Annotated in this window: 68 protein-coding genes and 3 pseudogenes; 35 read left to right on the top strand and 36 right to left on the bottom strand. The window is 71.0% G+C overall.

Annotated features, from left to right (window positions below):
- Positions 1-73: 73 nt before the first annotated feature.
- Positions 74-529, bottom strand: a complete 456-nt coding sequence (locus MXD61_RS12590) for a hypothetical protein (protein WP_248813117.1) — start codon at positions 527-529, stop codon at positions 74-76.
- An 86-nt stretch (positions 530-615) separates the two neighbouring features.
- Here MXD61_RS12590 and MXD61_RS12595 point away from each other — a divergent pair, with 86 nt between their 5' ends.
- The 3 genes from MXD61_RS12595 (at position 616) to MXD61_RS12605 (ending at position 11,727) form a co-directional block, all read left to right on the top strand.
- Complete coding sequence (locus MXD61_RS12595; RefSeq protein ID WP_248813119.1) at positions 616-5,799, top strand: DUF6531 domain-containing protein; 5,184 nt, start codon at positions 616-618, stop codon at positions 5,797-5,799.
- Positions 5,790-6,254 (top strand): hypothetical protein, encoded by a 465-nt coding sequence (locus MXD61_RS12600; protein ID WP_248813122.1) that lies wholly within the window; start codon positions 5,790-5,792, stop codon positions 6,252-6,254. Before MXD61_RS12595 ends, MXD61_RS12600 begins: the two co-directional genes overlap by 10 nt.
- Positions 6,255-6,951: 697 nt before the next feature.
- Positions 6,952-11,727 carry an FtsK/SpoIIIE domain-containing protein gene (locus tag MXD61_RS12605; protein ID WP_248813123.1) on the top strand — a complete coding sequence of 1,592 codons (4,776 nt, stop codon included), beginning with the start codon at positions 6,952-6,954 and terminating at the stop codon, positions 11,725-11,727.
- Here the strand turns inward: MXD61_RS12605 and MXD61_RS28465 are convergent.
- Positions 11,724-13,394: a GMC family oxidoreductase N-terminal domain-containing protein gene (locus MXD61_RS28465; RefSeq protein ID WP_248813125.1), complete on the bottom strand. Its 1,671-nt coding sequence runs from the start codon at positions 13,392-13,394 to the stop codon at positions 11,724-11,726. The genes MXD61_RS12605 and MXD61_RS28465 overlap by 4 nt on opposite strands.
- Positions 13,395-13,950: 556 nt before the next feature.
- On the opposite strand from MXD61_RS28465, the gene MXD61_RS28470 reads away from it, so the two are divergent.
- From MXD61_RS28470 to MXD61_RS28855, 3 genes and pseudogenes are all read left to right on the top strand, one after another.
- Complete coding sequence (locus MXD61_RS28470; RefSeq protein ID WP_248813127.1) at positions 13,951-14,301, top strand: hypothetical protein; 351 nt, start codon at positions 13,951-13,953, stop codon at positions 14,299-14,301.
- Positions 14,223-14,666, top strand: a pseudogene (locus MXD61_RS28850) (fumarylacetoacetate hydrolase family protein); the annotation flags it as partial. The gene MXD61_RS28470 and the pseudogene MXD61_RS28850, both read left to right, overlap by 79 nt.
- A gap of 52 nt (positions 14,667-14,718) precedes the next feature.
- Positions 14,719-15,229 (top strand): annotated as a pseudogene (locus MXD61_RS28855) (hypothetical protein); the annotation flags it as partial.
- Between the two features lie 186 nt (positions 15,230-15,415).
- On the opposite strand, the gene MXD61_RS12630 reads toward MXD61_RS28855, so the two are convergent.
- The gene (locus MXD61_RS12630) at positions 15,416-16,240 is read right to left on the bottom strand and encodes a LysR family transcriptional regulator (protein WP_248813131.1); all 825 of its coding nucleotides are present in this window, start codon (positions 16,238-16,240) and stop codon (positions 15,416-15,418) included.
- A 216-nt stretch (positions 16,241-16,456) separates the two neighbouring features.
- Between MXD61_RS12630 and MXD61_RS12635 the strand changes: the two genes are divergently transcribed.
- The 6 genes from MXD61_RS12635 (at position 16,457) to MXD61_RS12660 (ending at position 22,544) form a co-directional block, all read left to right on the top strand.
- Complete coding sequence (locus MXD61_RS12635; RefSeq protein ID WP_248813133.1) at positions 16,457-17,737, top strand: FAD-binding protein; 1,281 nt, start codon at positions 16,457-16,459, stop codon at positions 17,735-17,737.
- Between the two features lie 81 nt (positions 17,738-17,818).
- Positions 17,819-18,217 carry a DoxX family protein gene (locus MXD61_RS12640; RefSeq protein ID WP_374628866.1) on the top strand — a complete coding sequence of 133 codons (399 nt, stop codon included), beginning with the start codon at positions 17,819-17,821 and terminating at the stop codon, positions 18,215-18,217.
- 296 nt (positions 18,218-18,513) lie between these two features.
- Positions 18,514-19,269: a UbiA family prenyltransferase gene (locus MXD61_RS12645; RefSeq protein ID WP_248813135.1), complete on the top strand. Its 756-nt coding sequence runs from the start codon at positions 18,514-18,516 to the stop codon at positions 19,267-19,269.
- A 133-nt stretch (positions 19,270-19,402) separates the two neighbouring features.
- Positions 19,403-20,161 (top strand): class I SAM-dependent methyltransferase, encoded by a 759-nt coding sequence (locus MXD61_RS12650; RefSeq protein WP_248813136.1) that lies wholly within the window; start codon positions 19,403-19,405, stop codon positions 20,159-20,161.
- Between the two features lie 44 nt (positions 20,162-20,205).
- Positions 20,206-21,462: an acyl-CoA dehydrogenase family protein gene (locus tag MXD61_RS12655; RefSeq protein ID WP_374628868.1), complete on the top strand. Its 1,257-nt coding sequence runs from the start codon at positions 20,206-20,208 to the stop codon at positions 21,460-21,462.
- Positions 21,463-21,497: 35 nt separating this feature from the next.
- Positions 21,498-22,544, top strand: coding sequence for a type III polyketide synthase (locus tag MXD61_RS12660; RefSeq protein ID WP_251079861.1), 1,047 nt, complete (start codon positions 21,498-21,500; stop codon positions 22,542-22,544).
- Between the two features lie 41 nt (positions 22,545-22,585).
- Here MXD61_RS12660 and MXD61_RS12665 read toward each other — a convergent pair whose 3' ends face one another.
- Together MXD61_RS12665 and MXD61_RS12670 are read right to left on the bottom strand one after the other, a co-directional pair.
- Complete coding sequence (locus MXD61_RS12665; protein WP_248813139.1) at positions 22,586-23,473, bottom strand: universal stress protein; 888 nt, start codon at positions 23,471-23,473, stop codon at positions 22,586-22,588.
- Positions 23,474-23,832: 359 nt separating this feature from the next.
- Positions 23,833-24,366, bottom strand: a complete 534-nt coding sequence (locus MXD61_RS12670) for a DUF2231 domain-containing protein (protein ID WP_248813141.1) — start codon at positions 24,364-24,366, stop codon at positions 23,833-23,835.
- Positions 24,367-24,532: 166 nt separating this feature from the next.
- On the opposite strand from MXD61_RS12670, the gene MXD61_RS12675 reads away from it, so the two are divergent.
- From MXD61_RS12675 to MXD61_RS12685, 3 genes are read left to right on the top strand one after another with little or no spacing between them, the layout of a single operon-like run.
- Complete coding sequence (locus tag MXD61_RS12675; protein WP_163549338.1) at positions 24,533-25,018, top strand: BlaI/MecI/CopY family transcriptional regulator; 486 nt, start codon at positions 24,533-24,535, stop codon at positions 25,016-25,018.
- Between the two features lie 19 nt (positions 25,019-25,037).
- Positions 25,038-25,940, top strand: coding sequence for a M48 family metalloprotease (locus tag MXD61_RS12680; RefSeq protein ID WP_248813210.1), 903 nt, complete (start codon positions 25,038-25,040; stop codon positions 25,938-25,940).
- A 42-nt stretch (positions 25,941-25,982) separates the two neighbouring features.
- Positions 25,983-26,636 (top strand): response regulator transcription factor, encoded by a 654-nt coding sequence (locus MXD61_RS12685; RefSeq protein ID WP_251079853.1) that lies wholly within the window; start codon positions 25,983-25,985, stop codon positions 26,634-26,636.
- A 52-nt stretch (positions 26,637-26,688) separates the two neighbouring features.
- On the opposite strand, the gene MXD61_RS12690 is transcribed toward MXD61_RS12685, so the two are convergent.
- Both MXD61_RS12690 and MXD61_RS12695 read right to left on the bottom strand, forming a co-directional pair.
- Positions 26,689-28,509 (bottom strand): GAF domain-containing protein, encoded by a 1,821-nt coding sequence (locus MXD61_RS12690; RefSeq protein ID WP_372511873.1) that lies wholly within the window; start codon positions 28,507-28,509, stop codon positions 26,689-26,691.
- Positions 28,510-28,687: 178 nt separating this feature from the next.
- Complete coding sequence (locus MXD61_RS12695) at positions 28,688-30,241, bottom strand: AAA family ATPase (protein ID WP_248813143.1); 1,554 nt, start codon at positions 30,239-30,241, stop codon at positions 28,688-28,690.
- A gap of 395 nt (positions 30,242-30,636) precedes the next feature.
- Here MXD61_RS12695 and MXD61_RS12700 point away from each other — a divergent pair, with 395 nt between their 5' ends.
- Entirely contained in the window at positions 30,637-31,020 is a 384-nt protein-coding gene (locus tag MXD61_RS12700) for a hypothetical protein (RefSeq protein WP_248813145.1), read from the top strand.
- Positions 30,999-31,637 carry a CBS domain-containing protein gene (locus MXD61_RS12705; RefSeq protein ID WP_248813147.1) on the top strand — a complete coding sequence of 213 codons (639 nt, stop codon included), beginning with the start codon at positions 30,999-31,001 and terminating at the stop codon, positions 31,635-31,637. The genes MXD61_RS12700 and MXD61_RS12705 overlap by 22 nt, the downstream gene beginning before the upstream one ends.
- 281 nt (positions 31,638-31,918) lie before the next feature.
- Here the strand turns inward: MXD61_RS12705 and MXD61_RS12710 are convergent, their stop codons facing one another.
- Positions 31,919-32,938: a nitroreductase family protein gene (locus MXD61_RS12710; protein WP_248813148.1), complete on the bottom strand. Its 1,020-nt coding sequence runs from the start codon at positions 32,936-32,938 to the stop codon at positions 31,919-31,921.
- Between the two features lie 433 nt (positions 32,939-33,371).
- Here MXD61_RS12710 and MXD61_RS12715 point away from each other — a divergent pair, with 433 nt between their 5' ends.
- The 3 genes from MXD61_RS12715 to MXD61_RS12725 all read left to right on the top strand — a co-directional run bounded on the left by MXD61_RS12715 (position 33,372) and on the right by MXD61_RS12725 (position 35,414).
- Positions 33,372-34,235: a universal stress protein gene (locus MXD61_RS12715; RefSeq protein WP_248813149.1), complete on the top strand. Its 864-nt coding sequence runs from the start codon at positions 33,372-33,374 to the stop codon at positions 34,233-34,235.
- Positions 34,236-34,312: 77 nt separating this feature from the next.
- On the top strand, positions 34,313-34,921 hold the full coding sequence (locus MXD61_RS28475; RefSeq protein WP_248813150.1) for an ATP-binding protein: 609 nt from the start codon (positions 34,313-34,315) through the stop codon (positions 34,919-34,921).
- Positions 34,922-35,000: 79 nt separating this feature from the next.
- Positions 35,001-35,414 (top strand): nuclear transport factor 2 family protein, encoded by a 414-nt coding sequence (locus MXD61_RS12725; RefSeq protein ID WP_248813151.1) that lies wholly within the window; start codon positions 35,001-35,003, stop codon positions 35,412-35,414.
- Between the two features lie 167 nt (positions 35,415-35,581).
- On the opposite strand, the gene MXD61_RS27645 is transcribed toward MXD61_RS12725, so the two are convergent.
- Positions 35,582-36,046, bottom strand: coding sequence for a MarR family winged helix-turn-helix transcriptional regulator (locus tag MXD61_RS27645; RefSeq protein WP_248813152.1), 465 nt, complete (start codon positions 36,044-36,046; stop codon positions 35,582-35,584).
- Positions 36,047-36,155: 109 nt separating this feature from the next.
- Here MXD61_RS27645 and MXD61_RS12735 point away from each other — a divergent pair, with 109 nt between their 5' ends.
- Both MXD61_RS12735 and MXD61_RS12740 read left to right on the top strand, forming a co-directional pair.
- The gene (locus MXD61_RS12735; RefSeq protein WP_248813153.1) at positions 36,156-36,692 is read left to right on the top strand and encodes a nuclear transport factor 2 family protein; all 537 of its coding nucleotides are present in this window, start codon (positions 36,156-36,158) and stop codon (positions 36,690-36,692) included.
- Positions 36,693-36,697: 5 nt separating this feature from the next.
- Positions 36,698-37,669, top strand: a complete 972-nt coding sequence (locus MXD61_RS12740) for a zinc-binding dehydrogenase (RefSeq protein WP_248813155.1) — start codon at positions 36,698-36,700, stop codon at positions 37,667-37,669.
- Positions 37,670-37,747: 78 nt separating this feature from the next.
- Here MXD61_RS12740 and MXD61_RS12745 read toward each other — a convergent pair whose 3' ends face one another.
- Positions 37,748-40,018 carry an ATP-dependent RecD-like DNA helicase gene (locus MXD61_RS12745; RefSeq protein WP_248813157.1) on the bottom strand — a complete coding sequence of 757 codons (2,271 nt, stop codon included), beginning with the start codon at positions 40,016-40,018 and terminating at the stop codon, positions 37,748-37,750.
- Positions 40,019-40,619: 601 nt separating this feature from the next.
- Between MXD61_RS12745 and MXD61_RS12750 the strand changes: the two genes are divergently transcribed.
- Positions 40,620-40,952 carry a MerR family transcriptional regulator gene (locus tag MXD61_RS12750; protein ID WP_248813158.1) on the top strand — a complete coding sequence of 111 codons (333 nt, stop codon included), beginning with the start codon at positions 40,620-40,622 and terminating at the stop codon, positions 40,950-40,952.
- A gap of 208 nt (positions 40,953-41,160) precedes the next feature.
- A complete protein-coding gene (locus tag MXD61_RS12755) occupies positions 41,161-42,144 on the top strand; it encodes a terpene synthase family protein (RefSeq protein ID WP_248813160.1) in 984 nt (327 codons plus the stop codon).
- A 76-nt stretch (positions 42,145-42,220) separates the two neighbouring features.
- Here the strand turns inward: MXD61_RS12755 and MXD61_RS12760 are convergent, their stop codons facing one another.
- A complete protein-coding gene (locus MXD61_RS12760) occupies positions 42,221-42,748 on the bottom strand; it encodes a universal stress protein (protein WP_248813162.1) in 528 nt (175 codons plus the stop codon).
- Positions 42,748-44,205, bottom strand: coding sequence for an MFS transporter (locus MXD61_RS12765; protein WP_248813164.1), 1,458 nt, complete (start codon positions 44,203-44,205; stop codon positions 42,748-42,750). Before MXD61_RS12765 ends, MXD61_RS12760 begins: the two co-directional genes overlap by 1 nt.
- Positions 44,206-44,910: 705 nt before the next feature.
- On the opposite strand from MXD61_RS12765, the gene MXD61_RS12770 reads away from it, so the two are divergent.
- Positions 44,911-45,666: a DNA alkylation repair protein gene (locus tag MXD61_RS12770; protein ID WP_248813166.1), complete on the top strand. Its 756-nt coding sequence runs from the start codon at positions 44,911-44,913 to the stop codon at positions 45,664-45,666.
- Positions 45,667-45,676: 10 nt separating this feature from the next.
- On the opposite strand, the gene rsgA is transcribed toward MXD61_RS12770, so the two are convergent.
- Positions 45,677-46,807: a ribosome small subunit-dependent GTPase A gene (gene rsgA, locus MXD61_RS12775; RefSeq protein WP_374628869.1), complete on the bottom strand. Its 1,131-nt coding sequence runs from the start codon at positions 46,805-46,807 to the stop codon at positions 45,677-45,679.
- A gap of 454 nt (positions 46,808-47,261) precedes the next feature.
- Between rsgA and MXD61_RS28860 the strand changes: the two are divergent.
- Positions 47,262-47,489, top strand: a pseudogene (locus tag MXD61_RS28860) (cyanamide hydratase); the annotation flags it as partial.
- Between the two features lie 178 nt (positions 47,490-47,667).
- On the opposite strand, the gene MXD61_RS12785 reads toward MXD61_RS28860, so the two are convergent.
- From MXD61_RS12785 to MXD61_RS12795, 3 genes are all read right to left on the bottom strand, one after another.
- Positions 47,668-48,003 carry a hypothetical protein gene (locus tag MXD61_RS12785; RefSeq protein ID WP_248813171.1) on the bottom strand — a complete coding sequence of 112 codons (336 nt, stop codon included), beginning with the start codon at positions 48,001-48,003 and terminating at the stop codon, positions 47,668-47,670.
- Positions 48,004-48,135: 132 nt separating this feature from the next.
- Positions 48,136-48,546 (bottom strand): VOC family protein, encoded by a 411-nt coding sequence (locus MXD61_RS12790; RefSeq protein ID WP_248813173.1) that lies wholly within the window; start codon positions 48,544-48,546, stop codon positions 48,136-48,138.
- A gap of 147 nt (positions 48,547-48,693) precedes the next feature.
- A complete protein-coding gene (locus tag MXD61_RS12795; protein WP_248813174.1) occupies positions 48,694-50,241 on the bottom strand; it encodes an MFS transporter in 1,548 nt (515 codons plus the stop codon).
- Positions 50,242-50,566: 325 nt separating this feature from the next.
- On the opposite strand from MXD61_RS12795, the gene MXD61_RS12800 reads away from it, so the two are divergent.
- Positions 50,567-51,307, top strand: a complete 741-nt coding sequence (locus tag MXD61_RS12800) for a hypothetical protein (protein ID WP_248813176.1) — start codon at positions 50,567-50,569, stop codon at positions 51,305-51,307.
- A 218-nt stretch (positions 51,308-51,525) separates the two neighbouring features.
- On the opposite strand, the gene MXD61_RS12805 is transcribed toward MXD61_RS12800, so the two are convergent.
- Positions 51,526-52,737, bottom strand: coding sequence for an alpha/beta hydrolase (locus MXD61_RS12805; RefSeq protein WP_248813178.1), 1,212 nt, complete (start codon positions 52,735-52,737; stop codon positions 51,526-51,528).
- Between the two features lie 698 nt (positions 52,738-53,435).
- Here MXD61_RS12805 and MXD61_RS12810 point away from each other — a divergent pair.
- On the top strand, positions 53,436-54,551 hold the full coding sequence (locus MXD61_RS12810; protein ID WP_248813180.1) for an ABC transporter substrate-binding protein: 1,116 nt from the start codon (positions 53,436-53,438) through the stop codon (positions 54,549-54,551).
- A 377-nt stretch (positions 54,552-54,928) separates the two neighbouring features.
- Positions 54,929-55,750: a CYTH domain-containing protein gene (locus tag MXD61_RS12815; protein ID WP_248813182.1), complete on the top strand. Its 822-nt coding sequence runs from the start codon at positions 54,929-54,931 to the stop codon at positions 55,748-55,750.
- 103 nt (positions 55,751-55,853) lie between these two features.
- On the opposite strand, the gene MXD61_RS12820 is transcribed toward MXD61_RS12815, so the two are convergent.
- The 3 genes from MXD61_RS12820 to MXD61_RS12825 form a co-directional block, all read right to left on the bottom strand.
- Complete coding sequence (locus MXD61_RS12820) at positions 55,854-58,484, bottom strand: ATP-binding cassette domain-containing protein (RefSeq protein WP_248813184.1); 2,631 nt, start codon at positions 58,482-58,484, stop codon at positions 55,854-55,856.
- 211 nt (positions 58,485-58,695) lie between these two features.
- Positions 58,696-58,911 carry an FHA domain-containing protein gene (locus MXD61_RS28865; RefSeq protein WP_374628870.1) on the bottom strand — a complete coding sequence of 72 codons (216 nt, stop codon included), beginning with the start codon at positions 58,909-58,911 and terminating at the stop codon, positions 58,696-58,698.
- On the bottom strand, positions 58,889-60,046 hold the full coding sequence (locus tag MXD61_RS12825) for a Clp protease N-terminal domain-containing protein (RefSeq protein ID WP_248813186.1): 1,158 nt from the start codon (positions 60,044-60,046) through the stop codon (positions 58,889-58,891). The genes MXD61_RS28865 and MXD61_RS12825 overlap by 23 nt, the downstream gene beginning before the upstream one ends.
- Positions 60,047-60,118: 72 nt before the next feature.
- On the opposite strand from MXD61_RS12825, the gene MXD61_RS12830 reads away from it, so the two are divergent.
- Positions 60,119-60,508, top strand: a complete 390-nt coding sequence (locus tag MXD61_RS12830) for an excisionase (RefSeq protein WP_248813188.1) — start codon at positions 60,119-60,121, stop codon at positions 60,506-60,508.
- An 80-nt stretch (positions 60,509-60,588) separates the two neighbouring features.
- Entirely contained in the window at positions 60,589-61,632 is a 1,044-nt protein-coding gene (locus MXD61_RS12835) for a DNA glycosylase AlkZ-like family protein (protein ID WP_248813189.1), read from the top strand.
- Positions 61,633-61,653: 21 nt separating this feature from the next.
- Here MXD61_RS12835 and MXD61_RS12840 read toward each other — a convergent pair whose 3' ends face one another.
- From MXD61_RS12840 to MXD61_RS12885, 10 genes are all read right to left on the bottom strand, one after another.
- Entirely contained in the window at positions 61,654-65,244 is a 3,591-nt protein-coding gene (locus MXD61_RS12840; RefSeq protein ID WP_248813191.1) for a DEAD/DEAH box helicase, read from the bottom strand.
- 63 nt (positions 65,245-65,307) lie between these two features.
- Positions 65,308-66,219: an FAD:protein FMN transferase gene (locus MXD61_RS12845; RefSeq protein WP_248813215.1), complete on the bottom strand. Its 912-nt coding sequence runs from the start codon at positions 66,217-66,219 to the stop codon at positions 65,308-65,310.
- Positions 66,220-66,364: 145 nt separating this feature from the next.
- Complete coding sequence (locus MXD61_RS12850; RefSeq protein WP_248813193.1) at positions 66,365-66,841, bottom strand: FMN-binding protein; 477 nt, start codon at positions 66,839-66,841, stop codon at positions 66,365-66,367.
- Positions 66,842-66,854: 13 nt separating this feature from the next.
- The gene (locus tag MXD61_RS12855) at positions 66,855-68,255 is read right to left on the bottom strand and encodes a ferric reductase-like transmembrane domain-containing protein (protein ID WP_308222740.1); all 1,401 of its coding nucleotides are present in this window, start codon (positions 68,253-68,255) and stop codon (positions 66,855-66,857) included.
- 116 nt (positions 68,256-68,371) lie between these two features.
- The gene (locus MXD61_RS12860; RefSeq protein WP_248813195.1) at positions 68,372-69,067 is read right to left on the bottom strand and encodes an ABC transporter ATP-binding protein; all 696 of its coding nucleotides are present in this window, start codon (positions 69,065-69,067) and stop codon (positions 68,372-68,374) included.
- A gap of 7 nt (positions 69,068-69,074) precedes the next feature.
- On the bottom strand, positions 69,075-71,975 hold the full coding sequence (locus MXD61_RS12865; protein WP_248813218.1) for a branched-chain amino acid ABC transporter permease/ATP-binding protein: 2,901 nt from the start codon (positions 71,973-71,975) through the stop codon (positions 69,075-69,077).
- A gap of 82 nt (positions 71,976-72,057) precedes the next feature.
- A complete protein-coding gene (locus MXD61_RS12870) occupies positions 72,058-73,218 on the bottom strand; it encodes an ABC transporter substrate-binding protein (RefSeq protein WP_248813197.1) in 1,161 nt (386 codons plus the stop codon).
- 366 nt (positions 73,219-73,584) lie between these two features.
- On the bottom strand, positions 73,585-74,484 hold the full coding sequence (locus tag MXD61_RS12875) for an SDR family NAD(P)-dependent oxidoreductase (RefSeq protein WP_248813219.1): 900 nt from the start codon (positions 74,482-74,484) through the stop codon (positions 73,585-73,587).
- A 108-nt stretch (positions 74,485-74,592) separates the two neighbouring features.
- The gene (locus MXD61_RS12880) at positions 74,593-75,507 is read right to left on the bottom strand and encodes an LLM class F420-dependent oxidoreductase (RefSeq protein ID WP_248813220.1); all 915 of its coding nucleotides are present in this window, start codon (positions 75,505-75,507) and stop codon (positions 74,593-74,595) included.
- A gap of 160 nt (positions 75,508-75,667) precedes the next feature.
- Positions 75,668-76,330: a TetR/AcrR family transcriptional regulator gene (locus MXD61_RS12885; RefSeq protein WP_248813200.1), complete on the bottom strand. Its 663-nt coding sequence runs from the start codon at positions 76,328-76,330 to the stop codon at positions 75,668-75,670.
- Positions 76,331-76,463: 133 nt separating this feature from the next.
- Here MXD61_RS12885 and MXD61_RS12890 point away from each other — a divergent pair, with 133 nt between their 5' ends.
- The 3 genes from MXD61_RS12890 to MXD61_RS12900 all read left to right on the top strand — a co-directional run bounded on the left by MXD61_RS12890 (position 76,464) and on the right by MXD61_RS12900 (position 81,663).
- Positions 76,464-77,708 (top strand): cytochrome P450, encoded by a 1,245-nt coding sequence (locus tag MXD61_RS12890; RefSeq protein ID WP_248813201.1) that lies wholly within the window; start codon positions 76,464-76,466, stop codon positions 77,706-77,708.
- A 315-nt stretch (positions 77,709-78,023) separates the two neighbouring features.
- Positions 78,024-79,730 carry a diguanylate cyclase gene (locus MXD61_RS12895; RefSeq protein WP_248813203.1) on the top strand — a complete coding sequence of 569 codons (1,707 nt, stop codon included), beginning with the start codon at positions 78,024-78,026 and terminating at the stop codon, positions 79,728-79,730.
- Positions 79,731-80,022: 292 nt separating this feature from the next.
- Positions 80,023-81,663: a DMT family transporter gene (locus MXD61_RS12900; RefSeq protein ID WP_248813204.1), complete on the top strand. Its 1,641-nt coding sequence runs from the start codon at positions 80,023-80,025 to the stop codon at positions 81,661-81,663.
- Between the two features lie 19 nt (positions 81,664-81,682).
- On the opposite strand, the gene MXD61_RS28070 is transcribed toward MXD61_RS12900, so the two are convergent.
- Together MXD61_RS28070 and rpsD are read right to left on the bottom strand one after the other, a co-directional pair.
- Positions 81,683-85,822: a LysM peptidoglycan-binding domain-containing protein gene (locus MXD61_RS28070; RefSeq protein WP_308222742.1), complete on the bottom strand. Its 4,140-nt coding sequence runs from the start codon at positions 85,820-85,822 to the stop codon at positions 81,683-81,685.
- Between the two features lie 530 nt (positions 85,823-86,352).
- Positions 86,353-86,964, bottom strand: coding sequence for a 30S ribosomal protein S4 (gene rpsD, locus MXD61_RS12910; RefSeq protein WP_248813205.1), 612 nt, complete (start codon positions 86,962-86,964; stop codon positions 86,353-86,355).
- A gap of 119 nt (positions 86,965-87,083) precedes the next feature.
- On the opposite strand from rpsD, the gene MXD61_RS12915 reads away from it, so the two are divergent.
- Positions 87,084-87,680 (top strand): hypothetical protein, encoded by a 597-nt coding sequence (locus MXD61_RS12915; protein ID WP_248813206.1) that lies wholly within the window; start codon positions 87,084-87,086, stop codon positions 87,678-87,680.
- 18 nt (positions 87,681-87,698) lie between these two features.
- Here MXD61_RS12915 and MXD61_RS12920 read toward each other — a convergent pair whose 3' ends face one another.
- From MXD61_RS12920 to MXD61_RS12935, 4 genes are all read right to left on the bottom strand, one after another.
- Positions 87,699-87,983 carry a hypothetical protein gene (locus tag MXD61_RS12920; protein ID WP_248813207.1) on the bottom strand — a complete coding sequence of 95 codons (285 nt, stop codon included), beginning with the start codon at positions 87,981-87,983 and terminating at the stop codon, positions 87,699-87,701.
- A 101-nt stretch (positions 87,984-88,084) separates the two neighbouring features.
- The gene (locus MXD61_RS12925) at positions 88,085-88,354 is read right to left on the bottom strand and encodes a pyrophosphorylase (RefSeq protein WP_163548176.1); all 270 of its coding nucleotides are present in this window, start codon (positions 88,352-88,354) and stop codon (positions 88,085-88,087) included.
- 11 nt (positions 88,355-88,365) lie between these two features.
- Complete coding sequence (locus tag MXD61_RS12930) at positions 88,366-93,033, bottom strand: FtsK/SpoIIIE domain-containing protein (protein ID WP_248813208.1); 4,668 nt, start codon at positions 93,031-93,033, stop codon at positions 88,366-88,368.
- A 959-nt stretch (positions 93,034-93,992) separates the two neighbouring features.
- A partial coding sequence (locus MXD61_RS12935; protein ID WP_285223250.1) for a glycosyl hydrolase occupies positions 93,993-94,646 on the bottom strand: 654 nt, incomplete at its 5' end.

Below are 94,646 nucleotides of genomic sequence, written 5' to 3' on the forward strand. Positions count from 1 at the left end.
AACGCCCTACCGGCCGCCGCTTGACATCACTCACCGTGACCAGGCGCCGGAAAGGAACTACTGAGGCGCTGCACTAGCCGTAGACCGGCAGGCAGCCTGTCGCCATGAAGGTGGGCGGCTGCGGCACGGCGAACGGCTCGGGCGCGGAGCCGTAGTCGTCGTCGTCGGCACCGAGGAGCGCATCCTCGACGCGATGGAAGAAGCTGCGGTGCCGCCTTTTCTCGGTGACGTGGTCGGCGTACCGGACTTTCGCCTCCTCGGTCATCGCCTGGCTCCACAGGCTGGCCAGGGTCCGCGCGTCGCCCCGCATCGCGGTACTGAGATTCGTGTCGCTTCCCTGCTCGGTGGTCACGCTGTTGCGGAAATCCGTGGCGTAACGGCCCTGCCAGTGGCGCAGTGCGGTGGTCGCGGCGGTGTCCCGCTTTCCGCGGAACGTGTCGACGTTGTCGGCCAGGCCCCACAGCCGTCGGGCCAGTTCAAGAGCACCGTCGAAGTCGAAGACCACATGCTGGCCGCCGTGCACATCCATGGTGGGCCCCCGATCATCAGTGGACTGTCCGAGGAATTGTAGGGCGCGCGGCAACGTGGCGCTCCCGGCCGGTTGAGAGGATCGTCGTGGCTACCAGTTCCGCGGATCCCGAGGACCTGGGCACCTATGTCACGGATGCCACCGCGGCTCGTACGACGCTGTCGACGGCGGCGGCCGGTGTGCGGGCCTACTACGACGAGGTGGTGGCCCGGTTCGGAGCGCGGTACAGCCTTGAACATCCGGATCTGTGGGCGAAGCTCAGCACGCATCTGGCCGATGCCGAACAGCGGGATCTTTTCGTCGGGACGGTGAAGGACGCGTTCGTCGCCGCGGACCGGGGTTCGGCGGGCACGGCCGCCGGCACGGTCACGGTCGAGGACAGCCGGATCGCCGCCGGGCTGGCGGCGGCCGGTGCCGGCTCGCTGCCGACGACCTCCCTGACCGTGGACGCCCCGCACCTGCTGGCCCACACCCCGGACAGTGGTTTCGCCGCCGATCCGGTGTGTACCGCGAACGGCAACCTCGTCGAACAGGAACTGGATCTTCCGCTGCCGGGTCGGGCGGCGCCGGCCAGCTGGCGGCGGACCTACAACTCCCGCGCCCATGATCGGCCCGGCGCGCATGGCCGTGGCTGGTCGAGCTGGGCCGATGCGGTGCTGGACGTCGGTGAGACACAGATCGAGTGGCACGACCCGGAGGGCGTCCGCGCCGTGGTGGCCCGTCCCGGTGCGGATCGGCCGGCGGAACTGCCGTTGCCGGGCTCGGTCCTGTACGCCGACGGCGCGGGTTTCCGTCTCACCCGTGGGCCGGGGGAGACCTGGTGGTACGACGCGGCCGGCCGTCCGGTGCGGGTGCGGGTCGACCGTTCGGAGCTGCTGCTCACCTGGTCCGACTCCCGGTTGAGGCGGCTGTCGTATCCCCGTTCGGGCCGGTTCCTCGAGCTCGACTGGGACGAGACCCGCGGCCTGATCACGATGGTGCGGGCCAGCGATGGCCGCCAGGTGCGCTACGGCTATGACGAGCACGCCAACCTGGTCGCCGTCGACGGCGGCCCGCAGGGCTCCCGCCGCTACCACTACGCCGACGAGACCAGCACGTCCACCAGCACCGGCTCTGGCCGGGGCCCCCTCGGCGAGATCGTGGACGCCGATGGCGTGGTGCTGGCCCGGACCACCTTCGACGAGGCCGGCCGGGTCCTGACCCAGCTCAGCCCCGAGGGCCGTCTCGTCGAGTTCGCCTACCGGGAGGGTCATCGCACGCTGGTCACCGATGCGGCGGGCGGGGCGATCAACGAGTACCGCCACGACTCCGCGGGCCGGCTGGTGACCGTCATCGACGACGCGGACCGCCCGTTCCGCCGGGTGTTCGACGACGCCGGGCGGCTGCGCGGAATCGAGGAACGTTCCGGCGCCCGCTGGACGATGGACTACGACGACGCGGGCAACCTGATTCACCGGGCCGGGCCGTGCGGCATCAGCGAACGCTGGTCGTGGGACGCCCTGGCCCGCCTGACCAGCCACACCGACCCGCGCGGCTATCGGACCCGCTGGATCTACGCCGGCACCGCCCACACCCCGGTGGAGATCGTCGACGCGGCCGGCGCCCTGACCAGGATCACCGTCAACGACGACGACCTGCCGACCTGCGTCGTCGATCCGGACGGTGTCACCACCCGGTTCCGCTGGGACGACGACGCCCAGCTCATCGACAGGCGGATCACCGGCGGCGGACGGACCAGCCTGCGCTACGACGCGGCCGGCCGGCTCGCCGCGATCACCGGGCCGGCGGGCCAGACCCGCGGCTGGGAATGCGACGACGCCGGACGGGTGGTACGCGAACATGGCCCGGACGGGGCGGGTAGCGCACACCACTACACGCCCGCGGGCCGTCCCGACGGCTACGTCGACCCCGCCGGTGGACGGTGGGCGTCGACGTACGGCCCGCACGGGCGGGTCGAGCAGGTCACCGACCCGTTGGGTTCCACCCTCGGCTTCGCCTACGACCTGTTCGGCAACACCACGCGGATCGTCGCCCCCGACGGCCAGACCTTCCACTTCGACCACGACGGTCTGGGAAGGCTGATCGCCTCACGCGATCCCGCCGGTGCGACGTTCCGCCGCGACTACGACGCCGACGGCCGTCCGACCGTCGAAACCGACGCCGACGGCAACGCCTGGCAGGTCGACCACGACGAGGCCGGACGGCCGACCCGGCGCACCAGCCCGGACGGACGGGCCTGGCAGCGCACCTACGACCCGGCCGGCGCCATCCTCACCGAAACCGACCCCGCCGGTGCCACCACCGGCTACGAGCACGACCCCCGCGGACGGGTCGTGGCCATCACCGACCCCCTCGGCAACCGACGCACCCTGGAATGGACGCCCGCCGGCCGCCTCGCCGCCACCACCACGCCACTGGGCCGCCGTGAGATCTACGGCTACGACCGGGCCGGCCGCTGGGTGCGGACCACCAGCCCGTCCGGGGCACGCACCCTCTACCGCCGCGACGACGCCGGCCGGTTGACCGCCCTGGTCACCCCCGCTGGCCGTGAGACGACCTGGGAGTACGACGCCCACGGCCGGGTCATCGCCATCACCCGGCCGGGCCAGCGGCGCACCACGATCGAACACAACCCGCTCGGTCTCCCGATCACCGTCACCGACGGCACCGGCGCCGCCCGCCGCTACACCTACGACGCCCGCGGCGCCCTGACCAGCGCCACCGACCCCCTCGGCGCCACCACCCGCTACGAACACAACACCCGCGGCCAGCTCGCAGCCTGGACCGACCCCCTCGGCGGCCGCCACCACCTGCACTACGACCAGGTCGGCCGCCAGACCGGGATGACCGACCCGCTCGGCCGCACCACCACGCTCACCCGAGACCACAATGGCCGCGGTCAGACGGTGCGCCATGCGGACGGCACCGGGACGCGCTGCTGGTGGGATTCCGCTGGCCGGCTGACCGGGCGTGGCCTGCCGGACGAGGCGACGCCGCGGCTTCGCTACCTCCACGACGCAGCCGGTCGGCTCACCAGCGTGCAGGCGACGGGGGAAGGAGGTCCCACCGGCTCGCGCGATGTCACGGGTTCGCAAAGCACCATCGGGTCGAAGGACGCAGCGGCCTCGCGGGTCGCTACGAGTCCGGACGTCCAGGTGTCGCTGGAGTACGACCATGCTGGACGGTTGACCTCCCGCACCACCGCCGCGGGCCGGCTCGAATGGGCCTACGACAGCGACGGATGGTGCGTGAGCGTCGGCCGGGCCGGCACCACACCGGTGCGCTACGAGCACGACGACAACGGACGCCTTCGGGCGGTGGCGCATCCGGCGTTGGGCCGCCGCGTCATCGAGCGGGACCTGGACGGGCGAACCGCCACGCGCCCCGGCCGGACCGTGGAACGCGACGGTGCCGGTCGGATCACCCGGGTGGTCGACCCCGGCGGGGAACTGCGGTTCGGCTACGACCTGGCCGGCCAGCTCGTCACGGCGCAGGGGCCGTGGGGCCACTGGGCCTTCACCTGGGATCCAGGGGGACGGCTGATCGCCGAGGACCGCGGCGATCCCGAGGGCGTGATCCGTTCCACCTACGATGCCACCGGTCGCCTGCTTGAACGTCGGGTCGGCGACGCTCCCTCGACGACGTATGGCTACGACGCCACCGGACGGCGGCGAACGGAGGATGGGCCGACCGGCACGGTCCACTACGACTGGGATGCGCTGGGCCGGCTCCGCGGGCGTCGACGGGAGCCAGTCGACCCGCGGGCTGCGGCCCGGTCCGACCGACTCGTGGTGGATGCCCTCGGGGATCCGCTCGAGGTGAACGGCCAGCGTGTGCTCTGGGATTCGGTGGCCTGGCCGGGCCAGGCACACGCCGTGGGCGACCGAACCTACGTCCGGGCCGGGTCCGCCATCGGTGTGGTCGGCATGACCGACGGCGGTGCGACCGGCAGCGGCTCGGGGGCGGCCCGGTCCGCTGGTGGGCACTGGCTCGATCTCGACTGGCAGGGCTCGCCGGCGAAGCACGACCCGTGGGGTCTGCCGATCACGGCAGGCCCCGGTGCCGGCCTGGCTTCCGGCATCGGCCCGGTTGTGGGCGACTCCCGCCATGGTCTCGCGGACGCGCCTGCGGATGCACCGGGCCTGGACGGAGTACTCGGCTACCACGGTGAGCTGGTCCTCGGCGATCTGGTCTGGCAACGCGCACGCGTTCTCGACCCGCAGACCCGTTCTTTTCTGTCGCCTGATCCGCTCGCGAACATTCCCGGCATGCCGGGCCAGGCGAACCCCTACCATCACGCCTGGAACGACCCGGTCGGAATGGTCGACCCGACGGGATTGCGTCCCCTGACCGACGCGGAGTACAACGGCTACCGCAACCAGGCCGGCAGGGGCATGTTCGAGAAAGCCTGGGACAATATCAGGGCGGATCCGTGGGGGAGTCTCGGCGCCGCCGCGGTCATCGGTGCCGGCGTCGGGCTGATGTTCGTGCCGGGCGGCCAGGCGGCCGGTGTCGGAATACTCATCGGCGCCGGCAGCTCAGCCGCACTGGGCCTTGTCACCGGTAATTTCGACCCTCGCACCATCGCCGCCACCGGAATCGCCGGCGGCATCGGTGGCGGTGCTGTCGGTGGTCTCGCAAAATCGGGATTCTCCGCTGTAACGAGCAACGCTGTCGGCGGCGCGGCCCAGGACATCGCCATCCAGGGGGCCAGCCACCCAGGGCACTTCAACTTCGGTGAACTCGCCTTCAGCACCGCCACCGGCGGCCTGGCCGGGCGGTTCGGTACCACTGGGCGGTTCGGTGCCGGGAGCTACGCAGCCCGCAGCGAAAGCCTTATAGCCTCCACCTCCACCTCGATGACCCCGCAGCTCCGTATCTACCGAGGATCCAACCTTATCCTCGACGAATTATCTGTCGACCAGACAGGCTACATCATGAGCGACGCTGCCAGAACATCCTGGGCTGAGACCGATGATATCGGCGCGGCTCTCGTGGCTTCCGAGAAGGCGCACTCTGAGGGTATTGCCACCTGGGGAGGAGAGGCATCCTATGTTGACGCGCACATCGAATTTGGTACTGAAATAAACGCTTTCGGAAAAAAATCAATGATTTCTTTCACGGCCGACCCGGACGTGGCGATGAGATTTGCCGATGGTGGAGCTGTGTATGCAACAACAGTAAATGTTGAAGATGTTATTATAGTGCCTAATTCACCAGACTCGGAGATCCTTGTCCGACACATGATCGGAGTTGAAAGATGGCGATAGTCGGTGCCGATGTCGTGGGGCACGAGGTCGATTACTGGCCGGCTGAAGTCCCCTTTGAAAGTGACGTTGAAGTGCGGAAATACGTGCCGAACGAGGATCTTTACTGGGCATCTCAGGGAAATATAAGAAGGGTTGTCGTAAAATATTTTCATCTTCCGCCGATCTATTATTTGATGCACTGGAACCGAGGCGTCGAACTCGCCGGACTAGACGCGAAAGTTGCAGCGGGCAGGGCGTGCAAGGAGGATTTTTCCGGTGCAATTTTGGCCGAGGTGGTGGGCTATATTTGTCGGTTCTGTGATGCGAGGCTGCGGGCTGCGCTCGCCGATGGTGGTAACCCGATTCTCAGTGATGACATGTCCGTACGTATGAGCACTCACGAGTTTGTCGAGAAATGCCCGGTCTGTCATCATCAGATTATGAGGAATGTCGTCGAATTTCTTCCACGGCTTTGATCGTGATGGCGTTGTATCGAGTCGCTTCAAGGTTGAAATCCAGTGGGGCGGCAGAGGTTGGACGCTGTCAGGTTAGGTGCTGCTCGGACTCCTGGTAGCCGGCCAGAGTGGAGTTCTGTGTGGTAACCCTGATGTAGATGGTAAAATGTCCGGCTGCCTTCTTCTGCTCGCCGATGAAGTGAACCGAAATCACAGATATTTCCTAGAGGGCGGAAGGAAGGTTCATTGCGGCGATAGTTCCAGGGTTTTCCGATTCTGCAGGGTCGGGTGGTGGCGGTGGTGGCAAGGTGTGTAACGCGGAAATTCTTAGGAAGCTGCGAGTGATTCGGGGGAGTGTCTCTTCAGATCGGGTCGGAATCGATGATTCTTACTCGGCCCTTGAGGCTCTGACTTGCTTGCTTGCAAATGTGGCCCGCTCGGACGACCATGCCCTCCATGGCATGGTCAATGATATCGCGATACTTAGATAATAATATCGCGATAATTGGATTTGGTCCTCCGCTCGAGGATCAGAAACTGGCTGTGCTCGAGGTCCTCATAAAAGCGGAAGCAATTGTTGAACGTTACCGCTGAGCTGGAAGCGAGCACCTGTCGCGCGTGATTGCGGCCTGGAGGATGCTCGGTTCGGGTGGCAGAAGGTTGAGGAGATGGTCGCAGCTGATGCGTGGGAGCGGCATGTGACGGGGGCGATCACACGATGATCATCAGGGTGCGGGCGGTCGCGATGGGCGGCGGGGCGTGGGACCTGTCGGTGGAGGTCCGGGCGGACGCGACCGTGCGGGAGCTGGGTACGGCGCTGTTCGGGCCGCTCGGCGAGTTCGGGCTGGTGGTGGAGGGCGAGTCGTTCGGGCCTGAGGTGCCGGTGGCGATCTGCGGGATCGTCGATGGCGTCGAGGTGGCGCCGGCCGAGCCCGTGGCCAGGTACGGCTCCGAGCACCGCAAGGCCCTGGCCGGGCCAGGTGCGGCCAGCCTGCCGGCCGGCGGTGGTTCCGGGTGGGTGCCGACGATCGGGCCGGCCGGCGGCGGTGGTTCCTGGCGGGTGCCGATGATCGAGCTGGAGGGCGGTGGCGTCGTGGCGGCCGGGTCGGCGATGGACCTGTGGGCCCCCGTGCCGCAGCCCCGCGCCGAACTGACCGCTCGCGCCGAGTCGGCCGCTCGCGCCGAACTGGCCGTTGCGCTGCCCAGGGTGGCGTCCACGTCGTACCTCGCGGAGTGGGAACTGGTGGTTGTCACCGGCCCGGGCGCCGGGTCGCGGCTGGCGGTGCCGCGGGGGCAGACGGCGTCGCTGGTCGTCGACCCGTTCGACGGGCCGCTGGTCGAAGTCGGCAGCCATCAGGAGGCGGCGGCCGGGCTCACCGTGGCGGGCGACGAGGTCACCTGCCGGTGGGCGGTCGACGAACTGACCGTGGACGGCGAGACCCCCGCGGACGACCAGGTCCTGCGCCCCGGCGCGGTGCTCGCGATCTGGGGCACCGTCGCGCGCCTGACCCGCGTGGGCGCTGCGGTGACCCGGTCGGGCCAGGCGCTGGGCGCACCGACCAGGCACCGCCCGACCGTGCCGTTCCACCGCACCGCCCGTCCGATGCCGCCGCGGGCGCCGGACGTCGTCGCGCTGCCGCCGACGCCCCGGGAGCCGGGCCGGGCGAGCCCGTTCAACTGGGCGTCCCTGGCCGCGCCGCTGGTCCTCGCCGGCCTGCTGTTCGCCATGACCAGGCAGATGATCTACGCGCTCATGTCCGCGCTGGGCGCGATCATCGTCGTGTTCTCGTTCGTGGAGAGCCGGCTGCGTCGCCGCCGGGAGGTGCGCCGCGGGGCCGCCGAGCAGGCGGCGGAACTCGTCGCGTTCGACACCAGGCTGGACGAGGCGCGACACCAGGAGCTGCGGCGCCGCTGGGATGTCACACCGACGGCCGCCGACTGGGTTCACCTGGCCGACCAGCTGGGTGCGGCCCTGTGGGAGCGCGGTCCCACCGACAGCGACTTTCTGGACGTCTTCGTCGCCGTCGGGCACCTGGACTGGCGTCCACCGGTCGAACGGGGAGACCAGGCCGGCGCTGAGATCAGGCAGCGGGTGGCCCGTTCGGGGGGTCTGGTGTCCGTCCCGCTGACGTTCAGCCTGGACCGCGGCGAGCTCGTGACGCTGCGCGGACCGCGGCCGGACGTGCTGGGCCTGGTTCGCGCGGCGATCTGCCAGGCGTGCTGCGCGCAGGGGCCCGCTCACCTGCGGATCGGCCTGCTGGTCGAGGACACCACCGACTGGGAGTGGCTCAAGTGGCTCCCGCATCTGCGCGACGACACGACCGGGGATCCGCGGGTGCGGTGCATCGACGCCGCCGCCGACCCGCAGCGCGCCTTCGACGAGGCCGCCGCCTGGCTGACCGGCGCCAGCGCCGGCGGCGGTGCGGGCGCCGGTGCGGGCTCCGCCGGCCCGCCGACGCTGCCCCGTCGGCCGGACGGCACGTCCTCCGAGCGGACGCACGCGGTCCGCACCCTGCTGATCGTCGACGGCCCGCGGCTGCGACCCGGATCCAGCCTCGCCTTCCGCCGGGCGCTCGCCGCCGACGCGTCGGCCATCATCGTGGACGCCCCACCCCCCAACCTGACCACCACCCTGATCGAGTTCGGCCCGGACGACACCCTCACCCAGGCCGACATCAGGACCGGTCGGGTCACCTCCGGCGCGCATCCGGCACCGCTCGACGCGGACGACGCCGACCACTGCGCGCGGATGCTGGCACGCCTGGACGATCCGCTGGTCGCCGAGCGCCAGGCGCCGCTGCCGACCCAGGTGCGGCTGGCCGACCTCGTCCCGTTCGATCTGGCGCAGCCGTCCGACCGGCTTGGCGAGGCCATCCGCATGCACTGGGCGATGGCCCGCCGTGACCCCGGCAGCCTCGCGATCGCGGTGGGCCTCGGTGAGGACGGGCCGTTCGAGCTCGACATCGTCCGCCACGGCCCGCATGGCCTGCTCGGTGGTGCGACCGGATCCGGCAAGAGCGAACTGCTGAAGATGATCGTCGTCGGTCTGGCGACCCGGTACTCACCCGACCAGGTGATCATCGGCCTGTTCGACTTCAAGGGCGGCACGTCGTTGCAGGAGCTCACCCGGCTACCGCACTGCGTCGGCCTGGTCAGCGACACCGACCTGCACGAGGCCGCACGGGCCCTGCGCTACCTGCGCACCGAGCTGCTGCGCCGCGAACGGCTGCTGTTCGCCCGCGGCGCGCAGAAGATCGAGCAGATCGCCGACGAACTGCCCCGACTCATCGTGATCATCGACGAGTTCCAGATCCTCGCCGACGAACTCCCCGACGAGCTGGCGACCATCATCGACCTGACCAAACGGGGCCGTTCGCTCGGCGTCCACCTGCTGTTCGCGACGCAGAGTCCCGCCTCGGTGCGCAACTACGACGAGATCAAACGCAACACCCAGCTGCGGATGACCCTCAAGCTCCTCGACGTCGAGGACTCGCTGCGTCTCATCGACCTGCCCGACGCCGCCCGGTTCACCACGTCCGGCCGCGGACTGGCCCGGATCGACAACCGGGTGCTCGCCTTCCAGGCCGGCTATCCCTCCGGCCCCGTCGAGGCCACCAAGGAGGACGCGGTCCGCCTCGCGCCCTTCACGCTGCTGCACGGCCTCGGCTCGGACGGCACCAACCTGGACAGCGCCAGCTCGAGCACCACAGGCCCGGGCAGCGTCAACCTGGGCGCTGCCAACCTGGGCGCTGCCGGCTCGGGCGGAGTGGGCCTGGGCGGCGCGGCCATCGCCGCCATCGGGGCCGGCAGCGGCGCCGGCGGGACGGGCGTCGCAGCAGGTGGGGCAGGTGGGGCAGGTGGAGCGGAGGGAGCGGGCGAGGTCGACGATCGGTCCGAGCTGGGCAGGTTGATCTCCGGCGTGTGGCAGGCCCACCGGTTGGCGTTGGGCTGGCGCCAGGTACGGCCGGTCGCGGACGTCTGGCCGCCGGCGCTGCCCGCCTCGTTGACGTTGGACGAGGTCTGGGCCCGGGCCCGGGCGGGTGAGGTGATCCCCGGAAACCCCGCCGGGCTCGCGGCGTACTTCGCCCGCGGCGACCGTCCCGACGAGTCCGAGCATGCCCGCCAGCCCACTGTCGCCTGGCATCTCGACGCCGGCAACCTGCTGGTCTTCGGTGCTCCGGGTGCCGGCGCCAGCACCGCGCTGACCTCGCTCGCGATCAGTCTCACCGCCGCGCTGCCGCCGACCGAACTGCACCTGTACGTGCTGGACTTCGCCGGCGGCGACCTGCGGGACCTCGCCGGGCTCCAGCACTGCGCCGGCAACGTCATCGTCGGCGACGAGCTGGAACGGCAGGCGAACCTGCTGGCCTTCCTGCGGGCCCGGATCGCCCGGCTGGGGGGTCTGGACGCGCCACGGCGGGCGGCCGAGGCCCAGTCGGTTCTGCTGATCGACAACCTGGGTGGCTTCCTGAACGCGCACGAGTCCGTCACGTCCAAGCAGGGGATCTCGGTACTGGAGGACTTCGCCGCGGTGATCGGCGCGGGGCCCGCGGCCAAGGTGGCGGTCGCCGCGTCCATCGTCGGTACCCGGGTGCGCAGTGAGATCGCCGCCCGCGCACCCCAACGGCTCGTGCTGCGCCTCGCCGACCGTAACGCCTATGGCGATCTCACCATCGGACGGCGGGCGATCCCCCGGGGCGAGCCCGGCCGTGGCCTGTGGACCACCGGCAACGACCTGCTGATGGAGGTCCAGGTGGCGATCCCGGGCATGGTCTCGCCGGCCTCGCCCCCGATCTGGGCGGACGGTGCCAGCGCCGGGGCCGGGCCGCGACGTGTCCGGGCCCTGCCCGCCGTCGTCGAACCGGACGACCTGACGGCGGACGGGGGTGCGCGCCGCGACGGTGACGTGCTGGTGCTTCCGGTCGGCCTCACCGTCGCGGGCGGCGAGGTCGTGCCGGCCTGCCTGGAACTGGCGGAAGCCAGCCCGGCGCTGGTGTACGGCCCGCCCCGCAGCGGCCGGAGCACACTGCTGTGTCGTCTGGCGCGGCTCGCCCGGGCCGGCCTGGGCGACACGGTGGCCATCTACGCGGCGGCCCCCGCGGATTCGCCGCTGACCGGCTGCTCGGCCGTTGACCGGGTCCGGGACCTCGACGCCGCGACCACGCTCGCCCAGCGGGCCGCCGGTGAGGACCGGCCCACGCTGCTGCTGGTCGACGACGTGACCCGACTCGGCGACAGCCTGAACGCCTTCCTCCAGGAACGCCACCCGCGGGTCCGGCTGGTCGTCACCGCGCGCATCGGCGAACTGCGCACCGCCGACTACACGTCGTCGGCGAGCCGGCTCAAGTCGGCGTCCACCCGTCTGGTGCTCGAACCGGAGCCGGGGGAATCCGATCCGATCAGCGGCCGGTACTTCACCTACCCACCGGGCGGACCCGGCCGAGGCCGGGGTTTCCTGCTCTCCGCCAGCGGCACCCGCTTCATCCAGACCTAGCCGGGACGGCCCTGCTCGGCTGGCTGGTCGATGAACGAGGCGATGCGTTCGCCGATCATGATGGCGGTGGCGGCGGGGCCGCGAGACGGGACGGTGGGCAGGATGGACGTGTCGGCCACCCGTAGCCCGCTGATGCCGTGCACGCGGCCCCGCTGGTCGACGACGGCCTCGGGGTCGTCCGCCGCGCCCATCCGGCAGCTGCCACTGGCGTGGATGGCGGTGGCCAGATGCGCCTTCATCCAGGTGTCGAGGGCGTCGTCGTCCTCGAGGGTGAGGCGGTCGAGTTCGCCGAGTTCGCCGAACAGGTCGGCGAACGGATGTGAGGTCAGCAGGTCGACGGTGACGCGCACGACCTCGCGCATCCGGGCGAGGTCGCGTCTGGTCGACAGGTAGTTGTAGTCGATGCGCGGCTGGGCCAGCGGGTCGGCCGAGACCGTGGTGATGGTGCCGCGGGCTTCCGCCTGCTGCAGGGCGATGGCGAGAAACAGTTCGTTGCGGTGCGCGGCCTGCTGGGCGAGCCGCCTGATCGACACCCCGCGCAGCGCGCGCAGCGTGGCCACCGGATGTCGGATCATCCGCGCCGTCGCGGTGTGGTCGCGGCCGACGGCGGCGCCGAGGCCGGCGATGTCGGCCAGCGACCGCAGCGACGGCATGATCTCCAGGTCCTCGCCGTAGGCGGCCGAACCGGAGGGGAAGTTGAGCACCGACTCGAACGCCGGCGACCCGGGCGTGACCGGGGGGATCGGACGCCGGGAGCGCCAGGTGAAGGACAGGTCCGGATGGTCGGTGAACCCCCTGCCCACGGCCGGCAGGTCGAGGATCACCGGGATGCCCGCGGCCTCGAGGTCCGCCCGGGAGCCGATACCGGACAGGGCCAGCAGATGCGGCGACATGATCGCCCCGGCGCTCAGCACCACCTCGCCGGCGGTGATGGTCCGCCGCTGGCCGCCGGTGTCGACCTCGACGCCCACCGCGACACGGTCGCGCAGCACCACGCGCAGGGCCCGGGTGTTCCCCAGCACCTCGAAGTTCGGCCGGTGGCGGGCCGGGTTCACGTAGGTGATCCCGGTGTTGAGCCGGATGCCGTCGACGGCGTTCACGGGCAGCGGGCCGTACCCGGCGGGCTGCTCGCCGTTCTTGTCCGCCTCGTACGGGTAGCCGCGGCTCGCGCAGGCCGCGGCGAACGCCTCGGTCACCGGATGCGGATGGGCGATCTCGCGGGTGACGGTGATCGGCCCGCTCCCACCGTGCAGGTCGGACTCGCCGTACTGGAGATCCCGCTCGAGGCGTCTGTAGAACGGCAGCACCTGCTCGTAGGACCACTCGTCGAGCCCAGCGGCGACCCAGCGGTCGAAGTCGGCCCGGCGCCCACGGATGAAATACGTGCCGTTGAGGGCGGTCGAACCGCCGAGGACCCGGCCCCGGGCCACGGTGTAGGGCAGGTCGGGTGTGAGGTTGGCCAGCAGACCCCAGTTGTTCGGATGCCCGGGCAGCATGGCCGCCATGAGCCCGGAGTCGAGCAGCTCCTTCGGGAAGTCCTCGGTGCTCGGATGGTCACTGCCGGCCTCGACCAGCAGCACCCGGCGGTCGGCGCGTTCACTCAGCCGGCTGGCCAGCACCGCCCCACTGGCCCCCGCACCAACCACGACCACGTCGAACTCCGCCACCCCGCCGCCTCCACCTCATCGCCACCCGGCCACCCGGCCACCCGGCCGCCTGCCCGGCCTGCCCGGCCTGCCCGGCCTGCCCGGCCTGCCCGGCCGGGCCGACCGGTCCGCCGGACCCCCACCGGCCCGCCCGGCCCGACTGTCGTTGCCCAGGCTAGGCCCGCCGCGGCGGTCCATGCCCGGACGTATGGGTTCAGAGCGTTATCCGACGGGCACAGTGTGCGTTGGTGAGGGCTTTCGACGTCGTCCACAGTGGCGCCTCTTCTGACGGAAAGCAGTGGAGAGCGTGGTGTTCTGGAAAGACTGACGGATTTCCCGCCGCACGGTCAGGCCCGCGGTAGAGCCACATTCGCGGCGGAGTCAAGTCCGATGGCCGACCATCATCGACAGCATGGATCACCGGTATTCAAAAAAGAGTTTCCGCTGAAAGAGGTCGTGGACAGATGCTGGAATGGCGACGTCGGGTGTCGCAGTCACAGGGGAGCCGACCTGATCGTGAATTCTGTCCGGACGATCGACCGCCGACCTGCTTGAACGCTGGGACGAGGCCCTCCCGGTGCTCGAGGGGCTGGTCGGCGCGGTCGAGGGCTGGCTGCCGGTGGCCGAGCACCGGGTGCTGAGCCCCGTGGAACCGCGGCAGATCTTCCAGGCGGGGGCCAACTACCGCACACACGTGATCGACGTCGCTGTCGCCCACCACGACCCGTCCGACGGTCGCACGACCGAGCAGGTGCGCGCGGACGCCGCCGCCGAGATGGACACCCGGCTCCAGCACCCGCCCTATGTCTTCCAGGGACTACCGAGGTCTTCCAGGGACTACCGAGCGCGATCTGCGGCCCGTGGGACGACGTCGTCCTGCCTTCGGATGGCCGGCAGCCCGACTGGGAGCTGGAACTGGCCGCGGTGATCGGCCGGCGGGCCCGGCGGGTGAGCCCCGAGAACGCGCTCGACGTGGTCGCCGGGTGGATCATCGTCAACGACCTCGCGTTGCGGGAACGGATTTTCCGCACGGACATACCGGCGCTCGGCGCCGACTGGCTGGCCGCCAAGAACTCGCCGACCTTCCTGCCCACGGGGCCGGTCCTCGTCCCCCGCGCCACCCTGGCGGACCTCGGTGACCTGTGGCTGACCCTGCGACTCAACGGCGAGGTCATGCAGGACGAGTCGACCAAGGACATGATCTTCGACGTGGCCCGTCTCGTCGCGTACTGCTCGACGGTCGCGACGGTACCGCCCGGCGATCTCGTGCTGACCGGCAGCCCGGCGGGCAACGGACTCCCGCGCGGGCGGCTGCTGCGCGCGGGGGACGTCCTGGACTCGACGATCACCGGAGCAGTACGTCGTGCGGCTGCGCAAGGACCGGGACAAGCGCCTCGACCTCGTCTCCTACGGCGCGTGGACGCCCGCGGACGTCGACACGCTGGCCGAACGCCTCGGCCGATCCGGTGTGCGGCGGGTCAACGAGCCCGCCGCCCTGCCGACTGTGGGCGGCGGCCACGGTTTCCGTTTCTTCGACCGAGCTGCGCGGCCTGGACGAGTATCTGCGTGGAACCGGCCGGCTGCTGCGCGCCGGCACCCGGATGATCTGGGGGCCTGGCCGCCACCGCGCCGGCGACAACACCTTCAGCTGTTTCCTCGACCCGTCCGGTAACACGGTCGAGTACACCACCGAGCTGGAACTGCTCAACGAGGACAGCTGGCACCCCGGCGTCTACGACGTCTCCGAGGAGCTCAACCAGGACCAGTGGGGGACGGCGAACCCGTTCGACGACCAGCTCGCCAAGGAGAGCTTCAACGACGTCGACCGCGGCCTCTTCGTCGCCCCACCCGTCTGACGCCACGCCCTGACGGCACGTCTGATGTCACGCCGCCGCGAACACGTCCGGACGCCGCACCGGGGGTCTCAGCCCGTCGCGGCCGTGGCACCCGCCGGGCACTCGGTGCGGGCCGCGGCGAACAGCTGCTGAGGCAGCCACACATGCCCGGGGTTCCGGGCCTGACGGGTGTGCCAGAACGCCGACTCACGCAGCGGCTGGAGGGGCCTCGGGCTCCAGCAGCCGGATCTCCGCCGCCCCGGCGACCCGTCTGGCCAGCCGCCGCGGCAGTACCGCCACGAGGTCGGTGCCCGCGAGGAGGAAGGCCATGGCCACCATGCTGGTGGACGTGGCCGCCACCCGGCGCGGGTAGCCGGCCGCGTCCAGGTCCTGCTCCACGAGGCTGGGCCGGCCATGCGGGACGTACGCGAGCCAGGGGGAGTGGCGCAGCAGGTCGGCGGTGAGACGGTCACCGGCATGGGGATGATCGCGCCACACCACACCGACGAACCGGTCCTCGATGATCGGCATCCGCGAGCAGTCCGGGATCAGGGCCTGGTCGACGATCCGGTCCGGAAGGATCGCGAGGTCGGCCTCGTCCCGGTTGAGCGCCTCCAGGTAGCGCACGCCGACCGGGGAGGCGTCCACCTGCAGGCCCGTGGCCAGTCCGATCAGGCGCGCGATGAGCGGGTGCAGCAGGGTGGTGCTGACGTAGTCGCTGCTGATGGCCGAGAAGTGGCGTGAGTCGGTGGTGGGGTCGAAGGTCGGCGGCTGGACGATGGTCTGCTTGATGGTCGCCAGCACCTCGCGCACGGGCTCGATGAGCGACTGCGCCCGGGGGGTGAGCTCGAGAGAGCGACCGTTACGAAGGAGCAGCTCGTCGCCGAAGACACGCCGAAGCCGGGCCAGCGCCGTGCTGGTCGCCGGCTGGGACAGGTGCAGGCTCTCCGCGGCACGCGTCACGTTCTTCTCCCGTAACAGCGCGTCGAGCACGACCAGCAGGTTGAGATCGATCTGTCCGAGCTTTACCAATCCGGTGGCCCCTTTCCGATAGTGACGGTCACGACCTTGGCGCCTGGTGGACAGTTGTATACCGCTGCTTCCGGGCGGATGGATGGTGACCCGGCGAGAATTGCCCACGGAGCGGGGCGCTGGTTCGCCCACGGCGCCCGGAGCCGTGTCGAAGGCCGCGCCGAAGGCGTGGAGGAGGGCATAACCAAGTTCGCCGGGGAAGGGGAAGGAGACAGCATGTCGGACGGTGCGGGCCTGGAGAAAACGAACTGGGCCGGGAACGTGGTCTTCGGAGCGAGTCGGCGCGTCGCGCCCACGTCCATCGAGGAGCTTCAGGCCGTCGTCGCCGGCTGCGGGCGGGCGCGGCCGGTCGGCACCCGGCATTCCTTCAACACGATCGCGGACACGACCGGCACGCTGATCTCGACGGCCCGGCTGCCCGGTCTGATCCGGGTCGACCCCGGCGCTGGTGAGGTGACCGTGAGCGCCGGAACCCGCTATGCCACCCTCGCCCGTGAACTGCACGCCCAGGGCTTCGCGCTGCCCAACCTCGCCTCGCTGCCGCACATCTCCGTGGCCGGGGCGTGCGCGACCGCGACGCACGGCTCCGGTGACCGCAACGGCAACCTGGCCACCTCCGTCGTCGCCCTCGAGCTGGTCACCGCGACCGGCGACCTGCGCACGCTCCGCCGGGGTGTGGACCCCGACTTCGCCGGTCAGGTCGTCGCGCTCGGCGCACTGGGGGTGGCCGTGGCGGTGACACTCGACCTCGTGCCGACCTTCCAGGTCCGCCAGGACGTCTACCAGGGTCTGACCCGCGCCGCCCTGCTCGACCACGTCGAGGAGATCTTCTCGGCCGCCTACAGCGTCAGCGTCTTCACGGACTGGAGCTCCACGCCGTCCCGGCTGTGGGTCAAGCGGCGCGTCGTCGAGGGGACCGGCGAGGCCGATCCGGCACCGGTGGAGATGTTCGGCGCCCGGGCGGTGCACCATCCGGTGCACCCGGTGCCCGGCCTCGACCCGGTGCACACGACCCCACAGCTCGGGATTCCCGGACCCTGGCACGAACGGCTGCCACATTTCCGACCGGGCTTCACGCCCAGCGCCGGTGACGAGCTGCAGTCGGAGTACTTCGTCGCCCGCGACCACGCCGCCGCCGCGATCGAGGCGATCCACCGGATCGGCGACCGGATCCGCCCCGCCCTGCGGATCAGTGAGCTGCGCACGATCGCCGCCGACGACCTGTGGCTCAGCCCCGCCTATCGCCGTGACGCGATGAGCCTGCACTTCACCTGGCTACCGGACGAGGCCGCCGTCGCCCGCGCGCTGGCCGCGATCGAGCGCCAGCTCGCACCCTTCGACCCCCGGCCGCACTGGGGAAAGGTCTTCACCCTGCCCGCGCGGACCATCCGCGCCAGCTGTCCCCGCGCCGCCGACTTCCTTCAGCTGGCCGAGCGTCACGATCCGACCGGCACCTTCCGCAACCCCTTCCTGGCGCACACTCTGGGCCTGGCCTGACCGATCGCCACGTGCCGGCTCGGCCGTTTCGGGCTCGGCCGGCAGGCGGATGACGCCGCCGGATGGTTCGATACGTCCATGATGAGCGGAGAGTGGCTGACCAGACCGAGTCCTCGGTTTGTGATGGGAGCGTTCCTGGTGAGCGGGGTCGTGCACCTGGTGCGACCCGCGGTGTTCGAGCCGTCCATCCCTCGGGCGTTGCCGAAGCCCCGGGAGATCGTGCAGATCAGTGGCGTCGTCGAGCTGGCCTGTGCCGCCGGGCTCGCGGCCGGCGCGGGCTGGGCCGGCCGGGCGAGCGCCGTGGTGCTGCTCGGGGTGTGGCCGGCGAACCTGCAGATGGCGCTGGACGCCACCACTCAGGCCCGCGACAGCGGCCAGCCGCGGGACATCGTCCGGGCGGCCTTGACATGGGCACGCATGCCCCTGCAGATTCCGATGATCCGCGCCGTCCTCACCCCGCCAGCCCGCATCCCGGCCTGAACAAGCCACGTGGCTCGTCCGAAATCTGATGATGGTCGCGTCGAACGGTGGCTGCTACGCCGGTCCCCGGGGTTCCCGCCGTGTCAGAGCCGGGTGGGACACCCGACGCGTGCGGGTTGGCCAGACGGCGGTGATCGGAAATCATGGCGGGCGTGATGCCAGAGAGATCGCCGGGTCCGGACATCGGGGCACGACTCGTACTCGAGGTTTCCGGGGTCGACGTGCCGGGATGGCCGGGGCTTCGCGGGCAGCTGGCTGCGTTGGTGCGGGCGTGTCATCCGGAGCCGACGGTCGCGGTGACGGTGTTCGCGTCGGCGCTCGCGGTCGCCAGCGGTCGCACGGCCGGCGGGGTCGCCGCGGTGGCCTCGGCGGTGCTGGCCGGTCAGCTCTCGGTCGGCTGGAGCAACGACCTGTTCGACCGGCACCGGGACGCCGCCGGGGAGCGAACGGGCAAGCCCCTGGTCGGCGACGGTCTGGCGCCGCGAACGGTGGCGGTGGCCACGGGGGTGGCGCTGGCCGCTTCCGCGGCCCTGTCGGTGGCCGCGGGCGGGCCGGCCGGGGCCACCCATCTCGTCGCGGTCGCCAGTGCCTGGGGATACAACCTCGGGCTGAAGGCGACCCCGCTGTCCGCCGGCCCCTACGCGGTCTCGTTCGCGCTGCTGCCCGTCTTCGTCGTGCGCGGACGGCCCGACCGGCCGGCGACCCCGCGGTGGCTGCCGCTGGCGGCGGGGCTGCTGGGTGCGGGCGCCCACTTCGCCAATGTCCTTCCCGACCTTGAGGTCGACGCCCGCACCGGGGTGCGCGGCCTGCCACAGCGGCTGGGCGCGACCGGTTCGCGCCGATCCGCCGCGGGGCTGCTCGCGGCCGGCTCCGTGGTGGCCGCGCTCGGCCCGCCGCGCCGTAGCGCCTGGCGGCTGGCCGCGTTGGCCCCGGCCGCGGCGCTGACCGGATTCGTCCTGCGTCGCGAGGACCGGTCGGCGTTTCGCGCCGCGATGGCCGTCGCCGCGATCGACGTCGCGCTCGTCGTCACCGCCGGGCTGCGACCCCGCTGAGGTCCGTGGGTTGTCGGTGATGGGAACTCTTCCCCAGATTCGTTACTCTGCGAGTTGATGCAGGCACATTTTGTGCCGGCGGGAGGCTGGCGCTGCCGTCGGCCGACAGCTGCGACGCCCCCTCGGGAGACCTGTGAACGTTGCCTCGCCGCCACGGCACGAACCACGTCGGCCCAGGAACGATCCCGCGCAGTACGACGACCTCGCCGACGAGTGGTGGCGTCCGCACGGGCGACTCGCCGCACTGCGCTGGCTCGCCCAGGCCAGAGGACGGCTCATCCCGGACCCGCCCCACCCCGGTGCCGCGCTGCTCGACCTCGCCTGTGGCGCCGGCCTGCTCTCGGTGGCGCTCACCGGACGGCTTGCCGGCTGGCGCCATGTCGGCGTCGACCTGTCGGCACCGGCGCTGCGTCAGGCCGCCGGGCACGGCGTGACGGCGATCCGGGCCGACGTGCACCGGCTGCCGTTTCCGGACGGACAGTTCTCCTGCGTCGTCGCCGGCGAGCTGTTCGAGCACCTGGTCGACCTGGACGGTGCCTGCGCGGCCATCGGTCGGGTGCTCGCGCCGGGCGGCACGCTCGTCATCGACACCCTCGCGAACACCCTGTTCTGCCGGCTGGCGCTGGTCCGCATCGCCGAACACCTGCCTGGCGGGCCACCGCCGCGGGTGCACGATCCGAAGCTGCTGGTCGCCCCCGACCGACTGGCCCGGGCACTGGAGCGGGCCGGTATCGAGATGACGCTGGTCGGCGGGCTGCGTCCGTCGCTGGTCGACTACGCCCGCTGGCTCGCCCGCCGCGCCGACTCGGTCCGGATGCTGCCGACCGGCTCCACCGCCGGGGTCTACCAGGCGGTGGGTGTGCGCGCCACGAGCGGCCGGAGCGGCCGGTGAGCACCCGGGCGCCGGCGCCGCGCACCGACGGTGGCAGCGGCGGCATCCTCGGCGTCGACGGCGCGCAGCTGGCCCGCGGGGCCGTCGACGCCATCGCCGCGCGGGCCGGTGCCGCCGACCGGGACGGCGAACTGCCCGCGGCCGACCTCGACGAGCTGCGCGACGCCGGCCTGCTGGGCCTGCTCGTGCCGACCCGGCTCGGCGGGTTCGGCGGTGGCTTCGCAGACTGGGCGGACGCCGCCCGCGTGCTCGCCTCGGCCAGCGGCGCGACCGCGCTGGTGCTGAACATGCACACGTCGGTGGTGGGCGCGCTGGCCCGGACACCGGACGAACTCGCCCGGGCGATGGGCGCTCCGGAGTCGTTCTTCCTGGCCCGCGACCAGCTGCTGGTGCGCGCCGCCGCCGGGGAGTTCATCGCCGTGGCGATGAGCGAGCGGGGTGCGGGCGCCCGACTGTCCGCGTTGGCGACCCGTTACCGGCGCGAGGGCGACGGTTATCGGATCCGCGGGGTCAAGGCGTTCTGCTCGGGTGCGTCGCACGCGGACGTCTTCTTCGTCGCCGCCCGCGCCGCGGAGTCCGACCCGACCGACCCGACCGACCCGACTGCTCCGCTCGACCCGTCCACCTCGGCGGGTCCGTCCGGGCCGGCGATGGTCAGTCACTTTCTCGTGCCCTCTGGTCCCGGGGTGAGCGTCGAACCCAGCTGGGACTCGCTCGGTATGCGGGGCACCGGCAGCCACGACGTGCGCCTCGACGTGTGGGTTCCGGCGCAGGCGCTGGTCGGCGGCGTCGCCGGACTGAGTCTGCTGGTCGCACAGGGAATGCCGCAGTGGCTGGTCGCCTCCTACGCGGCGGTCTACGCCGGCGTCGGCCGGGCCGTGTTCGACGCCGGCGTAGACCACGTCCGTGGCCGGCGTGGCACCGGGAGGCCACCCGGCCTCACCGGGCTGCCCGCCGTGCGGGCCCGGTTCGGGCAGGCCGACGCGGCCCTGGCCGCGCTGGACGCCGTGGTCGACGAGTGCGCGCGCCGGGTCGACGCCGATCCTGGCAGCGACCTGACGAACCGGTGGGTGTGGCGGGCCAAACTGCTCGCCGGGCGCACGGTGCAGGACGTCGCGGCCTCGATCGTCGAGGCCTGCGGGACCGCGGCCACCCGCCGCGGCCACCCGCTGGAACGGCTCTACCGCGACGCCCGCTGCGGCTCGCTGCAACCCGCGACGAGCGATGTCTGCGCGGACTGGCTGGGCCTCGCGGCACTCGGCGGCGACCCGGAGGCCGACGCGAGTGTGGCCCGGTGGTGACCGCGGGGCCCGCCATCACGGCGGTGATCACCGGCATGGGCGCGGCCTTCCCCGGCTCCCTCGACCAGCGGAGCCTGTGGGACGACGTCTTCGAGCACCGCTACCAGGGCGACGCACTGGCCCGCCGGCTGTTCCTCGGCGCCGGCGTGCGCACCCGCCACGGCGTGGTGGATCCGCGTCAGGAGGACATCAGCGCCTGGTCGACGGCGGCCCGGATGCGCCGCTACGTGGCCGAGGCCGGGCCGCTGGGCAGCCAGGCCGTACGGGCCGCCCTGGCGGACGCCGGGATCAGCGCCGCGGAGCTGGGCCTGTTCGTCGTCGTGTCCTGCACCGGATACGCGACACCGGGCCTGGACATCCAGCTCGCCCGCGACCTCGGGATGCCGTCGTCGGTGCGTCGGCTGCTGGTCGGCCACATGGGCTGCTACGCCGCGATCCCGGGCCTGGGGACGGCGGCCGACTTCGTCCGGGCCCGCGGGCTGCCCGCGCTCGTGCTCTGCGTGGAACTGCCCTCCCTGCACGTCCAGCCCGTGCAGGCGCACCGCGACCTGGAACAGGTCGTCGCGCACGCCCTGTTCGGCGACGCCGCCGCGGCGATCGTCGTCATGCCCGACGCCGCCCGCGGCCTGGAGGTGCTCGACACCACGGCCGCGACCACCCCCGCCACCGAGGACCTGATGACCTGGCAGGTCACCGACCACGGCTTCCGGATGGGCCTGTCCCCGCGGGTGCCCGACCTGCTCGCCGCGCACGTCGGGGCGGCGACGGCGGCGCTGCTGGCACCGATCGCCGCGTCGCTCACCGACGTCGAGGGCTGGGCCGTGCATCCCGGTGGTCCGCGCATCATCGACGTCGTCGAGCAGCGCCTCGGTCTGCTGCCGGCGCAGACCGCGGTGACCCGCGACACCCTCGCCGCCCGGGGCAACTGCTCGTCGGGCACCGTACTGCTTGTCCTCGACCAGCTTCGCCGGGACCTCACCCCCGACGCGATCGTCGTCGCGATGGCGTTCGGCCCCGGCCTGACCCTCTGCCTCGCCCTGCTCCGCCACCGCCAGTCCGGAGCCCACCCGGCCCTGCCCTGACGATCCGAGGGCTTTTGCCGGGCGGGGTGGGTCCGGGAGCCTCACGGCTGCTGGGCGTGCAGGACCGCGACAGGGCAGGGGGCGTGCAGGACGCACTGGTGGGCGGTGGAACCGAGGACGAGTTCGGCGAAGCCGCCGTGACCTCGGGTGCCGACGACGAGGAGCTGGGCGTCCTGGGCGGCGAGAAGCAGGGCACGGCTGGCGGAGTCGTCGACGGCGATCAGGTGGAGGTCGAGGTCGAGGTCGTCGTCGAGGGTCGCGGTGACGGTGTCGGCGAGAAGCCGTTCGGCGTCCTGGCGCAGCGAGACGAAGTACTCGGTGGGCGGGGCGAACGGCGCGATGTACACGCGGTAGGCGTTGATCAGGTAGAGCGGGGCCTCGCGTGCGATCGCCTGGTCCGCGGCCCAGCGCACGGCGGCGCAGGAGGAGTCCGAGCCGTCGACACCGACGACGATCGGCCGGCGGTCCGGCTGCTGGCCGGAAGAATCGTCGCCGCGGACCACGACGACCGGTCCGGTGTGCTGGTGCAGCAGCTGGTGCGCGACGGAGCCGGCCAGTACCCGGTGGGCGAAACCTGATCCGCTGGTGCCGATCACGGTCATGGCGGCGTTCTTGGCCTTGTGCACCAGGGCATCCACGGGGTCCTGCTCGACGACGACCTGGCGGAGCTCGATCGGCGGGTCGGGCATCGGCACCCGGGCGATCGTGTGGTGCAGGATCTGCTCGGCGGCCTTGGTCAGCCCCAGGTAGTCGGCGTTGACCGCCGCCTGGTAGACCCCGCGGGGCAGGCCGTCGGCGGTCCAGCCCAGCAGGGCGATGACGGGCCGGTGCTCGAGCTGGGCGGTCGAGTAGGCCCAGCGCAACGCCGCCTCGGATCCGGGGGAACCATCGATACCCACGAGAACGCCCTGTCTGCTTTCCGCGCTCATGCCCACGGCCTCCAGCCCTGTCAATCGCTCGTTACGGTGAACCTGGTGCGGCCCATCATCCGACGGAGCCGGCCGGCCGGCCGAATGGCGAAGGGCACCCTCGGCGTGGGCCCTTCGGCCTGTGCCGATATGTCACTCGTCTGTTTTCGTTCGCCTGCCGTGACCTGGGAGGGCGATCGACGGCAGGTGCGGCCGACAAGTCCGGAAAAGGGAATTCAGGTTTCCTGCCGGGTCGGGACCATGGACCGCTCCCGGGCATACGCGGATGGGAACACCAGAGGTGGACCCTGTGGTCAGGGGGCGGAATGCCGGCCAGTCGTGCGGATGCTCGTGGTCGGAGGCGGTCGGCTCCGGTCGGCTCAGGTGCCGGGTCGGTCCGAGGCGCCGGAGTCGAAGCTGTCGGACCACACGGCCTTCGCTCCGCTCTCACCGATCCGGACGACCTGGATCACCGAGCCCACCGCCGTGACGATGGTGAGCACGGCAATGGTGATCATGATGGCTGTGGGAACCGGTCGCCTGGCGCCCGGACGTTCCTGGCCGTCCAAGCGCTCGGCCGCCGGCGCATGGCGACGCTGCAGCAGCCAGAGCCCGGCCGCCAGGACAAACAGGGCCAGTACCCACGGCAGCAGCGCGTCGCCGAGTTCGGCGTGCCGGCGGACCAGCGGGCTGGAGGGCACCCGAGCCTCAAGCCACTCACCGGCGTGGGTGGTCAGTGGAACGCTGACGAGCCCAACGAGCGCGACCACCGGTGTGGCAGCTCCCAGTCGACGGCGGGCGGTCGGCCACACCGCTGAACAGACGGCGAGGGCCGCGGCCAGCGGCACCACCACCACGACCACGTGCACCAGCAGGGCGTGCGCGGGCAGGCCGCGAATCTCGGTTGGTCCCATGAAAGTCCACCCATCTCCGGCCAGCTCCGGGCGGGAGTCGCTCGGCGAGCCATGCCAGTCCAGCTGCGGCGATGCCGTACCCCACCGGCACGACTTCTACTACTCGAATAGTAATACTACTCGAGTAGTAGAAGACATATGATGAGCCGGTGAGCGGGGAACCCAGATGACGGGCCGGTCCGGCCGGCGGGAGGCGGGACAACTCGAGAACGCCCTGCTCGCGGTCCTGTGGGCGGCGCCGACGGCGCTGAGCTCGGCCCAGGCTCAGCAGGGGCTGCGCGAGCAGGGCCTGGACCTGGCCTACACCAGCGTCGCGACCACCCTGACCCGCCTGCACGCCAAGGGGCTGCTCGAACGGTCCTCGGCTGGCCGCACCTACGTCTACACGCCCAGCGGGCGGGCGGCGCAGGAGGCCGCGGCGCGGATGCGGTCCCTGCTCGGCGGTGGTCGGGCCCGCGCGGTGGTGCTCAGCCATTTCGTCGACGGTCTCGAGCCAGGCGACGAGGCGACACTGCTCGAGCTGCTGCGTCGAGCGGAGGCGGACCCCGGCGACCAGGCGGGCCGGTCTCCCGCACGGCCAGGTGGGGCGGCGGCGGGCGAACACGGCGGGAACGAGCCCCGGCGACCAGATACCCCATCCGACCATTCATGAGGGACGGGCAGTGAGGTACATGGTGTGGCTGCCGCTGCTGGGCAACATCGTGCTGGCCGTGGGACTGCCCGCGTTGGCCCGCCGGCTGTCCCACCGGCGCGGTTACGCGGCCGTCACGGCAGCCGCGGTCCTCGGTGCCAGCTGCTGGCTGTGGTCTCTGGTCCTGCTCGCCGCGGTCCTCGCCGACCGGCTCGCCTATCTGCGCTCCAGCGGCGGGCTCGCCGGTGCCCCGGCCGGACTGCGGACGGTCCCGCTCCTGCTCACCGTCGTCGCGGCCGGCACCCTGGTCACTATCATGATCAGAACGGGCAGGCTCGGCGCACGTCAGGCGCGCGAACTCGTGCACGCTGAGCGGCTCGCCAGGCTCCCCTTCGTCGGCGACGTCATCGACCTGCCCGACGCGGTCCCGCGGGCATGCGCCGTCGGGGGGTTGACCGGCGGCCGGATCGCCATCACCAGCGGCCTGCGGCGCTGTCTGACCGAGGATGAGCAGGCGGCCGTCCTCGCCCACGAACGGGCCCACCTGGCCGGACGGCACCACTGGTACCGCATGGTGGCCGCCTGGTGCGCCGCGGTCTGCCCCCTGCTGCACAGCCTGCCGGGGCTGGTCGAGCAGGGCTGCGAACGGGCGGCTGACGAGGCGGCGGCACTCGCCATCGGTGACCGGCGGCTGCTCGCCCGCGCACTGGGCAAGGCCGCCCTCGCGGCCGCGCGCGCCCAGCGGCGACCACCCGGGTCCGGTGTGAGCCCCGCCTTCCTGCACGGTGGCGTCCCCGACCGCATGGCGGCGCTGCTCGAGGATCCCCCTGCGCTGGCACGGGCCCCACTTCTGTCGGCGACCACGTGTCTGGCCACGGCCGTGGTCATGGTGGTGGCCACCGTCCACGCCAGCGTCGACTGTGTGGCGTTGTTGCGGCACTGATCTGCGCCCCTGCACGTCGGTGGACCGCGTAGTCTCTGCGCCATGGGCGTGATCAGTGTCTTTCTCCTTGATGACCACGAAATTGTCCGTAACGGGCTGCGCCAGACGCTGGAGCGGCATGAGGACATCAAGGTCGTCGGTGAGGCGGGGCTGGCGGCCGAGGCACTGCGGCGTATCCCGGCGCTGCGGCCGACCGTGGCGATTCTGGACGGTCGACTTCCGGACGGCAGCGGGATAGACGTGTGCCGGGACATCCGCTCGGATTTCCCGGACATCGCGTGTCTGATTCTCACGTCCTATGACGATGACGAGGCCCTGTTCTCCGCCATCATGGCGGGTGCGGCCGGTTATGTGCTGAAGGAGATCCGGGGCAATGATCTGGTCGGCGCGGTCCGGACGGTCGCGGCCGGGCAGTCACTGCTGTCGCCGTCGGTCACCCGGCGGGTGCTGAGCAGGCTGCGGGAAGGCCCCCGGGAGGACCCGGTTCTCGCACCGTTGAACCCGCGGGAACGCGAGATCCTCGGTCTGATCGCCGAGGGGCTGACCAACCGGCAGATCGCCGGGCGGGTTCACCTGGCCGAGAAGACGGTGAAGAACTACGTGTCCGGCATTCTGGACAAGCTCGGCCTGACCAGCCGCACCCAGGCGGCCGTCATCGCCTACAAGCACCTCGGTGGCGATCTGCCGTCGCAGTAGCCCCGCTCAGGTCGCCGTCATCAGGGCGCTGCCTGGGCGCGGGAACGGTCCGTCACAGGGGCACGGCCCAGCGCAGGTGGGTTCCGCCGCCGGCCGGCGCCGTGACGGTGAACGTGCCCCCGAGGGATTCGGCGCGGGTGCGCAGGTTGTCCAGTCCGCTGCGCCGGGTCGTCTCGGACATGCCGACACCGTCGTCGATCACTTCGATGATCAACTGGTCGTCGACGACCTGGACGGCGAGCGTGACCGAGCTCGCCCGGGCGTGGCGGGCGACATTGGACAGCGCCTCGCGTGCGACGGCGCTGGCATGCTCGGCGAGGCCCGCGTCGACGACACTGTTGACCGGCCCGGCGTAGCGGACGGTGGGGACGAACCCGAGGCCGGGCCGGGCATCGGCCGCGATCTTGTCAAGGGTGTCGCGTACCCCGCCGCCGCGGGCGGTGCCCGTGGACCCGGGTCGCAACTCGAAGATCGTCCGACGGATGTCCCTGATGGTCGCGTCGATGTCCTCGACGTAGGTGGCGAGCCGACCGGCGTTCGTCGGGTTCTCGTACTGGGCCAGATCCTGCAGGCCGAGCGCTATGGCGAAGATCCGTTGGATGACGTGGTCATGCAGGTCCCGGGCGATCCGCCCGCGGTCGTCTGCGACCAGGAGACGTTCGCGTTCGGCCCGGGCCTGGGCCAGTTCGAGCGCGACCGCGATATGACCGGCGCAGGTGGCCGCCATGTCCAGGTCGAACTCGGTGAACGCCGGCCGGCCCTGGTCCCGGCCGACCAGCAGCACGATCGCCCGCTCATGGCGGGGGACGGGCAGCGGCAGCACCATCAGCGAGGCGGTGTCCTCGCCCCGTTCCAGGTCGGAGGCGTCGAGCTGGGGATCGTCGACCAGAATCGGGCGCTGTTCGGCCAGCGCCTGGCCGACGAGCGTGCCGTCCTCGGCGATGACGGCACCGGTCGGATTCGGCTCGCCGGCACCGAGTGCGACCGCGAGTCGGACGGTTCGTCCGGCTCGGCTGTCATCGCCGTGTGCCGGTAGGGCCGCCGAGGCGGTCACGACCGCGCAGTACTGGGCCTCGCCGACCGCACACATCCGGTCGGCGACCAGTTCCAGGGGAGTGTCGGTGCCGGTGGTCAACAGCCCGACGAGCTCCGCGGCGGTGCTCATCCACTGGTGCCGTGCCTGGGACTCCTGGAACAGGCGGGCGTTCTCGATCGCCACCCCCGCCTGCGCGGCCAGCGCCAGGACCAGTTCCTCGTCCTCCGCGGTGAAGGGCTGACCGTCGCGCCGGTCGGTCAGATAGAGGTTGCCGAACACCTCGCCGCGCACCAGGATCGGCACGCCGAGAAACGTGCGCATCGCTGGATGCCCAGGGGGGAAGCCGGCCGCGTGCGGGTCCCGGGCGATGTCCTCGGCCCGGCGGGGGCGCGGATCATCGATCAGTGCGCCCAGCAGGCCATGGCCGGTGGGAAGATGCCCGATCCGTTCGGCCGCGTCCGTGTCCATCCCGACGTGGATGAACTCCTCGAGCCGCCGGCGGTCCGGGGTGAGCACGCCGATGGCGCCGTAGCGGGCGTCGAGCAGCTCGCAGGCCGCTTCCACGATCAGCCGGAGCAGCACCGGCAGCCGCAGATCCGTGGTGATCATCCGGGTGGCGCGTAGCAGGCCCCGCAACCGGCCCTGGGTGGCGATGACGTCCTGGGCGCGTTCCACCAACTGGGTCAGCAGCTCGTCCAGTTCGAGCCGGGCGACCGAGGGAAACGTCAGACCGGCTCCGGGAGCATCCCTGCCGGGAGTTCTGCCCGCGGGCCCGGTGGGCGCGGCGGACGCGGTCACCCCACCGGTGCGGACGGAATCATCGTTACGGTCGCTCACCGGCACCCCGAGTGCATGTCGCAGGAGGACTGCGGATCGCCGATGATGATAGGGCTGCGCACCACATGGCGATATGTCACGTGCCGTCAGGCAGGGGGCGCATCACGGTCTCGATGGCTGCCGAACATGCCAGTGACACACGGAGATCGAGGATCGTCGTCTCGCCGCGGGCGAGAACTCAGGTGAGGAGTCCGCGCGCGGTCCGCAGGGTCCCCGCCACCGGCACGGTCGTGGTGATCGTGGTGGCCTCCGGCCAGGGATCGGCGCTGCGTGCCAGTTCCAGCAGCACCGGGACGGTCGCGTCTGACACCCCGCCATCGCCACCCTCGGCCCCACCCGCGCGACCGCGTCCGTCGAGCCCGTCGAGCCCGTCGAGCCCGTCCGTCGTGGTGCCGGCGGCGGCGGTGCGCGCCTCCATCCGGGCGGCGATGCGGGTACGGGCGATCTCCGGTGTGACGGCGCAGCGCAGTTCGATGAGGTCGGCGGCGGCCTCGAGGGCGCGTCGCGCGGCCTGTCGCCGGTGCCGGCGGCTTCCCCAGGAGGCGTCGAGGATCACCGACTCGCCGCGTTCGAGGGCGACACCGGCGCGGCGGATCAGCTCGGTGTAGACGGCATCGGTCATCTCCGCCCGGTAGAGGCCCTCGCCGGGTTCGGCGGGGGCGGGGGTGGTGGCCGACAATCCGGCCAGTTCCTTGCGGATGACGTCGGAGCGCAGCACCGTCCAGCCTTCGGCGGACCCCACGCCGGCGGCCAGCGTCGATTTTCCCGATGCCGGCAGGCCGCCGACCAGGACGAGGCGTGTGCGCCCGCGCCGCAGCCGGGACAACGCGAGTGTGGCCAGCGTCCGTGCCTGCTCGGCGGCGTCGGCGTCGCCCTGCGCGGATCGGATGCACGCCACCTTGCAGCGGACGAAGGCCCGGTAGGCGACGTAGAAGTCCTCCAGCGACCGGGGATGGGTCTCGCCCGAGAACTCCCGGTAGGCCGACATGAAATGGTCGGCCAGGTCGCGGCGGCCCAGGCGTTCCAGGTCCATCGCCAGAAACGCCACATCGGCGAGTACGTCGCCGGCACGCAGCCGCTGGTCGAACTCCAGACAGTCCAGGATTCGTGGCCCGTCGTCCAGACAGAACACGTCGTCGGCGAGCAGGTCACCGTGTCCGTCCCGGACCAGGCCGCGCTGCTGACGTTCGGCCAGCAGCGCGCCACGGCCGTCGAGGTACCGGCTGGCCAGCCGCCCGATCTCGGCCACCTGCCGCGCCGGTAGCGGATCCCCGAGAAAGGGAGCCACCCCGGCCAGCCCCTCCTCCCACAGAGCTCGCAGAGTCTTCACACCACCGAGTTCGGTGATCTCCGTCGAGGTGTCACAGCGGGTATGGAAGGCGGCGACCAGACGGGCCGTGTCCCGCAGTACGCCGGTCACGTCCGTGCCCGAGGTGACCAGCGCGGACAGGCGACGCGAGGCGGGCAGACGGCGCATCACCACCATGTGGTCGCACAGCTGGCCGTCGGGCCCGGACACGTCGGCCACCCCCAGGTAGACGTCCGGCGCCATCCGCCGGTTGAGCGCCACCTCCGCCTGGCAGGCCGCCAGCCGTGCCTGGCGGGTCCGGAAGTCGAGGAAACCCAGGTCCGCCGCCTTCTTGACCTTGTAAACCCGATCTCCGAGGAAGACCAGAACCGAGGTGTGCGTCTCCACCACGGACGCGGGGCTCGGCATGATCTGTGCGGTCATGGATCCAGCCTTTCCTGACGATGGGCGACCGGAACAGGTCTCGGGCGTCCGACCTGCGGGTGACCCGGTACTCCCGTCGGCTTGTGTCGGTCCGCGGGTGAGTTGTGCCCTGCGTGCCATCGGGGTCAGGGCCGGATGGCGTCGGACCGGGCCTGTAGGTGCCTCATGCTCCGCATTCCGGGTGGTGCGAGACAGGGACCTTCGGCCTGCGCCGACCGACCCTTCCCGCCCATCGCCCGCGGACTCCCAGGTGATCCTCGTACGTGTTCCGGTCGCGTCGCCACCGCGGACACCGGCCGGCATGGTCATGCGTTGCGGGTCAGCGTGCCGTTGGTCCGCGGCGGCTGGGACCTCTGGTAGTCGCTGTGCACAGCCCGAAGGACCAGTGTTGGTCCATGAGCTTTCGTGGCGCACGACGCACCCATCCCGTTGTTCCGACCGCCGGGTATGACGCCGAGCGGTCTCGGCCAGCCGGTGGTCCGTCCGTCGGCCAGGCGGTGCCGATCGACGCGGCGGCCAGGGCCTGCTGCTGCCCGAGCCAACCCGTCGCCCGGGTTGTCCTGCCGGGGGCGGGTGACCGTGCCGCGCAGGAGATCTTTCTGTGTGCCCATCACCTGCGCGCCAGCGCCGCGCGCCTGCGGGAGCTGGACGCGCCGATCTACGACGAGTTCGGGCTGCCCGTGACCACCCCCGAAAAGATCTTCGTGGGCGTTCGTGTCGATGGGGCCGGCGATCGGAACGCGAAGGAGGGAGCATCATGCGCGCCTGTGACGTCATGACAACCGAGGTGTACTGCGTGGGCCCGGAGACCTCGGTGAAGGAGGCGGCGACGCTGCTGCTTCGTCGGCAGGTCCGCGGGCTTCCGGTGGTCAACGCGGACGGCACCCTGGTGGGTGTGGTCACCGAGGCGGACCTGTTCACCATCGGCTGCGCACCGGACCCGCGCCGCCATGCCCGCCGTGATCTGATCGTGGCCGCCCTGCCATCGGAGCATGTCGACGCCTCTGGCCGGCCCGAGGACCGGCGGATCGTCGCCGACGTCATGTCGACGCCCGCGGTCACGGCGAGGGCCGATGCCGACCTGGCCGATCTGGCTCGCATCATGCTGTCCGAGCATCTGACCCGGCTGCCGATCCTCGACGACCACAACCGGCTCGTCGGCCTGGTCAGTCGCCGCGACCTGGTGCGGTTGCTCGCCCGGCCCGACAGCGACATCGCTGACGATGTGCGGCAGGTTCTTCTCGACTGGTATGCCGAGGTCTCCCCGGCGGTCTCGGTGGCCGACGGTGAGGTGACGCTGGCCGAGCCGGCGGCCGCCCTTCCCGACCTGCTGCTCGCCCTTGTCCGCGCGATCCCCGGTGTCATCGCGGTCCACCTCCCCGCACGGCATCGTTAACGCGCATCTTGTGGATCCTCGATCATCTCCGCCGTCGACACATTGTCATGGTGAAACCGCTGGACGTGTAGCCGGCGGCGCTGTTGCTCGCCGTGTCTGGAAGCAGATGGTCTACCCGGAAAAATTATCCGCCGTCGCCGTCGCCGTCGCCGTCGCCGGTGGCGTTTGTCGTTCGGGAACACGACATTTCCGTGAGAACCAGAAAAGCGACCAGGCCGAGTGATCGGCCTGGTCGCTTTTTGTTCTCGTCCTACCGGTGGCCACCGGATGAGGTGCGTCGGTCAGGCCGGTGCCTGATCGGCGAGGTCGAGCACCTCGGTGACCGGACGGCGCCGGGTCGGCGGCAGCGGCTGCGCGGCGGGGTCCGGGTAGCCGATGCGGAGGATCATCTGGGCCGTTCCCATCCCGCCGGTGGCCTCGCGGACCAGGGCGCGGGTGGATTCGAGGTCGATCGCCTGGCCAAGAGGGGAGGCGGCCAGACCCGCGGCGGTCGCGACGACCAGGACCCGGGCCAACGCCCGCCCGGCGTGCAGCCAGCTCTCCGGGTCGTCCCCGTCGGTGCCGAGCACGAGCACGCCGGGGCGTTCGACCCGGGGTTCGCGCAGCTGCTGACCGGCCTCGCCGATCACGTCGAAGTCACGCAGGGAGAACTCCGACTGGCGTGGCTCCTCGCTGCCCACCACCACACCGCGGGGGACACCGTCGGTCGCGTCCGGGTCGGTGCGACTCCAGTGGAGCAGCTCGGCCTGGTAGGCCGGGTCGTGGGTCTCGATCCAGTCCGCGTGGGCGAGCACCACCGACAGCTCCACCCGGGCCTCCCGGCTGGCCAGCGAGTCCAGCCAGCCGCCTTCCTCCTCGGCGGCCCGGCGTAGCCCGTGGACCACCTCGGCGGGCAGGTCAGCCGGGTCGAAAGGCCGCCGGTCGGTGTGACGGTGGTGGACCGCCGAGGCAAGGGCGAGATCCCCCGGAGCGGGTGCGCTCGTGCCGATGACCCGCAGGGTGGCCAGACGCCCGTGGGTGATGTCAGGGCCGTCCGGCAGCTCGTCGATCTGTACCGCGAGCCCGGCCGCCCGCAGCGACACCCAGGCGTGGAACAGTGCCGCGCCGCAGCTCATCACCAGCTGGCGGTGGTCCGGGTCTGCGACCGGGGTCGCGCGGGTGAGGTCCGCGCGGAGTTCGAGAACACCGTCCCGAAGGCGCCAGCGCCACGGCTGGGAGTTGTGGATCGAGGGCGCCAGGATGGCGGTTTCCACCGCGGACCTGGCCAGGTCCGCGGACATCGTCGTCGTGCTGGTCACCATGGACGTGCTCCCATCACTGCCGCGGCAGGCACATTCCGGTCGGCCCGCCACCCGATGTCGTCTGTCCGGACACGTTCAGTATTCCCACTGGGATGGGGTCGGACTTCTTTCCTTGGGCTGTCTTTTCGGGGTCGATCGTCCCTCCTGTCCAGGTCGCTCGGCCCGTCTCGGAGCGCCCGCGCCGCCGCACGCGGTCGGGGCGCCCGCGGTCAGGCCCACATATTACGGATCTTCGTTTTTTGTCCCATGATTCAGGTCGAAAAGGTGAAATTTCCCGTTCGTTGTTCGCGTGCGGGCTGACAACGAGCCCTTGGTACGGAAGAACAGGGTCCAGTGACCCGGCCGGTATTGCCGCACAGCCCTCGATCGGCGGCCGTGGCGAGACGACGCTGTGTCCGACACAGCAGAGATCTCGATACGACGGAGGTGCGCGATGAGCGGAATCGTGGTCGGAGTGGACGGCTCGATCGAAGCCGAGCAGGCACTGCGGTGGGCCATGCGGGAGGCACGGACGCGCGGCACCACGGTGACCGCCCTGCTGGCCTGGTCACCGAAGCACTCACCGGCCTCCGTCGTCACGATGAGCGTTGGCTCCGGTCAGCACGAGACCGAGACCACCGCGAGGCGGATCCTGGAGACGGCCATCCATAACGCGACCGACCCGCGATGCCCGGTACCGGTGGTGGAACGGGTGGAAGCACGGCATGCGCCGGACGCCCTCCTCGCCGCCGCGGGCACCGCCGATCTCCTGGTGGTCGGCAGGCACGGGGCGAGCCGGTTGCCCCGGCTCCTGATGGGGTCGGTCTCGGCCGCCTGCGTGCACCGGTCGACCACGCCGGTCGTCGTGGTCCGCGCTGATCAGTCGCGGACGAACGGGCCGGTCGTCGTGGGCGTGGACGGTTCGCCCACGTCGATCGAGGCGTTGCGCTGGGCCGCGGGAGAGGCCCGCCTGCGCGGTGCGGTACTGCGGGTGGTGCATGCCTGGGCGCCGGTGCCGGTGGGTTACCCCGCCGTCTACGTGGGTGTGGACTTCGAGGCCTCGGAGAAGGCCGCCCGCTCGGTGCTCGATGCCTGCCTGGACGCGGGAATCGCGCAACGTGACACCCTCACCGTCGAGGACATGCTGGTCACCGATGGCGCCACCCATGCGCTGCTGACGGCCACCGAGGACGCCCAGCTGCTCGTCGTCGGGTCCCGGGGGCACGGCGGCTTCGCCGAACTGCTGCTCGGTTCGGTCACACACCAGTGCCTGCACCACGCTCCGTGCCCGGTGGTCGTCATCCCGGCCGTGGCATAGCCGGCGACGACGTGCCCGGCATGGCGCGCTCCGCATGACCCGCTCGCGGACGCGTATGCGAGATCCCGAAGCGGCGCGTGCCCGACAGGGACGGCACCTTTGTCGGCCGCTCGATCGTCCCACGGGATGCCTGGCTTGAGGGGCCGGTCAACGCGGTGATCCATCGTTCGTACAGCCTTGGGGGCGACCACATCAGGGTGGAGATCTATCCGAACAGGATCGAGATCGAGAGCCCGGGTCGTTTCCCGGGGCTCGCCGACCCGTCGCGACCGCTGGACATCAGCCGTTTCGCACGAAACCCGCGGATCGCACGGGTCTGTGCTGACCTGCGGGTCGCGCAGGAACTCGGCGAGGGAATCAAGCGTATGTTCGAGGAGATGAGGAGGGTTGGCCTCACGGATCCGATGTACAAGCAGAGCGCCGGAAGCGTGAAACTGGTACTCGCGGCCATACCTCGCCTTGATGCCAGAACCGCGGCGAGCCTGCCCAGGGGCAGCCAGGACGTTCTGGATGCCCTGCGTGCGTCGGGTAGCCCCTCGGGAACCGGCGATCTCGCCGAGGCTCTTGGTATGAGCAGGCCGGCGCTGAAGATCCGCCTCAAGGCGTTGGAGGCCGAAGGTCTGATCCGGTGGGTTGGAAAATCGAGCAGGGACCCCAGAGCCGTCTGGGTGCTGGTCGACGGATAGCGGTCACTTTTTTCCGTGCTCGATTGCGCCGACGGCGGACCCGGAGACGCGGTGTTCGCTGCTGCGGGAGACTCAGATCATGACAATGGCACAGTCCGCGGATCTCGCCGGTCTTGGACGGGCCGAGGATCAGTTCCAGTCCGTGGTGGCTGCCAACGACTCCGCGGGGCTCGCCGACGTGCTGCACGACGACCTCGTCGCCCGCGGGCACGACGGTCTGCTCCACGGCAAGGCCGAGGACGTCGCGGGCTACGCGTCGGGAGCCTTCGCTGTGACCTCGTACGTCGAGCTGCGCCGACACCTCCTGCTGCACGGCGCTACCGGAGCCACCTTCGTCCGAGCCGCGATCACCGCCCGGATCAGCGGTGAACCCGTCTCCGTCGTGATGGACTACACCCGCACCTGGGTCCACGACAGCGGCCGCTGGCAGATCATCGCGGCCCATCTGTCCCCTGCGCCGGAACAGCCCAGGGCCGCAGCGGCGGATCAGTGAGAGATCGGCGTGCGGTCCGACCCGGTCGGTGACCGAGGACGCGACGCAGGATCCGGTCCGCACTGGCCGGTCCGGGTGGTGCTGGTGGCGGAGCCGCACATCGGCGTGGCATTGGCACAGCCCGCTCACTTCTGCCCCCGCCGTCGAACGAGCTGACGGCCAGGACCTCAGGCCGGGCGGTTGACCAGCAGGTCGAAGGCAGTCTGGATGGTGCGGGCCTCGTCGGCGGTGAGGGAGCCGAGCACGTCGGCCAGCCAGTCGCGGCTGTGGCAGAGTGCGGCCGACGCGGCGATGCCGTCGGGGGTGGCCGCGATCAGCTTGACGCGTCCGTCGGCCGGGTCGGAGCGGCGTTCGACCAGGCCGAGTTCGATGAGGCGGTCGACCTTGGCGGTGAGGTTGGACGGATCGCAGCCGAACTGCGCGGCGATGTCCTTCATGGCCGACGGCCTGATCGCCGCGAAGCCCAGGACCCGCGCCTGGGCGAGGGTCAGCCCGGCCTGCTGGGCAGCGGTCTCGAAGTCGAGCAGGTAGGCGCCGACGAAGTCGAGCATCGCCCGGCGGATCTCGGGAAAGCTACCGCGCGCGATCTCGCCGGTCAGCGTCTCCCCGGTGAAGGACGGCCGCGTACCCACCCGCCCACGATACCTGAGACTCTCCACCAACTGCTTGACACTCTCAGGCAACTACCTGAGACTCTCATGTGGTTGGCCTCTGGGTGAGGCCTCGACGAAGGGGCTTTTCATGATCACGGAATCGTCTCCCGGGCCGCTGCGGTCGGCGCCGGTCATGGTCGGCAAGAGTGCCGAGCGGCAGGTGGAGGAGGTGGTGGCCGCCTACGTACGCGCCGCCGACCACCGGGACGGGCCGGCGATGGCCGCCCTGTTCACCGAGGACGCGGTGGTCGAGATCTACTACACCGGCGACGGCGGCCGTACCCCGCTCGGCAGTGTGCGGACAGCGGCTCGGATCGGGCAGGCGGTGGCGGCAATGATGGCCCCGCACCCGCCGCGCGGCTGGAGCCACCACACCACGTTCAACCACATCGTGGACGTCGACGGTGACACCGCCACCATCGACGTCCAGTTTCTGGTTCACAACGTGGTCGGCCGCGCCGAACCCGAGGGCGGGTGGCCGCCGGGAACGTCCGGTGCGCAGGGGACCATCACCCCGATCGAGTCCGGCTACAACCGGTCCACGCTGCGTCGGGTCGAGGGTCGGTGGCTGATCGCCGAGCATGTGATCAGCCACGACCTGCCCTACGCGTTTCCCCGGGACTGAGCGCGGTGCGGGCGATTCGCCGAACGGCACCCGACCCCGACGGGCTGCTCACCGGCATTGAGATCGACGATCGCGACCAGCCGCCGCCGCCGGACGGGTGGGTCACGGTGACGTTGCGATGCGCGTCGGTCAATCACAGCGACCTGGCCGCCATCCGTGGGCACGGGTTCGATCCGGCCGGGCCGCCGCGGGTGCTCGGCTCGGACGGTGCGGGCCTCGACCCGGACGGCAACGAGGTCATCGTCTATCCCATCCTGGCGGCGGCGCGGTACCCCGATCCGATGCACGATCCCGGTCTGCGGATGTTGTCGCAGGGTGTCGACGGCACCTGGGCCGAGCGGGTCCAGGTGCCCCGCGCCAACCTGGTGCCGAAGCCGCCGGAGCTGACCTGGGAGCAGGCCGCGTGCCTGGGTACCGCCTGGCTGACCGCCTACCGGATGCTGTTCGGCCGCGCCCGGGTCGCCCCCGGTGGCACGGTTCTCGTGCAGGGTGCGGGCGGCGGCGTCCCGACCGCCCTGATCCGCCTGGCCGTGGCCGCCGGGTTGCGGGTGTGGGTCACCAGCCGCGACCCGCACCGCGGTCGACGCGCGGTCGAGCACCTCGGCGCACATGCCGCCTTCCCGTCCGGCGCCGTGTTGCCCGAACCCGTGGACGCGGCCCTGGACTGCGTCGGTCAGGCGACGCTGGCGCACTCGTTGCGCTCGGTCCGCCCCGGCGGGCAGGTCGTGATCGCCGGGGCCGTAACCGGTGCCACCGTCGGCCTCGACCTGACCGACCTGTTCGTGCGGTCGATCTCCCTGCACGGCAGTGCGATGGGCACCCCCGCCGAGCTGTTTGCACTCGCCCGGCTGTGCGCCACCACCGGCGCCGTACCCGTGATCGACACAGTCTGGCCCCTCACCGACGCCCGCCCGGGTATCGCCAGGGCCCTCACCGGCCAACAGTTCGGCAAGATCGTCCTGCGCTGCGACCGGTGAGCCTCGGCGCGCCGCCCCCGTCGGCGGCGCGGACTGTTCCGGAGTCGCTACTTCTGCCCGGCGGTGGGGCTCGACACCTCAGGCTGCTGAACTGCCACGGGCTTTGGACGTCCCGATGCGGTGGGTGAGTGCGGTGTGGCGACGCCCGGCTCCCGGGGTTCGGACCGCGGCCGCCAGCGCCTTACGGGATCCGACCAGGACAACAAGTTTTTTGGCGCGGGTGACGCCGGTGTAGAGGAGGTTGCGTTGCAGCATCATCCACGATGAGGTGGTGAGGGGAAGCACGACGGCAGGGTATTCACTGCCCTGGGAGCGGTGGATGCTGACGGCGTAGGCATGGGCGAGCTCGTCGAGTTCGGAGAAGTCGTAACTGAGACTTTCGTCCTCGTCGGAGAGCACGGTCAGCGTCTGTTCCTCGGAGTTGATGGCGGTGACGACGCCGACGGTCCCGTTGAAAACCCCGGCCTTGCCCTTCTCGTAGTTGTTGCGAAGCTGGGTGACCTTGTCGCCGACCCGGAACACCCGCCCCCCGTAGCGGCGCTCGGGCATGCCCTCCCGCGCCGGGGTGAGGGTTTCCTGCAGCAGGATGTTGAGATTGCCGGCCCCGGCCGGTCCGCGGTGCATCGGTGCCAGGACCTGAACGTCGCGGCGGGGATCGAGCCCGAAGCGTTTCGGGATGCGGCGGGCGACGATGTCCACCACCATTGTGGCGGTCTCCTCCGCTGGATGCAGACCGGAGTCCTCGGCCGGCTCGCAGGAAAACCAGAAGAAGTCCGCGAAGCCGTTCAGCTGTGGCGGCGTCCCGGAATTGATGCGGTGGGCGTTGACCACGATGCCGGACTGCTGTGCCTGCCGGAAGATCCTGGTCAGCCGGACCCTGGGGATGGTGTCGGCGGCGAGCAGGTCGCGCAGGACCTCACCGGCGCCGACCGAGGGAAGCTGGTCGACGTCACCGACGAGGAGTAGATGTGCTCCCGGCGGGACCGCTTTCACCAGCTTGTTGGCCAGGATGACGTCCATCATCGAGGATTCGTCCACCACCACCAGATCGGCGTCCAGCGGATTGTCCCGGTCATATCGGGGGTCGCCGCCGGGTTGCAGTTCCAGCAGCCGGTGGACGGTGGCGGCCTCGTGCCCGGTGAGCTCGGCCAGCCGTTTCGCGGCCCGCCCGGTCGGCGCGACCAGCACCACCCGGGCGTTGCGGGCCCGGGCGAGCTCCACCACCGAACGGACGGTGAAGCTCTTGCCGCATCCGGGACCGCCGGTGAGCACCGCGACCTTGCTGGTGAGCGCGAGCCGGACCGCTGCCTCCTGTTCGTCGGCCAACTCTTGACCGGTCCGGCCCCGCAGCCAGCCAAGCGCCCGGCACCAGTCCACGTCCGTGAACGTCGCCAACCGATCCTGGTCGGCGTGGAGCAGCCGCAGCAGCCCGTCGGCGAGGGAGGTCTCCGCGCGGTGGAACGGCACCAGGTAGACCGCCGGAACGGTGGCGTCCCCGGCCGGAACGCCCTCGCGGATCACGCCCTCATCGGCGGCGAGCTGCTCCAGACACGGGCCGATCAGCGCGCGTTCGACCTCGAGGATCTTCATCGCCTCGGTGACCAGGTTCGGTGCGGGCAGGAAGCAGTGCCCGTCGTCGGCGGCCTGCGACAGGGTGTACTGCAACCCGGCTTTGATCCGTTCGGGACTGTCGTGGGGAATGCCGACCGCCTGGGCGATGGTGTCGGCGGTCCGAAACCCGATTCCCCACACGTCGGCGGCGAGCCGGTAGGGCTGCGTGCGGACCACACCGATGGAAGCGTCCCCGTACTTCTTGTAGATCTTCACGGCCAGGGAGGTGGACACCCCCACCCCCTGGAGAAACACCATCACCTCCTTGATCGCCTTCTGCTCCTCCCAGGCGTCGGTGATCTTTCTGGTGCGTTTGGGTCCCAGCCCGTGCACCTCGATCAGCCGCGCCGGCTCCTCCTCGATGATCCGCAGGATGTCGGTGTCGAAATGCGCGACCATCCGCTCGGCCATCGCCGGCCCGATTCCCTTGATCAGCCCCGAGCCGAGGTAGCGGCGAATGCCCTGGATCGTGGCGGGCAGCACCGTGGTGTACGAGTGCACCTGAAACTGCCGGCCGTACCGGGGATGACTGCCCCACTGCCCGGTCAGCCGCAGACTCTCCCCGATCTGCGCGCCCAGCAAAGGTCCGACCACCGTCAGCAGGTCCGGGCCGGACCGCTCGGTGGCCAGCCGGGCGATGGTGTAGCCGGTCTCCTCGCTGACGAAGGTGATCCGCTCCAACACCCCCTCCACCACCGCCTGGCGCGCGGCATCAGCAGAAGCACGCGTAACTGTCACAGCCAGCCATTATGCGAGGTCCGCGCGGTGGAGGTCGTCGGGGTGGGCCAGGTCGCGGGGATCTGGACCGCCGCGCGCGGGTCGGCGGCCTCGGCTCCAGGCCGCACCCGCCCACGGCAGCAACCCTCTTCGCTCAGAGGCGAAAAATCTGTCCCCGCCACAGTAGACATCGGTCCTCGCGTCAGGTAGCTTTGCTCTCGTACCCAACGGAGTCCAGGGTCGCGGCAGACACGAACTGTCGCGAGCGGGACGGTGGCCAGGGAGGCCGCCGAGCATCACCGCGGAAGTTCGGCAGTACCCCGTCAGACAGCGAGTGGAGAGGAGCAGACGCCATCAGGATCGCCCGGGCGATGGTCCAGGTCGCTCGGTCACTGCATGCCCCGGATTGGAAGGTGGTTCCCGGTCACGCACACGCGATCTCCGCACCCGCCCTCTGAGGCGGCGGCGCGGAGCCAGGAACCCGGCGAACCTGGCCGGTAGATGGTGTTGAGCCCTCGGGGCCCTGGTGTCGGACGACACCAGGGCCCCCTTCGACGTATCCACGATTCGATGTGTTCACATCCGACGCATCCACATCCGATGCAGCTACAAGAGAGGTGCGATGAGTCCTGGAACAACCCGCAAACCGGCTGACAGCCTCGACGACGACGACTACCCCGCCTATACCGTGGGCCGCGCGGCCGACATGCTCGGTACCACGCCCGCCTTCCTGCGAGCCCTCGGTGAGGCTCGCCTGATCACTCCGCTGCGTTCGGAGGGCGGCCACCGCCGCTACTCCCGCTACCAGCTGCGCATCGCCGCCCGCGTCCGGGAGCTCGTCGACCAGGGAACCGCGATCGAGTCCGCCTGTCGCATCGTCATCCTCGAAGACCAGCTCGCGGAAGCCCAGAAGATCAACCAGCAACTACGCGACGACCAGTCCGCCAGCCGCTGACCACCGAGCCGCCTCGCCCAGAGCCAGGCGGCCGTCGGGGACATCCACACCGGCCAGGCCCGGTCGGCGAACGTCCGCAAAACAGGCCGTAAGCCTCTATCCGGCGTCCTTGTCCCGGAACAAAGACGCCGCCTGGTGTTCGCTGGGAGAGCACCTCAGTCGGGTGCGCCTACCCGTATCCCCGCTCTGTCACCGAGGACAGCTCCCCATGACCCAGGTCTTCCCTACCGGCATGCCCAGATCCGATTTCGGCATCCGCGTTCCCGAGCGGATCCATCCCGCGGCCGAACAGATCGGCGACCAGCTCATGACCTGGGCGTCCCGGGTCGGCCTGGTGACCGACGCCCGCGAGCGTGCCCGGCTCGACGCCGCCGGTTTCCATCTGCTGGCCGCGCGCGTCCTGCCCGACGCACCCCGCGGCGGCGTCGAGGTCTTCGCCCAGTGGGTGCTGTGGCTGTTCCATCTCGATGACGAGCAGGACGAGGGGCCGATGGGCCTGCGCGCCGAGCTCGTGCACACCACCTACGCCGCGATCACCTCGATCATCGAGGGACGGCCCGTGCCCGCCACGGCCCCCGCCCCGGTCACCGCCCTGGCGGACCTGTGGCCCCGAACCGCCCGGGGGATGCCCGCGCAGTGGCGCCGCCGCATCCTCGAGCACATCCATCACCATCGCGACGCGTTTCTCACCCAGATCACCCACCGGCACAACGGCACACTGGCGACCCCGGCCGAATACCCGTCCCTGCGCCGCGACGACAACGCCATGTTCATGTTCGATCTGCTGGAAGTCGTCCACCAGACCGAGATCCCGCCGGGCCTCGCCGCCACCAGCAGCTGGACCGAGCTGTGCGCGGCTTCCAGCGACATCGCCGCCTGGTGCAACGACGTGGTGTCCCTGCCCCGGGAGAGCGCACGCGGCGAGACCACCAACTACGTCCTCGTGCTCCGCCATGCCACGGGCTGCGACGAGCGCACCGCACTCGAACAGGTACACGCCCACATCACCGGACGGTCGCACGACCTCGGCGAGGCCGAACGTGCGTTTCTCACCGACGCGCGGCGCCTGGCGCCGACGACGGACCCGGACCGGCTACGCCTGATCGTGCGCACCATCCGCGACATGCCAGGCGCACACCTGGCCTGGATGCTCACCTCCGGCCGGCACCAGGAGCGCACCCCGGCCCCGTAACCCGCTGAACAACGGGCCGACTCCCGCGTCCTCGCCAGCCTCCTGGCCGCCTGTGCTGTCCGGGTCCGGGTCCGGGTCAGCCGGGCGGGTGGACGACCAGGACGGCACCGCCGGCATGGGCGAGGACGGAGCTGGCCACGCTGCCGAGCAACTGGCCGGCCAGCCGGGAGTGCCGATGCGCGCCGACCACGATGAGCGCGGCCTGGCGCTCGGCGGCGGTGGCGACGATGCCCTGCCAGGTCGGCGCCGCCTGGACGGTGATGCTCTGGGCGCGCAGTCCCGCGGCCTCGGCGAGCCGGACACCGTGCGCGGCGACGTCGGCGGCGGCCTTCTCGACCTCGGCGGCGTTGTTCGCGTCGAAATGCTGCGGGCCGACCGGTGTGAATCCGACGTCGGAGGGCTGCCACACGCACAGCACAAGCGTCTCCCGTCCGGGCGGAAGCTGCGACGCGGCGTACTCGATGGCGTGGCCGGCGACGTCACCGCCGTCATAGGCGAACAGCACCGGGCCGGTGGGACGACCAGCCCGGGCACCGGGCCGCCCGGCGTCGGCGTCGGGTGTGGCGGCGACATGGGGTGTGGCGTCGGAGCGGGATGTGGACATCAGTCGACGCTTTCCGGGACGGGGAGGGCCACGTCCAGATCATCCAGATCGTGGGACCTGCGGACTCGGCTCAGCAGCGGCGGCGAGTACCAGGCCGGACGCTGGCCGGCCAGGAACGTGTCGAGGTCGGGGGTCTGCGGGCGGGCACCGCTGAGGGCGTAGATCATGACACCCAGCGCGGCGCCGGCCAGAGCGAGGCCCAGGCCGATCCACAGGGCGATGTTCGTTCCCTCGTTGAGGTCGCCGGTCACCGTGGCCGCGAAATGGGCGAAGATCGGCGCGATCATGAAAGCCGCGACCGCGCGCAGGAGCTCGACCACGGCGAACACCCGCGGCAGGCTCGCGGAAGGTACGGAGAAACCGGCCACGAACAGCGCCGGGGCGACCGTGGCGCCCAGGGCGAGTCCGGTCAGCGCGGAGCCGAGCAACGCCAGTGGCTGGCTGTCGGGCATCCCGAGCCGGAAGACGAGAATCCCGGCGGCGAGCAGGACCATGCCCACCAGCGGCAGGTAGTGCAGGGAACGCCGGGCGATGACCAGACCGAACACACCCGCGGCGATCACCGCGCCACCGAGTTCGGGTAGGAAGAGCAGTCCGACCCGCACCGGGCCGTACGTCTCGGAAAGCACCGAGGCGGTCAGCACCGTCGCGGACACCGACGCCGCCGCGGCGAACAGCGCGGTCACCACGCCCGCGACCGGGATCGCGCTGGTGAGCATCTCCCGCACCATCAGCAGCGGCTGCGCCGACCGGTACTGGTAGACGATGAGGCCGACGATCAGGGCCAGACCGCCCAGCAGCGGGACGATCACCTCGACGTCCAGGAAGCTGTGGCTGGTCAGTTCGGACGCGCCGAGGAAGGCCGCGAGGCTGCCGGCCGCGGCCAGCGCGATGGCCGGCAGGTCGCGGGGGGCGTCGGGGTTCGCCGGGGGTGCGTCCTCGAAGGTGAGCACGACCAGCAGCAGCGCGAGCACCGAGACCGCGGTGACGATCCAGAACAGCGGTCGCCAGGCGTCCGCGTCGGCCTGCAGGCCACCGATGAACGGACCGAGCGCGACCGCGCCGAAGATGCCCATGTTCATGATCATGACGGTGGTGTGCAGCCGTTCGCGCGGATAGCCGATCGCCAGCGGCGGGACGGCGGCGATCAGCAGCATGCTGGTGGCCAGGCCCTGCACCGTGTGGCCGGCGATGAACATGGCCGCGTTCTGCGCCACCGCCGTCAGCACCGATCCGACGACGAGCAGGGCCGCATAGGCGAGCAGCATCCGTCGCTGCGGCAGGTGCAGGCCGAGCTGGACGGCGAGCACCGTGCCGAGCGCGTAGGCGGCGTTACCCAGGCCCGAGCTGAGACTCATCGTCTGCGCGCTCATGTGCAGCTGGCTGGCGATGATCGGTGCCAGCGGGTCAAGCGCGGCCGACAGTGCCAGATAGGGAATAATTGCGAACATCACCATGGCAGCGGATGCCGCGTATCTGCCAGCAAGGGGACCTTGGCGCATAAATACCTTCTGGTATTGGGCGTGCGAAAATGGCAAGAATGATCGGCTGGAAGACGGCAGGTTTTCTACCGATACCCTCACGCTTCCCCCGCTGGACGAACAGGGGGAACGGGCGGACTGTGAGAATAGTTACCCTCTGCTAAAGATAGGCTTTGGCGGGAATACCCGGCGGGCCGCCGGCCTGGGCTTCTCACCGCCGGCCCGGGCTTCGGCCGCGGCTCTGGCGCTGGCCGGCCCGGGCCTTCGCGCATGGTCCGGCCCGGGCCTTCGCGCATGGTCCGGCCCGGGCCTTCGCGCATGGTCCGGCCCGGGTCCGGGCGCCGAATCCGACCGCGATCCCCGCCTCGGTAGGGCTGTGCCGTCACTCGCCGGGGCGATCTTCGTCAGCTGCTCGACCCGCACGTGGCGCCCGGCTGGCCGACGGTCGACCCGGTGGCGGTAGGCGCCGGCGGGCCCGGTGACCTTGCGGGGCCTGGATCACCTGTCGTGGATCGTCTGCGCTGCGGCGGTAGCTGAGCCCCGCGCCAACTCGCCGGCACGCCGCGGCGATGGGGCCCGCAGGCCTCATGAGAGGCTGTTTTCATGTCTTTGAGGACGTTCCGTCAGGGACGGTGCGCCGGCCGGCCCTCAGGCCGGGTCCGCGCGCTCCAGGCGGCGTAAGTGGGTGTCGGTGCCGCCGCCAGCGCCGCTGCCGACGAGGTGCTGGCGTTGCTGGCGGTGCGCGGCGACGCGGATTTCGCGCTGCGGATGCAGCGCTTCTTCCCGCGGCGGATTCGCGCTCTCGGTGTCAGCAACGCCACGGTCGTGGCGGTCGCGAACGGGTATCTCCAGGGACGGGGAAGCGTTTCGGCCGGCCGGCGACTCGAGATCGCCGAGGAGGTGCTGGAACGTGCCTCCCACCACGAGGAGGTGCTGCTGGCGTTCGCGCTGCTGCACAAGGTCGCCGGATCCCAGCTGGACGACGACTTCCTCGACCGCGCCGAGATCTGGCTGAACCGGTATGTGTCGAACTGGGCGCAGTGCGACGACCTCTGCCTGAAGTTGCTCTACCCGTTCCTGCGCGGGCACCTGGAGCTGATTCCACAAACACGCGGATGGGTCGAGGGCGAGTCCGGGTGGACACGCCGGGCGGCGAACGTCGCGGTGGTGAAGTTCGTTCGGCGCAGGGTGGGAAGGGTCACGTTCGAACTTCCCGTCGCGCACGCCTTCGGTAACGCCACCTCGCTCCTGTACGACGACGATGTCTACGTCCAGAAGGGATGTGGCTGGCTGCTGAAGGTGGTCGGCCAGGTCCATCCGGTCGACCTGGCCGACTACCGACACCGTTGGCATGCGCAGATGAGGCGGGAGACCTTCCGTTACGCGGTGGAAGGTCTGGACCGGGAAACGCGAGCGGCTCTGCTGGCGCTGGGTTGAGCGGTCCCGGTCACCGTCGTTCGCGGCGGGCCCGGTCGGCGTAAAGGCGGCGCTGCTCCAGTTCGATCTTCTTCCAGGGGCGTAGGAGTTCGGCGGCGAGGCGGGCGTCTCGGCGGGACTGGAGCCAGGCGTTCTCGCGCAGCAGTCTGCGGTAGCTGGCGAGCCTTCGTTCGGGCAGCGTGCCGTCCTCGATGGCGGCGAGTACCGCGCAGCCGGGTTCGGTGCGGTGCTCGCAGTCCCCGTACCGGCAGTCCGCGGCGAGTTCGGTGATCTCGGCGAAGGTCGCGTCGAGCCCGCTGTCGACATCCCAGACGCCGATTCCACGCAGACCGGGGGTGTCGATGAGAATCCCACCGGAAGGCAGCGGAACCAGCTCCCGCCGTACGGTCGTGTGCCGACCCTTTCCGTCCTGCGGCCGAACCCGTCCGACAGCGAGTTTCTCCTCACCCAGCAGGGCGTTGACCAACGTCGACTTGCCCACGCCGGACGGCCCGACCAGGACCGCCGATCGGCCACCCAGCACGGCTTCTCCGGGCGTCGGCCCAGAGCCCGTCGGGTCCGCGGCCGCGCCGGCGGCGAGTTCGTCGCGCAGGGCTGCCAGACCGGTCCCGTCGAACGCCGAAACGGTCAGGATGTCGACGCCGGGTGCGGCGGCGGTGACAGCGGCCAGGGCGCGGGCGGCGCCGTCGCGGCTGCCGTCGACGAGCAGATCCGCCTTTGTCAGGACGATCAGTGGTCGGGCTCCGCTTTCCCAGGCCAGCGTGAGCAGCCTTTCGAGGCGGCCGAGATCCGGCTCGGTCGACAGGGTGGCGACCACCAGCACGATGTCGATGTTCGCCGCCAGCACCTGGCCTTCGGAGCGGCCCGATGCCGACGAACGGACGAGGGCGCTGTGCCGCGTGAGCAGCTCGACGATCGTGGGGTCCGCCGCGGTGGACAAGGCCACCCAGTCGCCCGTACAGGGCGTCAGGTGCGCGTCGCTGGCATGCGTCAGACCGATCCGGGCATTGGCTGTCCCGCGCTCGGTGACCAGATCACAGCGATCCCGGTCGCGACGCAGAATACGGGCCGGGATCAGTCCGGCGGTGCGGCGGGGTGCGAACCGTGTTTCGTCGCTGGCGGTCCAGCCATAGCGACGCAGTTCGGTGCCGGGAACACCGGCCGAAGATGCGTTGGTGGCGGCCGGCGGATCGGCTGGCCGGAAAGGGCGGTCAGTGCGGGCATGCTGGTGACGCGAAGAAGCACGTCGAGAAGACAACGTCGAGACCCTTGGGTGAGGTGGGTCCCGCTGGCCTTCTGCCACCCATGGTGGAACCGGGAACCGGGCGGGGGAAAGCCGCGCGGCGAGGTGACAACGGTCAGTCGGTGACCCGGGGGGAAAGTGGGAACAGCGCCGCAGAAGCGATGACAACCCGCGTGGCCATGAGCCACCTCCCGAAGATTCCGACAGCCCGTCGGCACGCCGACCCGGACTGATCCTTTTACCGTGAAAGAACGCTACCATCGCCGCCGCGCGGCCCGCCAATCATTTTCCCGCACCGCCCACCGCTGCCCGCCGTCGCGGCTCTGGCGTCGGGTCCAGCACTACTTATGCGCACGATCGTGGGCTGACCGAGCCGTTCGACAGCCATCGGCTGCCGTTCGAGGTCGCGGGCGGACAGCTGGCCTGGGTCCTCGGCGTGGGCGCCGGCTGGTCGCCGCAGCGCACCGCCCGGGTCGAGGAGATCATCATCCTGCACATGCGCGACGATGTGGCCCCCGACGACGACCCCGAATCCCACCTGTTGCAGGTCGCGACCAGCTGGGATGTCAGCGGGCGGCGTCGCCAGCCGGATCGCCGCCAATCCCCTCGACGCCGATTCCACCGACCCTGGCCGTCGAACCGCTGATGGGTGAGACGTGTGGAGTCGCCCGACTCCACACGCGGTCGGGGCACGCCGTGAGGGGTGCGCCGCGTTTCGCGGGCGCACCCCTCGAGTTCCGGTCCGTCGGGTGGGCTGGTCAGGCGGCCAGGCTCACCACGAGGGTCTGGCCGGACTGCGGGCGGTAGAGGAGGAAGTTCGTCGAGCGGTAGGTGCGCTTACCGAGGACGTCGCACCTGACCTGGACGGTCGCGGTGCTGGGCAGCTGCGGGTTGCCGAAGACGGTCGAGAAGCGTCCGCCGACGCCCACGGTCGCGCCATGTGACTCCCCGCCGCCGCTGATCAGAAGCGATTCGGCCGAACCGATGGTGCACCGGACTGTTCCGGTGACCGTCAGCGGATTGTTGATGGTGCCGGCGGCCGCCGGCAGAGCCAGGGGGATGGCGACCAGGGGCGCCGCGATCCCGGCGAGCACGGCAACGGTCCTGAACCTTGAGATTCCGCGCACGACACACCTCCGAGGCAGGTCAACGACGTGCTGCTCCAGGTGTACCCATCGACACCCCAGGTAGTCGATGGGTGCGGGTGAGTGACGTGCGGCCGCCGATCACACGCCGGCGTGGCAGCAGACCTCCAGTTCCATCCCGTCCGGGTCGCGGAAGAACAGGGACCACTCCGAGCCGAGCCGCTGGATCTCACCGATGTCGGCGCCGTGCTCGCGCAGCCGGTCGCGGGTCGCCTCCAGGGTCGCCAGCGAGTCGACGGCCAGGCCGAAATGGTCGATGGGCCCGCGCCCGCCCATGCGACGCCGATCGACGGCGCCGTCCTCAGCCGACGCTTCGAACACGTTGAGTGCCGCACCTCCACCGAGGTCAAGGATCGTCATCCGAGGGTGACCCTGCTCCGCGGCCATCTCGAAGGTGGTCTTCGCGTCGAAGACGTCGGAATAGAATGCGACGATTTTGTCCAGATCGGACGTGATCGTGGCGATGTGGTTGAAGCCTGTCGTGATCGGCATTGTTCCCCGCTTCTGCCCGGCTACTGGCCCGTTGCCCTCGCCCGCAGGTTATGACCTCAACCGGAGTTCAGGTCAACCGAGGTTCAGGACAACCGGCGCGTCAGCTGGCCGACTCCGGCGCTCGGAGCGGATCGCTGTTGTCGGCGCTCAGTCGTGCAGGGGCAGGTCGTTGCCGGTGCCGGCGGGCTGCTGCCGCGCGATGACGATGGGCGCCTCCAACGCCGCTGTGGGTGCGGCCTCGCCGGGCTGGTGGACGACGACGGCCGGCGCGTCCGACAGGCCCGGGCGGAGCAGGAGGAAGGTGAGCAGCAGGCCGAGGAGCAGGAAACCGGCGCCGACGAACATGCCGAACGCGCTGCCGGCGGCGAAGGCGCGCAGGGGGTCGTGGCCGCTGGCGATGAGGCCCTCGGTCCGGTTGTTGGCCAGGGTGGCGAGGATCGCCAGCGCGATCGCGCCGGAGATCTGCATCGTCACGTTCACGATGCCGGACGCGAGACCCGCGTCGGCGGGCGGAACGTCCCGCATCGCGATCGTCAGGAGGGGGAGAAATGTCAGGGCCGCGCCGACACCCACGCCCATGAGGGCGATGAACAGCCAGGGAAAGTAGCCGCCACTGCCGTATCCCTCGAACCAGCCGAGCAGCACCAGGCTGCTGGTCAGCACGACCAGCCCGCTGATGAGAACCGAGCGGGCACCGAGTCGATCCATCAGGCGGGTCGTGATGCCGAAGGAGAAGAATATGATGACCAGGCTTTGGGGGAGAAACGCCAGCCCCGTCTCGATCGCGTTGTAGCCCAGCACCCGCTGCAGGAAAAGGGTGCCGAAGAAGAAGACACCGAACACCCCGGAGATGGCCGCCGAACGGATCGCGGCCGAGCCGACCAGGGCGCGCTGGCGCAGGATGCGCAGCGGAACGATCGGGTTGGCCACCCGTGCTTCCCAGCCGAAGAACGCGGAGAGCAGGACGACGGCCACCGCACCGGCGATGAGCGTACGGGCCGAGAGCCAGCCGTGGTCGGCCGCACCGACGATGCCGGCGATTCCGATCACCGCGGCGACCGTGACCAGCAGGGCGCCCACCACGTCCAGCCCGCCGGTGCCGGTGCCGGGCCGGGCGGGGATCAGCCGCAGGCCCGCGATCAGGGAGAAGACCCCGATCGGAAGGTTGATCGCGAAGATCCAGTGCCAGCTGAGCAGCTGGGTGAGCACACCGCCGAGGAGCAGACCGATCGAGCCGCCGCCGACGGTGATGATCATGTAGTAGTTCATGGCTCGGCCACGTTCCTGGCCGGCCGGAAAGTCGGTGACGATGAACGCGAGCACCGCCGCCGACGCGAGCGCGCCGCCGACTCCCTGTGCGAAGCGGGCGGCCACCAGGATCTCCTCGCTGGTCGCGAGGCCGCAGCCCGCGGAGGCCGCGGTGAAGATCGCCATGCCGGCCAGGAACACGGACTTGCGGCCGATCAGATCACCCAGCCGGCCCGCCACCAGGAGCAGGCTGCCGTAGCTGACGAGGTATGCGTTGACGATCCAGGTCAGGCTCGCCTGGCTGATCTTCAGATCTTCCTGAATGGCGGGGAGTGCCACATTTAGGACATTACCGTCCAGGATAATCATTAGTTGCGAGGTGAGCACGGCGAGTAGGGCCAGCCACCGGCGGGTTCGGGTGGGGTCCGCGACATCGGGCTCGGTCATGGAGAGTCACTTTATCGGTGTCTATCCATGAATATGTAGAAGATGAGGGGAGGGTAACGTCGTATGATCCGGCTGTCGAATCTGCCTCGGCCAGTGGTAGTTCGATCGGCGCCGGTTCGGTGGATGTCAGTGACGTCGGCACTCGTCTGGGTGACGCAGGCACCCGCGGTCCCGCTGAGTCACCCGTCACGGCGGGTGTACGCCCAGGCTCGACGCCTCGCCGGCCTGATGTACCAGGCGGGCGCTGGGTGCGCTGTGGTGCGCGGGCGGCACGCGGTGAGCACAGTGTCGGGTCCGGATGTCCGCGGGGTGCGAGGCTGTCGATGTGAGCGGGTGGTGGGAACGGAACATCGCGGAACCGGGAAAAGGGCCGCTGCTGCTGTGCCTGGTGGCTTTTCTGGTCACATTCCTGGTGACGCGGACAATTGTGCGGCTCATCCGGGCCGGGCGTGGCCCTTTTCGTAACATCTCGACCGGCGGACTGCATGTACACCATGTCGTGCCGGGCACGCTCCTGCTGATCAGCGGCGGGATGCTGGCGGTCGGGACACCGACGCACGCCCCGTGGCGGCAGGTCGCCGGGGTGGTGGTCGGGGTTGGGGCAGCCCTGGTGCTTGACGAGTTCGCGTTGATTCTGCATCTGGAGGATGTCTACTGGGAGCAGGCCGGACGAGCCTCGGTCAACGCGGTGCTGCTCGCCGCCGGGATCATGGGCTGTGTGCTGCTCGGCTTCTCACCGCTGGGCGTCGATGACCTCCGGGATCAGGAACTGGCGTTCCGCACGTTCCTGGTCGTGGACATCGTGGTCGGGATGCTGCTGGTGGCCGTCGCGCTGTTGAAGGGAAAGTACGGAATGGCCCTGCTGGGTATCTTCCTGATCCCGTTGGCGGCGATCGGCAGTATCCGGCTGGCTCGGCCCAACTCCCCCTGGGACCACTGGTTCTACGGCCGCTCGCCGGGCAAGGCGGCCCGGGCGGCACAGCGGGAGGCGATGGCGCCGCCCCTGGTCGTCCGCATCCGTACGAAGGCCGAGAACCTGCTCGCCGGCGCGCCCAGCCCCAAGTAGAACCAGCCTCGAGGAGACCCAGCCCAAGGACAACCAGGTCATGAGGAGGACCAGGTCATGAGGAGGACCAGGTCATGAGGAGGACCAGGTCATGAGGAGGACCAGGCGCGTCAGGAGGCCGCCGCGCTCCGGCATGGCGCTCGCGAACCCGGGCCGGGCGCGCCTGTCCCGGGTTCTCCGTGACAGGCGCGCCGACCGACCCGGGTTCGTCAAGGCCGTCAGTCGGGGAGGCGGTCGAGAATCCAGGCGCTGATCTCCTCGGTCACGGCACTGTGCGGGGTGGGGTTGGAGGAGGTGAGGAAGTCGTCGAGCGGGCTTTCCTCGGGCGGCAGGCTGTCGATGTCCGCGTAGAGGTCGTCGTTGGTCTCGATGCCGCGGATCGCGATGGCGCTGGACGTGGGCACGAAGCAGATCGAGCGGTGGGAGACGTCGACGTTCTCGCCGGCGTCCTTGAGGGTGTCCGCCAGGATGCCGAACGACTCGAGGGTGCCGCCGGGCGCACCGTCGAGGTCGGGGAAGTCGTTCGTGCGAACGGTGATCTCGCCGAGCAGGCCGCGCAGCTCCGCGACGACCCGGTCGCGTCCGCCGGCCTGGGTGAGCAGCCGGGTGTCGGTCAGGTACGGGCCGTTGCTGCGCAGGGCCTCGACGCCGGGCGCCACCCCGTTGGCGTGGCCGTTGCCGACACCGTTGGCCACCCCGAGCAGGCGCGGGATGCGCGGCCAGTCACCGACCTGACGCAGCTGCTCCAGCAGCTCGGCGCGGGCCCGATCCTCGGCGGGAACACCCGTGGGCGCCTCGAGGTGACGCCACAGCAGCTGGCGGGACGCGGGGCTGTTCAGCTGCTGGGACAGGGCGTCGTTGACGGGAGCGAGGTGGTGGGCGATCGCCTGCAGCGCGATGGGCACGGACGCACCCCGATGCGGGCTGTCGACCGACAGGTACACCCCGACCTGGTGATCCATCCGCTGGAGTTCCAACCTGGCCAGCGCGTAACGGGTGACGATTCCACCCATGCTGAAGCCGCCGACCAGCAGCCGGGCGTCTCCCACCCGTTCGGCGACGGCCCGCTGGATCGCGGCCGTCGCGACCTGCGCGTTGTTCAGGATGGACGCGGAGCGGTCGTCGAAGCCGATCAGGATCAGGTCGCGACCGCGCTCACGCAGCCGGGTGGCGAACCGGTGTGGCTCACCGTCGACGTGCTCCCAGAAGGCGTCGAAGTTCGTCGGGCCGGAATTGAATCCGTCGGCGAGCAGAACCGGCCGGGTCAGGCCGCGGTTGCCCTGGCCGTAGTAAACCCGGGCGGCACCGCCGGGAAGGGGCCATTCGTCGTCCGCGGCCTGGGCCCGCCGGGCCGGCTGCTCTCCCGCCGGTGTGACCAGACCGATCGGTCCGATCGCCTGCCGGGCGCGCTCGAGATCCTGATTCGCCATTCCGTGTCCTCTCCCTGCCTACAAGTGGTCACTGAAAGTAGTACCTCGACTCCGGTCCGGGGTTGGGCAGGTGCTGGACGGGCCGTGTGTCGCTGATCATCCACGCCGGATCCTGTGATCGTCCGCCGTGTCGTCGGCCTCGGCCGAGGCCGCGGCGAGCGGAGGGCTGCCGGTCTCGACCGTTCGGAGAGTGACCAGTCTCGGGTCCTGTCTGGCCGGGAGGAGTTCGTCAGTGTGCCGCAGATCCTTGCCAACTTGCGGACAGAACCCGAGGAAGCGGCATATCTTGACAGCTGAGCCCGCATGCGCGGAGCTCGGTGTCAGGGCACCGCGTGTCGGGGAAGTCGGTCACTTCCTGTGTATGTGGTTCCACCTGTCCCTGCCGGCCGGCCGGGTGTGGCGCGCGGTCCCGTGCCAGGCCTGACTCGATGTCGACCGGACGCTCCCCGGCCGGGGGGCGCCCGGCCCCGCCGTCTGCTGTCCGGTGTCAGTTCTGGGATGGGGATCGTCGCCGACCTCCCCGCCGGGGGCCAGCGGGATGCGGCCAGTGGGACAGCCGTGTCCCGACCCGTCACCCAGATCACGCCACGCGGATCACATCACCCGGCTCGCCGTGGTGGGCCCCGGAACGCGCCGGCCGCCCACCACCTGTTTGCGCGCCCTTCCATCGGACGACTGTTATGGGGACCACGGACCACATGCCAGCAACACGCCAGCGCAGAAACCCGTTCGCCGCCGTGCTCGCCGCTCTGATCGCGGCTCTGATAGTCCTCGTCACGCTCACCGCCTGCGGGAGCGATTCCGACGGTGACTCCGCCTCGCCCGCGACTGCCAGCTCGGCCGCGTCGACAACCCACGAGGTCGTCGACATGGGCGGTCGGCATGTCACCGTGCCGACCCACCCGAATCGGATCGTCACCAACTATCCGGCCGTCACGCAGATCATCTTCATGCTCGGCGGGATCGAGCGGGTCGTCGGTGTGCCGCTGAGCAACCTCACCACCCTGCCGTTGTTCAAGAAGATCTACCCACCGCTGGCCCAGAAGAAGGCGGTGTTCGGCTCCGACACCACCACCGTCAACACCGAGACCCTGCTCGGCCAGAAGCCCGATCTGGTGGTCCTGACCGCCGGTAACCAGGCGCTCGTCAAGAAGATCACCGACCTGGGTGTGCCGGTGGTGCAGATCGCCTCGTTCCCGAACTACAAGAAGCTCAACGAGGGCGTCGAGTTCCTCGCGGATGTGCTCGGCGGCGAGGCGCCCAGGCGTGCCCAGCAGTACGTCGAATACGTCGACGAGAACGTCAGCACCATCAACAAGGGCCTCGAGGGTATTCCGGCGACCGACCGGCCGAAGCTCTACTACACCGCCAACAGCCCGCTCAACACCGAGGGCGGCGGCTCGATCATCGACAACTGGTCGACCCTTGCCGGTGGGGTCAACGTCGCCACCGCGCACGGTGTCCAGGGCACCATGAAGGACGTCTCGGCCGAGTCGATCGTCCAGTGGGACCCCGAATACGTCTTCTGCCGCGACGCCTCCTCCTGCCGCGCCATCCAGGCCGACCCGCGCTGGTCCTCGGTCTCCGCGGTGCGCGACAAGCACCTGATCGTCAACCCACGCGGCGTGTTCGTCTGGGCCGCGCGCAGCGCCGAGGAGGCCCTCCAGCCCCTCTTCGTCGCCAGGACCCTGCACCCCGCGCAGTTCGCCGACGTCAGCATCGAGAACGAGATCAAGGAGTTCTACAAGACCTTCTACTCCTACGACCTCACCGACGCCGAGGTCACCGGAATCCTCAACCCGACCCAGCCCTGACGTCTCCCGTCGATCTCTGACGTCGCACACCTGACGCTCATCCGGGCCGGCCTCATGTGCCGCCCCGGGTGAGCGTCCTCGCGTGATCCGCGGATGCGGACGGATGTGGCCTCGATTGGGCGGAGCATCGGCGAGTTACAGTCGAGGTTCGGGGTAGTCCACGCCCGGGCATGTTCGAGGGCATGATCGAGGTCGGGGCGGGATCGTACGAGCGAGGGACGAGCGGCGCGCGGCTGGAGCTGGCCCGGGGGTGGGGTCGGTCGGGCAACGGGCTCGCCAGGAAACGGAGCCGGCACGTGCATCCAATAATTGTGATCATGATGCCGGGCTGTGCCCCTGGTGATGCGGCGTGTTCGCCGATGGCCGTCTGACCCGGGATGGCCGACTCACGCGGAAGAGCCACATCGGCGCGCCGGCCCGCCAGGGCGCGGGCCGCACAGCAGTTCTGGCAGTTATCCGATGGCCAGCTGGCGAAGCTGTTGGATCTCGCCGCCCAGGTCGATCGGCTGGAACTGAAACTGACCGTCCCACCACATGCTCACGAGGCGGCCTGGGACGCGCTCGACCTCACATTTCCACGGACCCCCACCCACCGTGTCTACTATCTTGACACCCCGGATCGGGCGCTGCACCGCAGGGGAATGATTCTGCGGGTCCGGCGCAGCTCCAGCGGAGCGGATGATTCGGTGGTGAAACTGCGTCCGGTGGTTCCACGGGGCCTGCCAGCACAGCTGCGGCAGCGGCGGGACTTCGTCGTCGAGGTGGATGGGATGCCCGGCGGCTATGTCTGCTCCGGCGCCCTCAAAAGCCGGCTGGATGCCAGGGTCGCGAAACGCGCGGTCAACGGACGACGCTCGCTGCGCGCCCTGTTCACCGAGCCGCAGCTGCGCCTGGTCCGGACCCGCCTCAAGGGCGGTCCGGATGTCGATGATCTGCGGGTGCTCGGCCCGGTCCGGGCCTATCGGCGCACCCTGGGCATCGCCGGTCACGACCGGCCGCTCCTCGCGGAGCGCTGGGTCTTTCCCGACGAGTCGGAGATCCTCGAACTGTCGACCCGCTGCGCACCCGACGCGGCACTGCGGGCCGCCGCCAGCACCGCGACCGTCCTGGGTGATCACGGTATTGACCTGGGTGGACGGCAGCAGACCAAGACCCGCGCCACGCTGGACTACTTCACCGGGCAGCGGCGCACCACCTGACACACCCACCGCGACCGCGTCCGGCAGGCACCGCGCCCCCGGGGACGGAGCGCGACTGGCCGCCGCCGCGCCGGGAGAGGCGAGACGGCGGCCAGGGGGCGGGTCACTTCGTCGCGGGTGTGGCCTTCTTCTTGCGGTTGGTCTTGGGGTCGAGGCGCCGCAGCAGGACGGCGGTGAGGCCGACGAACACGACGGTGACGGCGAGACCGCCGCCGATGTCCATCGCGAACTGCTTCTTGGTGTGGTCGAACAGCGCGTCGCGTTCCGGGGAGTTCGGGTTGATCGGAATCGTTTCGCCGCTGGCGACCGGCTGGCCGTTCACCGTCTTCGGACGCTGGACCCCGGCACGTGTGATCACGTTGAAGTCGGCGTCGGAGGCCAGGGCGGCGTAGCCCCAGCGGGCGGGGGAGATGACCGAGACCTGCTGCAGGCCGACCTGCCCCGAGACCGGCACGATACCGGCGGAGAACACCAGCTGGATCATCGTGACGATGACGAGCAGCGGCATCGTCTTGTCGGCGTTGTCGACCAGTGCCGAGATCACCAGACCGATCATGCCGGAGGCGAAGGTGACGATGAAGATGGCGAGCATGCAGTCCAGCAGGGAGTTGCCGAGCAGGAGAGCACCGGGTGGTTGTCGGCCGGCGAGTCCGATGACGGTGAAGGGAATGGCCTGCAACGCGGTGATGATGAACAACACCAGCACCTTGGACCCGACATACGCCGTCCGGGACAGACCGATCGCACGTTCTCGTTGGTAGATCGCCCGTTCCTTGACGATTTCCCGCACCGAGTTCGACATGCCCATGAAGCAGGCGCACAGCACCATGATCAGGAAGATCGTGGGGCCGTTCGAGTTCGGGGTGAACTTGTCGTTGGTGTCAGCGAAGTCGCCGCCGATGAACCGCGGAATCGTCCCGAGGACGAACGGGAACGCGACGGCCAGACGCAGATAGCCCTTGTCGGAGGCGATGACCGACATCGTCCGTTTGCTGAGTGACACCAGCTGGGACAGCACCGTCTGCTGCCGGATACTGGGCAGCTCCTCCGGTTCCGGCCGCGCCGACGGCGCCGTCACCGACGCCGGGACGTAGTGCCGGGACTGGCGGAACCGCGCCGCGGACTCGGCGCCCGGGTCGTCCTGCAGCCGCAGGAACACCCACGGGTAGCCCTGCTCGCCGAAGAACGGCAGCGCGTCACCGGGCGGGCCGAAGTACGCCACGTGACCGCCGGGCGCCAGCACCAGGACGTAGTCGCACAGGTCGAGCTGCGCCACCGAGTGGGTGACGACGATGACCGTGCGACCGTCGTCGGCGAGCGCTCGCAGCGACTGCATGACCTGGAGGTCCATGCCCGGGTCGAGACCGGAGGTGGGTTCGTCCAAGTAGAGCAGGGTCGGGCGGGTGAGCAGCTCGAGGGCCACCGACACCCGCTTGCGCTGACCACCGGACAGGCGCGCGACCACGGTGCTGGCGTGCGGGGTGAGGTTCAGTTCGGCGAGGACCTCGTCGATCCGCCGGGCCCGCTCGGCCTCGGTCACATCCGGTGGGAACCGCAGCTTGGCGCCGTACTCCAACGCGCGGCGGACGGTGAGCGAGGTGTGCAGGATGTCGTCCTGCGGCACGTAGCCGATGCGGCGGCGCAGTTCGTCGTACTCGTCGTAGAGGTCTCGGCCGGCGTAACGGACGGTGCCCTCGTTGGCGGGACGGAAGCCCGTCAGCGCGCCGAGCAGCGTCGACTTGCCGGCGCCGGACGGGCCGACGACGCCGAGCAGCGCCTGCCCGGGCAGCCGGAACGTCATGTCGTGCATGAGCTGCTTGTCGCCGGCCCACACGTTGAGGTGCTCGGCCTCGAAGCTGACGTCACCGGAGTCGATGTACTCGACGAGCTGATCGCCCTCGACCTGCAGGACGTGGTGACCGATCGCGATGATGCTGCCCTGGGCGACCTGCGCGCGCTGGATGCGACGACCGTCGACGAATGTCCCGTTCGCCGAGTCGTGGTCGACGAGGTCGATGCTGCCGCCGCGGATGGTCAGCGTGGCATGGTGGCGCGAGGCGAGCAGGTCGGCGATGACGATGTCGCTGCCGCGGGCGCGGCCGATCGTCATGGTGCCCTGGCGCAGCGGATAGGTGGTGCTGCGTTCGTGTTCGCGGTCGAGGCGGGCATGACCGGCGGGTTGGCGGGGTGCGCCACCCGGTCCGCCGCGGCCGGCAGCTGGCCCACCGGCCACCGCGCCGGAGTGCGCCATCTCCCGTGACGGGGCGTTGGTGGAACGCTGAGACGCCCGCGGCGGCAGGTAGTCCGCCTGGCCGGGCAGCATGGTGTGCTGGTCGGCGTCCCCGCTGAACGAGCTGCCGTACCCGTCGTCGCCGCCGTACGGGTCGCCGTAGGCGCCGCCGGTGTCGCCGTAGCCGTCACCTGGCCGGCCGGTGGATTCGGCCCGGATGATGACCTCGGGGCCGCTCGGTGTACCCAGCCGGAACCGCGTCTCGCCGCGGACCTCGACCACGTTCAGCATCCGGGCGCCGCCCAGCCACGTTCCGTTGGTGCTGACGTCGCGTACCGCCCAGCCGGGACCGATCTGTTCGATCATCAGATGCTGTCGGGAGACCTGGCTGTCCGCGATCACATGGTCGGAGTTGCGAGCCCGACCGATGATGAAGCGCGGCTGTCCCTGTGGCACAGTCACCTCCCCGGCCATGCTCGTCACCTTCAGAACGGCCGTGGACATGCATCTCCCCCTCGCGACGAAGAACCGGCTGGTCAGGACGGCCGATTCGCCGCGAGCATAATCGGTCGCACCGCCCATGAGCGTCCATTGACCGAAAGCCGACGAAACGCCGCGACGGTGTCGGAGCACGCGATGGGACAGTGCGCTCGTCCGTTGTTCCCGGGTTGCGACGCGGGCGCGGGAGGGCGGTGCTGGTTTCTGACGGCGGGTGTCAGCCGAGGCGACGGACGGTGATCCGGGTGAAGGAGTCGACGTGGATTCGGTCACCGTCGGCTAGTGGGATGGTGCGACCCGGTGTGATCGGACCGGGGTCGTCGCCGATCCAGGTGCCGTTGGCCGACCCGGCGTCGGTGATGGCGAGCCGGCCGTCCTCTCCCGGCCGGTACAGGGTCTGCTCGTCCTGGTCAGGCTTCGGGCTGGCGCGGATCGTCCTGGGTGCCGCCCGGGCCCGGGCCCGGGGTCGGGCCCGGGGCGGTTGGCCGCGTGGGTGCGCCGGCGGCGCGGGCGCGGATGTCCTCCAGGCTGGCCTCCAGGACCGACCAGACCGCCGACAGACTCTCGGCGAGCTCGTCCCGTCCGCTGAGCAGCTGGTCGGCCACCGGGAGGTCACCATGGCCGGTGTCGGTGCCCGGCGTTGTCCCGCCGCTGGTGACGTCGGCGGAGGTGGGCGGGGTGCGGCGTCCGGTGAGGGCGGTGAAGGCGAGGCGGGCCAGCTCCAGCAGGCGGCGGTCGGTGGCTTCGACCACCACGGCCGAGCCGGTCAGCCGAAGTGACATGCCGCGCCGACCGGTGACCTCGGGTAGCTCGTCGGAGGTGCCGCCTGGATCGGTCTGCCGCAGGGCGTCGCGGGCCGCGGCGAGGTCGAGGCCGAGGCCGGTGAGTGTGCGCGTCGCCGCGCTGTCCGGATCGGCGAGCAGTGCCAGCAGCAGATGATGCGAACCCACCGGGTCCGCGCCGGCCAGACTCTGCGCACCGGCGATACCGGCATCGGCCGCCGACGTTCGGCGCGGCGTGCGCTCGCCACCAGCCGACAGGCCGAGCGGGACGGTATCGGCACCCCCGGCGAAGCCGCCTCGGCGGGCATGTCGCCGATCACCCGCGCCCGGTCGCCCGGTCGCCCGGTCGGGCACCTCGGCGGCCAGAGCAAGGATCCGGGTGCGCAGCTGGTCGAGGTCCACGTTCCATTCGGCCAGCAGCCTGGCGGACACCCCGCCGGTGACCGCCAGCAGACCGAGCAGGAGGTGCTCGGTGCCGATGCGGTTGTGCCGCAGGCTGACCGCCTCCCGCAGGCCCTTCTCGAGGACCTTCTTGGCACGCGGTGTGAAGGGAATGTGGCCTTTTACGGGGTTCTTCCCACGGCCGACCGCGGCGACTACCCGCGACCGGGTCATCTCCAGGGTCAGGTCGATCTCGGTCAGGGCCTGGGCGGCGATGCCGTCGGTCTCGGCGAGCAGGCCGAGCAGGAGGTGCTCGGTGCCGATGTAGTTGTGGTCCAGTCCGCGTGACTCCTCCTGGGCGAGGACGACGACCTGGCGGGCGGCGGAGGTGAATCGCTCGAACATGCCTTCAGGGTCAACTCTCTTTCTACCATGGTCAATACCATGCTAATAACAGGGTGGACGGGGAGGCTGGCTATGACCTGGGACGATCGGCTGGACCAGTGGGATGTCGAACGTGAACTCGCCGCCCAGCTCGAGGACTCCGACTGGGTGACGCTGCAGGAGGCGTCCACCCGCACCGGGGTCTCCCGCGCCGCGCTGCGAACCTGGTACCGGGGCGAGCTGATCCCGTCCCGGCTGGTGGACGGCCCGCACGGCCCGCAGCGGCTGGTTCCGTTGGCGATGGTGGCCACCCGGGCGCAGGAGTCACCGCGGCTGCGGCGGGGCGCGCAGCGTCGCCTCGGTGAGGAGGCGCAGCTCGCGCTGCTCGAGCACCGCGTCGCCGAGCTCGAGGCCCGCGTCGCCGCCCTCGAGCGGGGCGCGGAGAATCAGACCGATGGGAGCGCGGGAACTGACGGTCCGTGAACTGAACCGGGCCCTGCTGGCCCGTCAGGGGCTGCTCGAACCCCTGACGGTCGATGTTGTGGCCGCGATCGAGGCGATCGGTGCGGTGCAGGCCCAGCAGTGGTCGGCGCCGCCGGTCGCGCTCTGGTCACGGGTGGCCGGGGTTCGACACCGCCGCGCTTCACGACGCGCTGGCTGGGCGTCAGGCTGTCCTGGGCACCCTGCTGCGCGGCACCCTGCACCTGGTCAGCGCCCGGGAACACACCGCCTACGCCGCTGTGGCCGAGCAGTCCGGGGTCACCCGCTGGGAGCGCTCCGGCACCCCGCTGCCCGCGTCGGCCGTCGACGCGGTGCGGGCCGCGGTAGGCGAGTTCTGCGCGGACACGCCGCGCTCGGACGCGCGGATCGCCGAGTTCCTCGACTCCTGGGTCGCGGCCAACCCGACGGTGCTCCCGGCGGCGGAGGTCACCTGGCAGCAGGCCCACGGCTGGCGTCCGGTGCGCACCACCCCGGATCTGGTCCGGGTTCCCGCCGCCGACCAGTGGGCCAAGGCGCCCAAGCTGTCCCTCGCCGCGCCGAACCCCCACGGTGCACCGACGCGCACCGCGGCGAGTACGGCGGACGCGGACGCGCTGATCGAGGTGACCCGCCGGCATCTGCGTGCGTTCGGCCCGGCCACGGTCGACGACGTCGCCTGCTGGACGGGCGCACGAACCCCGCGCGTCAGGGCCGCCCTCGAGGCCCAGGACGACCTGCTGCGCGCCACCGGCCCGACCGGGAACGTCTGCTACGACCTGCCCGGCGCCCCTCGCCCCGGCGCCGACACCCCCGCACCGGCACGTTTCCTCGCCGCGTTCGACAGCGCGCTGCTCGCCTACCATCCCAGCAGCCGGGAACGGATTCTGCCAGCGGCGTTCAAGAAGGCGGTCTACTCGGCCGGCAACCTGCGGGTCCTGGCGACCTTCCTGGTGGATGGCCTGGTCGCCGGCACCTGGGCCGCCAGCGGTGGCCGACGCGCCGCCGAACTCATCCTCACCCCCGCCGCCGACGTGGGCACCCCGCACCGCCGAGAGCTGGAAGCCGAAGGCGAACGTCTGCTCGCCTTCCTGTACCCCGGCGCCACGCCGACCATCAGCTGGTCCTGACCGGCCGGCCCCGTCCCGTCGTCAGGAGAGCAGCTGGCGGATGTCGTCGGCATCAAGGGTGGTGTCGACGAACTCGCCGCCGTCCAGGACGCTGGCGAACAGTTCGGCCTTGCGGGCCTTCAGCGCCATCACCTTCTCCTCGATGGTGTCGCGGGCGACGAGGCGATACACCATCACATTGCGGGTCTGGCCGATGCGATGAACCCGGTCGACGGCCTGGGCCTCCGTGGCGGGATTCCACCACGGGTCAAGCAGAAAGCAGTAGTCCGCCTCGGTGAGGTTCAGACCCGTGCCGCCGGCCTTCAGGCTGATCAGGAACACGGGGGCCGCGCCGGACTTGAACCGGCGTAGCACGGACGGTCGATCACGGGTGGTTCCGTCCAGGTAGCAGAACTCGATGCCGGCGGCGGTGAGCGCATCCCGGACCCTGCCGAGGAAGCGGGTGAACTGGCTGAACACGAGCGCCCGGTGGCCGCCGTCGATGACATCGCGCAGCTGCTCGAGCAGGACGTCGATCTTGGCGCTGGCGAGTGCGTCGTGGGCCTCGTCGACGAGACCGGCGTGCAGGCTGAGCTGACGCAGCGTTGTCAGGGACTGCAGGATCGTGAAGCGGTTGCGGTTCAGGTCGTCGACCAGGCCGAGGACCCGCTGCCGTTCCCGCTGCAGCTGGACCTGGTAGATCCTGCGGTGGCGGGGGTGCAGGTCGACGTCGATGACCTGTTCCTGTTTGGCCGGCAGGTCGGGTGCCACCTGCTCCTTCGTCCGGCGGATCAGCAGTGGGCGGATGCGGCTGCGCAGCTGGCCGAGCAGGTCGGAGTCGCCGAGTTTCTCGATGGGGCGGGCGTAGTACTCCTGAAAGCGAGCACGGTTCGGAAACAGACCCGGTGCGGTGATCGACAACAGTGACCACAGTTCCATCACGTTGTTTTCCAACGGTGTTCCGGTGACGGCCAGTTTGAAGGGCGCGGGCAGCAGCCGCGCGCACTGGTAGGCCTTCGACTGGTGGTTCTTCACCGTCTGCGCCTCGTCCAGGATCAGACCGGCCCAGGTGGCGGCGCGGTAGTCCTCGGTGTCGAGCCGGAACAGCGTGTACGACGTGATGACGACATCGGCGCCGGCCATGATGTCGGGCAGTGTCTGGCCACGCCGGCGCAGGGTGTCGGTGATCGCCGCGACGCGTAGGTGCGGGGCGAAACGGGCGGCTTCGGTGGCCCAGTTCGCCACCACGCTCGTCGGCGCGACGATGAGAAACGGTGCGAGCCCCGGGTCGCGGTCACGGGCATGGCAGATCAGCGCCAGCGACTGCAGCGTCTTGCCGAGTCCCATGTCGTCGGCGAGAATCCCGCCGAGCCGCAGATCCCACAGAAACGTCAGCCAGCGGAAACCGTCCGCCTGGTAGGGCCGCAGGGTCGCCAGCAGGCTCTCCGGCGGCCGTGTCGCGCCCGCGGTCTCGAACGCGAGGATGCCCCGCACCTGTGTCCGCCACGCCTGAGCCTGATGGACGACGACGCCGAGCGCGACCAGTTCCTCCCACAGCCCGGCCTGGAACCGGCTCAGCCGCAGCGCGCCGTGGGGGCTGTCCCGCAGCGCCGCCGCCTCCTCGATGAGTCGGCGCAGCGAGTGCAGGTCCGGTCGGTCAAGTCGCAGGTAGGCGCCACTGTCGAGGATCAGAAAAGGATCATCCCGGCTCAGTGCCTCGAAGAGCATCGTGAACGCGACCCGCTGGCCGTCCAGGACCAGTGCGACCCCGAGATCGAACCAGTCCGGCTCGTCCTTGGCCTCCCGCGTGGACAGCTCGATCCGCAGCGTGTCCCCGGCGTCGTGGTAGTCCGGCGCCTCGCCGGCGATCTCGACGGTGAGGCCGTCGTGCGCGGTGAGCTGTGGCAGCAGTTCGGTGGCGAACCGTATCGTGTCCGCCCCCCGCAGCGTGACCGTCCCCGGCCCACCCGCCGTACCCGCCACACCGGACGGGCCAGGGCGGCGGAGGGTACCGGCGGCGTCGGGAAGCACGAGGGCGCCGGCGGCGTCGGGAAGCGTCAGGTTGGCGAGGATCTCGGCCTCGGCGGCCTGGTCGCGGTAGGCATCCTGTGGCCCGTCGTCGTACAGGGGCAGCCGCCGCGGTGCGGCACCCGCCGAGGCGCCCCCACCGTCGCTGTCCCCACCGTCGCTGGCCGGGGACGGGTCGCCGGCGGGGGCGTAGTCCCATTCCCAGTCGATCTGGACGAGGTGGCTGTCGCCGAAGGCCGCCCGGGCGACCAGGGTCGGCCGGGGCAGCGGTGGCGGGTCGAACGATCCGTCGCTGGAGATGACCGGCGCCAGCCGAGCCAGCCGCGGATAGTAGTCGGCGAGGAACCGGGCCCGGTCGGCGCCCGGAATGCGCATCGCCTGGTCGGACGCGGCCAGCTGGAGCAGTGCGGGCGGCGCCGGCGAGGTGAACCGCACCAGCCGCAGCCGCCCGTTCTCGAACTGGCCGGTGGCCTCGAGCTCGGCCCGGTCGAGGGCGACGGCCCCATGGTCACCGAGGAACGCGAACGGGATGAGATCCACGTCCGAGCCGTCGACCCGCAGCACCGGGCACAGGACGAGGCCCTGCTGGTCGGCGGTGACGTCGAGGCAGGGCCGGGCCGACAGGGGCGGCTCGATGTCGCCCAGCCGCTTGCGGTGGTGTACCAGCCGTACCCCGACGGCCCGCGCCTCGTCGAGCAGTGGCCACAGCCGTGGGCTGCGGAACTCGCTCAGGTCGAGGTATCTGGTGTCGCCGTGGCGGTGATATGCCGCGTACTCGTCGCCGGCCTGGTGGACGGCGTGGATCTCGCGTAGCACCGAGACCTGGTCGTCGTCGAAGCCGCCGTCGCGAAACGTCCCGTGGGACGAGGCCAGCTGGGACCAGGTGGGCGCGTTGATCCAACCGTTCTTCCCCGGCTGCACCAGGCGGGCCATGACCAACGTGGACGGGAGCGCGTGCGCCGCCTGGACCGGCGCACCCGCCGCGAACAGTGACAACTCGATCGCCAGCGGCGTCGCGGCCCGCGGGACGGCATGCCGCGGCGCCTCCGTGAGCAGGTCCGACAAGGCGGAATCCCAGGCGGGTGGGCCCGCCGTCCGCCTGGGCTGACCTGCCCCGCGCACCACGCGGCCGGACCGGCTCGCGGTGCCGCTGCCCGGGCCGAGGCCGGGTACCCGGATCGTCGGAACCGTTGTGGCCACCGGCGCCGCTGACCCGCGCCGGGGCACGGCCAGGTCGCGCGCGTCCGGCGTGGGGATCGACGGTGGCGTCTCGGTGGCGGCCATGTGCACGTAGGCGGCGGCCTGGGCGGCCGCCAGCACCAGCGCGGCCGTGTGCTTGCAGTCGACGGACACCGGGCAGCTGCAGTCGCCGCCGCGGAACTCCCACGGGCACGCCCGAGTGCCCCGGGTGAAGGCCGCCGTGGTCCGGTAGTTCTCGCCGTAGCTGCCGGCCACCCGGCCGGTGAGGGACGTGATCGATGGCTGCCAGGAGACGCCGCTCACGGCGCCGTTGCGGGCGTACCGTTCGCCGCGCCGATACGTCGTCTCGCCGACGATGGCGCGCAGACGATTCCGGTCGACATACCGCAATTCTGCCGGCAGCATGCAGCGACGTTAACAGCCCAGGACCAGCATCCGGTCACCACGACCAGTGCAGACCACGCTGTGTCATCGCCACGCCGGCACGCTGGGCGTTACGCTGCCGCCGGCAGAGATGACCGCGACCGAGACCGGCAGGGAAGCGGATGCCGCGACCGGCGTCGACGTCAGTGCTGACCGGGGCAGCGACACCGGCGCCGGCGTCGCCACCGGTACCGGAGGGCGCGTCGATGCGGCGCCCGGGGCGATCACCGTGCCGGGGAAGGTCGCTGAAACGTCCACCCCGCCGGCGCGGTCCACGGTCAGCCAGGCCCAGCCGGCCGATCCGAGCTCGGCGAGCAGCTCCGGTGCCCGCCGACCCGCGGCGAGCGCGGCCGTCGCGAAGGCGTCCGCCAGGGTCAGGTCCGGGCCGACGATGGTGACCGAGGCGAGATGGTGTGCCGGTGTGCCGGTGCGGGGGTCGATGACGTGCTCACCCTGCTCGCTCGTCCCTGATGTGGCGACGGCGAGATCGCTGCTCTCGACGACCGCGACAAGATGGCCGGGGCGGGCCGGGTCGGCGATGCCAAGGCGCCAGGGGACCCCGGGCGCGGCCTGCCCGCGCACCCTCAGGTCTCCGGCCGCGTTCACACAGTGGATGGTGGCGCCCGCCCGGGTCAGTGCCCAGGACGCCGCGTCGGCGGCCCAGCCCTTGACCAGCCCGGTGGGGTCGAGGGTGCCGTCCCGGCGCCAACCCGGGTCGAACAGGCCACCGGTGCGCACCCGGCAGGCCTCGGCCGCCCGGTAGATCGCCTGGACCTGCGGCGGGCAGTCGGCCAGCCCACACTCCCCGCGCCGCAGCCGGGACACCCACGAGTCGGCCCGGAAGGTGCTGAAGTCGGCGTCGGCCCGGTGCAGGACCGCCACGGCCGCGGCGATCGCGGCGTCAAGACGGTCCGGTGGCAACGGTGTGCGCACGTCGATGCTCACGACCGTGCCCATGACCGGTTCGGCGTGGACGCGTCCGGGGCGGCGGGGCGGGTTGTGCACGCTGGCTGCCACTTCCCGGCCTGCCGCTTCCCGCGTGGGCCTGACCATCGCCTCGAGGGTCCCTGAGGTCCCGAGGGCCCCCGAGGGGGCACCGGGCCTAGACACCGGCCTTGTCCAGGGCTGACTGGACGGACCACGCGTACCCGTAGCTGGTGTACGACGCACCGGAGACACTGTCGATCCTGGCGCTCTGGACGCTGAGTACCTCCTGCTTCAGGATCGGCACCGCCTGGTCGTTGATCTCGACGTCGCGACGCTCCCGGTCCGGTACCTGCACCGTCACCACGTCCACGATCTTCGTTCCGGTGAGCACGACCTTGACCTGCACCGCGCCGAACCGCGTGTTGATCGCGTCGCCGAGCACGGTCCTGGTGGTCGCCGTGCCCGACGAGGCGGTGGGAGACGGCGTGGCCGTCGCGGTGGTGCCGACCTCTGCGAGCGAGGCCGCTCCGAGCGCGGCGGGACGTCCGCCCGACCCGGTCGCGGCCTTGCCACCGACCACGAGGACGACGGTCGACAGCATCGCCGCGAACCCGAGCCGAGCTCGATACGGCCTTCCGGTCCGGTCGTTCATGACGGGTTCTCGGTCATCGCAGCTCGAACTCCTCGGTGTGGATCCGACGCTCGGCCACGCCGAGCTGGCGCAACGTGTGGGTGACGGACCGGGTCAGCCCGGGCGGCCCGCAGACGAAGACATCACGCTCGGTGATGTCCGGCACGGCGGCACCCAGGTAGCGCGCGGCGAGCGGATCGAAGCCGAGCTGGTCGCGGGCGCCGGTCACCCCGTGCACGGTCATCAGGCCTGCCCTGGAGAGCTCGCACAGCTCCTCGTGCAGCACGAGGTCCAGGGGCCGGCTGGCCCGCTGGATGACGACGACGTCCCGCCCGTTCCGGGCCAGCCCCTCGGCGAGCGCGCGTACGGGGGCGATCCCGCTGCCCGCGCCGATCAGCAGCACCTTCGCGTCCGGTCCGGTCCGCTGTGCCGTGAACAGCCCGAACGGGCCCTCCGCGAGCACGGGTGTGCCCGGCCGCAGCCATTCCAGGGCCCGGGAGTGATCCCCGGCCGCCTTGACCGTGATACGCAGCCGATCCGGCTCGGGTGGCGCCGACAGCGAGTAGGCGTGGGCGCTGAGCAGATGCCCCCGCGCGGCGAACCGCCACAGCAGGAACTGCCCGGGGACGGCGCCCAACCGGTCCAGGCCGCGACCCCGGATCCACACCGACACCACGCCCGGGCCCTCCCGGACCACCCGCTCGACCCGCATCCGGTGCCGCGGGATGGCCGTGACCGGCAGGACCACCCGCCAGATCACGACGCAGGCGGCGACCGCGAGGTACAGCAGCGTCCACGTGCCCCGCGCGGTTCGGCTGGCGACGAGGTCCGCCCCGTTGGAGGTCTGGTGGAAGAAGGTGAGCGCAACCGCGACATAGACGGTCAGGTGCAGCGCGTACCAGACCTCGTAGGACAGCTTCGACCGGGCGATCCGTCCGCTGCTGATCCCGACGGCCACGAACAGCAGCGCGCCGATCGTCGCCTTCCACATGTCCGGGTACGAGGTGACCACCGTGACCAGCTCGCCGAACGGCTGCCGATGGTCGGTCAGCCCATAGCCCCAGACGACCAGCAGGACGTGCACCCCGATCAGCACCACGACGTTGGTGCCGAGCCCCCGGTGCCACGCCGCCAGCCGGTCGAACCCGACCGCCCGCTCGAGCGCCGGCACCCGGGCCAGCAGCAGCACCTCGACCAGCACCAGATACGCCGCGAGCAGCCCGCTGACCCGCCCCGCCGCCGTCATCACCTGGCCGGCGCTGTCCAGGCTGGCCGCCGACGTCTGCACCCACCACAGTGCGACGACGGCGATCCCACCCACGGTCAGCCCCAGCCGAACCGCCAGCTCAGCCCCCCGCCACCCGACCATCCGCGGCACCGACGTGGGCCGCGCCACTGCCAGTGGCCCGCCCTTGGAGAGCCCGGTCGACGTCATGCCACCGACGATCGCGACTTTTCCTGTGTGGCTCCTGTGCCCGCCCTGTGGGCAGCCCCAGAGGTCTGAGACCGCCGCGAGCCGGATCCGGTGAGGCGTCCACCAGGCGGTGATCGTTAGGCGTTGATGCCGAGGTAGCGTTCGTAGATCTGCTCGATGTTGATCTCCTTGGCCGGGCCGGAGTGAACCATGACGCCCTGGTTGAGGATGAACGCCGTGTCGGCGATCGCGAGCGCCTTCTGCACGTACTGCTCGACGACGACCAGCGACACCCCCGTCCGCACCAGTCGACCGAGTGCCTCGTAGATGGTGTCGACGGCGAGCGGCGCGAGGCCGAGGGACGCCTCGTCCACCAGGACGATCCTCGGGTCGGTGAGGTAGGCGCGGGCGAGGGCGAGCATCTGCTGCTCACCGCCGGACATGCTGCCGGCGGTCTGCCGCAGCCGACGGCCGAGCACGGGATACAGCTCGGCCGCCGTCGCGATCGAGGTGTCCAGGGCACGGCCCCGACCCTGGATCATCAGGTTCTCCCGGACGGTGAGGGACGGGAAGATTCCCCGTCCCTCGGGCAGCAGACAGATACCGGCGCGGGAGAAGTACTGCGCCGGACGGCCGGTGATCTCGTTGCCGGCGAACTCGATGCGACCCGCGGACGGACGCAGCAGCCCGGTGGCGGTGCGCAGCAACGTGGTCTTACCGGCGCCGTTCGGGCCGAGCAGCGCGACGACCTCACCCTCGCCGACGGCGAAGTCGACGTCGCGAAGCACTGTCGTGCTGCCGTAGCCGGCGGTCACCCCGGTCAGGTTCAGCATGGCGGTCTCACCTCTCCGCTGCGGCGGTGTCCTGGCCGACCGTCACGGGCACGAACGCCGCGGGCTGGTCGGTCGTGGACTGGTCGGTCGTGGGCTGGTCGGCGGTGGCCGTGGCCGTCACGGGATCGGCCGCGGCCGCGTCCGCCGCCGCCGCGTTCGCCGTCACCGCCACATCGCCGAGGTAGGCGGCCCGGACCTCGTCGGAGCGGGTCATCTCCTCCGTCGTCCCGGCGAAGATCAGCGCGCCGAAGTCGAGGACGTACACCCGGTCGCAGATGTCACGCACGAGGGTCATGTCGTGTTCGACCAGCAGGATGCCGCAACCGCGCTGGCGCACGACCTCGAGGAGCACCCGGCCGAACTGCTCGGTCTCCCGGGCGTCCAGACCCGACGACGGCTCGTCGAGCAGCAGCAGGTCGAAGCGGCCGGCCAGCACCCGGGCGAGTTCGACCAGGCGACGTTGCCCGATGGGCAGCAGGCCGACCTGCTGGTCGGCGAGGTGCTCGATACCGGTCAGCGCGATCGCGTCCGCGGCGGCCGCGGCGACCGCCCGCGACTGGGCGGGTGTGCCGATGAGCTGGCTCGCCGGGTTGCGTCCGGCCAGTGCCGCCTCGTGGCCGAGGGCGACGTTCTGCCGCACGGTCAGGCTGTCGAACAGTTCGATCCGCTGGAAGGTGCGGCCGAGCCCACGCCGGGCCCGTTGGGCGGGTCCGCGGGCGGTGACGTCCGCGCCGTGCAGCAGAATCCGACCATCGCTGGGGCGGTTCAGGCCGCTGCAGGCGTTGAAGGTTGTGGTCTTGCCGGCACCGTTCGGGCCGACCAGACCGGTGATCGCACCGGCGGGCGCCTCGAGACTGATACCCGCCACCGCGCGTACCCCGCCGAAGCGGACCGTCAGATCCTGCACGACCAGGCCCGACCCCGTCCGCGCCGGCTGCGCGGGAACATCCACCGAGGCCGTGGCCGGCGACCCCGCCGGCATCGGCACCACATCGTCAGATGGGCCGGACGGGCTGGTCGGGGTGGTCACCGGTTGGACTGGACGGCGTCCGCCCAGCCGGTCGAGGACGCGCCGCAGGGCCCGCGGCGTCGTCCCACCGCGGGTGCCGTGCGCGGACAGGGCCGCGCCGATGCCGAACAGCAACGCCAGGTAGGTCGAGGTGTCGGAGGAGGTGATGTAGCCGGGGATGACGTTGAAGCCGATCGCCGCGAGCACCGCGTACCACGGCTCACCGATGGTGACGATCACGACCAGCGCGACCAGGGTCAGGGAGTCGAACGAGCGGAAGTACGTCCCGACGCTGTACTGGTAGAGCATGCCGGTCAGCGCTCCGGCCAGCGACGCCATCGCCGCGGCGATGCAGAAGACCAGTACCTTCAGCACCGTCGAGGTGGTGCCCTGGGTCTCCAGCGCCAGCGGCGAGTCGGCCATGGCACCCAGCAGACGACCCAGGCGCCCCCGACTGATCGCGGCGACGGTGAGCACGCACAGCACCACGATGATGAGCAGCAGGTAGTAGAAGCCGGAGTCGCTGGCGAGATCCCAGTTGCCGATCCGCACCATCGGACGCGGGTTGGCGATGCCGATCGACGACGTCCCGAACATGAAATGACGCGGGTAGAAGACCTGCTCGAGGACGATGCCGAGGCCGAGCGTGGCCAGCGCCAGGAAGACTCCGGACAACCGCACCGCCGGAATGGCGACCAGCGCACCGACCGGCACCGCGATCAGCGTCGCCAGGATGACGGCCACCAGCCACGGCAGGCCGACGCCGACCGCCAAATGGCTGAACGCGGCCGCCCCGACCGCGGCGAAACCGAGATGGCACAGCGAGATCTGCCCGGACTGGCGTACCAGCAGCCCGAGCGACAGGAACAGAATGACGTAGATCAGCGCCGCCGACCAGACGATCAGGTGATCGGCCTGCAGACTCGGCACGAGCGCGAGCAGGGCCACCACGACGGCCCCGGTCACCAGGCGCACGCGGGTCGGTGCCTGGTAGGAGCGGCGGACCGGCGCGACCGAGGTGGGCCGGCGCGACGCCAGGCGGGTCCGCGGCGTGACGACGAGAACGATGAACAGCACGATGAACGGCAGGCTCGGCGGCAGCCCGCCGACCCAGCTGACCGTGGCGGCGTACTTCTCGAACAACGCGCCGCCGATGCCGACCAGCAGACCGCCGGCGAACGTGAGCGGCAGGTTCGAGAAATAGCCGATCGCGGCCGCGCCGAACGACGCGAACACCGCGGTGGTCAGGGTGACGCCGTCCAGGGACAGCGCCGGCGCGAGCATCAGTCCGGCGATCGAGGCGAACATCGCACCGATCACCCAGGCCCAGCGCCGCACCCGCACCGGATCGTCACCGCAGACGGCGACGAGTTCGGGGTTGTCCACGACACCGCGCATGACGACGCCCAGGCGCACCGCGAGAAAGAACCAGTAGAGCAGCGCCGATGCCACCAGCGAGAAGACGAAGACGATGATCTGTTCCCACGTGACGTTGACGCCGAGCATGTGCACGGTCGACTGCGGCAGGAAATGCGGGAACGACGGTGTCGTCTGCGGGTGCCAGAGCTGGCCGAGCGCGGCGACGATGAGAATGAGCCCGACGGTGGAGACCACCTTGATGGTGTCGCTCGCACCGTCGAGCAGCCGGGCGATCAGTTCGAGACCCAGGCCGAGCAGGGGGGCGAAGACGAAAACGCAGACAAGGGCGGTCAGCGGCCAGGCCAGGCCATGGTCGGTGTGCAGGAAGTAGAACAGATAGACGTCGAGTGCGGCGATCGCGCCGTAGCCGAAGTTGAAGATTCCTGATGTCTTGTAGGTGAGGACCAGGCCCACGCCGGCCATGCCGTAGACCGCGCCGGTGGCAAGTCCGATGACGATGAAGGGCAGTAACTGGTGCACGCGGCGCTCCGATTCAGGCACAGGGCATGCTCGTCCCGGGCCGGGAGGTCCCTGTGGACCCCCCGGCCCGAAACGACGGCGGTCAGCTGCTGGTCGCGCAGGTGGGTTTCGTGTCGTTCGGCGCGCCGAGCTTGCCGTCACGCAGACTGATCTCGAACCAGCAGTTGATCTGGTGCCCCTTGCCGGCCTCGAAGGTCAGCGGTGCGGCCTGACCATCGAGGGTCTCGCCCCTGAGGGCGTGCAGGCCGCTCAGCACCTGCTCGGAGGTCGGCGTGGAGCCGCCAGCACCGAGCCCACCGGCCTTGGCGGCCGCCCCGAACAACTGGCCGGAGAGCCAGCCCAGCGGTACGCCCTGGCTGTAGAGGAGCTTGTCGTCACGCAGCCCGGGGGAGTACTTGTCCAGCGCGGCGTTCATGGTCCGCAGCGCCGGTGTGTCCAGGAAGAACGGCAGGCTCGAGGCCGGGGCCACCAGGTTCTCCTTCAGCCCGGCGAGGGTCTCGTAGCGCTTGCCGATGGTGTCGCCGCTGACCACGTAGACCGGATGGTAGTTCTGCTGCGCGCAGTTGGCCGCGACCTTCTCGGCGACGGCCGAGACGTGCGCGATGAACAGCGCCTCGATCTTCTTGTCCCGGGCGGCGATGCACTGTGCCGTGTAGTTCGGCGCGGTGGCGGAGATCTCGGCGGCGTAGCTGACCGGCAGGCCCAGGCCCTCGCCGACCTTCTTCAGCGGTTCGAGGCCTTCCTGGCACTGCACCGCCTCGGCGCAGTAGAAGATGCCGAAGCTCTTCGCGTCGGCTTCCTGCGCGGACCGCAGGACGCTGGTGAACAGCGAGTTCTCGGTCAGGCCCGGGGGGAAGAAATACGGATTGGTGTACGACGGGGTGGTCGTCACCTGGGCGCCGACGACGGGGATCCTGGCGTCCTGGACAAGCTTGGCCCACGTCTGGTCGACATTGGTCAGGTCGACGATGGCCACGACCTTCTTGGAGATCAGGGTGCGGGCGGCCGTCGCGGACTTGCCAGGCGTCCCGGAGTCGTCCAGAAGGGTGAGTTCGATGGGGTGGCCGTTGACGCCACCGGCCGCGTTGGTGCTGGCGACCCAGGCCTTGTAGGCCTCGGCCGGTCCCTTAATGCTGAGCGTTCCAGAACACGTACAGATGGCACCGATCTTGATGGGTGATCCAGTGGCCGTCGAGGTGCCACCGTCAGTGGAACCGCTGGAGGAACAGGCGGCAGCGGCCACTATGACGGCCGTGGCGACACCGACGGCCCGGAGTAAACCGCGTAATGTGCCCATCACCGAATTCAACGTCCTCTCACATGCACGGTCATGCCGCCGCCCGGGAGGCGCCCGGCCCGCATGTCGCGGGAGTGGGCGCATTTCCTGGCGGGCTCGGCAAACTAGCCGAAATTGATGACGGCCGAGTGAGGATAGCGCTGTGTCAATGTCGACGTCAACCTCGATGTCGTAACCCGGGTGGGAATCCCCGCTGGCCACCTGAACCCTGTGGCTATGCGCTGTGACCCCGTTCACATCGGGTAACTGAACAAAGATAAGTAACCCGAATTCCGGAACATATGTCCATTTTGTGAATTCCGGTGGCGCCGGCTACTCGGGCCGCGCCGCCGCCGCATCGGTTTCCCGCTGGGTCGCGGCGAGCGTGTCCAGCAGGTAGGTCGGGGCGTGGTTCGCCCACCCCTGGGCGGGCCAGTTGAACCAGCCCGAGGACGCGAAGGTCCCGCCGTCCACGTGCAGGGTGGTGCCGGTGATGTAGCTGGACAGCCCGGAGGCGAGAAACACCGCGGCGTTCGCGATGTCGCCGATCAGCCCAGCCCGTCCCATCGGAATGGCGATCGGCAGGCCGGCCGGATCGGACATGCCCGTGCGTTGTCCGCCGGCCGCCCGCTCCAGCGCCGGCGTGGGGGTGAAGTCCGGGGCGATGCTGTTCACCCGGATGCGCTCGGGGGCGAGTTCGACCGCGAGGGTGCGGCCGAACTGCTCGACGCCGGCCTTGGCCGCCGAGTAGACGGCGAAGCCGGGCGCGGCCCGGTGCGCCTCGATGGTCGAGACGGTGATGATGCTGCCGCCGCGCCCACCGGCGCGCATCCGCGGCACCGCGAGCTTGCAGGCGTGCAGGACGTGCAGGAGGTTCGTGCGGATCAGGGCGTTCCAGGCGTTCGGACCGGTGTCCATGAACGAGGCCTGGAACGTACCGCCGACCACGTTGACCAGGGTGTCCAGCCGGCCGAACCGCTCGTCCACCGCGGTGAACAGCGCGGCGAGGGTGTCCGGGTCACGGGCGTCGCCCCGCACGGCGATGATGTCGTGGCCGGCGGCCTCGAGCGCGGCCCGTGTCCGCTCGACGGCCTCCCCGTCGATGTCGAGCAGGGCGACCCGTACGCCGTTGGCCGCCAGATCGGCGGAGATTCCGCCGCCGAGTCCACCGGCACCCCCGGTCACCACCGCGACGGTGCCCTCGAGTCCGCCGCGCTGCTCGAACCAGCCCATGCCCACGCCTTCCATCCTGGCCGGCCGCCCCCAGCCGGGACGGCCGAGCACCGTGTCGCCGACGGGATCGCCCGCTCGGCCGCCCGTCGCGTCAGCTCCGCTGACCGGTCACACCGTGAGATAGGTGGAACCGAAGGCCTCGACGAACTCGAGGGTCTGCGCCGGTGTCCGGGTGGGGCGGGCGATCACCAGCCAGGTGACCCCCGCCTTCTCGAGTGCCGCGAACGCCTCGCGATGACGGTCCGCGTCCACCGTGGGGTCCTGCTCCAGACTCGCCATGGCCGCGTCGGTGTACGCGTAGGCGACGTCGAGCGGTCCGCGTCCGGCGTCGCCCGCCTGCGTGCGCACCTCGGCGATGAGCTCGGCCAGATGCGCGTCGGAGCTGATGTTCGTGGTCTGGGCGGTCTGGCTCAGCTGCGGGGAACCGGCCATGGGCATCCAGCCCTGCGCCCGGTGGGCGACCCGGCGGCGCGCGGCCCGGGAGTTGCCGCCGATCCAGATCGGGATCGGGTCCTGCACCGGCCGCGGGAGGGCGATGACGTCGCGGGCGTTGAAGTGCCGACCGGCATAGCTGAACGGCTGCCCGCTCCAGTGCAGCGGCAGAACGTCCAGGACCTCGTCGAACAGCTCCCCACGCTCGGCCAGGTCGACACCGAGGGCGAAGTACTCGGACTTCTGGTAGCCCGCACCGAGCCCCAGGATGAACCGCCCGCCGGACAGCTTGTCGACGGTCGCGGCCGCCTTGGCCAGCAGGAACGGGTTGCGGTACGGCGCGACCGACAGATAGGTCAACAGCCGCAGTCGCTCGGTGGCCGAGGCGACGTACCCGAACGCGACGAACGGGTCGAGGCTCTGATGCCCACCGTTGGACAACCACCTGGCCCCGGGCACGGGATGCTCGGTCAGCGACAGCGCGTCGAACCCCGCCCGCTCCGCCGTGACGGCCACCTCCCGCAGGTCGCCCGCGTCGAGCATGTCGCCCTCCGGGCCATGCCTGTCGGGGTAGTGGAAGACGAAGCGCAGCGCCATGACCCCTCGATCCCAGGTTCGTCCGGTAGTTCCTGGTAGCGAAGTTGACGCTAGTCACACGCACATCCACCGGCAACCGTCCTCGGCGCCCACGGCCGGCATGCTCAGAGCCGGCATGGTCAGAGCCGGCATGGTCAGAGCCAGCATGGTCAGGTCAGCCGGGAGGCGACGCACCCGTGAGAGCGGCCCACGCGGGGTCGCCGGGCCTGGGGGCGCTCGGTGCGGTGACCGCGGGGGCGATCCAACGCCACAGGAACTCGCGCAGCTGTGGACCGGTTCGCGCCGGGTCGGGCGGGTCGATCGTCATCGACTGCAACAGCCGTAGCAGCAGCTCGGCGAGCTCGTCCAGACGGCGATCGTCGTAGCCGGCGGCGGTCCAGTCGACGTGTGAGCGCGAGATCAGCGCGCGCAGCAGCTTGCGCGACACCGGCGAGGTGACCCCGCGACTGAACGCCTCGGTGTGCCCGGCCGCCAGCGCCAGGGTCAGGTACGGCTTCGTGGGCAGCCACTCGATCGTCGTCGCCAGCGCCTCGACCGCCCACAGCGCCGGGAGCTCGATCGGCAGCAGATGCCCGGCGAGCTCGTCGGTGAACGAGTCGACCGACGCCCGGCCGACGGCGGTGAACAGCCCGGCGGCGCTGGGGTAGTACCGGTACACGGTCTGGCGGATGACGCCGAGCTCCGCCGCGACGTCGGACAGGGTGCACGCGCGCGGACCGATCCGGTCGACACAACGGATCGCCGCCTCGATGATGCGCGCGCGGGCCTCGTCCTCATCGGCGGGTGGTCGCCCAGCCCAGCCTCGTCGCTTCGCCATGAGATGTAATCATACAAAGTTATCTGATATGTATTATTGCACTGGATGCGGGTCGGGTGGTGCGTTCCGGTTGGCGCCTCCCAGGTGTCTGGCCTCGAGTCCATCTGGTCCGAGTCGCGCGTAGGAGGCCCATATGTCTGGATCTGTTTCCGTCGCTCCGCTGGTGTCCAGCAGGGAGTTCTGGGGGCAGCCGGCCGCCGGGCGTGCCGCGCACTTCGCCGAGCTCCGCCGCGACGCGCCGATCGTGCACTGCGAACCCAGCGCCTTCAGCATGGCGCCGCAGCAAGGCGGCTTCTGGGCGGTCACCCGCCACCGGGATGTCCAGCTCATCAGCCGCCGCCCGGATCTGTTCCGCTCCGGCGCGGGTGTCGGGATCGGCGAGCTGCCGCCGGAGTTCCTCGAGCTCAACGCGTCCTTCCTGGTGATGGACCCGCCGCGGCACACCGCTTTGCGTAAGATCGTCAGTGGTGCGTTCACGCCCCGTCAGGTCGGTCGCCTGGAAGCGGCGATCACCGCGAAGGCGCACGACATCGTGGACGAGTTCGTCGAACGTGGCGGCGGCGACGTCGTGGCCGAGCTGTCCACGACGCTTCCGCTGTGGACGATCTCGACGATGATGGGCGTGCCGGAGTCGATGCGCGAGGAGTTCCGCTCGGCGGCGGAGGGGCAGATCGCGGCCCAGGACCCCGACTTCAGCGTCCCTGGCAAGGAGAGCTCCAGCGTCGCCCTCGAGTCGGCGCAGACCCTGCATCGACTGGCCGCGGAACTGGTCGCCGACCGCCGTAGGAACCCCGGCGACGACATCCTCTCGATGCTGCTCGAGGCCGAGTTCGAGGGCGCGCCGATCGACGACACGACCGTACGCTGCATCTTCGTCCTGTTCGCCACCGCGGGAAACGACACCACCCGCACCAGCACCAGCCAGGGGATGCGGCTGTTCGCCGAGCATCCCGACCAGTGGCAGCGGCTGCTGGACGACCCGTCGCTGCTCGGCACGGCGATCGAGGAGATCGTGCGCTACTCCAGCCCGGTCATCCACTTCCGCCGGACGGCGACGCAGGACACCGAGCTCGGTGGGGTGGCGATCGCGGCCGGCGAACCGGTGGTCATGTTCTACGAGTCGGCGAACCACGACGAGAGCGTCTTCGCCCAGCCGGCTCAGTTCGACATCGGTCGGGACCCCAATCCGCATGTCGGCTTCGGCGGCGGCGGCCCCCACTTCTGCCTGGGCGTGAGCCTCGCCCGAAGGCAGCTGCGTTCGCTGTTCGGCCGGCTCGTCGAACGCGTCGGCGGGATCGAGGCCGGCCCGGCTGATTTTCTTACCAGCAATTTCGTGAACGGCGTCAAGCGCCTGCCGGCCACTGTCACCGCTCGCTGAGGAGGTCGCGGGTCGGGCGCCGTGCCGGCACCTGACCCGCGTGTTCCCTCGGCCCGTCGCCGGGATCGAACCGGACTGGCTGGGCTGGTCTGGGCCGGTCGCCCGAAATCCCGCTGAAATCCATGCTTTTCACGACGCGCGCAAAACATCCGTCCGTCCCGAATCCGCGCCGTGGACGGGTCGTGCAACCCGGGTTAGCCTGGGAGCGTCGGGAAAGAAAGGATCAAGACGGTCAGATATGCGGGAAAGCCACGCCCGATGATGTATCGCCAGGCGCCAGCGGAGGCAGTCCGCGAGGAGGCTGGTGCTTCTCCTGTGGGCAAGGTGGCGCTGGAGCGGGCGCGCAGGCAGTTCTTCGAGGGTGACGCGGTCGAGCCGGTCGGTGTCCGGGATGTCATCCGGCAGTCCTGGGCGCGGGCGCGTGAGCTGGCGGTGCCGCTGGAGGACCCGGTGGTCCGTTTTCTCGAGGTCGACTCCGACAGTCTGCTCGAGCGCGCCGCCCGCCCCGTGCTGCACACCGTGTTGGACCGGCTGCCCGATGTCGCCCTCATCAGCGCGCTGGCCGGCCCGGACGCGCTGCTGCGACTGCGCTTCGGCGGCGACCCCACGTTCGTCCGGCTGCTGACGGATCAGGGCGCGTTCCTCCAGGGGTACGACTTCTCCGAGTCCGTCGTCGGCACCAACGGGATAGGCACCGCACTGGCGATCGGCCGTCCGGTGATGGTCGACGGCGGCGAGCACTACGTCGAAGGCGCGGACACGGTCTCCTGCGCCGCCGCACCCATCCGCGACCCCGTCTCGGGCGCGATCGTCGGCGCCGTCAACTTCACCTGCCCGTCCCGGGACAGCAGCCCGCTGCTGCTCGCGATGACCACCTCGGCCGCCGCCCAGATCGAGCGGGAACTGCTCACCACGGCGAGCCATGCCGATCTCGCGGCGCTGCGCAGCCAGACCGACCCGGCGGCGCAGCGCGCCCTGGCCCTGGTCGAACAGCGGCGATCCGCGCTGCGGGAACACCTGCACCGGGTGTCGATGGCCGCGACCTCGATCGACGTCTGCTCCCTGCTCGCCCAGATCATGCATGTCGCCAGGCGGCTGTTTCCCTTCGACGCGGTGTGGGCGATGCGCCGGGTCGGTGACGCCCCGCTGCGCGTCGTCGCGGTGGACGGCGACGTCGCCCCCGGCGCGGTCGGCGCCGTCGTGCCCGAGGAGACGGCGATGATGCTCGACCACGCCGCCCAGGGCGACCTTGGTCGGGCCGGTCCCCAGCGGATGTCGAGGCGGCCGCTCGCCGGTATGCCCACCGGTATTCGACCGTTGCCCGGGCAGCAGCGCCTGATCCGCCGTTGGATCGTGGCCGCCGCACCACCGGGAGCGCCGTCGCCGGCCGGCTCCTCGTCCCAGACCGTGCTGGTGGTGGCGAGCGACCTGGCCCTGCCCGGCGGCCCGGGGCAGCGGGGGCTCAGCCGTGACCTGCTGACCGAGATCGCGTTCGCCTGCGACACCGCCTGCCGGTTCGAGGAGGTCACCCGGCTGGCGGTCAGTGACCCGCTGACCGGCCTGCCCAACCGCCGCCGTTTCCTCGAACTCGCGGCGCAGACGTTCGACCGATGTCGCTCCTCCGGGCAGCCACTGGCCACGTTCATGGTCGACATCGACCGTTTCAAACGCGTCAACGACACCTACGGCCACCGGGTCGGCGACCTGGTCCTCGTGCGGGTGGCCGCCTGCATCCAGGCTGTGCTGCGTTCGGGTGACATCGTCGGCCGGATCGGCGGTGAGGAGATCGCGGTGGTCACCGTCGCGACCCCGCCGGACGCGATGGCACTGGCCGAACGGCTGCGCCGGGCCGTGGCCGGCGCCGGGCTGGAGTCCGATGACGGACCGCGGGCGGTCACCGTGAGCCTCGGCGTCGCCTGCCTCGAGGAACGGGACCACCGCCTGTCCGACCTGCTCGACCGGGCCGACCGGGCCCTGTACGCGGCCAAGGCCGCCGGTCGCGACCGCGTCGTCGGAGACTGATCCCGCCGACCTCCGCCAGCTTCCCCTCGGCCCCCCGAACCCCCCGGTCTCCGGTGGGTTCCTCATGGGTGGAATGTGGTGGGAAGTCGACCCGCCGGTGGGGAGGACGCTGTCGGATGTGACACTGGAAGTCCTTAACGCCCAGTTGGGTACAGACGATCGTTGAGTGCCCAACATCCGGCAGCAGACATGACACCCTGTGGGGCAACCAGCCCGCGGGCGGCTGGGGCGCACCGCTGTAAGCGGTGCGACGATCACCGCCTACGGGCCTATGGGATGGGATCGAGCAGGCGTGGCCACCTATCTGCTGGGCCTTTCCGCCGCGGTCTGTTTCGGCGTCGCCGCCGTACTACAGCAGCGGGTGGCCTTCCGTGCGCCGCCGGGCGACGTCCTGCGGCTGCGGCTGTTGTGGTGGCTGGTGCGCCGGCCCGCCTGGGTGTTCGGCATCGCCATCGGCGGAGCGGGCAGCATGCTCTCCGCCGCCGCGCTGACCAGCGGCGCGGTCGCCCTGGTCGAACCGCTGCAGATCTGCCAGCTCCTGTTCGCCCTGCCGTTGGCCGCGTTGCTCGCCCGCCGGGTGGTGCCCCGCCGGGACTGGGCCGCCGCGGCGGCCACGGCCGCCGGCCTCGCGGTGTTCATCGCCGCGGGCCGCCCCGATTCGGGGGACATCCAACACGCCACCTCCACCGGCTGGCTCATCACCCTCACCTTCGTGTGCGTCGTGCTGGTCGCCGCGACCTGGGGTACCCGCGCCCAGCCCGCGGTGCGGCGCGCACCCCTGCTCGCCGGCGCCGCGGGTCTGCTCTCCGCGTTGCAGGCCGCCCTGGTCAGCGGAGCCGGGCAGCTGTTGACCTCCGGTGGGATCGGCGGGCTGGCCCGCTCCTGGTTTCCGTGGGTCGTCGCGGTCGTCGCGGTGCTCAGCGCGGTGCTGTCGCAGAGCGCCTACGGGATGGCTCCGCTACCGGCGTCGCTGCCGGCCTCGGTCAGCGTGGAGCCGCTCGCCGGCGTCGCCCTTGGCGTGGGCCTGCTCGGCGGTGGTCTGCGGCTGACGCCGTGGGCCGTGGCCGCGGAGCTTCTCGGCCTCGCGGTGATGACCCTGGGCGTGCGGACCCTGGCCCGCTCGCCGCTGATCACCGGCCAGATCTCCCGCCTGGCCGCCCGGCAGGCGCAGGGTCGGCTGTCCCGGCTGGAGGAACAGGTCCACCACGACCTGGAACGGCTACGGCATGACCTGCGAGGCAGCCGGGCGGTGGGACCGACCGGCCCGGCGGTCCGCCGGCTGCGTCGGCGCCTGAACCGCGACCTGGACCGCATCGGAGAGGAACTCGCGAGCCTCGCCGACGAGCGGGACCGCTTCGAGGAGCAGCTTCGTCCCACCGGTCGCCGAGCCCGGACCGTCGTCGCCGCGGCCCGACCAGCCGGATCAGCCCGAGGGACCCGAGCGGCGCGGGCGAGTGCGGGCCGCCCGGCGGTCCGCACCAGTGGACGGCCCACGCAGAACGTGACCGGCAGGCTGACCGCCACCGGTGGCACACCCGGCCCGGCCGCGGTGACGGGTACCGGTGGCCCGACAGGACGGGGCACGCCCACTGGTCGGCGTCCCGTCGGTGCCCCCTCGGTCGGGACGACGCCGCCCGCCCACGCGGCTCGGGCCCCGCTGGCCCACCCGCATCGCGGCGACGAGGTCATGGTGCCGACGCAGGGCGCCGGGCGGCCACGGTCGGTATCCGCCGAGGCGTCCGCCGGGCCTGGGATCGGAGCTGGGCCCAGGCCCGGCGAACAGCGCAGCCTCCTGGGAGACGACGGGATCGCGCTGGACGTCCTGCTCGCGGCCCGGCGTGACCTGGACGCACGCGCTGAGGAGCTGCGCCGGCAGGCCGAACGTCTGCGCCGCGCCACCCGTCGGGTCCTCGCCCAGGACGCCGCCATCTGATTCCCGATGGCGGCTCGGGTCACTGCCGGGCGCGTCGGTAACCGGGAAGCAGGGTCTGGACGAGGCCGTCCGTCTCCGCTTCGGCCCGTCCACCGCGTCGGGTGCCGGCGGTGCCGATCGTCCGGTACATCTCGGTGACCACCGCCTCGAGCGTGCGACGGTCACCGCGGGCAGCCACCGTCCGCAGCAGGTCACGCCACAGCACCTGAGCGGTCGGCACGGCGCGCAGCCCGGTCCGGCAGGCGGCCATCGCTGTCATCGTGTCGCCGAAGTCGAGGGTGAGCCCGGCCAGTCGATGCGCGACGTCGATGACGCCCTCCCGGGTACCGCGCGCGATCGGGCCGGCGGTGACCCACCGGTACCGCCCGTCCGGAAGGTTCGTCCACAGCGGGCCGCTCACCATGCGCAACGCCGTGGTCAGATCGGCCTCGGTGTCACTGCCCGGCAGGGCGGCCCGGTGGGTGTAGGCGACGAACAGCTCCCAGTCACAGCGCACGTCCGGGCTCAGCCGCCAGCGTCCCTGGGCGTCCGCGGCGAGGCGGGGTGCCCCGGCCGCGTCGACGCCCAGCCACCGTCCGGCACGGGCCAGCATGGCTGGTAAGGCCGCGGGGCCAGGCTGGGACGGTACGACCTCGGTGAAGGAGATCTCCTGCGTGAGGGTGCGTTCGTTCGCGCCCTCACGGTGCAGCGCGAGATACACGATGAGCTCGGTCAGCAGCTCCGTATCCACCACCGGTGGCCTGCCCGGAGCCTCCACGGTGGGTACACCGAGCACCCGCACCTGGGCCTCGCCGGTGGCCGGTGGCTCCTCGGGTACCGGCACCGCGGGTACCGCCGACGCAGTGGGCATCATGGGCATCGCGGATATCGGTGGCGGCGGGGGCCACAGCGGCGAGGCCGGGGGTGGCGGCGGGGGCCCCCCCCCCCGGGGGGGGCCGGGGGGGGGGGGGGCCCCCCGGGGGGGGGGGGGGGGGGGGGGGGGGGGGGGGGGGGGTGCCGCGGGCGTGGCGCTGGGTGCGCCCGCTGCCGCCTCGCTGGGCGGCAGGATCGAGGGACGCGGGGGTGGTGAGATCCGCGGTGGCGCCGGAACCTGAGCTGGCGCCGGTGCCGGAGCGTGCTCCGGGGTGCGCGCGGCGTCCCGGCTGGCCCGCATCCCGGGAGTCTCGTAGAAGTGGACGGGTGGGACCCGCGGCATGTCCGTCGGGCGGATCAGCGGGTCTGCCAGGTGGAACTGCTCCGTGGGCTGCTCGGCGGGGGACACCGGAACCGCCGGGGACGGGGGAGCAGGTGGTGGGCGCTGGCCGTCCGCCGGCGGTCGGGTCCCGTCCGGGTCGAACGCACCGGCGGCGGGCGCGGGCATCGAGAGCGCAGCCGGCGGAGCTGGCTGGGGCACCGGGGGAACAGGTTGAAGGGCTGGAGGAGCCGGCCGGGGAGCCGATGTCGCCGCGGGACCGGCGGGGGGCGGTGGTGGCATCCAGGGCAGGAGGCCGGGTATCGAGCCCTGCGCCGGTGGGCGGGTGATCTCGTCGGCCGGCAGCGGTACCGGCAGCGGTACCGGAGTCGGCGCGGGTATCGACACCAGCGCGGTCTGCGAGCTCATCGGGCCAGGGCCGGCGGCGTCGGTGGGGCGGAACAGGTCTGCGACCGCGAGGTACTCCGCCGGCCAGAGGGCCTGGGCCCGGACATCGACGCCGAGCACACCCAGGGACAGTCGGCGGTTCGCGTCCACCGTGAACCGCCACTGCGCGATGGGTGTGTCGCCGATGGTGAGCACACCGATGGCGTGTCGACGTCCCCGGGCCATCCGGCGCAGCCGTTCGGAGCTGGCCGAATCCACCGGTTCGGCGAGGATCAGCAGGTCTGGGGCGAGCGCATCCGGGTTTCCGGGGATGCGTTGACCCGCCTCCAACGGAAAGTCCGCGTCGCCGAGCTGAGCGGCTGGTTCCTCGTCGTCGGGTCCTGACAGCTCGTCCAACGCCCGCGCCACGCTGTCGGCCGTCCACAGCCGGTCCGGTGCGATGGCCAGCAGTTCGTTGACGGCGACCTCCGGCGGAAAGCCGATGAGGCAGACCCTCAGGTCGTCGGACCAGATGTTGGTGGCCAGTTCCAGCGCGACAGTGATCGCCACCTGAAGAGCCACCGGCCGGTCGCCGAGCAGGCTGATGACGCCCGGGGCGCCCTCGAGGTCCACCAGGATGCGCGAGCCGGAATCGTCGTGACCGAAGGTGACCAGGGCTGGGTAGGGCGCCGGCATCTCGGCCGCGTCCAGGTCCGCCTCGCTGGGCTGGTCCGGGTCGCCGATCAGCGCGACGGACCGGTCGATCCACCATGATCCGGGCCCGTCGGCGGCGAACCAGGGCGGCGGCGGGTTCGGCTCGGCGGGCGCCATGTGCAGGACCAGCATCTGGTCGGTGAGGATGGCGGCGTAGACCGGGGGGAGCAGGCGCTGCTGCGCCGTGAGACTGACGGCGAGGGCTCGCAGCGCCCGGTCGACGAAGTGCGCGGCCTCGCGGTCGGCTGCCAGCACCAGGGCGTCCTCGGCCGGATTCGACGCCGACGCGTCGGCCCCTGATGCGGTGCGCCGGTGGGCCAGCGCCGCGAGAACACCGGCGGCGAGCAGACCGGCCGCGGCCACCCCGACGAACTCCTGCGCCGGAACCAGCGCGGCGGCCGTCAGCGGTCGATCGACGTGACCGCCGTGATCCTCGGCCACCCGCATCTCGCGGCTCTGGGCGAAGCCACGCTCACCACGGTCCTCGTGGTGGGACTCGCCGACGGTGGAACGGTCGTGGTCACCGCCGGGATAATCGTCCCCGTCGTCGTCCCCGTCGTCCTCGTCGTACTCGTCGGCCGGGTCAACGTTGCGGCCGACGTCCGCGGGCCAGCCGCCGGTGATCTGCGACATGCGTAGCACGCGTAGTCCGTCGCCCTGGGCGTCCGCCGGCAGCAGCAGAACCCAGCCGGCATGGATGAGCGAGGGCTTGGACAGGGTGCGGCCGTCCGGCTGGGTGCGGCCCTCATTGAGATCGAAGATCTCCCGGTACCGCAGGCCGTCACCGAGAAAGCGCTGAGCGATGCCCCACAGCGTGTCGTGGTGGCGCCCCCCGGCCGGACGCACCTCGTAGAGCTTGACGACCCGCTCGCCGGGCACGAGCCCCTGGTGGTCGTCCACGATCGGACTGGTCAGCTCCGGGCGACCGGGCCCGGCGTTCGCCCCGATGCCGGCGCCGTCGAAGGCGCCCGCGCCGTGATCGGGCAGCTCAGCGGCCGGTGCGTCGCCTGACCACGGCCGGGTCGCAGCGGCCGGGGCGGCATCGTCGATGTCGTCGATGTCATCGATGTCGTCGGCATCGTAGGTGTCGTAGGTGTCGTAGGTGTCATCGGCATCGTAGGTGTCATCGGCGCCGACATTGACATCGTCATTGGCGTGGACGTCGGGATCGATGCCGTGGCCGGGGCCGGCGGGGCCGAGCCACGCGGGCGCCTCGTTCGGCGGCGTGCCACCGGGACGCGGGGGAACGGGCGGCGGATCGTGGGGACCGGGCAGCAGACCAGGACGCTGCGACCGGAGCTCGACCTCGCCTGTCGCCGCCGACCGTGGGTGCCACGGCGCCTGCCCGGGCTGTCCGGCCTGCCCGGCCGGCGCGAGCTGCGGTGCGGCAGCCTGCTGGCCTGGCCCGAACGCGGCCGGCGCAGCACTCGGCTGGGGAGCCGCGGGCGGCAACGGATAGCTGGCCGGACGCGGCCGGGCACCGCTTGCCTGGCTGTACGTCACGGGTACGACCAGGGCGGTCGTACCCGACAGCAGCAGGGTGGTGACCACCAGCCGGCGGGCGACGGCCTGTGGAACACCGCCGCACGGTATGCGGGGTGCGAGCGCGCTGCCCCGCACCTCGGCGCGCCATTCCGCGTACAGGCAGGCGAGGAAGTGCACCCAGGCCGCCCACAGCAGCAGCGACACGACGGCCCGCGCGATCGGCCCGGTGCCGCCGCCCTGACCGACCGGCGGGCCGAGCAGCACGATGAGCAGCACCGGCACGCCCACCACCGCGAGGACAATGGCCGTGATCGCCGCTGCCGCCTGGAGCCGCTGCCGGGCACGTACCTGCGGGTCGACGGCGGGCAGTGACTGTCGGGACGGCACCCCGCCGGCGCCCACGGACCGGTCGTCCGGCGCCGGACCGCCCGGTGGTGGCGTTGCCGGCGGCGGAGCCGACGAAAACGAGGTGGTCGACATGGATCGCCCCCGATCAGGTACAGGGCCGGGCGGACGAGCGTGCCGGGCGGCGGTCGCCAGGAAGCCGCGGGGCACGCCACGTGGCGCTCATGCTAGGTCGGCCAGCCCGGCATCCGGTGCGAAACGCGCGTTCTTCGGCCGTCCTGTGACGATCGACCGCAATTGCCCAGGGGGCGGACACGAAGGGCTCCGAGTGCACGCCGGCCTCCTCGCAGGCTGCGTCCACCGGTGCCGGTCGGTGTCGGTCAGTTCCGGGCGGACAAACCCGCTGTGACCGTATCAGTGCGGTCGCGCTGCGGGAGCGACGGGGTGACGGATATGGCGGTATGAACGCACGATGGGCAGCTGTTCCAGGGGTGGCGGATGTCCGGACCTGGCCCTTCTCGCTCCGCGTAACCGTCCTTGTCGATCGGACGGTCGGTGTTGGCGGGGGTGTCGGTGTGGGCGGGGGTTCAGCGGGCGAGGTACTCCACCACGAGCTGCTCGTCGCAGGCGACGGGGATCTCGCAGCGTCGGGGTCGACGGCTGACGATCACTGCGAGGTCGTGGTGACGGACCTCCAGATGGGGCGGTGTGGTGACGGCCGCGGCTGGTGCCGGCTCGTCGGAGAGCATCCGGAAGGCGGGGATGGCGCGGCTGCGGGTCGTGACGGTCACCGTGTCGCCGGGCTGGACGAGCTGACCCGGTCGTTCCACGCGCTGTCCGTTGAGCTGGATGTGGCCGTGCAGGACGAACTGACGGGCCTGGTGGATGGTTCGGGCCAGGCCGGAGCGCCAGACCGTCGCGTCAAGCCGGGTCTCCAGGCTCTCGAGCAGAGCCGGTCCTGGCGGTCCGCCGCGACGCACCGCCTCCTGGAGCGCGGCGCGCAGCTGCCGATCGTTGATCCGGTACAGCAGGCACAGCTGCTGCTTCTCGCGCAGGCGTTCCCGGTAGGGGCTCACCTGGGACGGTCGCGGCTCGTGGCCGAAGCCGGCCGGCGTGTGCCGGTTGCGGTGGCGCGTGCTGGTGTCGACGCGGGACAGGCCAGGTTTCCGACTCAGCGTGATCACGGACTGGTGGCGCATTTCCGTCTCCTCCGTTAAGTTAGGCAAACCTAAGTGGTTGGCTCAACTATAGGTCGAGACGGAGGCCTCGGATGGCGGAGCAGCGGCGACGCGGCGGTACAGGCGCGGTCGAAGCGGCTATGGCGTTGATCGCAAACGCGCCTTATGCCAGCCTGGCGGGGTGGGACGGCCGCGTCGCCCATGGTCTGCGCTTCACCACCGAAGTGGTGCCGTCACCTTCGAGCGCACCCAGCGATCCCGTGACCGCTCCCTGGCTGGGCTCGGGTGTCTCGCCGGCCCATCCCGTCGCCGGCTCGAGCGCGTCGAGGGAACGGGAGATCGAGACGGAGTCGCCGACCGTCCCGGACATCGCCGGCCGGCTGACGCCCACCGTCGGCGCCCGGGTGGTGCTGCTGGCCCCGCGCACGTTCGTGGCCGGTCTCGCCCAGCGGGAACTCGCCGCGCGGCTGAACCTGTGCGGGTGGGCACCGGACACCCGCCGCTGGGTCTCGGTGGCCTTCGGCGGCTGGGTGTCCCTGCTGTCCAGCGCGGACCGGCATGTCGCGGCCGTCCATTTCGCACAACGGCACCCGACGGATGATCTGCTGGATCTGGACGCCGGCTGGGCGCTGCTGCAGATGGATGTCGGCGAGGTGGTCGTGCGTACCAACCGGGAATGCCTGCAGCTTGGCCGGATGGGGGCGATCGGGCTGCTCCTGCCCGTCCTGCGCGGCTGACCGGGGCGGGTGCGCGGCTCATCCGGCGTTCTGGATCTCGTTCTGGATCTCGGCGAGCCGGGCGCGCAGCTGGTCGAGCTGGGCGTGCAGATCCGTCAGGGTGCGTTCGTAACCAGGCCAGATGTTCGTTCGGAAGTCGGTCGCGGCCCGGCCGTCCCAGCTTTCGGGATCGGTGAGGCTTCTGGCGATCGAACGCAGCTCGTCGAAATGGCCCAGCAGGGGGCCGTTGACGATCGAAGCGAGATCGGAGACGGCGGCTACCGCTTCCGGAGTACTACGGACGGTGACGTCAATCGAGGTCATGGTCGCTCCTCGGATGCTCGGCGCGGGTTGGACCCACGCGGCGGCGGATGACACGGGGAAGGCGGGACGGGTCGCGGGAGGGCACCGATCCGGCCAGGCGATCAGCTGCCGGCTTCGGCGGTCCTGCGGTTGATCTCGGCGATGCCATGCGCGAGCTCGGTCAGGTTCAGGTGCAGGTCGGTCAGCGCACGCTGCACCTCCGGCCAGATCTGGCCCCGAAAGAGCTGCGCCTTGGGCCCCTCCCAGTTGCGTGGATCGGCCAGCGTGGAGCCGTGACCGATCAGGTCCGTGGCCGTGCGCTGCAACTCGGGCAACGTCTGGCTCATCCGGGACGCGGCCTGCATGGCGGTCGGGGTGGTGACGGTCCGCATACGGTTTCCCTTCAGGTCGGGGGCGGATGCCCACCAGGGGGAGACGAGTCGTCGGGGCCGGCGATCTGGACGGGTAGCAGCCGGCCGTGCTGGACGAGCAGCCCGCGGCCGGGCGGGCTGGGACCGGACCGGGCCCGCGGGAACCGGACGCCGAGCAGATCACCGTCGGTGGTTCGCCGCGGCGCCAGCAGCAGCCCGTGCCCTTCTCGGCGAAGGTCGACCGCGAACCCCCGGTACTGGAGCAGCAGATCCTCGGTCAGCCCGGCCAGCAGGAACGGCCCGGTGCTGCCCCGGCCGTGCCGCCAGTGCTCCGCGAGGGCGCCGGCCACCGGCTCCGCTACCAGTTCGGCGTCGTCCACCAGCACCGCCACCGGGCGACCAGCCGGCTGCCCGAGCGCCCACGGTGGCCCGCACGTGCGCTGCGGCCCGCTCGGATCCCGCAGTTCGGCGTCGGAGAGGACGGTCACTCCCGGCTGGCCGCGCAGGTCACGCAGCGGCGAGGGCCGCGGCGCCACCACCACCATCGCCACCGCGCGGGCCAGCAGGACCAGCGCGAAGGTCATCAGGACCGAACTGCGCCCGGACCGCGGTGGGCCGCCGATGACGAACCCGGGGTTACCAGCAAGATCGACGGTGATGACGTCGAGGTCGTCACCGCCGACCCCGAGCGGTACCGCGGCCAGCGGCTCCGGCCGGCCGGGCGCCGCCGCGACCAGCTGGGCCCGGGTGATCCGCTCCGGCAGCGCCTCGACGCGCAGGGGTGCGGGCCAGGCGGAGCCGCTGTCGGTGCGGTGCCCGCGGCGAGCGATCGCGCGTAGCGCGGCCACCTGCGCACGCCCGGCCGGATCCGGATCGAGCAGGCCCACCTGCACCTCGACCGGATCGGGAAACCGGCCGCCCACCACGACACCCCGGCCCGGCGGCTGGTCCTGGGGAAGGTCCGCCACCGGGATGCCGGCGAGAGCGGCGTCCGCGGGATCCGTCATGCGCAGCACGAGCCGTTCGGGCACGAGAGCGGCGAACCGTCCGGTCAGACCTCTACGGTCCGCGGTGAGAACCACCGTGACGCCGGCCGCCGGCCCTTCCCGCAGCAGGTGCAGCAGAAGATCGACGGTGTCGCCGCCGTCGAGATCCTCGAAGTCGCTCAGAAAGCCCTCCAGCCCGTCGACGAGCACGACCAGGTAGGGGGGTGCGGTGTGGGCCTCGCCCAGCCGGCGTGCCTCGCGCAGGTCCGCGGCGCCCTCGGCGGCGAACTGGCGGCGTCGCCCGTCGACGAGGTCCGTCAGCCGCCGCAGGAGCCGGCTGACCCGGTCGAGGTCGCCGCGGTCGACCACGGCACCGGTGTGCGGCAGATCCGCCAGACCGCGCAGCGCGGCACCCCCGAAATCAAGGCCGTACAGGTGGACGTCGCGCGGGGACAACGTGGCGCCGATCGAACCGGCGATGGCGCGCAGCACCGTCGAACGACCCGATCGAGGCGCGCCCACGACCAGCAGGTGACCACCGTTCTCGACATCGGTCGTGAACGGCAGTTGCAGTTGTCGGGCGCAGTGGTCGGCCAGCCCGACGTGCACCGCAGGGAGAGCCGCCGCCGCAGCCCTGGCCTCCGGGCCCGGCCGGACGCCGTGGCGCGACTGCGACTGGGCGGATGGCAGGGGGAGGGTGAGCCGTTGCGGGAGCGGTGCGAGCCAGGGGCTGCGCGGCGTGGGAATCCGCAGGCCCTCGGCGGCCAGGCGCACGGCTCGGGCCAGGACCGTCAGATCGGTGGGGCCGGTCGCCCGATCATCGGATCGGGCGGGACCACCCGCTCCGATGGCACCGCTCGCTCCGGCGGCACCGGCCGAATCCGGGCGGGCGCGTTCACCGGGGCGGGCATCGCCGTGACCGCGCCAGGGCCAGGGCAGCTCGACGATCTCGGGTGCGGGCAGGCCGACTCCCGGTCCTCGCCCGGCGGCGTCGGACCGCCCGGCGATGTCGCCGACCCAGGCGGTCTGCACGAGGTGCACCCGCCCAGGACCGGTCCGGATCACCGCCCGGCCCGGCGTGGCCCGGCCGATCAGGGCCGCATCGGGCCGGCCCACCACGTCGTCGCTCTCGTGCGCGTCCGTGACCCGCAGGGCGATCCGCAGGTTGGTGTTGGCCCGGATCTCGGGTGAGACCACGCCACTCGGTCGTTGCGTGGCCAGCAGCAGATGCAGACCCAGCGACCGGCCGCGCTGTGCCAGGTTGACCAGACCGGCCACGAAGTCGGGCAGTTCACGGGCCAGCGTCGCGAACTCGTCGACGACGAGCACCAGACGGGGTGGAACCACGCCGGTGGCCAGCCGGCCGGGCTGGCGGGCCAGGGCGTCGAGGTCCTTGGCCGCGTACTCGGCCAGCAACGTCTCGCGCCGGCGCAGTTCGGCCGCCAGCGACGTCAACGCACGGCGGACCAGATGTGGATCAAGATCGGTGACCAGACCCACGGTGTGGGGCAGGGTCGCGCACTCGGCGAACGCGGCACCGCCCTTGTAGTCGACCAGTACGAACACCAGCTCGTCGGGCCGGTAGGTCGCCGCGTGCGCGATGATGATCGTCTGTAGCAGTTCCGACTTGCCCGCACCGGTGGTCCCGGCGATGAGGCCGTGCGGGCCGTCCTCGGGCAGACTCAGCCTGAAGGTCTCCCCACCGGCGACGCCGATGGGGACGGACCCGATCCGACCCAGCCCGATCTGACCTGGTCTCATCTGACCCGGTCTGATCTGACCCGGCGCGGTCGGCTCGGACCGGCCGCGGGCCCAGCGACGCTGGATCGCCGCCACCGACACCTGGGCGAGGCCGTCCAGGTTCACCAGGTGCACCCGGGTTGGCAGAGCGCCCTCGTCGGCGTCGGTGTCACGCAGCGGCGCGAGGGCCCGTGCGGTGGACTCGCACCAACGGATCGTGCCGGCGAGCTCGCCCGACCCTGCCGGCACACCGACCGGCCCGACCAGGTCGGACCGCACGTCGGCGGTCGTCGGGCCCTGATCCAGCCGAAGGACCAGGCGATCTTCGGTCGCCTCGACGACGGCTCGGCACTGCGCGGGCAGATGACGGCTCTCCCGTTCGAGACACACCAGGACAACGCCCGCCGCCGGCCCCGCGTGCAGCAGCGCACGCAGCCCAGGCACCGTGTGCAGCGCCCGGGCGCCGTCCAGGATGACCAGGACCTCCGGGCCCGGGCGGGTCTGGCCCGCCGGAAGGTCGCCGCGCCCCTCGGCGAGCGAACGCAGCTCACGCACCAAGGAGACGCAGGCCTCACGTCCCACGGCGAACCGCAGCGTCGCCGCGCCGACACTGGCACCGTTGCCGGCCGCGGCGGTGGCATCAGCCCGGTGGCAGTGCGGCAGCCAGCGAATCCACGACCAGGCCGGCGCGTCGGCGGGCTCCGCGACCAGCACCCAGATGGCCAGGTCCGCTGGGCTGTGCAGGACCGCTGCCTGCGCGACCAGCCACGAGCCGAGCGCGCGGGTCGCCGGATCCGCTCCGGCCAGACCGGCGACTCCCAGCGACGCCATCTCGAGCAGCGCGGGCAGAGGTGCGCGCAGCCGTACCGCGGGTTCGCCCGCGGCGGCACCGGCGATCTCCACCAGGCTGGGCTGCGTGGCGACGCCCAGTCGAAGGTGGAGATAGTCCGGGTCGTCGCGGCGGCGGCGCCACAGCCGTTCGTCCTGGTGCCAGGCGGTGGTGAACAGCTCCGCTGGGCCGGGATGGTCGGCGTGTCGGCGTTCCTGCTCCGCACGCAGCGCCGCCCGCGCCGCCCGGTTGATCTCGGCAGTGCCGCGCCGGTGGGCCTGCTGCTCCCGGCGGTAGGTGCGGCTGTCCCGACGACGGGAGCTCAGGACGGATGCCACCATGCTGACCGGTCCGAGCGCGGCGAACATCAGCAGCGTGGGCGAGTCCAGCACCAACGCCACCGCGGCGGCCGCCAGCATCGGCAGCACGGCGGCGATGACGGGGATCGGTGCTGGTCGCGGTCGGGTGGGCGCGGCGGGTAGCCGAAAGCTGCGGACCTCCTGCCGCGGACGGATGCGTGGCGCCCGATGCACACCCGTCGAACCGGTGCCGTCGGCCCGCGCGCGGGGTGCCAGAGCCTGGGCCTGGGCCCGGGGTCGGACCAGGCGCAGGGTGCAGGCCGAGGACTCGATCGTGGCGAGGACCGAGCCTTGCGGCTCACCGCGGCTGGGGTAGGTGACGCGAACCTGGTGATGTGGACGTACCTGGCAACCGCCATCGGGGGTGACCCGTACGACGGCGAGCGGCCGCGCTCCCGGATCGTTCAGCCTGACCAGGCCGAGTGGTGTGCTGCCGAGGCGATGTTCGCCGATCGCCAGCGGATGGATGACACCGGCGCCGATACCGGCGCTCACCTCGAGATCGACCAGACCCGTTCCCGGGGCCCGGTGGGGAGCCGGCGCTCCCAGCACCAGTACGGCGCCATCCCGCAACGGCGACGCGCCAAGGCGCTGCGCCGGATCGAGTGGCCAGGGATGGCTGGTGAGGGTCAGACGTGGACAGGCGACCGCCCCGGCCGGTGCGAGGCGCAGCACGGTGCTGAGAGCGTGGGCCAGTTCGCGTAGCGGAGTGCGAGCATCGGCGCGCAGCAGAACATCGACCGGACGCCCCTGGTGGGCGTCGACAGCGGTGAACGCGATCTGCATGTGCCGGACAGTACGACCAGAAAAGCCGGCCTGGCCAGCGCCTGCGACGCCCTGTGTATGAACTCGAAGGAATGGTCGTAAGAATGCGGCTGAACGCGACCGAAGAAGCGTGTCACTCGGTGGAATCAGCCGCTTGGTCCGGACGGTTTCGGCGTGCCCGGCAGCGACCGGGCCGGAGCGAGGGAACCCCGGCGCTGCCCGTGGCCGTGCACGTCAACTGGCCTGTCAGGGCAACGGTTCGGCCGGGTCGGACCAGGGCGACCGCGGGCGCGTGGCCGGTGCCTGAGCCGCACGACGGCCCCGGAAAATGTCGGTGCATTCGAGTACGCTTGAAAACGGCCGCACCGCGCATTTCCATGCGGCCTTCGAGTAGCCGTCCCAGGGTCACTGACCTGGGCGAACACCGCCAGTAAACCCCCCGGTGGCGTAGGGGAAAACCCATCGTCGGCCAGCATGGAGGCCAGCGATTCCAGCGCAGGAACCGACGACGATAACGGTGCGGCGGGCATGACACCGCAGGGATCAGGACGGCCTGGGAACCTCCATGATCACCCAGGTGTCATGCCCGTCCTGTTTTCGAGCTCCCGCCCCAGCCGAACCCCACACCCCAACCCCGCCGGAAATACTCAGATTCACCCAAAAGCCGCTGTCCGGCAAACTTACCGGCGCCCTGGGGGCAGCTGATCCGGGGAGCCGCAGTACTCGCCGAGAACTGGGCGAAGATGGCTGACCAACAGTGATCGAGTCGGTTGGATGCGAGGTTTCCGTCGTAGGCCAGAGCGGTCGGGCGACGACGCCAGATACCTCACCAGGTGGAAACGGTGTGCATCCCTATGATGCCGCTGCCGATACCTGGGCCCGGAGCTGGCTGCTCTCTGGGCCCAGGTATCAGCATTGCCGGGTGGGGGTGATGGCGCGGAGGACCCAAGCGGCCCCGCACCATCGCCGCCGCTGTCAGATCATATGCGGCTCCACAGTTCTCGGTATCGCACGGCGGACTTGGGGTTGAAGAAGACACAGGTCGCGCTCGGAGCGGCGTTCAGGTTCGAACCGACGTTCCCAGGAGCGCAGACATTGAAGTACATCTCGTCCACGAACGTCCCCCCGCCGGCCCTGGCGCGGAACCAGTCGTACATCCAGCTGATGAAATCGGGGTTGTCTCCTCCGCCGTTCGCGCCGGAGCCTGAGGCGACTCCCCATTCATCGACTCCGAACTGCTTGCCATGGCTGCGGGCGAAGTTGTAGAGCCAGGTGATACCGCCCTGGGCGTTCGCCTGCGCGGTGAAATCGGCGAAGGTGCGCGAGGCGGGGTACTGGTCGTAGTTGTCGATACCAACCTTATCGACCCACTGGTCGCCGGGGTAGAAGTCCAGCGGGTTGTGGCTCGGCGGGTTCTGGGAGTAATGGGCATTGAGCGTCCAGGACATGACCGGGTCCGGGGTCGCCGTCGATCTGATCGCGGTGACGATGTGGCGCCAGCAGTTGATGTAGGCGGTGGGATTGGTCGCGGACCACTCGTACCAGTTGCCGTTGGCTTCCCAGGCGAGGCGGATGATGGAGTTCTGCCGCCCGGTGGTGTTGAGGGTGTTGCCGAAGGTGCGCCAGTAGGAGTC

Source organism: Frankia sp. AgPm24 (assembly GCF_023243055.1).
Lineage (GTDB): Bacteria > Actinomycetota > Actinomycetes > Frankiales > Frankiaceae > Frankia > Frankia umida.

What these genes read in the sequence shown, in the direction of transcription:
- MXD61_RS12875 (WP_248813219.1), bottom strand. Translation starts at nt 74,484, where the DNA reads ATGGGCTGGTTCGAGCAGCGCGGCGGACTCGAGGGCACCGTCGCGGTG.
- MXD61_RS12825 (WP_248813186.1), bottom strand. Translation starts at nt 60,046, where the DNA reads ATGTTCGAGCGATTCACCTCCGCCGCCCGCCAGGTCGTCGTCCTCGCC.
- MXD61_RS12750 (WP_248813158.1), top strand. Translation starts at nt 40,620, where the DNA reads ATGAGTCCTGGAACAACCCGCAAACCGGCTGACAGCCTCGACGACGAC.
- MXD61_RS12715 (WP_248813149.1), top strand. Translation starts at nt 33,372, where the DNA reads ATGAGCGGAATCGTGGTCGGAGTGGACGGCTCGATCGAAGCCGAGCAG.
- rpsD (WP_248813205.1), bottom strand. Translation starts at nt 86,964, where the DNA reads ATGCGCCACCAGTCCGTGATCACGCTGAGTCGGAAACCTGGCCTGTCC.
- MXD61_RS12665 (WP_248813139.1), bottom strand. Translation starts at nt 23,473, where the DNA reads ATGAGCGCGGAAAGCAGACAGGGCGTTCTCGTGGGTATCGATGGTTCC.
- MXD61_RS12760 (WP_248813162.1), bottom strand. Translation starts at nt 42,748, where the DNA reads ATGTCCACATCCCGCTCCGACGCCACACCCCATGTCGCCGCCACACCC.
- MXD61_RS12600 (WP_248813122.1), top strand. Translation starts at nt 5,790, where the DNA reads ATGGCGATAGTCGGTGCCGATGTCGTGGGGCACGAGGTCGATTACTGG.
- MXD61_RS12850 (WP_248813193.1), bottom strand. Translation starts at nt 66,841, where the DNA reads ATGAACGACCGGACCGGAAGGCCGTATCGAGCTCGGCTCGGGTTCGCG.
- MXD61_RS12705 (WP_248813147.1), top strand. Translation starts at nt 30,999, where the DNA reads ATGCGCGCCTGTGACGTCATGACAACCGAGGTGTACTGCGTGGGCCCG.
- MXD61_RS12920 (WP_248813207.1), bottom strand. Translation starts at nt 87,983, where the DNA reads ATGACCTCGATTGACGTCACCGTCCGTAGTACTCCGGAAGCGGTAGCC.
- MXD61_RS12790 (WP_248813173.1), bottom strand. Translation starts at nt 48,546, where the DNA reads ATGCCGATCACGACAGGCTTCAACCACATCGCCACGATCACGTCCGAT.
- MXD61_RS12680 (WP_248813210.1), top strand. Translation starts at nt 25,038, where the DNA reads ATGGTGTGGCTGCCGCTGCTGGGCAACATCGTGCTGGCCGTGGGACTG.
- MXD61_RS12915 (WP_248813206.1), top strand. Translation starts at nt 87,084, where the DNA reads ATGGCGTTGATCGCAAACGCGCCTTATGCCAGCCTGGCGGGGTGGGAC.
- MXD61_RS12885 (WP_248813200.1), bottom strand. Translation starts at nt 76,330, where the DNA reads ATGGCGAAGCGACGAGGCTGGGCTGGGCGACCACCCGCCGATGAGGAC.
- MXD61_RS12860 (WP_248813195.1), bottom strand. Translation starts at nt 69,067, where the DNA reads ATGCTGAACCTGACCGGGGTGACCGCCGGCTACGGCAGCACGACAGTG.
- MXD61_RS12845 (WP_248813215.1), bottom strand. Translation starts at nt 66,219, where the DNA reads ATGGGCACGGTCGTGAGCATCGACGTGCGCACACCGTTGCCACCGGAC.
- MXD61_RS12695 (WP_248813143.1), bottom strand. Translation starts at nt 30,241, where the DNA reads ATGACCGCACAGATCATGCCGAGCCCCGCGTCCGTGGTGGAGACGCAC.
- MXD61_RS12805 (WP_248813178.1), bottom strand. Translation starts at nt 52,737, where the DNA reads ATGGCGAATCAGGATCTCGAGCGCGCCCGGCAGGCGATCGGACCGATC.
- MXD61_RS12590 (WP_248813117.1), bottom strand. Translation starts at nt 529, where the DNA reads ATGGATGTGCACGGCGGCCAGCATGTGGTCTTCGACTTCGACGGTGCT.
- MXD61_RS12840 (WP_248813191.1), bottom strand. Translation starts at nt 65,244, where the DNA reads ATGCTGCCGGCAGAATTGCGGTATGTCGACCGGAATCGTCTGCGCGCC.
- MXD61_RS12735 (WP_248813153.1), top strand. Translation starts at nt 36,156, where the DNA reads ATGATCACGGAATCGTCTCCCGGGCCGCTGCGGTCGGCGCCGGTCATG.
- MXD61_RS12930 (WP_248813208.1), bottom strand. Translation starts at nt 93,033, where the DNA reads ATGCAGATCGCGTTCACCGCTGTCGACGCCCACCAGGGGCGTCCGGTC.
- MXD61_RS12765 (WP_248813164.1), bottom strand. Translation starts at nt 44,205, where the DNA reads ATGGTGATGTTCGCAATTATTCCCTATCTGGCACTGTCGGCCGCGCTT.
- MXD61_RS12725 (WP_248813151.1), top strand. Translation starts at nt 35,001, where the DNA reads ATGACAATGGCACAGTCCGCGGATCTCGCCGGTCTTGGACGGGCCGAG.
- MXD61_RS12795 (WP_248813174.1), bottom strand. Translation starts at nt 50,241, where the DNA reads ATGACCGAGCCCGATGTCGCGGACCCCACCCGAACCCGCCGGTGGCTG.
- MXD61_RS12675 (WP_163549338.1), top strand. Translation starts at nt 24,533, where the DNA reads ATGACGGGCCGGTCCGGCCGGCGGGAGGCGGGACAACTCGAGAACGCC.
- MXD61_RS12890 (WP_248813201.1), top strand. Translation starts at nt 76,464, where the DNA reads ATGTCTGGATCTGTTTCCGTCGCTCCGCTGGTGTCCAGCAGGGAGTTC.
- MXD61_RS12855 (WP_308222740.1), bottom strand. Translation starts at nt 68,255, where the DNA reads ATGACGTCGACCGGGCTCTCCAAGGGCGGGCCACTGGCAGTGGCGCGG.
- MXD61_RS12710 (WP_248813148.1), bottom strand. Translation starts at nt 32,938, where the DNA reads ATGGTGACCAGCACGACGACGATGTCCGCGGACCTGGCCAGGTCCGCG.
- MXD61_RS12635 (WP_248813133.1), top strand. Translation starts at nt 16,457, where the DNA reads ATGTCGGACGGTGCGGGCCTGGAGAAAACGAACTGGGCCGGGAACGTG.
- MXD61_RS12830 (WP_248813188.1), top strand. Translation starts at nt 60,119, where the DNA reads ATGACCTGGGACGATCGGCTGGACCAGTGGGATGTCGAACGTGAACTC.
- MXD61_RS12925 (WP_163548176.1), bottom strand. Translation starts at nt 88,354, where the DNA reads ATGCGGACCGTCACCACCCCGACCGCCATGCAGGCCGCGTCCCGGATG.
- MXD61_RS12685 (WP_251079853.1), top strand. Translation starts at nt 25,983, where the DNA reads ATGGGCGTGATCAGTGTCTTTCTCCTTGATGACCACGAAATTGTCCGT.
- MXD61_RS12810 (WP_248813180.1), top strand. Translation starts at nt 53,436, where the DNA reads ATGCCAGCAACACGCCAGCGCAGAAACCCGTTCGCCGCCGTGCTCGCC.
- MXD61_RS12670 (WP_248813141.1), bottom strand. Translation starts at nt 24,366, where the DNA reads ATGGGACCAACCGAGATTCGCGGCCTGCCCGCGCACGCCCTGCTGGTG.
- MXD61_RS12755 (WP_248813160.1), top strand. Translation starts at nt 41,161, where the DNA reads ATGACCCAGGTCTTCCCTACCGGCATGCCCAGATCCGATTTCGGCATC.
- MXD61_RS12700 (WP_248813145.1), top strand. Translation starts at nt 30,637, where the DNA reads ATGAGCTTTCGTGGCGCACGACGCACCCATCCCGTTGTTCCGACCGCC.
- MXD61_RS12640 (WP_374628866.1), top strand. Translation starts at nt 17,819, where the DNA reads ATGAGCGGAGAGTGGCTGACCAGACCGAGTCCTCGGTTTGTGATGGGA.
- MXD61_RS12815 (WP_248813182.1), top strand. Translation starts at nt 54,929, where the DNA reads ATGGCCGACTCACGCGGAAGAGCCACATCGGCGCGCCGGCCCGCCAGG.
- MXD61_RS12820 (WP_248813184.1), bottom strand. Translation starts at nt 58,484, where the DNA reads ATGTCCACGGCCGTTCTGAAGGTGACGAGCATGGCCGGGGAGGTGACT.
- MXD61_RS12605 (WP_248813123.1), top strand. Translation starts at nt 6,952, where the DNA reads ATGATCATCAGGGTGCGGGCGGTCGCGATGGGCGGCGGGGCGTGGGAC.
- MXD61_RS12660 (WP_251079861.1), top strand. Translation starts at nt 21,498, where the DNA reads ATGGGCGCGGCCTTCCCCGGCTCCCTCGACCAGCGGAGCCTGTGGGAC.